This is a genomic window from Bilophila sp. T19-St14 (assembly GCF_059728385.1).
In genome coordinates this window covers 1,958,433-2,073,775 of the sequence record NZ_BAAGFT010000001.1, presented here as the reverse complement: position 1 = coordinate 2,073,775, position 115,343 = coordinate 1,958,433, and the positions used below count along the sequence as shown (strand labels likewise).

Annotated in this window: 92 protein-coding genes, 2 tRNA genes, 2 other RNA genes, 1 pseudogene and 1 riboswitch; of the genes and pseudogenes, 52 read left to right on the top strand and 45 right to left on the bottom strand. The window is 58.3% G+C overall.

Annotated elements, in window-relative coordinates; all coding sequences use genetic code 11:
• Positions 1-240 precede the first annotated feature (240 nt).
• From AC6I1V_RS08870 to AC6I1V_RS08855, 4 genes are all read right to left on the bottom strand, one after another.
• Complete coding sequence (locus tag AC6I1V_RS08870; protein WP_337431127.1) at positions 241-1,140, bottom strand: D-alanine--D-alanine ligase family protein; 900 nt, start codon at positions 1,138-1,140, stop codon at positions 241-243.
• Complete coding sequence (locus AC6I1V_RS08865) at positions 1,097-1,795, bottom strand: HDIG domain-containing metalloprotein (RefSeq protein ID WP_486854730.1); 699 nt, start codon at positions 1,793-1,795, stop codon at positions 1,097-1,099. The genes AC6I1V_RS08870 and AC6I1V_RS08865 overlap by 44 nt, the downstream gene beginning before the upstream one ends.
• Before the next feature lie 10 nt (positions 1,796-1,805).
• Positions 1,806-2,429 (bottom strand): nucleotidyltransferase family protein, encoded by a 624-nt coding sequence (locus tag AC6I1V_RS08860; RefSeq protein ID WP_486854731.1) that lies wholly within the window; start codon positions 2,427-2,429, stop codon positions 1,806-1,808.
• Positions 2,430-3,182: 753 nt separating this feature from the next.
• Entirely contained in the window at positions 3,183-5,054 is a 1,872-nt protein-coding gene (locus AC6I1V_RS08855; protein WP_486854202.1) for a YgiQ family radical SAM protein, read from the bottom strand.
• Between the two features lie 665 nt (positions 5,055-5,719).
• Between AC6I1V_RS08855 and AC6I1V_RS08850 the strand changes: the two genes are divergently transcribed.
• Positions 5,720-6,937: a glycosyltransferase family 4 protein gene (locus AC6I1V_RS08850; protein ID WP_486854203.1), complete on the top strand. Its 1,218-nt coding sequence runs from the start codon at positions 5,720-5,722 to the stop codon at positions 6,935-6,937.
• A gap of 288 nt (positions 6,938-7,225) precedes the next feature.
• Here the strand turns inward: AC6I1V_RS08850 and AC6I1V_RS08845 are convergent, their stop codons facing one another.
• A complete protein-coding gene (locus AC6I1V_RS08845) occupies positions 7,226-7,843 on the bottom strand; it encodes a SagB/ThcOx family dehydrogenase (protein ID WP_486854204.1) in 618 nt (205 codons plus the stop codon).
• 124 nt (positions 7,844-7,967) lie between these two features.
• Between AC6I1V_RS08845 and AC6I1V_RS08840 the strand changes: the two genes are divergently transcribed.
• The gene (locus tag AC6I1V_RS08840; protein WP_486854205.1) at positions 7,968-9,242 is read left to right on the top strand and encodes a histidine-type phosphatase; all 1,275 of its coding nucleotides are present in this window, start codon (positions 7,968-7,970) and stop codon (positions 9,240-9,242) included.
• A 1,429-nt stretch (positions 9,243-10,671) separates the two neighbouring features.
• Here AC6I1V_RS08840 and AC6I1V_RS08835 read toward each other — a convergent pair.
• The 3 genes from AC6I1V_RS08835 to AC6I1V_RS08825 form a co-directional block, all read right to left on the bottom strand.
• A complete protein-coding gene (locus AC6I1V_RS08835) occupies positions 10,672-11,019 on the bottom strand; it encodes a hypothetical protein (protein WP_302553082.1) in 348 nt (115 codons plus the stop codon).
• Between the two features lie 165 nt (positions 11,020-11,184).
• A complete protein-coding gene (gene nth / locus AC6I1V_RS08830) occupies positions 11,185-11,820 on the bottom strand; it encodes an endonuclease III (RefSeq protein ID WP_302553083.1) in 636 nt (211 codons plus the stop codon).
• A 194-nt stretch (positions 11,821-12,014) separates the two neighbouring features.
• Positions 12,015-12,248, bottom strand: coding sequence for a hypothetical protein (locus tag AC6I1V_RS08825; RefSeq protein ID WP_302553084.1), 234 nt, complete (start codon positions 12,246-12,248; stop codon positions 12,015-12,017).
• A gap of 204 nt (positions 12,249-12,452) precedes the next feature.
• Between AC6I1V_RS08825 and cutA the strand changes: the two genes are divergently transcribed.
• From cutA to AC6I1V_RS08795, 6 genes are all read left to right on the top strand, one after another.
• Positions 12,453-12,773, top strand: a complete 321-nt coding sequence (gene cutA, locus AC6I1V_RS08820; protein WP_308772046.1) for a divalent-cation tolerance protein CutA — start codon at positions 12,453-12,455, stop codon at positions 12,771-12,773.
• Positions 12,773-13,717: a carbohydrate kinase family protein gene (locus AC6I1V_RS08815; RefSeq protein WP_486854206.1), complete on the top strand. Its 945-nt coding sequence runs from the start codon at positions 12,773-12,775 to the stop codon at positions 13,715-13,717. Before cutA ends, AC6I1V_RS08815 begins: the two co-directional genes overlap by 1 nt.
• A 298-nt stretch (positions 13,718-14,015) precedes the next feature.
• Positions 14,016-14,759: a DUF4851 domain-containing protein gene (locus AC6I1V_RS08810; RefSeq protein ID WP_486854207.1), complete on the top strand. Its 744-nt coding sequence runs from the start codon at positions 14,016-14,018 to the stop codon at positions 14,757-14,759.
• A 16-nt stretch (positions 14,760-14,775) separates the two neighbouring features.
• Positions 14,776-15,111 carry a hypothetical protein gene (locus tag AC6I1V_RS08805; RefSeq protein WP_486854208.1) on the top strand — a complete coding sequence of 112 codons (336 nt, stop codon included), beginning with the start codon at positions 14,776-14,778 and terminating at the stop codon, positions 15,109-15,111.
• A complete protein-coding gene (locus AC6I1V_RS08800; protein WP_486854209.1) occupies positions 15,093-15,314 on the top strand; it encodes a tautomerase in 222 nt (73 codons plus the stop codon). Before AC6I1V_RS08805 ends, AC6I1V_RS08800 begins: the two co-directional genes overlap by 19 nt.
• Before the next feature lie 98 nt (positions 15,315-15,412).
• Positions 15,413-16,627 carry a DMT family transporter gene (locus tag AC6I1V_RS08795; RefSeq protein ID WP_486854210.1) on the top strand — a complete coding sequence of 405 codons (1,215 nt, stop codon included), beginning with the start codon at positions 15,413-15,415 and terminating at the stop codon, positions 16,625-16,627.
• A gap of 444 nt (positions 16,628-17,071) precedes the next feature.
• Here the strand turns inward: AC6I1V_RS08795 and AC6I1V_RS08790 are convergent, their stop codons facing one another.
• From AC6I1V_RS08790 to ribB, 4 genes are all read right to left on the bottom strand, one after another.
• Positions 17,072-17,737: a TetR/AcrR family transcriptional regulator gene (locus AC6I1V_RS08790; RefSeq protein WP_302553090.1), complete on the bottom strand. Its 666-nt coding sequence runs from the start codon at positions 17,735-17,737 to the stop codon at positions 17,072-17,074.
• A 104-nt stretch (positions 17,738-17,841) separates the two neighbouring features.
• Positions 17,842-20,739 (bottom strand): insulinase family protein, encoded by a 2,898-nt coding sequence (locus AC6I1V_RS08785; RefSeq protein ID WP_486854211.1) that lies wholly within the window; start codon positions 20,737-20,739, stop codon positions 17,842-17,844.
• A gap of 868 nt (positions 20,740-21,607) precedes the next feature.
• A complete protein-coding gene (locus tag AC6I1V_RS08780) occupies positions 21,608-22,018 on the bottom strand; it encodes a GlcG/HbpS family heme-binding protein (RefSeq protein ID WP_486854212.1) in 411 nt (136 codons plus the stop codon).
• Between the two features lie 16 nt (positions 22,019-22,034).
• The gene (gene ribB / locus AC6I1V_RS08775; RefSeq protein ID WP_486850243.1) at positions 22,035-22,664 is read right to left on the bottom strand and encodes a 3,4-dihydroxy-2-butanone-4-phosphate synthase; all 630 of its coding nucleotides are present in this window, start codon (positions 22,662-22,664) and stop codon (positions 22,035-22,037) included.
• A gap of 121 nt (positions 22,665-22,785) precedes the next feature.
• Positions 22,786-22,932, bottom strand: a riboswitch (FMN riboswitch).
• 155 nt (positions 22,933-23,087) lie between these two features.
• Between ribB and AC6I1V_RS08770 the strand changes: the two genes are divergently transcribed.
• The 7 genes and pseudogenes from AC6I1V_RS08770 to AC6I1V_RS08740 all read left to right on the top strand — a co-directional run bounded on the left by AC6I1V_RS08770 (position 23,088) and on the right by AC6I1V_RS08740 (position 31,168).
• Positions 23,088-23,651, top strand: coding sequence for an Hsp20/alpha crystallin family protein (locus tag AC6I1V_RS08770; protein WP_308771267.1), 564 nt, complete (start codon positions 23,088-23,090; stop codon positions 23,649-23,651).
• 1,842 nt (positions 23,652-25,493) lie between these two features.
• The gene (gene hisC, locus AC6I1V_RS08765; protein WP_486854548.1) at positions 25,494-26,597 is read left to right on the top strand and encodes a histidinol-phosphate transaminase; all 1,104 of its coding nucleotides are present in this window, start codon (positions 25,494-25,496) and stop codon (positions 26,595-26,597) included.
• 2 nt (positions 26,598-26,599) lie between these two features.
• Positions 26,600-27,238, top strand: a pseudogene (gene cmk, locus AC6I1V_RS08760) ((d)CMP kinase); the annotation flags it as partial.
• Entirely contained in the window at positions 27,233-27,829 is a 597-nt protein-coding gene (gene moaC / locus AC6I1V_RS08755; RefSeq protein WP_497737102.1) for a cyclic pyranopterin monophosphate synthase MoaC, read from the top strand. The pseudogene cmk and the gene moaC, both read left to right, overlap by 6 nt.
• A gap of 2 nt (positions 27,830-27,831) precedes the next feature.
• Positions 27,832-28,617 (top strand): prolipoprotein diacylglyceryl transferase, encoded by a 786-nt coding sequence (gene lgt / locus AC6I1V_RS08750; protein WP_308772229.1) that lies wholly within the window; start codon positions 27,832-27,834, stop codon positions 28,615-28,617.
• 1,590 nt (positions 28,618-30,207) lie between these two features.
• The gene (infA, locus tag AC6I1V_RS08745; protein WP_005028298.1) at positions 30,208-30,426 is read left to right on the top strand and encodes a translation initiation factor IF-1; all 219 of its coding nucleotides are present in this window, start codon (positions 30,208-30,210) and stop codon (positions 30,424-30,426) included.
• A 247-nt stretch (positions 30,427-30,673) separates the two neighbouring features.
• Positions 30,674-31,168 carry a prolyl-tRNA synthetase associated domain-containing protein gene (locus tag AC6I1V_RS08740; protein ID WP_486854549.1) on the top strand — a complete coding sequence of 165 codons (495 nt, stop codon included), beginning with the start codon at positions 30,674-30,676 and terminating at the stop codon, positions 31,166-31,168.
• 411 nt (positions 31,169-31,579) lie between these two features.
• Here the strand turns inward: AC6I1V_RS08740 and AC6I1V_RS08735 are convergent, their stop codons facing one another.
• The 8 genes from AC6I1V_RS08735 to AC6I1V_RS08700 all read right to left on the bottom strand — a co-directional run bounded on the left by AC6I1V_RS08735 (position 31,580) and on the right by AC6I1V_RS08700 (position 42,498).
• Entirely contained in the window at positions 31,580-32,656 is a 1,077-nt protein-coding gene (locus tag AC6I1V_RS08735) for a hypothetical protein (protein WP_486854550.1), read from the bottom strand.
• A 106-nt stretch (positions 32,657-32,762) separates the two neighbouring features.
• A complete protein-coding gene (locus AC6I1V_RS08730; RefSeq protein WP_486854551.1) occupies positions 32,763-36,425 on the bottom strand; it encodes a DUF748 domain-containing protein in 3,663 nt (1,220 codons plus the stop codon).
• Between the two features lie 125 nt (positions 36,426-36,550).
• On the bottom strand, positions 36,551-37,252 hold the full coding sequence (locus AC6I1V_RS08725) for a Bax inhibitor-1/YccA family protein (RefSeq protein ID WP_308772325.1): 702 nt from the start codon (positions 37,250-37,252) through the stop codon (positions 36,551-36,553).
• Between the two features lie 102 nt (positions 37,253-37,354).
• Complete coding sequence (gene recR, locus AC6I1V_RS08720; RefSeq protein ID WP_308772324.1) at positions 37,355-37,966, bottom strand: recombination mediator RecR; 612 nt, start codon at positions 37,964-37,966, stop codon at positions 37,355-37,357.
• A complete protein-coding gene (locus tag AC6I1V_RS08715) occupies positions 37,939-38,175 on the bottom strand; it encodes a hypothetical protein (protein ID WP_497736964.1) in 237 nt (78 codons plus the stop codon). The genes recR and AC6I1V_RS08715 overlap by 28 nt, the downstream gene beginning before the upstream one ends.
• 962 nt (positions 38,176-39,137) lie before the next feature.
• Positions 39,138-39,449 carry a YbaB/EbfC family nucleoid-associated protein gene (locus AC6I1V_RS08710; protein WP_302552922.1) on the bottom strand — a complete coding sequence of 104 codons (312 nt, stop codon included), beginning with the start codon at positions 39,447-39,449 and terminating at the stop codon, positions 39,138-39,140.
• A gap of 64 nt (positions 39,450-39,513) precedes the next feature.
• Complete coding sequence (gene dnaX / locus AC6I1V_RS08705) at positions 39,514-41,508, bottom strand: DNA polymerase III subunit gamma/tau (protein ID WP_486854178.1); 1,995 nt, start codon at positions 41,506-41,508, stop codon at positions 39,514-39,516.
• Between the two features lie 66 nt (positions 41,509-41,574).
• Complete coding sequence (locus AC6I1V_RS08700; RefSeq protein WP_308772089.1) at positions 41,575-42,498, bottom strand: branched-chain amino acid transaminase; 924 nt, start codon at positions 42,496-42,498, stop codon at positions 41,575-41,577.
• A 221-nt stretch (positions 42,499-42,719) separates the two neighbouring features.
• Between AC6I1V_RS08700 and AC6I1V_RS08695 the strand changes: the two genes are divergently transcribed.
• A complete protein-coding gene (locus AC6I1V_RS08695) occupies positions 42,720-42,953 on the top strand; it encodes a hypothetical protein (RefSeq protein ID WP_302552919.1) in 234 nt (77 codons plus the stop codon).
• Positions 42,954-44,874: 1,921 nt separating this feature from the next.
• Here AC6I1V_RS08695 and AC6I1V_RS08690 read toward each other — a convergent pair.
• Positions 44,875-45,342: a helix-turn-helix domain-containing protein gene (locus AC6I1V_RS08690; RefSeq protein WP_486854179.1), complete on the bottom strand. Its 468-nt coding sequence runs from the start codon at positions 45,340-45,342 to the stop codon at positions 44,875-44,877.
• A gap of 394 nt (positions 45,343-45,736) precedes the next feature.
• Between AC6I1V_RS08690 and AC6I1V_RS08685 the strand changes: the two genes are divergently transcribed.
• From AC6I1V_RS08685 to AC6I1V_RS08645, 9 genes are all read left to right on the top strand, one after another.
• Positions 45,737-46,351 (top strand): hypothetical protein, encoded by a 615-nt coding sequence (locus AC6I1V_RS08685; protein WP_486854180.1) that lies wholly within the window; start codon positions 45,737-45,739, stop codon positions 46,349-46,351.
• 23 nt (positions 46,352-46,374) lie between these two features.
• Positions 46,375-48,312, top strand: a complete 1,938-nt coding sequence (locus AC6I1V_RS08680; protein ID WP_486854181.1) for a transposase domain-containing protein — start codon at positions 46,375-46,377, stop codon at positions 48,310-48,312.
• A gap of 52 nt (positions 48,313-48,364) precedes the next feature.
• Positions 48,365-49,339 (top strand): AAA family ATPase, encoded by a 975-nt coding sequence (locus AC6I1V_RS08675; RefSeq protein WP_486854182.1) that lies wholly within the window; start codon positions 48,365-48,367, stop codon positions 49,337-49,339.
• Between the two features lie 10 nt (positions 49,340-49,349).
• Positions 49,350-49,541, top strand: a complete 192-nt coding sequence (locus AC6I1V_RS08670) for a hypothetical protein (RefSeq protein WP_486854183.1) — start codon at positions 49,350-49,352, stop codon at positions 49,539-49,541.
• Positions 49,541-49,606, top strand: an RNA gene (locus AC6I1V_RS08665) — hammerhead ribozyme type II. Before AC6I1V_RS08670 ends, AC6I1V_RS08665 begins: the two co-directional genes overlap by 1 nt.
• A 14-nt stretch (positions 49,607-49,620) precedes the next feature.
• Positions 49,621-49,845, top strand: coding sequence for a hypothetical protein (locus tag AC6I1V_RS08660; RefSeq protein ID WP_486854184.1), 225 nt, complete (start codon positions 49,621-49,623; stop codon positions 49,843-49,845).
• Between the two features lies 1 nt (position 49,846).
• Entirely contained in the window at positions 49,847-50,056 is a 210-nt protein-coding gene (locus AC6I1V_RS08655; protein WP_486854185.1) for a hypothetical protein, read from the top strand.
• Between the two features lie 9 nt (positions 50,057-50,065).
• Complete coding sequence (locus tag AC6I1V_RS08650) at positions 50,066-50,419, top strand: hypothetical protein (protein WP_486854186.1); 354 nt, start codon at positions 50,066-50,068, stop codon at positions 50,417-50,419.
• A gap of 41 nt (positions 50,420-50,460) precedes the next feature.
• Positions 50,461-51,354, top strand: a complete 894-nt coding sequence (locus AC6I1V_RS08645; RefSeq protein WP_486854187.1) for a Mu-like prophage major head subunit gpT family protein — start codon at positions 50,461-50,463, stop codon at positions 51,352-51,354.
• Between the two features lie 610 nt (positions 51,355-51,964).
• Here the strand turns inward: AC6I1V_RS08645 and AC6I1V_RS08640 are convergent.
• From AC6I1V_RS08640 to tolQ, 8 genes are all read right to left on the bottom strand, one after another.
• Entirely contained in the window at positions 51,965-52,468 is a 504-nt protein-coding gene (locus AC6I1V_RS08640) for a periplasmic heavy metal sensor (RefSeq protein ID WP_486854188.1), read from the bottom strand.
• A 272-nt stretch (positions 52,469-52,740) separates the two neighbouring features.
• A tRNA-Pro gene (locus tag AC6I1V_RS08635) sits at positions 52,741-52,817 on the bottom strand.
• Positions 52,818-52,867: 50 nt separating this feature from the next.
• Positions 52,868-53,365, bottom strand: coding sequence for a peptidoglycan-associated lipoprotein Pal (gene pal, locus AC6I1V_RS08630; RefSeq protein WP_302552917.1), 498 nt, complete (start codon positions 53,363-53,365; stop codon positions 52,868-52,870).
• 247 nt (positions 53,366-53,612) lie between these two features.
• On the bottom strand, positions 53,613-54,935 hold the full coding sequence (locus AC6I1V_RS08625; RefSeq protein ID WP_486854189.1) for a translocation protein TolB: 1,323 nt from the start codon (positions 54,933-54,935) through the stop codon (positions 53,613-53,615).
• Positions 54,936-55,060: 125 nt separating this feature from the next.
• Complete coding sequence (locus tag AC6I1V_RS08620) at positions 55,061-55,744, bottom strand: TonB family protein (RefSeq protein ID WP_486850588.1); 684 nt, start codon at positions 55,742-55,744, stop codon at positions 55,061-55,063.
• Positions 55,745-56,539: 795 nt separating this feature from the next.
• On the bottom strand, positions 56,540-57,523 hold the full coding sequence (gene tolA / locus AC6I1V_RS08615; RefSeq protein ID WP_302552914.1) for a cell envelope integrity protein TolA: 984 nt from the start codon (positions 57,521-57,523) through the stop codon (positions 56,540-56,542).
• Positions 57,524-57,603: 80 nt separating this feature from the next.
• Positions 57,604-58,044 (bottom strand): ExbD/TolR family protein, encoded by a 441-nt coding sequence (locus AC6I1V_RS08610; RefSeq protein ID WP_302552913.1) that lies wholly within the window; start codon positions 58,042-58,044, stop codon positions 57,604-57,606.
• Positions 58,045-58,053: 9 nt separating this feature from the next.
• The gene (gene tolQ, locus AC6I1V_RS08605) at positions 58,054-58,746 is read right to left on the bottom strand and encodes a protein TolQ (RefSeq protein ID WP_302552912.1); all 693 of its coding nucleotides are present in this window, start codon (positions 58,744-58,746) and stop codon (positions 58,054-58,056) included.
• Between the two features lie 332 nt (positions 58,747-59,078).
• Between tolQ and AC6I1V_RS08600 the strand changes: the two genes are divergently transcribed.
• The 6 genes from AC6I1V_RS08600 (at position 59,079) to hysA (ending at position 65,727) form a co-directional block, all read left to right on the top strand.
• Positions 59,079-59,474 (top strand): Fur family transcriptional regulator, encoded by a 396-nt coding sequence (locus tag AC6I1V_RS08600; protein ID WP_009380424.1) that lies wholly within the window; start codon positions 59,079-59,081, stop codon positions 59,472-59,474.
• A 150-nt stretch (positions 59,475-59,624) separates the two neighbouring features.
• Entirely contained in the window at positions 59,625-60,200 is a 576-nt protein-coding gene (gene rbr / locus AC6I1V_RS08595; protein WP_302552911.1) for a rubrerythrin, read from the top strand.
• Positions 60,201-60,220: 20 nt separating this feature from the next.
• Positions 60,221-60,406 carry a rubredoxin gene (locus AC6I1V_RS08590; protein WP_005028320.1) on the top strand — a complete coding sequence of 62 codons (186 nt, stop codon included), beginning with the start codon at positions 60,221-60,223 and terminating at the stop codon, positions 60,404-60,406.
• 228 nt (positions 60,407-60,634) lie between these two features.
• Positions 60,635-61,687: a glycosyltransferase family 9 protein gene (locus AC6I1V_RS08585; RefSeq protein ID WP_486854190.1), complete on the top strand. Its 1,053-nt coding sequence runs from the start codon at positions 60,635-60,637 to the stop codon at positions 61,685-61,687.
• Between the two features lie 1,649 nt (positions 61,688-63,336).
• Positions 63,337-64,287: a NiFeSe hydrogenase small subunit gene (gene hysB / locus AC6I1V_RS08580; protein WP_486854497.1), complete on the top strand. Its 951-nt coding sequence runs from the start codon at positions 63,337-63,339 to the stop codon at positions 64,285-64,287.
• A gap of 15 nt (positions 64,288-64,302) precedes the next feature.
• Positions 64,303-65,727, top strand: a complete 1,425-nt coding sequence (gene hysA / locus AC6I1V_RS08575; protein WP_486854498.1) for a NiFeSe hydrogenase large subunit HysA — start codon at positions 64,303-64,305, stop codon at positions 65,725-65,727.
• 517 nt (positions 65,728-66,244) lie between these two features.
• Here hysA and AC6I1V_RS08570 read toward each other — a convergent pair.
• The 3 genes from AC6I1V_RS08570 to AC6I1V_RS08560 all read right to left on the bottom strand — a co-directional run bounded on the left by AC6I1V_RS08570 (position 66,245) and on the right by AC6I1V_RS08560 (position 69,614).
• Complete coding sequence (locus AC6I1V_RS08570; RefSeq protein WP_486854499.1) at positions 66,245-66,868, bottom strand: nitroreductase family protein; 624 nt, start codon at positions 66,866-66,868, stop codon at positions 66,245-66,247.
• 50 nt (positions 66,869-66,918) lie between these two features.
• Positions 66,919-67,845 (bottom strand): helix-turn-helix transcriptional regulator, encoded by a 927-nt coding sequence (locus AC6I1V_RS08565; protein ID WP_486854500.1) that lies wholly within the window; start codon positions 67,843-67,845, stop codon positions 66,919-66,921.
• A 1,028-nt stretch (positions 67,846-68,873) separates the two neighbouring features.
• Positions 68,874-69,614: a basic amino acid ABC transporter substrate-binding protein gene (locus AC6I1V_RS08560; RefSeq protein ID WP_302552908.1), complete on the bottom strand. Its 741-nt coding sequence runs from the start codon at positions 69,612-69,614 to the stop codon at positions 68,874-68,876.
• 418 nt (positions 69,615-70,032) lie between these two features.
• On the opposite strand from AC6I1V_RS08560, the gene glnH reads away from it, so the two are divergent.
• From glnH to selD, 5 genes are all read left to right on the top strand, one after another.
• Positions 70,033-70,791, top strand: coding sequence for a glutamine ABC transporter substrate-binding protein GlnH (gene glnH, locus AC6I1V_RS08555; protein WP_302552907.1), 759 nt, complete (start codon positions 70,033-70,035; stop codon positions 70,789-70,791).
• An 83-nt stretch (positions 70,792-70,874) separates the two neighbouring features.
• Entirely contained in the window at positions 70,875-71,576 is a 702-nt protein-coding gene (locus AC6I1V_RS08550) for an amino acid ABC transporter permease (protein WP_302552905.1), read from the top strand.
• A gap of 53 nt (positions 71,577-71,629) precedes the next feature.
• A complete protein-coding gene (locus AC6I1V_RS08545; RefSeq protein ID WP_308771762.1) occupies positions 71,630-73,330 on the top strand; it encodes a SulP family inorganic anion transporter in 1,701 nt (566 codons plus the stop codon).
• 566 nt (positions 73,331-73,896) lie between these two features.
• Positions 73,897-75,423: a YifB family Mg chelatase-like AAA ATPase gene (locus AC6I1V_RS08540; protein ID WP_486854501.1), complete on the top strand. Its 1,527-nt coding sequence runs from the start codon at positions 73,897-73,899 to the stop codon at positions 75,421-75,423.
• Positions 75,424-75,534: 111 nt separating this feature from the next.
• Positions 75,535-76,584, top strand: coding sequence for a selenide, water dikinase SelD (selD, locus tag AC6I1V_RS08535; RefSeq protein WP_486854502.1), 1,050 nt, complete (start codon positions 75,535-75,537; stop codon positions 76,582-76,584).
• Positions 76,585-77,629: 1,045 nt separating this feature from the next.
• On the opposite strand, the gene AC6I1V_RS08530 is transcribed toward selD, so the two are convergent.
• The 10 genes from AC6I1V_RS08530 to murA form a co-directional block, all read right to left on the bottom strand.
• On the bottom strand, positions 77,630-78,079 hold the full coding sequence (locus AC6I1V_RS08530; RefSeq protein ID WP_308771504.1) for a hypothetical protein: 450 nt from the start codon (positions 78,077-78,079) through the stop codon (positions 77,630-77,632).
• Positions 78,080-78,152: 73 nt separating this feature from the next.
• Positions 78,153-79,175, bottom strand: coding sequence for an OmpA family protein (locus AC6I1V_RS08525; RefSeq protein WP_302552900.1), 1,023 nt, complete (start codon positions 79,173-79,175; stop codon positions 78,153-78,155).
• 404 nt (positions 79,176-79,579) lie between these two features.
• Positions 79,580-79,897, bottom strand: a complete 318-nt coding sequence (locus AC6I1V_RS08520; protein WP_302552899.1) for a TusE/DsrC/DsvC family sulfur relay protein — start codon at positions 79,895-79,897, stop codon at positions 79,580-79,582.
• A gap of 227 nt (positions 79,898-80,124) precedes the next feature.
• Entirely contained in the window at positions 80,125-80,634 is a 510-nt protein-coding gene (ybeY, locus tag AC6I1V_RS08515) for an rRNA maturation RNase YbeY (RefSeq protein WP_486854886.1), read from the bottom strand.
• Entirely contained in the window at positions 80,631-83,156 is a 2,526-nt protein-coding gene (locus AC6I1V_RS08510) for an HD family phosphohydrolase (RefSeq protein ID WP_497736963.1), read from the bottom strand. The genes ybeY and AC6I1V_RS08510 overlap by 4 nt, the downstream gene beginning before the upstream one ends.
• Positions 83,119-84,129 (bottom strand): PhoH family protein, encoded by a 1,011-nt coding sequence (locus AC6I1V_RS08505; protein WP_337431443.1) that lies wholly within the window; start codon positions 84,127-84,129, stop codon positions 83,119-83,121. Before AC6I1V_RS08505 ends, AC6I1V_RS08510 begins: the two co-directional genes overlap by 38 nt.
• Before the next feature lie 577 nt (positions 84,130-84,706).
• Complete coding sequence (locus AC6I1V_RS08500; RefSeq protein ID WP_486854539.1) at positions 84,707-85,549, bottom strand: TatD family hydrolase; 843 nt, start codon at positions 85,547-85,549, stop codon at positions 84,707-84,709.
• A 153-nt stretch (positions 85,550-85,702) separates the two neighbouring features.
• The gene (locus AC6I1V_RS08495) at positions 85,703-86,065 is read right to left on the bottom strand and encodes a molybdenum cofactor biosynthesis protein MoaE (RefSeq protein WP_302552894.1); all 363 of its coding nucleotides are present in this window, start codon (positions 86,063-86,065) and stop codon (positions 85,703-85,705) included.
• A gap of 221 nt (positions 86,066-86,286) precedes the next feature.
• The gene (locus tag AC6I1V_RS08490; protein ID WP_497736962.1) at positions 86,287-87,951 is read right to left on the bottom strand and encodes a phosphoethanolamine transferase; all 1,665 of its coding nucleotides are present in this window, start codon (positions 87,949-87,951) and stop codon (positions 86,287-86,289) included.
• 74 nt (positions 87,952-88,025) lie between these two features.
• Positions 88,026-89,276, bottom strand: coding sequence for a UDP-N-acetylglucosamine 1-carboxyvinyltransferase (murA, locus tag AC6I1V_RS08485; RefSeq protein WP_302552893.1), 1,251 nt, complete (start codon positions 89,274-89,276; stop codon positions 88,026-88,028).
• 311 nt (positions 89,277-89,587) lie between these two features.
• On the opposite strand from murA, the gene AC6I1V_RS08480 reads away from it, so the two are divergent.
• Positions 89,588-89,663, top strand: a tRNA-His gene (locus tag AC6I1V_RS08480).
• Between the two features lie 787 nt (positions 89,664-90,450).
• Here AC6I1V_RS08480 and AC6I1V_RS08475 read toward each other — a convergent pair.
• Entirely contained in the window at positions 90,451-91,242 is a 792-nt protein-coding gene (locus AC6I1V_RS08475; protein ID WP_486854537.1) for an exodeoxyribonuclease III, read from the bottom strand.
• 208 nt (positions 91,243-91,450) lie between these two features.
• On the opposite strand from AC6I1V_RS08475, the gene AC6I1V_RS08470 reads away from it, so the two are divergent.
• The 4 genes from AC6I1V_RS08470 (at position 91,451) to AC6I1V_RS08455 (ending at position 97,670) form a co-directional block, all read left to right on the top strand.
• Complete coding sequence (locus AC6I1V_RS08470; RefSeq protein ID WP_486854536.1) at positions 91,451-93,067, top strand: bifunctional metallophosphatase/5'-nucleotidase; 1,617 nt, start codon at positions 91,451-91,453, stop codon at positions 93,065-93,067.
• A 1,060-nt stretch (positions 93,068-94,127) separates the two neighbouring features.
• Entirely contained in the window at positions 94,128-94,841 is a 714-nt protein-coding gene (locus AC6I1V_RS08465) for a phosphatase PAP2 family protein (RefSeq protein WP_302552890.1), read from the top strand.
• Between the two features lie 91 nt (positions 94,842-94,932).
• The gene (locus tag AC6I1V_RS08460; RefSeq protein ID WP_486854535.1) at positions 94,933-96,870 is read left to right on the top strand and encodes an LTA synthase family protein; all 1,938 of its coding nucleotides are present in this window, start codon (positions 94,933-94,935) and stop codon (positions 96,868-96,870) included.
• A 446-nt stretch (positions 96,871-97,316) separates the two neighbouring features.
• On the top strand, positions 97,317-97,670 hold the full coding sequence (locus tag AC6I1V_RS08455; RefSeq protein WP_302552888.1) for a DMT family protein: 354 nt from the start codon (positions 97,317-97,319) through the stop codon (positions 97,668-97,670).
• A gap of 976 nt (positions 97,671-98,646) precedes the next feature.
• Here the strand turns inward: AC6I1V_RS08455 and queE are convergent.
• Both queE and queC read right to left on the bottom strand, forming a co-directional pair.
• The gene (queE, locus tag AC6I1V_RS08450; protein WP_486853508.1) at positions 98,647-99,288 is read right to left on the bottom strand and encodes a 7-carboxy-7-deazaguanine synthase; all 642 of its coding nucleotides are present in this window, start codon (positions 99,286-99,288) and stop codon (positions 98,647-98,649) included.
• Positions 99,289-100,170: 882 nt separating this feature from the next.
• The gene (gene queC / locus AC6I1V_RS08445; protein WP_302553646.1) at positions 100,171-100,890 is read right to left on the bottom strand and encodes a 7-cyano-7-deazaguanine synthase QueC; all 720 of its coding nucleotides are present in this window, start codon (positions 100,888-100,890) and stop codon (positions 100,171-100,173) included.
• Between the two features lie 391 nt (positions 100,891-101,281).
• Between queC and glmU the strand changes: the two genes are divergently transcribed.
• From glmU to AC6I1V_RS08390, 11 genes are all read left to right on the top strand, one after another.
• Positions 101,282-102,658 (top strand): bifunctional UDP-N-acetylglucosamine diphosphorylase/glucosamine-1-phosphate N-acetyltransferase GlmU, encoded by a 1,377-nt coding sequence (glmU, locus tag AC6I1V_RS08440; protein ID WP_486853509.1) that lies wholly within the window; start codon positions 101,282-101,284, stop codon positions 102,656-102,658.
• A gap of 292 nt (positions 102,659-102,950) precedes the next feature.
• The gene (locus AC6I1V_RS08435) at positions 102,951-103,175 is read left to right on the top strand and encodes a cell division protein ZapB (protein WP_005028353.1); all 225 of its coding nucleotides are present in this window, start codon (positions 102,951-102,953) and stop codon (positions 103,173-103,175) included.
• A gap of 15 nt (positions 103,176-103,190) precedes the next feature.
• Positions 103,191-103,454 carry a cell division protein ZapA gene (gene zapA / locus AC6I1V_RS08430; protein ID WP_302553641.1) on the top strand — a complete coding sequence of 88 codons (264 nt, stop codon included), beginning with the start codon at positions 103,191-103,193 and terminating at the stop codon, positions 103,452-103,454.
• Between the two features lie 13 nt (positions 103,455-103,467).
• Positions 103,468-103,650, top strand: a non-coding RNA gene (gene ssrS, locus AC6I1V_RS08425) — 6S RNA.
• A gap of 181 nt (positions 103,651-103,831) precedes the next feature.
• Positions 103,832-105,391 (top strand): ribonuclease Y, encoded by a 1,560-nt coding sequence (gene rny / locus AC6I1V_RS08420; protein WP_302553640.1) that lies wholly within the window; start codon positions 103,832-103,834, stop codon positions 105,389-105,391.
• Positions 105,392-106,008: 617 nt separating this feature from the next.
• The gene (locus tag AC6I1V_RS08415) at positions 106,009-108,198 is read left to right on the top strand and encodes a glutamine synthetase III family protein (protein WP_486853507.1); all 2,190 of its coding nucleotides are present in this window, start codon (positions 106,009-106,011) and stop codon (positions 108,196-108,198) included.
• 504 nt (positions 108,199-108,702) lie between these two features.
• The gene (dapF, locus tag AC6I1V_RS08410; protein WP_486853506.1) at positions 108,703-109,545 is read left to right on the top strand and encodes a diaminopimelate epimerase; all 843 of its coding nucleotides are present in this window, start codon (positions 108,703-108,705) and stop codon (positions 109,543-109,545) included.
• A gap of 495 nt (positions 109,546-110,040) precedes the next feature.
• Positions 110,041-111,291, top strand: coding sequence for an LL-diaminopimelate aminotransferase (locus AC6I1V_RS08405; RefSeq protein WP_337431594.1), 1,251 nt, complete (start codon positions 110,041-110,043; stop codon positions 111,289-111,291).
• Between the two features lie 311 nt (positions 111,292-111,602).
• Positions 111,603-112,928, top strand: coding sequence for a 3-phosphoshikimate 1-carboxyvinyltransferase (gene aroA / locus AC6I1V_RS08400; RefSeq protein WP_486853505.1), 1,326 nt, complete (start codon positions 111,603-111,605; stop codon positions 112,926-112,928).
• On the top strand, positions 112,925-113,707 hold the full coding sequence (locus tag AC6I1V_RS08395; protein ID WP_486853504.1) for a prephenate dehydrogenase/arogenate dehydrogenase family protein: 783 nt from the start codon (positions 112,925-112,927) through the stop codon (positions 113,705-113,707). The genes aroA and AC6I1V_RS08395 overlap by 4 nt, the downstream gene beginning before the upstream one ends.
• Positions 113,708-114,722: 1,015 nt before the next feature.
• Positions 114,723-115,220 (top strand): GNAT family N-acetyltransferase, encoded by a 498-nt coding sequence (locus AC6I1V_RS08390; protein WP_486853503.1) that lies wholly within the window; start codon positions 114,723-114,725, stop codon positions 115,218-115,220.
• Positions 115,221-115,343: the final 123 nt, after the last annotated feature.

The following is a 115,343-nucleotide window of genomic DNA, read 5'->3' as shown; positions in this document are numbered from 1 at the left end:
AAAGGCGGCGGGGGAAGGGGGCCTTTTTCTGGAAGGCTTTGTCATAGCGTGTGGTCGTTTCATCTCCACAGCACGGTGAAAAGACAGCCTTTTTCTTCGGTTTTCCCCTTGGCTGAATCCATAGCTGATGCGTTTTTCTTGTTATTCCTTTGGAATCTCAAGGAAAAAAGCATCAACTCTTTTCTGGCGCACAGCCTTGTGGAAAGGTTCCCTCTTCCCCCGCGGGGGGTCTTGTTTGCCCTACCGTTTCAGGGCGAGTTCAAGCAGGCGTTCGATGAGATCCGCGAAGGACATGCCTTTGACGGCGGCTTCGCGGGGGACGAGGCTGGTGGAGGTCATACCCGGCGTGGTGTTGACTTCAAGGATGTACAACGTGCCGTCATCCTGAAGGATGAAGTCGGCGCGGCTGTAGCCCTTGAGCCCAAGCGCGTGGTGGGCGCGGAGGGCTGCATCCTGCACTTTGGCGGTTTCTTCGGGGGTAATGGGCGCGGGGCAGATTTCCTGCGCGCCGTCGGGCGCGTACTTGTTGTGGTAATCGAAGTAGTTGCCCTTGGAGACGACGAGGATGGGCGCAAGCGCCTCTTCGCCGAGCACGCCGCAGGTGACTTCACGGCCGGCGACGGCGGTTTCCACAATGGCTTCTTCCCCCATTGAGAACAGGGAATTCAGGGCCGTGTAGAGTTCCTCCTCGTTGGTGACGCGGGAAAGGTGCAGGCTTGAGCCGCCGGTGTTCGACTTGACGAACATCGGGTATTGCAGATCGGGCTTCCAGTTCGGGCCGGGATGTCGGGGCAGGAACACGCCGTCGGGGATGTTCAGGCCCGCATCGCGGAAGATCTGCCGGGCCGCCGCCTTGTGCAGGGCGAGGAAGGAACCGGCGGGGCCGGCCCCCTGATACGGGCAGCCCACGCGATCGAGGATGGCCTGTACGAGGCCGTCTTCGCCGGGCGCGCCGTGCAGGTTGATGAAGGCCGCGTCATGTCCGCGGGCCATGTCCATAAGCCGTTCAAAATCCTTGGCCGGATCGCAGAGCGTTACGCTGTGCCCGCGTTCCTTGAGGGCGGCGGCGATCTGCTCGCCGCCCTTCAGGGAAACTTCACGTTCGGGAGACCAGCCGCCCGCCAACAACAGTACTTTCATGGAGAGGAAACTCCAGTTGCGCCGAAAGGACGCGTTCAATGTTTTTGGAATGTTCCCAGCCGCGATGGATGGCGGCGCGGGAGTGTTCGCTTTTTCCATAGCGGACAAGCAGATCTTCATAGCGCTCGTCGAGCGATACCATTTCGTCGTGGCGGGCCCGCTTGTCCGCATAAATGACGAAAAAAACAGGATGGATGAGATCTTCGGGCAACGGCCAGGGCCATTCGACGTGGTGGTAGACGGCCTGGGCGACCTTATGGCTGCCCGTGGAATCGATTACCCATGACGCGCCGATCTGGGCATGGCTGCCGCCGAACTGCACGGTATAGGACTTGGCGATGTCGTGCAGCAGGCCCGCCGCGCGGGACAGGGCCACGAGTTCGGGGTGTCTGGATGCGCCCGTTTCAATCGCTCTTCGGGCCAACGCTTCGGCCATATCGGCTACGCATTCGCTGTGCCGTTCGATATGGGAGAACATGGCGTAGCGCGTCCATAGGGCACGGCAGGCCGCCTCGTCGGGGATCGGCGCGGTATCCGGGTGGTCGAGGCTCCACAGGCTGGGAAGTTCGGGAAGGGCCGGATTTTCGTAGGGCTTGCCGTTCCGAAGGGGAGGCGTGACGAAATGGACTGCGTATTCGCTCGCGGATTGGGACATGGAGGCTTCCTTACAAAGGCTTTGCACGGGACAGGCTTTCGTAAGCCTCCCACGTATCAACATCTGTTATTGCTGCCGTATCATTGGTAGGCATGAGGCGCAAGCCGAATGCGGCGAGAATGTCTCTGGCGCCCTTGTCGCCGCTCAGGTGGAGCGTTTCGCCGAATGCCCCGGCGGGCAGGATCACCGGGTTGCCCCGGACGCCGCCGCACGCCGGGGCCGCCGCGCATTCCGGTTTTTGCAGGTAAAACGCCGTCAGTTCCCGTACCAGCTCCGCCCCGACCAGCGGCTGATCCCCAAGGAGGACGGCGACGCCCTGAGGAGGGTAGGCAAAGCGTGCAACAAGCCGCCGGATGCCCGCCTTGAGGGATTCGGCCTGTCCAAGGTGGGCGTCGGGGGCGGGGACGATCTCCACGCGGGCATCGAAGTCGGAGACGGCCTTGAGCAATTCCGGGGAGGCGTCGGGCCGCACGGTGACGAACACGGGGGCAAGCCCGGCGTCCAGCGCGGCGCGGACGGCCCGGCGCACGAGCGGTTCCCCGTTCAGCGTCAGGGTCAGTTTGCAGCGCCCCATGCGCCGGGAGAACCCTGCGGCGAGCACGACGGCGGGGAGTGGAGAGCGTGTTGTGGTCATTGGTTGTGCGGGGGACTTGGGGAAGGGAGGGGGAAACTTTTAAAAAAGTTTCCCCCTCCCTTCCCCAAACCCCATCCCTCCCTCTTCAAAATTTTTCGGCTTTATCGAATCCCTCATGTCGGCTTTTCCGATCAAAAAAGATGGCCGTGTTATAGAAAAAGGTTGATGCTTTTTTCTTAAAATTCCAAATGATTAACAGATAAAATGCCTTAGCCGTGGATCCCGCCAAGGGGAAAACAGGAGTATTTTGACCGCACTGTGGAGATGGAACAACCACATGCTATAACAGAGCCAAAAAGATTGGCTCTGTCATAGTACATGGTTGTTTTGTTTCAGCAATATGCTGAAAATATATGCTGTTTCTCCAAAATTTTCCGCTGGTGGGCTCTGCGATTGGGGGATTTTATTGGTTATTTCTTTAGAATTTCAAGGAAATAAAGCATCAACCGTTTTCTATGACACAGCCAAAAGATTCTTTATGACAACATTGCTTCGTCATCAATAGAATGGAAGATATGAGCATTTATTTTTTGTAATGAAAGTCGCATTTCAACTGTCTGAAATTCAAAATGAATTTTTTATAAAGCCATCGAAAGGGCGAATGTCTCGAATATATTGGAACCTCCAAAAAGAGCAACAGGGAACGCTGGGAACAGGGATTCGATAAACACGAAAGTCTTTGGGAGGGGTGGGGGAGGTTTGGAGGGGGCGGGGAGGGCTTTCTCCAGAAAGCCCTCCCCGCCCCCTCCAATCTTACCTCTTCCTCCTGCCCCTCTCCGCAAAAGCTTTCCTGTTGCCCTGTCCCTGCCCCTGCGTGCGGGGGCGCTGGCCGGAGGGCTTTCCGAGCAGGATTTCATGCTGGCGGCGGCGCTCCTCATCCGTCCGGGCCACATAAATGGGCGCGCCGTCCGGGGTGCAGCGGGCGTAGTACATGGCCGTCGCCACCGTGCCCGGCGTGGGGATGAAGCACTGTACCTGACGGGGCGACCAGTTCCGGGCGGCAAGCCAGTCCCCAAGCCGGCGCATGTGCGCATCGGTGCAGCCGGGAAAGGCGCTCATAAGATAGGGGATGACGTACTGTTCCTTGCCGTGGGCTTCGGAGTAGCGGGCAAAGGCTTCGAGGAAGGCTTCAAAGGGCTTCATGCCGGGCTTGCGCATGAGGTCGAGGACTTCGGGCACGCAATGCTCAGGCGCGATTTTGAGCTGTCCGCCGGTGAACTCGCCGGTGTAGGCCGCAAGCGCGGTGGCATCCTTGAGCGCGAGATCAAAGCGCACGCCGCTGGCAACCCGGACATGCTTCACGCCGGGCGTGGCCTGCACGTCGCGGAGGAGAGCGATGCAGGCGCGCTGATCCACGGAAAATCCCTTGCAGATGGACGGATACATGCAACTGTCGCGTCGGCACTTGGAAGGATCGAGGCGGCAGGACGCGCCCCACATATTCGCGCTTGGGCCGCCCACGTCGGAAATGGAGCCGCCGCGCGGCATGGCGGCAATGCGTTTTGCCTCGTCGAGGATGGAGGCTTTGGAGCGGGAGGCGATGCGGCGGCCCTGATGGAGGGCCAGCGAGCAGAACGAGCACCCGCCCCCGCAGCCGCGATGGGTGGTGATGCTCGTGGCGATCATTTCCACCGCCGGGATCGGCTCCTTGTAGGAAGGGTGCGGACGCCGCGAGAACGGCAGGGCGTACAGGCCGTCCAGCTCTTCGGTGGTCAGGGGGGCGGCGGGCGGCGTGAGGAGAACCGTGCGGTCGCCGTTGGGCTGCGCGAGGATGCGGCGGGACTGGTGCGTCTCGCGCTCAAGCCGGACGGTGCCGTCCAGATAGGCGCGGGGCTCGGCAAGCATCTCCTCGTGCGAGGGCAGGCGGACAAGCTCAAGGCCGTCCAGTTCCCCGGCATCGGAGGGGATGGAGGCCGTTTTGACAAGCCGCGCCGTGCCGGGGATGCCGGCCCAGAGATCCGGCCAGATTTCACCGTCCACGGGTTCCAACACGGACAGATCGCCCACAAGTTCGGCCACGGCGTCGAGCCGCCGGGCGACGTCGAGCAGGGCGCGCTCGCCCATGCCGCAGGAAAGGATGTCCAGCCGGGCGTCGAACAGGATGGAACGGCGCAGGCTGTCGGCCCAAAAGTCGTAATGGGTGATGCGGCGGAGCGAGGCTTCGATGCCTCCGGCGAGCAGGGGCAGGCCGGGGAAGGCCTTGCGGATCAGCCCCGCGTAGACGATGACGGCGCGGTTGGGGCGCGCCCCGGCCTTGCCGCCGGGCGTGTAGGCGTCATCGTGGCGTTTTTTGCGGAACGCCGTGTAGTGCGCCAGCATGGAATCCAGCGCCCCGGCGCTCACCCCGGCGAACAGGCGGGGGCGGCCCATGCGGGCGAGGTCGGCGGTGCCCTGTCCCTCGTCCTTCCAGTGCGGCTGGGCCACGATGCCCACGCGGTAGCCGTGCCCGACCAGCCAGCGGCCCAGCAGGGGCACGCCGAAGGAAGGGTGATCCACGTAGGCGTCGCCCGTGACAAGAAGAATATCAAGGGAATCCCACCCGATGGCGTCCATTTCGGCGCGGGTGGTGGGCAAAAACGGCGGCTGCGGCAGCGGCGTGCGCGCGGGGAGTGTAAGATCAAACATGCCCGCCACTATAAGGCAGGGAAAACCGGAAGGAAAGGCTGATCCTCCGCCGTTCGGCGATGGCCTCCCGCTTTGATCGCCGGAGAGGGAGGGAAAACCGGAAGAAAGACGGGGTTCCGATCCCAGTGGGGGCGGCATGAAAACCTTGCGGAGACATTCGCCCTTTTGATGTTTTTTTAAATGGCTGTGCCATAGAAAACGGTTGATGCTTTATCTCTTGAAATTCCAAATGGATGACCAATAAAATCCCCCAGTCATGGAGCCCGCCAGCGGAAAATTTGGATAAAAAGCATATATTTTCAATGTATTACTGAGATAAAACAACCATGTACTATGACAGAGCCTTTTTAAATGGCTGTGTCATAGAAAACGGTAGATGCTTTATTTCTTGAAATTCCAAATGGATAACCAATAAAATCCCCCAGTCATGGAGCCCGCCAGCGGAAAATTGGAAAAAAGCATATATTTTTCAATATTGCCGAGACAAAACAACCATGTGCTATGACGGAGCCTTTTAAATTCATTTTAAGTTTCATGCGGTTGAGTATAAGTTTCATTGGAAACGCGAATGCCTCCCTTGTGCGTTCCCTTTGCTTTTCCCGGCTTGGAGGGTACAACGGGACGGTCACGTCAACCCTTTTCCCGCGCCCTCGCGCTTAGACATCATGGCACGAATCGCCCTTATCCTGCCCCGCCTCAGCCGTTACGGAGGCGTCGAACAGTTTGCCTTCCGCCTTGCCGAAGCGCTGGCGGAAACCCGCAACAGCGAACATGAGGTGGAATTCATCTGCGCCCGCTCCGAGTGCCTGCCGCCGGTCGGCGTGCGGACGCACGTCGTCGGGCGTCCCGGCGGATTGAAGTTCATCAAGATGCTCTGGTTCCTTATCCGGGCCGAACAGGTGCGCAAGCGCGGGAACTACGATCTGGTGATCAGCCTCGGCAAGACGTGGAATCAGGACATGATGCGCGTGGGCGGCGGCCCGCAGAAGACATTCTGGGAGCTTTCCGAGAAGGCGTGGCCCGCCGGTTTTCCCCGTTGGTTCAAGCACCTGCGCCGCCGCCTGCTGCCTTCCAACTGGCTGACCCGGATCATCGACAACCGCCAGTACCGCAGCGGCTGCCGGATCATCTGCGTGTCCGACGCGGTGCGCCATTGGACGCAGAAGGCGTATCCCGGCATCCCCGTGCCGGAGGTCATCTACAACCTGCCGGATCTTTCCCGCTTCACGCCGCCTACGCCTGAGCAGAAGCTGCTTTCCCGCATCGCCCTGAACATCGACAACAATCATGTCGCCATCGCCACCGCGACCAGCAATTTCGCGCTCAAGGGCACGGGCGTCCTCATCCGTTCGGTGGCGATGCTTCCCGATACCGTGCATCTGTTCATCGCCGGGGGACGGGATTCCGAGCCCTATCAGCGGCTCGCGAAAAGGCTCGGCGTGGCCGGGCGCATCCATTTCCTCGGCAAGGTGGAGGACATGCCCGCGTTGTATCGGGCGATGGATCTGTTTGTCCTGCCTTCGTTTTATGACGCCTGTTCCAACGCGGTGCTTGAGGCGCTGGCCTGCGGGCTCAAGGTGTTGTCCACAACCGCCAACGGTTCCAGCGTGTTTCTGCCGCAGGAGCACGTCACCCCCGATCCCGGCAATGCCGAGGATCTCGCCGCGCGCATCAAGGCGTTGATCGACGAGCCAGCGCCCGGGCCGTTCCGTATCCCCGACCACATTCAGGCCGGGCTCGACACATGGGTGCAGGTCGTCAACGAGGAATGCGATCAGCGCACGGGAAAGAGCGGCGGGATGGAGGGACAAGAGGCGGACGGAACCGAGGAAAATGAGGAAAACGAGAAGAACCCCCACCCCGCATCTTCCCAAGGTTTTTGATTGGCGGGGAGGCCGCGCGGAGGGAGCCCTTTCCGGGCGGAAGCGGCGGATCTTGAAAAAAGAGCCTGAACGGTATTTCGTTCAGGCTTTTTTCTTTGCCGTTCATTATGGGATATTTTGGGGCTCTTTATAATGTGGTCGTTTCATCTCCACAGTGCGGTGAAAAATAGAGCCTTTTTTCCCGTTTTCCCCTTGGCGAGATCCACGGCTAAGGCATTTTTCCGGTTATCCCTTTGGAGCTTCAAGGAAAAAGCATCAACCATTTTCCATAACACAGCCTACTTTTTTCTATTCGCCCCATCCGATGCTTTGGGAAATCAGGATACGTTTGGATTTGGGGAGGCCGAGGGCGGAAGCGAGGCCTTCGGCATCGTAGGAAGCGCGGACGACGTTGTGCAGGCCCACGGAAGCGCAGAACAAGCCCACGTTCTGGTAGGCGGAACCCGCATGCATGGCGGCAAAAAACTCTTTGCCGTTTTTCTGGGTGTCGGTGACGTACACCAGCCCTACCGGGGCTTCGCGGACAAGGCCCTGCCCGGCGAGGAAGCTGCGCAGGTCGGAGGAAGTGATCTGTTTGAGGCTGTGTTTCGGGGCGTCGTAGAGCCATGCCCCGCTGCTGCGGAGGACGTAGATTTCAAGATCCTGCCGGTTTTGGGCCGTGGGGATGGTTCGTTTCCCGTTGGGGCGGTTCACGCCGTACGCGGCCCAGAGCAAATCGCCGAGCAGTTTGTCTGAAAGCGGTTTTGCGGTGAACGTGCGGTTTGTCGCCCGTCCGCTGAGCGTTTGCATGAGCGGCTTCCCCCCTTTGGTATCGGGAGGGGGGAGGGCAAGGGAGGTGGCGGCCTGCGCCGTGCCGAACATGAGGAAGAGACAGGCGGCCAATACCGGAACGAACCGTTTCATCATAGCGTGGACTCCTTGAAAAAGGGGCGGGCCTCGGAGGGGCCTGTCGGCGGAAGGATGCGGATTATCATGGGGTGGCTGCAAGCTGGGAATACGCGTAGCCTGCCACTAACAAAGGAGGATAATCATGAAATGGGGACTGTCCATATTGGCGCTGTGCGCGCTGCTTGCCGCAGCCGCGCCGGAGGGCGGGGCTGCGGATCAGGGCGGCGGCGACGCAAAACTTTTGAAAATGGTGGTATTGTCGCGGCACGGCGTCCGTTCGCCCACGCAATCCTCCGAAACGCTTGAAAGCTGGAGCCGCAAGGACTGGCCCGAATGGCCCGTGGAGCGCGGCGGGCTGACCCCGCGCGGGGCCAAGCTGGTTACCGCGATGTGGGAACAGGAGGCGGCGTTGTTGCGCGAGGCCGGTTTGCTGCCTTCAAAAGGCTGCCCGGAGGCCGGGACGATAGCCGTCCGTGCCGACCGGGATCAGCGCACGCGGGCTACGGGGGAAGCCATACTTGAGGGGTTGGCTCCGGGGTGCGGGTTCAAGCCTGTCGTGAATGAAAAGGCACAGCCCGATCCGCTGTTCCATCCGTTGGAGGTCGGATATTGCACGCTCGATCCCGCCGTTGTTCGGGACGAAATCCCCGTCGGCACGATTGAGGGGCTTGAGCAGTCGCTTTCGGCGCCGATAGGGGAGCTGGCAGCCATCCTTGGCCCCGCATCTCCCGAATTTTGCCGCAGGCATCAATTGCCCGAAGGGTGCACGGCAATGGATGTGCCCACGCGCCTGACGCTTGCCAAGGATAACCGTACAGTCCACCTCGACGGCAAACTGGGGGCGGCTTCAAGCGCGGCGGAAATCATGCTGCTGGAGTATGGGCAGTGGGATCATCCCGCCGGATGGGGGGCCGTGGACAAGGCGGCGCTGCAACGCCTGCTCCCGGTGCACAGCAAGGTGTTTGACGCCGTGAACCGCGCGCCTTCCGTTGCCGCCGGGCGCGGCAGTGAACTGCTGCTGGATATGGCGAACGCGCTTACGGGCCGGTATGCCGATCCCGCCGTCAACAAGGCGAAGGTTGTGGTGTTCGTTGGGCACGATACGAATATTGCGAACATCGGCGGCATGCTCGGCCTGCATTGGCAGCTCCCCGGCTATGCGCCCGATGAAATTCCCCCGGCGAGCGTGCTGGTGCTGACGCTGTGGCTGCAAAACGACGTCTATCGGCTCCGGGCCGGGATGATTGGACAGTCGCTGGATACGCTGCACGATCCCGCCATGAAGGGCGGGGTTCTGAGGCAGGATATTGAAGTGCCGTGGTGCGGCCCGTATGAGGACGGCAAGGACTGCACGCTGACCGATTTTGAATTGCGCGTCCGTGATGTGCTCCGCCCCGAATGTGTCCGGGAACGCTAGGGCTGTTCACGAAAATAAATATATTTTTTACAAATAGTTATCTATTTTTCGGTGCTGAAAGTTCCTTCCAACCCGTTTCAGCCATTGGAAAAGCTCGGCATAGTGTGAACACGCCCTAGAAGAAGCGCAAGGAGCACCCATTGGCCCTATCTTTTCCTGCTTGAAATACGTCCCGGGAACGCTTGGAGAAGGGGCAAAGGGCCCGCCCGCCTCGTGCCCCATCCTTTTGACGGCATGAAGCTCTCGGTTCCCTTCAAAATATGATGAGGCGGCCCCATATCCGGCCTGTACCGGACATGGGGCCGCTTCCTTATAGGGAAGGCCGCCTTGCTTCTCCTGTTTTCCCGATAAAAAAGCGATGGGTCCCACCATGCCTTTTAAAGGGAATCCACCAAAGATTGATGAACCCTCACAGCATACTGATGAACCCCACAATTTCAGCCTATTCGTACGGGAAAAGCCGATCCTGATACGCGGTATTTCAACGGCTCTGTATAGTATGTGGTCGTTTCATCTCCACAGTGTGGTGAAAATACAGCCTTTTTCTCCGGTTTTCCCCTTGGCGGGAACTACGGCCAAGGCATTTTTCCGGTTATCCCTTTGGAGCTTTAAGGAAAAAGCATCAATCATTTTCTATAACACAGCCTTTCAATACATCATTTCAACCTGTAACTTGTATGGGAAAGCCTTCAATTTTTCTTTTGCACGCCCGATGTGGCGGTACTGCCTGCATTTATGCGGAAAGGCTGTGCCATAGGAAATGGCTGATGCTTTATTTCTTGAAATTCCAAGTAAATAAGCAACGAAATACCGCAATCATGCAGTCTGACAACGGAAAACTAGAGAAAAAGCCTGTATTTTTCACCATGCTGTGTAGAGAAAATAACCTTCTCCTGTTTTCCCTATAAAAAAGCGATGGGTTCCACCATGCCTTTTAAAGGGAATCCACCAAAGATTGATGAACCCCCACAGCATACTGATGCAACTCACAGCTTTAGCCTATTCGTACGGGAAAAGCCGATCCTGATACGCGGTATTTCAATAGGCTCTGTTATATATGTGGTTGTTTCATCTCCACAGTGTGGTGAAAATACAGCCTTTTTCTCCTGTTTTCCCCTTGGCGGGAGCCACGGCCAAGGCATTTTTCCGGTTATCCCTTTGGAGCTTCAAGGAAAAAAGCATCAAACATTTTCTATAACACAGCCTTTCAATACATCATTTCAACCTGTAACTTGCATGGGAAAGCCTTCAATTTTCCTTTTGCACGCCCGATGTGGCGGCGCTGCCTGCATTTATGCGGAAAGGCCGACAGGAGGGATTCGATAAGGGCGAAAGTCTTGGGAGGGAGAGGGGTGGGGTTTGGGGAGGGGGAGGGAACCTTTCTTTAGAAAGGTTCCCTCCCCCTCCCCAATTATTCTACCCCAACCCATTAACGGGCTTCATACTTCCCGTCGGGGAGCAGGGTGATCTGGCCGGCCTTGTTCAGCGGCACGCCGATCCATGTCATGGTTTCGCCGGCCTTGTTGGTGACTTTGACGTCCCAGGCTTCGGCCTTTTCGGTACGGCTGACCTCTATGTCCACCTTGTCGCCGTTGGGGAGGGTTTCCTGCTTCAACAGGTTTTCTTCCCAATCATTGGCGTTGGTGGGAGAGAGGTACAGCGTATAAATGTCATACTGGGCACCGTTAAAAATGTTGATTTTCTTGTCCAAGGCAAGGGCATTCCCGGCCATGCCGAGCGATGCGGCGAGCGCAAGAGCGACGATGAGGCGTTTCATGGCGTTTCTCCTCTTCCTCCGGGCAGGTTGTACCGACCGCTTCCTGAAAAGGGCCGCAGCCCCGGACTCTGCTGCGCCCCTCGGATGCAGGAACGTAATCCATACGTTCAGGGTACGATGAGGGGAAAATGATGCCATGATAATCAATAGGCTGCCGGAATGATTCTACTCCACGCCTACCTTGGGGCAGAACGAAGCCATCTCGCACTCGTCACACAGGGGCTTCCGCGCATCGCAGACATGGCGGCCGAACCATACCATCCGATGGTTGACGTTGCCCCATTCGGATTGCGGGAACAGCTTGATCAGATCCTTTTCGATGTCCACGGGATCGGTATGCTTGGTGAGCCCAAGTCGCCCGGAGATGCGCTTGACGTGCGTGTCCACGGCAAGGCCCTCGTTGATGCCGAATCCGCCCCACAGGACCACATTGGCCGTCTTGCGGGCCACGCCGGGAAGCTTGATGAGATCCTTCATGGTGTTGGGCGTTTTCCCGTTGAACTCCTTCACGACGATCTGCGCGGCGGCGATGAGGTGTTTCGCCTTGCTGTGATAGAAGCCGACGGAGTGGATGACTTCCTCAAGTTCGGGGATGGTGGCTTGGGCGAGGGCCGCCGGATCGGGCCAGCGGCGGAAAAGTTCGGGCGTAACCTGATTCACGCGCCTGTCCGTGCATTGCGCGGCAAGCACCGTGGCGACGAGCAGCTCCCACGGGTTTTCGGCTATAAGGTGGGTTTCCAGATCGGGATAGCGTTCGGCGAGCAGTTCAAGGACTTTTGCAGCCCGTTGTTTGTCTGTCATGGTCGTTTCCTTCATTCGGGGTGGCGCGCCGCAAGGGGCGCGGCAACGTGTCCCGGACGGATATTCCGCCCGGAACGCCGGAAACAAAACCATAAGATCGGGATGCCGAAAAGCCAAGCGGCGGGGCCATGCCGGGGGCCGGTGAGTGAAGAGACCTCCCGCCCATGCGGGAGTGCTGTTCACTCACCGGGTGCTTACATGAGCGTTTCGATTTCGTCGAATTCAGGGGAAACGAAAATGACCGGCTCAGGGCCCTGTTCCACAGGGGCCTGCATGGTGGGCTTTTCGGTTTCATAAAGGGGTTCGCACACTTCAACGATGGTTTCCAGTTCGTCGAATTCTGGCGAGGTGTAGGTAACGGTATCCAGCCTGCACCGCGTGCCGCCCTCGACCATGACATCGGAAACAGTGCTTCCATAGGCAGACATGGCTCTCCTCCAGAGAAAAGGGTTATAAAACAGTTACCTTTATATATTTGATAGCCCCCCATGCCGTAGGCGTCAACCTGTTCTGTTCAATCAAACAACAAAAAATTTTCTCAAAAAGGCCCGTGATCGGGCTGGGCGGCTCGATTGCCAGAACGGTGTGAAACGGCTATCGTTTCTGCCCAACGCACTGTGAAGGGAGGGGATATGGCGCTTCTCGTCTATATGACGGCGGCTTCGGCGGACGAGGCGGAACGCATCGCCGGGGATCTGGTGGAAAACGGCCTTGCGGCCTGCGTAAACATCATGGCCCCGATCCGCTCGGTCTATTCGTGGAAGGGAGAACTTTGCCGTTCCGAAGAGATCCCCTTCATCGCCAAGACGGACGACGATCGTTTTGAAGCGCTGGCCGTCCGGGTGCGTGCCTTGCACAGCTATGAGACCCCCTGCATCGTGGCCCTGCCCGTGGCACGGGGGGACGCGGATTTTCTCGCCTGGATCACCCAATCAACACACCCGGAGGAATAATGTCCATTTATGTCGCCGGTTCGCTGGCTTTTGACCGCATCATGTCCTTTAACGGCGCGTTCGCCGACCACATCCTTGCCGACAAGCTGCATATTTTGAACGTGAGCTTCCTCATCGACGGGCTGGTGGAAAAACGCGGCGGCTGCGCGGGGAACATCGCCTACACGCTGGCGCTGATGGGCGAAAAGCCGCTTATCCTCGCCACGGCGGGCAAGAACTTTTCCGAATACGGCGCGTTCCTCGAATCGAAAGGGATTTCGCTCGAAGGCGTCCGCATCATGAAGGATGAGTTTACCGCGAGCTGCACGCTGATTACCGACAAGAACAACAACCAGATCAACGGGTTCCATCCCGCCGCGATGGGGTTCCCGTGCGAGTACGCGTTCCCGCACGCCGACGCTTCCGCCGACTGGGGCATCGTATCCCCCAGCAACCTTGACGACATGAAGGTGCTTCCCCGTTTGTTCCGCGAAAAGGGCATCCGGTACATCTACGATCCCGGCCAGCAGATCCCGGCGCTTTCCGGCGACGATCTGCTTGACGCCATCACCGGTTCGGCCCTGCTCGTGACCAACGACTATGAGCTGGAGATGATCTGCAAGGCCACGCGGCGTACCCGCGCCGAGCTGCGCGCCCTGACCGGCGGCGTGATCACCACGCTCGGCGAACAGGGGTCGGTCATCAACAATGGCGAAGGGGGAACCGTGGGCATCGCCGCGCCCAAAACCGTGGCCGACCCCACCGGTGCGGGCGACTCGTTCCGCTCCGGCCTGCTCAAGGGCCTCCTGCACGGCCTCGACGTGCTCGCTTCCGCCCGGCTCGGCGCGACGTGCGCCAGCTACTGCATCGAACATCAGGGCACGCAGGAGCATGTGTTTACCTATGAGGATTTCGCCGCCCGCCACCGCGCCGCGTTCCACGAGGAACCGGGCGTGAAGTGGTAGGCACAGGGGGAGAGGGCCTTTCCGAAGGGCGGGGAGGCTCCTTTGTCCCGCAGCCTTCTTTGGGGCTAGGCTGGGGGCAGCTTGGCTGCCCCATGCCCTCCGGGGCTCCCTGCAACACAGCTCAACCTCTAAATAAGGGATTGCGCCCCTCCGGGGGCTCATCTGCCCCGCAGAGCCTTCCCCTGCCGCTTTCGGAGGGATAGGCCGGTGGGTGTCTATGCGGCGTTTGGAAAACAGGTGGTTTGCTTGACGGCGAAACGGCGTGATCCGTTTCGGCATTTCTGAGTGGAGACAGCAGATGTTCAAAATCATTATTCCCATTTTGGTCATCGCGTTGGCGGCCTTTGTCGGCATGAACGCCAAGGGCGGGCTTATCCGGGGCGTGGCCGACGGCATGTTGGTATCGCCCGCCCGTCCCGCCGTGGCTGTGAAGCCCGCCGCCGATTTTGCCTCCGTCGACGCCCGGCGCGTGGATCTTTCGCCTTCGGTACAGAACGGCATGCTTCAGGCTACCTCGGTACAGGCCGTGTATGCCATGTACAGCCGCCCGCAGGCGCCGGCGCACCTTGTCGCGCTCCTGGCGGTTTCCCAGAACGGCGAAACATGGCCCGTGGAACCGGAACCCGGTTTCCCCCCGATCAGGCACAAGAAGCAGGACATCAATGGTTTTTCCGGGTTTGCGGATACCTATGTTTTGGACTCGAAGGATGACCCGTGGGCTTCCGACGAGCCGGGACTGTGGGAGAACGGCAGCCTCGTCCGCCGCTTTACCTTTGTCCTGTGGTTCTACAAGGCCAAGCTCATCGTCGAATACCGCGAGCCCCTCCCCGCGCCTTCCGATATGCCGCTTGAGGACAATATCCCCCTGCTGGCGGCTTTCGAGGCAAGGGCATTGGAAGCCTTCCAACTGCTGAACGGCGATCCCAAAAACGGCGGCGTGGAACTTCCCCGGCCCAAGGAAAAGCTCCCCTATCCGCCCGCGGGCATCAATCGGCAGGCGCTCACCGATTTTATCGGTACGCTCTGGGATATGAAGAAATAGGGGCCCGGCCCATACGTTGCGGCAACAGCGGGTGAAGCGGGAAAACGGCACGCTGGCCGCCGTGCGGAAAGCCGAACCCCTCAAGGGGCGACGAACTGCTTGCGTGCTTGGGAAAAATCCGGCTGCCACAGCCGCTATCGGCGGGGTGGACACGGACAACCGGGGCATGGACGGCGAAAACGGCTACCCGGAGGCGTCGGCAAAGGAAGCGGCCTCCCGCACCGGCAGGGGCGGGGATGAAAAGCTCTCCTATCCGCCTGCGGGCATCAATCGGCAGGCGCTCACCGATTTTATCGGCACGCTCTGGGATATGAAGAGGGCCCGGCCCAAACCTTGCGGCAACAGCGGGTGACGCGGGAAAACGGCACGTCAGCCGCCGTGAGGAAAGCTGAACGCCTCAAGGGGCGGCGGAACTGCGTGCTTGGGAAAAATCCGGCTGCCACAGCCGCCATCGGCGGGGTGGATACGGACAACCGGGGCATGGGCGGCGAACCGGCTACCCGGAGGCGTCGGCAAAGGAAGCGGCCTCCCGCATCGGCAGGGGGCGGGGGATGAAAAGCTCCCCTATCCGCCCGCGGGCATCAATCGGCAGGCACTCACCGATTTTATCGGCACGCTCTGGGATATGAAGAAATAGGGGCCCGGCCCAAACCTTGCGGCAACAGCGGGTGACGCGGGAAAACGGCACGCTGGCCGCTGTGCGGAAAGCTGAACGCCTCAAGGGGCGACGAACTGCTTGCGTGCTTGGGAAAAATCCGGCTGCCACAGCCGCCATCGGCGGGATGGACACGGACAACCGGGGCATGGACGGCGAAAACGGCTACCCGGAGGCGTCGGCAAAGGAGGCGGCCTCCCGCACCGGCAGGGAACGGGGGATGATGCCTGACAAGCAGCCTGAGCATGGTGGGCCGACGGGCAGGGCGCAGGAAAGCGGCAGGATTCGAGCTGGAATGACCGAGATACAAAAAAGAACTCTTATCGGGTGCGCATGTGCTGTGTCATGCGAAACCCTTTTTGGCCTTAGCTATTTATTTACAAAGAAAATAACATCGGACGTCGATGCTGTGACGTTGCTGGGGTGGCGCTTTTTACTGGCGTTCATCATGATGAATATTTTATTGGCTACAGGATATATAAATATAAACATAAAGAAGAAACATTTGCCATCTTTGCTAAAGATAGCCTTTCTTCAGCCGATAGCCTATTTTTCATGTGAGACGTTTGGAATACAGATGACGACGGCTTCAGAGAGCGGGGCCATCATTGCGAGTATCCCAATAGCCTCACTCGCCGCATCAATCCTTTTTCTGCACAAAAAACCGACAAGGTTTCAAACTTTCGGCATTTGCTTAACGGTGCTTGGGGTGGTCGTTTGTGTAATTGCAAAGGGATTCGAGTCTTCTTTCAACGGGATCGGCTATATAATGCTATGTATGGCCGTATTGTCTTACAGCTTGTACTGCGTTTCTGCTGAAAAAGCATATGCAATAACAAATATTGAAAAGACATATGCCATGATCGCGTGCGGAGCCTGCTTTTTTACTACTATGGCGATAGGAATGAGCATAGCCGCAGGTACTGCCGTTGATTGGTTCATGCTGCCGTTTCAAAATACGGAATTCCTGTTTTCCGTTATATATCTTGGGATCGCATCTTCCGTCCTGTCTTTTTTATTGTTCAATATGTCAATATCATATATTGGAACGAATAAAGCCTCATCGTTTGTGGGCATATCAACGGCAGTATCCATATTGGCCGGTGTTTTTGTGCTTGATGAAGATTTTTCAGCTATGCAATGTTACGGGACGCTCATAATACTGCTCGGCGTCTATATAGCAAATATGAAAAGCGGGCTTTTGAAGCGTTAGTTTTGGCTGTGTTATAGAAAGTGGTTGATACTTTTTTCTTTGAAGATCTAAAGGGATAACATGCAAAATACCTTAACCGTGGATCCCGCCAAGGGGAAAACCGGAGAAAAAGGCTGTATTTTTACCTCACTGTGGAGATGAAACAATCACAAACTATAACAGAGCCTTAGTTTTTTGCCTTGGCTGTGCCATAGAAAATGGCTGATGCCTTTCTCCTTGAAGTTCCATAGGCATAACCAATAAAATGCCTTAGTCATGGATTCCGTTAAGGGAAAACCGGACAAAAAGCTGTATTTTCAGTATGTTGTGGTGATAAAAACAATCATATACCCTGACAGGGGCCTTGTTTTTACAGGGGCATACCCGCAAGAAAACGGTTTCGCATCGGGCACCTTCGATGCGAAACCGTTTTCTTGCAGGGAACGCCTTTTCTTGTGAAACGCCCTACCAGCGGCGGAACCTGCGCGGCTCTGGCGGGAACGCGCGGGAGCCGCAGCCTTGGCGGAGCATTTTTTCGGCGATGGCGGGGGCGCTGCGGACAGGCCCGCTGTCGAACCCGTAGGTGCGGGCCGTGGTAAAAAGCCCTTCAAGCAGCAGGCAATAGGTATCGGCGAGCTGGTCGGGGTCGGGGGCCTCCGCCTTGGCGAGCAGGTTCCGCACGTCCGCCCGCAAGGAAGCCCGCTGTTCGCGCACGCGCACGCAGATGTGGTGTTCCGGGTCGGTATAATCGGTCATCAGGTGCATGAACACGTTGCCGCTGTATCCGGGCTGTGAGACAAGCTCATGAATGGACTGGAAAAACGCCAGAAGCTGGCGGGCGGGTTCATTGGGATATTGATCCTGCGCCTGATCCCAAATCCGCCGGAATGCGGCTTCCCACTGATCCATACAGGCCAAGACCAGTTCTTCCTTGGAAGGGAAACAGCGGTAAAGGGTCATTTTTTTGATGCCTGCGGCCTGTGCGATGGCGTCGACGCTTACGGCCTGAACGCCGCTTTGACGGAACATCCGTTCCGCGATGCCGAGAACCCGTTCGCGGGTGACGGCGAGAGGCGTGCGCTGGCGGCGTTCTGTGGCGGGAGTGGCGGGGGCAGTCCCTTTTGTTTCCATGACTTCTCCTATACGACGACTCCGGCGGAAGGCTTGCCGGTGTTGCAGAGGACATCGCCGGACGCGGCCCGGAAATGTCGTTTCCCGGGCCGCGTCATGGGCGGTTACAGGACTTTTTTCTTCGTCCAGCCATGTTCCGTTGCCGCGTTTTCGGCTGCGGAGCCGCCGAGGACGCATACCGTCCCGGCTTTGGCCGCTTCAGCCATGACGTCGGCGAATTCCGTGAAGTGGCGGCGGGTCGTGCCGAGCATCTCCTCGCGCATCTGCTGGCGCAGATCGTCGCGGTCGTCCGTCAGGTGGCGGGACAGCGACGCGGCTCCCCGTGCGTCGGGCAGGAGATAGGTATCAAGATCGCCGATGGCCCCCACGATGGCAAGCGTCAGGTCGCGGTCGGAAAGATCCAGCTTCCGCAGGTAATCGGCGGTCGCGTCGTAGGTGGCGAGGGTCTTTTCGACATTGGGGTCGCGGTAGGAAACCAGCGCCAGTGAGCCGCTCATGCGATCGAGCGCGCAGAACGCGCCGTACGCGCCGCCCTGCACGCGAACCTGATCCCACAGCCAGCCCATGCGCAGGTGCCGGGTGATGACGTGCGCGGAACCGTGCCACGTATAGCCGAGATCGTAGATGTTGCAACCCTTCCCGACGTAGTTGACCTGCGCGGGCACGATGAGGGCTTCGTTCGCCGCGGCCTTGAGCGGTTCGCGTTCCAGCGGCACGGAGAAGGCCGTGGGCAGGGCGCGGCCGAGCGCGGCGGCGTAGGGCTGCACGGCGGCGAGGGTGCCCGCGTCGGCGGTGAGGTTGAGGATGGCGTCCTGACGGTTCAGGATGAGGCCGCGCAGGATTTCGAGATCCGCGCGCACGCTGTCCCAGTCGCTGACCACGCGCTCGGACAGGGCACGGATGGCTTCAAGGTAGGTGATGCCGCCGATGGCTTCGCTGATCCGTCCGGCAAGGCTGTAGGCCGCGCGCAGGCGGGCGATGACCGTGCCGTGCCCGGCGGGGATGAGCGACTGCTCAAGGCGGGCGCGCTCCTCCAGCACCATCTGGGTGAACCGCTGCGGGTTGTCGAAGTTGGTGTCGGTGAGGACTTCGGCCATGAGCGAGAACAGGTCGTCGGCCTTGTCCGCCGTGGCCTTGCCGCCGAGGCAGAGCTTGGCGACGGGCATCCGGGTGCCGCGCATGGTGGCGACGAGGGGCGCGGCGTCCATGCCGCCGGTCTTGGAGGCCAGCAGGGTGCCGAGCTCCACGAAATCGCGCCTGGACGTGCCCATTTCCGTAAGGCTGCGGCCCATGAGCGGGACGAGGGGCAGGAGTTCGGCGGGCACGGCGTCCAGCGGGAAGAGGATTTCCGCATACAGGATGCCGGACGTGTCGATGTCGTGGGCGAGGATGGCCAGATCGCCCGCCCTGCCTTCTTCCTTGGGCAGGATTACGTTCTCGCGGGGCAGATCCGCAAGGGTCAGGCTCGGTATGGCGGCGAGGGCTTCGGGGCTGTCCGGGGCCTGCTGGCTGGCGCGCAGGGCTTCGGTGCGGGCCACGATTTCCTTGTGGTCTTCATCGGAAAGGGCGTCGTAGATGCGCTGGAGCCTGGCGGCTTCGGCGGCTTCGCGCTCGGCGGCAAGGCCGGAATCCGGGGTCAGGATGACCGTGGAGCGGTGCCCGTTGTCGAGGAACCAGCGCCTGATGGCGCCTTCAAAGACCTTTTCCCCGGAAGCGAGGCGGGCCTTGAGGGCGGCGAGGGGCTTTTCCCACGCCAGCGGGGCGATGGGGTCGCCGTCGTACAGCCATGTGGCGAGGCTGCGGATCATGGCGGCGAGGCCGCGCGGGAACCGCCCCGAATTGTTTTCGCGCAGGTCGAATTCCACGCTGTTCACGGCGGCTTCCACGGCTGCGGCGGGGATGCCGTTTTCCGCAAGCTCGGCCAGCGTTTCCATGACCAGCATTTCCACGTCCCCGGCGGTGCCGGGCGTGATGGAGCGCAGGCCCACGGAGAAGAACGTCTGGCGCAGATCCGTTTCAAGGCCGCCGCCGGTGAGGTCTTCTCCGAGGCCGGATTCGATCAGCGCCTTGCGCAGGGGCGAACCGGGCAGGCCGAGGAGGATGTGCTCCAGCATTTCCAGCACGAGGAGCTCGCCCGTGTCGGCGGTTTCGCACGTCAGCCAGTTGAGGGTCACATGCCCCTTGTCGCCGTCTTCGCCGGAGGCATAGGGGAATTCAAGCTGGCGGGGCACGTCGAGGCGCGGCTGGAGCGGCACGGCGCTGTCGGTCTCGCGGGCCGTGAAGCGCGACAGGTACGGCTCAAGCAGCGCGAAACGCCGTTCTTCGGGGTCGTCGCCCCAGAAGAAGAAGCGGGTGTTGGACGGGTGGTAGTGCGACTCGTGGAACGCTTTGAAGGCCTTGTAGGTAAGCTGGGGGATGACTTCGGGGTTGCCGCCAGAGTCGAGGCCGTAGGTCATGTCCGGGAACAGGGACTGCTGGGAGTGCTCCGCCAGCACGGAGTCCGGCGAGGAATACACGCCCTTCATTTCGTTGAAGACAACGCCTTTGTAGCGGAGCGGCCCGGCGGGGCTGTCGGCTTCGATGTGCCAGCCTTCCTGCTGGAAGCAGTTCTCGTCGATGCGGGGGAAGAATACGGCGTCAAGGTAGACGTCGACGAGGTTGTAGAAATCCTGAAGGTTGGCGCTGGCGACCGGGTAGCAGGTCTTGTCCGGGAAGGTGAAGGCGTTGAGGAAGGTCTGGAGCGACCCTTTGAGCAGTTCGACGAAGGGTTCCTTCACCGGGTACTTTTCCGAGCCGCAGAGCACGGAGTGTTCGAGGATGTGGGCTACGCCGGTGGAGTCTTTCGGGGGGGTGCGGAACGTCGCGCCGAAGCACTTGTTCTCGTCGCTGTTGGTTATGGAGAGCAGCTCCGCGCCGGTGGCGTCGTGCCGCCACAGTTTGACGGTGCCGGAAACTTCGGAAAGCCTTTCCTCGCGCACGAGGCTAAAGCCGTGGGTATTCATCTTGATCTCCTTATATCGCAGAAAGGCTCGGAGAAAGGGCCCGCCGCACAGCGGGCGTTTTCCTTCCGGGCCTCCCTTCTCCGGCGGCTTTGCCCCGGAGCGCTGCAGTCCGTTCACATGGGCGGCCGCAGCCGCCCGCCGCCATTACGGGAAAGAATAACGCAATGGTATATTTCTCTGAATGACATCGACCCGTAGAGTGGTCAAGAGGGGATTATCAGCGTTCTCAGCCAAGGAACCTTTCTTCTTTTCCGTATGGTTCCGTCATAGCATGCGGTTGTTTTCCCTTTACCGTACGGTGAAACTACAGGGAGTTTCTCCATATTTTCCGCCGATGGACTCCGCGCCCGGGGCCTTTTGCCGGTTATTCCCTTGGGGTTTCAAGAAATGAAGCATCAACCGTTTCCTACGGCGCAGCCTTCCGTACAAGCCGGGGAAAATCCGCTCCGGCCCAAGCGCGTAAGACGGATCAGGCCGTCTTCCGCACAAACTGGGGAAAATTGAAAGACCTCTAATAAGGAATGCAGAATATCGCAGTCTTCCGCACAAGCCGGGGAAAATGCTGCCGGACGGCAGGCCGTTCCCAAGAATGGGCGTCCCTTGGGGCTGTCAGGCATGTCCTTTTCCCCGCCGCCATTTCTTCCCAGTGGTTCTTGGCCGTATGGAAAGATGCATGCCCTGCCGTTTCAGGGGCAAGAAAGCGGACAGCGGCCTTTGTCCGCGCGAAAAGATGGGCGCCAGCCTTGCGGGGATACGGGAAACGGGCCGGAAACGTTTTCCCGGCCCGTTGCGGCGAGGCTGCCGTCAGTACGGATTGAAGCGGCAAGGACGGCTTGCCTTTTGGCCCGCCGCCCCTGCGTTTGTCGCCCTATTCCTTTCCCATGAGCTGCCGGGCCAAATGTTCGGCGAGTTCGGCGTCTTCCTGCGGTTTCCTGCCGCTGATGCCGACGCCGCCGATGCAGCACCCCGTTTCGTCGAATACGGGCACGCCTCCGGGCAGCGCGGAGAAGCCCGGATCGCAGAAGTCCGCGATGGAGAGGTTTTCCCGGACGAGGCGGTCGTGGAATGCCTGCGTGGTCGATTCCATGCGCATGGCGGTGTATGCCTTGCTCCGGGCGATGGCTTCGGCGCGTTCGGGGGTGCCGTCCAGACTGAGGAATGCGGCGAGCTTGCCCGTGCGGTTGACGACGGCGGCGCAGACGGGAGCGCCCCCGGCGGCCTCGGATTCGAGCCGGTTCAGCACGCCCAGCACGGCGCGGAACGGAATGGCGTTGTTCATGGTGAGGTTTCCTCGGTTAGCGTTCCATGTACTCGATCAAGTCCCGTACCTGAAGGACGGGCATATCGTGCAGTTGGGAGAAGGCCATGATTTCGGGGAGCCGGGCCATCGTGCCGTCGGGGTTGGTGAGTTCGCACAAGACGCCGTAGGGCGGCAGCCCCGCAAGGCGCATGAGATCCACGCTGGCCTCGGTGTGCCCGGCGCGCTCGCGCACGCCGCCGGATCTCGCGCACAGGGGGAACACGTGTCCGGGGTGGTTCAGGTCGCCGGGGACGGCACCGTCGGCGATGGCGGTACGGATGGTCTTCACGCGGTCGGCGGCGGAAACGCCGGTGGTGACGCCTTCGGCGGCCTCAATGGAAATGGTGAAGGCCGTGCGGTTCCTGCAGGTGTTGTTTGCCACCATTTGAGGCAGTTCGAGCTGGCGAACCTTGTCTTCCGGCAGGCAGAGGCAGACGATGCCGCTGCATTCGCGGATAAGCAGGGCCATCTGCTCGTTGGTGATGGAGACGGCGGGGAAGATGATGTCGCCTTCATTTTCGCGATCCTCATCGTCCACGACAAGGACGCCCCGGCCTTTGCGGACGGCGGCGACGGCGGCTTCCACGCGTTCATTGGGGGTGGTGGTGAACTGATGCTGGCTCATGATGCTCTCCAATGCGTTGGATGTGCAGCATCAGGGCGACAGACAGGAGCGCCGCGGCGGAACGCCGCAGCCCGGGAGCTGTGCATGTTGAGGCTCTCGCGGCGCACGGATGCGCCGGCTGTCCATTTCTCTTTCATCCGGACTGTTACCGTCGGCTCCGGCTTCTCACCGGATCTGCTGACCGCTCCACATGGAGGGCGCTCGCGGGCTCTCCCCGAATCTGGGGAATACCGCCGGTGGGGACTTTCACCCCGCCCTGAGAACGGCAGGAGTGTAGGCGGGCGCCCCCATCCTGTCAATCCTCCACGGATGCGGGCGTGGAGCGTTTTCCAGAATTGGAATTATTTTTATACACAGGAATTGACATAAGTGAATACAGCATTATCTCTTGGTTACAAAAGTTATCCACAGGAGGTTGTTGTTATGGAAACTACTCGTAATCATGGTTCGTGCTGCGGTCATCACGGCGCTGCTTCCGCTCCTGCCCACCGTACAGCCGCCCCCGCCCCTCAGGGCTATACCCCGGTGGATCAGCTCCACAATGAAATCGACAGGCTTTTTGGCGACTTTTTCGGCGGGTTCTTCTCGCCGTGGAGGGCGTTCTCCGGCATGGCCCCGCGGGCTGCCGACAATGCCCCCGATATGCTGATCCCCCATATGGATTTGTCCGTGACCGATACGGCGTACAAGGCCACGGTTGAGCTCCCCGGCGTGCCGCAGGATCAGGTCAATATCGAAGTCCGCGACAACATGCTGATTGTCGAGGGCGAAAAGAAAAACGAAACCGAGGATAAGGACGAAAAGAAGGGCTATTACCGGATGGAGCGTTCATACGGCTCGTTCCGCCGCGTGCTCTCCCTGCCGGAAGACGTCGAAACCGACAAGATCACCGCGACCCACAAGGATGGCGTGCTGAGCATCGAGATCCCCCGCAAGGAACCCGAAAAGCCCGCCGCCCGCAAGATTGAGGTTGTGAAAGGCGAATAACTGATGCGCTTGGGGAGGAGCCCCTCCGCGGGCCTCCCCCCGCCTTCCCTCGTGAACCTCTGAGAATATGCATGAGGGGCCTTCCCAGGGCTGTTTTTCCCAGATTTTGCGTCCGCCGGCATCCGCCATCCGAACGCGAAAACGGCCCATGATGTCATGTTGCGGTTCACCTCGCCCTTGCGCTCCTCCGCCGGGGCAGTTGCGGAAACCGGGAATGCTGGTCATTCCCGGTTTTTTTGTCGCCTTGTTTTTCCACGCTGGCGGGGAGCCCCATGAAGGATAAATTCGGCCTCGCGCGCCGCGGATGTTTTTGGCCATGTCCTAGGCTGTGTCGCCATTTTACATATAATTATTTGAAAATTATTGAAATGATCATTTTGCGGCTTGAAAAAAAATTAAATAATTTCAATAGATTATATCTAATTGACGACACAGCCCAGAAAGTGGCTGATGTTTTTTTCCTTGAGGTTCCAAAGGCATAACCGACAAAATGCCTCAGCCGTGAGTCCCGCCAATGGGAAACTGGAGAAAAAGGCCATACTTTCACCGTATTGTGGAGATGAAACAACCACATGCCATGACAGGGCCATGTTTTTCCACACCCGGCGGGGAGCCCCATCCGGGGAGGCTCGTCATAACCTGCGCCCGGCCTTTTCCCGCACCCGGCAGTGTGCCCCTGTGCGGCTGTTGCTTCTGACGCCCGGCATGGAGGCGGACGCATGAGGGAGCGTGGCCCCGTGCCGCCGCTCCCCTTCATGGGCATATGCCTTTTCCCACGCCGTGCCTCTCCTTTCGCCGCCGGGGAAGGCCGCAAGCGGGGATTCGATACTGTGGAGATGAAACAACCACATGCCATGACAGGGCCATGTTTTTCCACACCCGGCGGGGAGCCTCATCCGGGGAGGCTCGTCATAACCTGCGCCCGGCCTTTTCCCGTGCCCGGCAGGGTGCCCCTGTGCGGCTGTTGCTTCTGACGCCCGGCATGGAGACGGACGCATGAGGGCGTGTGGCCCCGTGCCGCCGCTCCCCTTCATGGGCATATGCCTTTTCCCACGCCGTGCTTCTCCTTTCGCCGCCGGGGAAGGCCGCAAGCGGGGTTCGATACTGTGGAGATGAAACAACCACATGCCATGACAGGGCCATGTTTTTCCACACCCGGCGGGGAGCCCCATCCGGGGAGGCTTGTCATAACCTGCGCCCGGCCTTTTCCCGCACCCGGCAGGGTGCCCCTGTGCGGCGGTTGTTTCTGACGCCCGGCATGGAGGCGGACGCATGAGGGAGTGTGGCCCCGTGCCGCCGCTCTCCTTCATGGGCATATGCCTTTTCCCACGCCGTGCCTCTCCTTTCGCCGCCGGGGAAGGCCGCAAGCGGAGATTCGATACTGTGGAGATGAAACAACCACATGCCATGACAGGGCCATGTTTTTCCACACCCGGCGGGGAACCCCATCCGGGGAGGCTCGTCATAACCTGCGCCCGGCCTTTTCCCGCACCCGGCAGTGCGCCCCTGTGCGGCGGTTGCTTTTGACGCCCGGCATGGAGGCGGACGCATGAGGGAGCGTGGCCCCGTGCCGCCGCTCTCCTTCATGGGCATATGCCTTTTCCCACGCCGTGCCTCTCCTTTCGCCGCCGGGGAAGGCCGCAAGCGGGGATTCGATAAGCGTGAAAGTCTTGGGAGGGAGAGGGGGAGGTTTGGAGGGGGGGAGGGAACCTTTCTCCAGAAAGGTTCCCTCCCCCCCTCCAAGTCCCACCCATCCATCTATCCACCCCCCTGTCATTCGCCTTGACGATACGGGCGGAAAAAAGGAAACTTCCTCCTTTACAACCATAGAAGGAACTTGCCATGTCTCCCATTCCCATGCGTTCACTGGTCCGGGGCTTCAAGCCCTACACGGCAGGGCTCTCCATCGACGAGATCCGCGAGAAGTACGGCATCGAACGGGTCATCAAGCTCGCCAGCAATGAAAACCCTCTCGGAACCTCTCCGCTGGTTCAGCATACGCTGGAAACGCATGCGGGACTGGCATTCCGTTATCCGCAGGCCGGAAACCCCCGCCTTGTGAAGGCCATCGCCGCCCATCACGGCGTATCGCCCTCCCGTGTCATCGTGGGAAACGGCTCCGATGAAGTCATCGACCTGCTGTTCCGCATCTGCGCCGAGCCGGGCGTGAACAACGCGGCGGCCTTCAAGCCCTGCTTCGGCATCTACACGACGCAGGCCGCCCTGTGCGGCGTGGAGCTGCGCCAGACCCCGGTGAACGCCGACTTCTCGTTCCCGTGGGATAACCTGCTCAAACTGGTGGACGGCAATACGTCCCTCGTGTTCGTCACCACGCCCGACAACCCGTCGGGGTACACGCCTCCGGCAGCGGAACTCGAAAGGCTGGCGAAGGCGCTGCCCGACACCTGCCTGCTCGTGCTGGACGAAGCCTACATGGACTTCACCGACGACGAGGCGGATTACTCGCTGGCGAAGCGGCTGGACGAATTCCCCAACGTGATCATTTCGCGCACGTTCTCCAAGAGCTTCGGCATGGCCGGGCTCCGCCTCGGCTACGCCATCGTGCCGGAGGAGCTGGCCGATCACTACTGGCGTGTGCGCCTGCCTTTCTCGGTGAACCTGATGGCTGAGGAGGCCGGGATCGCCGCGCTGCAAGACGTGGCGTTCCATGATGAGACCATACGGGTGGTTCGCGAAGGCCGCGCGTGGCTCACCGGGGAGCTCACAAAGCTCGGATGCCGCGTGTTTCCTTCCCAGTCGAACTTCCTCATGTTCGAGCTTCCGGCGGACGGCCCCAGCGCCGCCGCCCTGTTTGAGGATTTGCTGCGCCGCGGGATCATCCTGCGTCCGCTGACCAGCTACGGCCTGCCCCGGAACCTCCGCGTATCCGTGGGGACGGCTGAAGAAAATGCCATGCTTATCAACGCAATGCGGGAACTGCTGTAATCATGAAGTGTCTGCCTATCATCACATTGGACGGCCCCGCCGGGGTCGGCAAATCCACCCTCGCCAAGCGCCTCGCCACCATTCTGGGGATTCCCTATCTGGATACCGGGGCCATGTTCCGTACCATAGCCCTGCGCCTCGGGCCGGGCGCGGAAACGCTGCCGGAAGACGAACTGAGGGCGCGCTGCAACGCCTTCCGCTTTAAGTTGCAGGGCGGCGGGGAGGGCTCCGTATTGTTGTGCAACGATGTCCCCGTGGGCCGCGAAATCCGCACCGAAGAAGTCGGGCGGCTCGCTTCGCGTCTCGCCACGTCCACGGTGGTTCGCGATTACTTGAAAGAAGCCCAGCGGTCGCTTGGGGAGTCCGGTCTGGTCGCCGAAGGCCGCGACATGGGCACCGTGGTGTTCCCCACGGCGCGGTTCAAGTTCTTCCTTGATGCAAGGCCGGAAGTGCGCGGGATGCGCCGTTTTGAGGAGTTGCAGGCCAAGGGCGAACCCGCCGATCTCGCGCAGATCACCGAAATGATCCGCCAGCGCGACGACATGGATCGCAACCGGGCCGTCGCGCCCCTCAAGCCCGCCGCCGACGCCGTGATCGTCGATACCTCGGATCTCGATATTGACGGCGTCCTGAAGGTGCTGACGGATACGGTGGCGGCCTCCTCGGAACGTATCGTGCGGGAAGTGCGCTGCTGCCCGAAAGATGCCGTTGAAGGTGCCGCTTCCGGGGTGCGCGACGCCGCGTTTTCCCACATGGCCGGGGACGGCTCCATCAGCATGGTGGACGTGGGGGGCAAGGACGTCACCAAGCGCATCGCCATCGTGCGCGGGGCCGTGGAGATGAACGCCCATACGCTCGGCCTGCTCAAGGAACACGCCCTGCCCAAGGGCGACGTGCTGGTCACGGCGCAGGTCGCCGGGATCATGGCGGCGAAGCGGACTTCGGAGCTTATCCCGTTGTGCCATCCCGTGCCGCTGAGTTTTGTGGACGTGCGCTTTGAGATTCAGGATGAGCCGCCCGCCGTGCTGATCGAATCCGAAGCCCGGACGAGCGACCGCACCGGCGTGGAGATGGAAGCCATCATCGCCGCCCAGGTTGCGGCGGCGACCATTTACGATATGTGCAAGGCCGTTCAGAAGGATATGGTTATCCGCGACGTGCGGCTTGTGCACAAATCCGGGGGGCGCACGGGCACGTTCGAGCGCCGCAAGCCCTCCGTGGGGCGGCCCTGATCATGCTGGCCTATCCGAACATCAGCCCGGTCGCCCTGAGCCTTGGCCCCGTGCAGGTTCACTGGTACGGGCTTATGTATTTGTTCGCCTTTCTGACCGGGTGGGGGCTGGCGCGCTGGCGTGCGTCCCGTCCCGCGTGGGCTGCGGCGGGCTGGAGCGGGCAGAAGGTCGATGACCTGTTGACGTGGATCATGCTCGGCGTGGTGGCGGGCGGGCGCTTCGGGTATGTGCTGTTTTACGATTTGCCCGCGTATCTCGATCAGCCGTCCGAGATTTTCAAGATCTGGAACGGCGGCATGTCGTTCCACGGCGGGCTCATCGGCGTGCTGCTGATGGGCTGGTGGTGGAGCCGCCGCAACAAGAAGAAGTTCATGGACGTGGTGGATTTCGTCGCGCCCCTCGTCCCGCCGGGCCTGTTCTTTGGGCGCATCGGGAACTTCATCAACGGCGAGCTGTGGGGCGGGGTTACGGACGGCCCCTTGGGGATGGTGTTCCCCACGGGCGGCCCGCTGCCGCGCCATCCTTCGCAGTTGTATGAGGCCGGGCTTGAAGGGCTGGTCATGTTCGCCGTCCTGTGGGCCTATTCGTCCAAGATCCGCCCCACCGGGCGCGTTTCCGGCCTGTTCGCGGTGCTGTACGGCGTATTCCGTTTTGCCGTGGAGTTTGTCCGCCAGCCAGATCCGCAGCTCGGCTATCTGGCTTTCGGCTGGCTCACGATGGGTCAGCTTTTGTGTGTTCCTTTGCTCATCGCTGGGTTCTGGCTGTTGTTCAGGCCGGTGAAGGCATGAAGCATTGGGGAGGGGAAGGGGAACCTTTCTGGAGAAAGGTTCCCCTTCCCCTCCCCAAACCCCTCCCTTTCCCCTCCCAAGACTTTCGCGTTTATCGAATCCCTATTGGCAGGCTTTCCCACCGATGGGAGCCGGGTTTTCTTTTGGGGCTGTGTCATAGGAAACGGTTGATGCTTTGTTTCTTGAAATTCCAAAGGAATAACTCATAAAATGCCCCAATTATGGAGCCCGCCAGCGAGAAAAATCGGAGAAAAAGCCTATATTTTCATCATATTGTGAAAAATAAAATAACCATATGCTATAACGGAGCTTTTTATTCTCTCTCTCTCTCTCTCTCTCTCTCTCTCTCTCTCTCTCTCTCTCTCTCCTCTGGAGTTCTCTCGGCATCATCGGTATCGCTTTGGTGGTGCTCTCGCGAGAGAGTTCTAGGTTGTGTCGTTAATTGTATAATATGTTAAAATTACTTAATTATTTTTGATTTACAAAAATATTTTTAATAATTTAAAATTGTTGCATGTAAAATGATGACACAGCCTAGGATACGATAATGGCTTTTCTGTATGGCCTTGTCATGGCATGTGGTTGTTTCATCTCCACAGCTCGGTGAAAATACAGTCTTTTTCTCTAGTTTTCCCCTTGGCGGAATCTACAGCTGAGGCATTTTGCTGGTTATCCTTTTGGAGCTTCAAGGAAAAAACATCAACCGTTTTCTACGGCACAGCCTTGTATATTACGCGCGCTCTCGCGGGAGTTCTTTTAAATTGTAGCATCTTTATTTTTATTTATTGGCATATATCTCGCGCTGAAGGACATGTCGTTACACTGTACGATACAGTGTAAGTTGCTTGCGCACTGAAATTTCTTGTGGGAAGCGGAAAAGGCCCGGCTTGAGGAACTTTCTCATAAGGGAGCTTTTGTCATGGCATGTATAATTGCCTCATCCCCACAGCATGGTCAAAATGCAGTATTTTTCTTTTGGTGAATTCTAAGGTTAAGGGGGAAAACAGCCATCCACGGCTGCGTCATGGGAAATGGCTGATGCTTTATTTTTTGAACTGCTAGGTCGTGTTATTAGTTAGATATAATATATTGAAAGTATTTAATTATTTTTTAAATCGCAAAATATTATTTCAATAATTTCAAATAATTGTATGTAAATAACGACACAACCTAAAGGAATAAACGATAAAATGCCTCAGCCGTGGAGTCCTTCGGCGGAAAAACTGGAGAAAAAGGCCGTATTTTTACCATACTGTGGAGAGGAAGAAAGCGATGCAGATTACGGGCCTCATCATGGGTATTTTCATCATACTGCGGAGATGAAGCGCCATATCTTATGAATGGGCTTTATCTGTTTGGAGTTTCAGGAAAGAAAACGCCGACCCTTTGCGGGGGCACGGTTTGGGGGAAAGTTTTTTCAGGGGAGCGGGGTTGTTTGGGCTGGATGGCGGAATATGGGGAAAGGCTTGTGAATTCGTCCTGCGCGGTTGACAAGGATAGCCGTTTCGGGGCACTGTAACGGGTCATTGAATCCAACGCCTTTTGCAGGGGTGTGGACATACATATCAAGGATTTTTTTGAGGAGGCTCCATGGCGAAAGAAGATGCCATTGAAGTTGACGGCGTGGTTCAGGAAGCGTTGCCGAACGCGATGTTTCTTGTTGAGCTTGAAAACGGGCACACGGTGCTCGCCCACATTTCCGGCAAGATGCGCAAGTTTTACATCCGCATCCTGCCCGGCGACAGGGTCAAGGTGGAACTTTCCCCCTACGATTTGACCCGTGGGCGCATCACCTACCGTATGAAGTAGCCCTGACCTGCGTTGATTTCCCTTCCCCGTGGCATGATTGCCGCGGGGTTTTTGCGTTGGCGGTGTCATGGAAAATGGTTGATGCTTTTTTCCTTGAAGTTCCAAAGGAATAACCGGCAAATGTCTTAGCCGTGGATTCCGCCAAGGGGAAACTGAAGAAAAAGGCCGTATTTTTACCGCGCTGTGGAGATGGAACAGCCACATGCCATGACAGGGCCTTTACATTTGGCCCATAGCGGGGAAGGTCATGGAAGACAGAGAGATCCGCAAGGTTCTGGACGTGTTGGAGAATGCGGGCATCCGTTACCGTATGGTTTCGCATGATCCCGTATATACCATTGAAGAAATGGAGCGCCTGCACCTTGATGCCGATGCCCTGATCGCCAAGAACCTTTTCCTGCGCGATGCGCGGGGCAAGCGCCATTTCCTTGTGGTTCTCGCCAAGGACAAGGTTGTGGATCTCAAGGCGCTGCGGAGGCGGCTCGGAACAAGCGCCCTGTCCTTTGCCTCGGAAGATCGGTTGAATCGCCTTCTGGGGTTGGAAAAAGGGGCCGTGACGCCTTTGGGTATCCTGAACGACGAGGCCCGCGCCGTGGAAGTGCTCTTTGACCGCGATCTCGCCGGGCTCCCTGCCCTCGGCGTCCATCCCAACCGCAATACCGCCACCGTCTTCCTGCCGCTCGCCGATCTGGAATCCCTGATCCGCAGCCACGGCAATGCCGTTTCGTTCGTGGACATCTGAACCTCGGACAGTTCCGTTTTCCGCCTTTGCCAAAGCCTCTCGCGCGGTTCGCAACTGGAACGCCAGTAACGGCGTTTGGGGTCTCTCTCTCTCTCTCTCTCTCTCTCTCTCTCTCTCTCTCTCTCTCTCTCTCTCTCGCGCGCGCGCGCGGGTTCCTCTGAGTACCGGAGAGGGTGGCGGAATTCCAGGTGCTCTCTCGCGCGCGCGGGTTCCTCCCGCTGCCGCGTCGCCGCCTATTCCGAATTCCGCGCGCGGTTCCTCAGCCTTGCCATGATCTGAAAAGCCTGAGGGTTCTCTCCCGCGTTTCAGTCCGCCAACGGTGCGAAACAAGCAAACCCTACTGTACATGCTTGAAGGGAGGAAGGAACACGGTTCCCTCCCCCCTTCAACAATTCCTTCTTCCTCAGACGGCTATTCGGCGGACTCTTCCCCTTCCTGAAGGAAGAGTTCGATGCGGTCGCTGCCGGGAGCGATGCGGATATCCGCGCTCAGTTCCCTGCAGGCGGCTTGCGCTTCATCCTGCGCTTTCTTGGCGTCCTTTTCGCGGCATTCGGGCGAATCGGGTTCAAAATGCGTGTCATAGGGATCGGCGTTCGGGGCCGTCAGTTGGACAAGCATGTTTCGGATGGCTTCCTTGCGGACGGCGGGATCGGGGCTGATGATCGGATCATCCATATAGACGGGGCCGTCGTCGCCGAGCGCCACGTGTTTGTATGCCTTGCCGGACAGCGCGGAAAACAGTTTCTCCAATGCCCCTTCGTTGAGCGGCGTGGTCAGGGACAAGCCTATGATGTTGGTTTCCGTATCCTTGTAAAGGGAGATGATCCCGCGCCAGACGACCCCGTCGCTGGCCATCGCGGTCTTGATCGAGAAATTTTGGCTGTCGTTGTAGCTTTCCCGGCGCAGCGGGATGCCGTACATGAGGCACTCCCGTTCGCTCATGCCGCCTTTGAAGGTATCGAGCAAGGGCCCGATGGGGATGACTTCCGGCGGGTTCCGGTCGGGATCGCGCTCAAGCCCGCGATCTTTTTCCTCCCCGTCAGCGATGAACAGCGGTTCCGCTTTCCGGTAGACCTCAAGCGTGGGGTCGGGCATGCAGCTGGTATCGAGCAGATCCTCCGCTTGGAGCTCCTGCTTGATCGGGAAACTCAGGAGATAGTCGCCCATGTCCGCCTCAAGGAAGAAGCAGGGGGCTTCGGGCAGCGTGACGGCGGCTTGCTGTTCCATGTCCAGATGCCCGGTGAGCTTCCGTTCGATCCACTGTTGTTGGGGATCCTGACACCAAAGGGAAAAGCCTTCGACGGGATAGTCCATATGGTTGGCAATCGTCGCGGCGGACGCCGCAGTCCCCCCCACCATGAAGACGGCCAGCGTGAGCAGCGCAATGAGCCGGAAGCGTTTGCGCACGCCGTTTTCTACGCGTCCCGGAGCGCATGGGAAGCCCGCCGGGGAGACGCGGCGGGCGCCGGGCATGTAAGGCAAGTCCATGGAACCTCCTACAAATGGAAAGGGTTCTTTCTCCGAAAACATGAGCCTGTATACCATAAATGCAGTCAGGATCTGAAATCGTTTTTTATCTTTTTGTATCAGTGGATTAGCGTAACTGGATCTCCACCTGCGCCGTTCCGCGCCGCACGTCGGGGAGGCCGCCCTTGGAGGCGATGCCCACGCGTTTCCCCAACCCCGGCCCGTGCTTCAGGAGAAAGGCGCGCACTTCTTCCGCGCGGCTGCGGGCCAGCGCTTCCAAGTCCGCTTGCGTTACGTTTTCGAGCGCTTGCAGCTTCTGTTCCATGATGTCAGGCTCCTCGCCGCCAGCGGCTTTGCGCCCGGCGGGGGAGTCTTTGTAGACGTGCAGGAGGAAACGTTCATACTCGCCGGGTGATAGCTTTATGGTACCGGCGGGGTTGGCCGCCCGCTGCTTGGCGGGCAGGGCGGCGTGGTGCCGGGCCTGCACCTTACGGATGACCCGAAGGCGTTTCAGGCCGCGCGTGTCGCTGGCGGGCTCATACATGCCGACGAGCTCGATTTTGACGCGAGGGTGCTCTTCAAGCGCCTTGGCGATGCGTTTGAGGCGCTCTTGGGCGGCGGGGTTGATGCGGGTGTCGCCGGGAGGGAAGGCGATGACCTGAAGCGCGGGATCGTCCGGCGTCACAAGCCCGATGATGCCGCCGAGCAGCGCGAAGGGGGAGGTCACAACCTTGGTGAACAGCCCGCCGAGGGCCTTGCCCACCAGCCCGCCGACCTGCAGCGCGGCGTCGTCGAGCCGCCCGGAAATGGGGAGATCCAGCGCGATGTTGCCGCGCAGGTCTTCCAGCAGGGCAAAGCCGAGGGAGACGGGATAGTCCGGCGCGCCGGGCCGTGTGTCCTTGGGGCCGAGCACGGGCTTTTCCAGCCGGATGTGGTTGTCGAGAGAAAATGTCCAGCCGGACGTAGTGAAGGTGCTTTCAAGATCAAGGCGCCCCTGCACGACGGGATGCCCCAGATAGGCCCGCGTATAGGCGGAATAGCGGGCGAGATCCACGCCCTTGGCGGTGAAGGCCAGTTTGGCCGCCGGAGGAGTCGAGAACGGATTGCAGGAGCCGGACAGGGTAATGGGCGCGCCCCCAAGCTGCCCGGTCAGGACGATGTCGGGCAAGCCGCCGGATGAGGAAAGGCCGTTGACCGCCGCGTTGATATCCTGAACGGCGGAGATGGAACCGTGGGCCTGATCCCGGAACAGCAGGGCGGCGTCCTGAAGCCTCAGGGAGGCTACGGAAAAACGGAAGGGGGTGGGCTTTGGGGCCGTCTGCTTGGGGATGCAGTCCAGGATGTCCAGCGTCTTGTCGGCATTGAGGGCCACGTCCATACGCAGGAGATCAAGCAGCACGGCCTTGGCCTCGAAGCTTGAGGAAGCCGAAGAAAAGCGGAACGTGTCCGCGGAAAGGCGGCGGAGCAGGGCATACACTTTCTCGGTGCGGGCGTCCTTGAGCCGGAGGTCGCGCACGGTAAGGGAGCCCGAAGCCAGTATGTCGAGGCCCTTTCCTTTTTCCTCCGTGATCGCGGCGTCGAGGTTCGCGGAGAGCCTGCCGGACGGGGAGAGGTTCGTGGAGGCGCGCAGGGGCGTATCGAACCATTCGAGGGGCAGATCCGCAGCGTCCATGCCGGCGGAGAAGCGCAGGGGGACGGGGCGCAGCGTCCCTTTGAGGTTCAGGCTGCCGGACGATGCGCCGCGGGCGCGCAGGGTCAGGCTGATGGTATTGTTCAGGTCGCCGGAAAGAGGCCCGGTTTCCAGATCGAGGCTGGAGATGAGCTTTTCGGCCTTCCCTGCGGAGACGTGCTCCAGCTTGCCCTCGGCGATGCGGAAGCCGTCGGCCTTGAGTTTCCAGTCCGAGAGGAAGGTTTTTGCGGCGTCCGGCAGGGCTGCGGCAAACATCCCTTCAGGGAGGCGCGTTTGGGCGGCGGGAGCTGGTTTCCCTGTGGGTTTCTTTGCGCCGGGGACAGCCAGCCCAATGCCGCCGGAAGACGCCACGCGGACTTTGGGGGCTTCGACGGACAAGGCTTTGACCGAGGCGGAACGGGCCTGCGTGTCAAAATGCAGGCCATTGAAGGTGAGCGCCCGTACCCGGACGGCGGGGGAACCGGCATCTTTCCCGGCTTTGCGGTCGGCTGCGGAAAGGCTGCTGCCGCGCCCGAAGGACAGCGCGCTTACCGAGGCTTCGGCGTCGGTGACGGCAAGGAAGGTTCCTGATCCGGGGGTGCCGGGCGTTTTCCCGTCAGGGCCGAAGCGGACGCCGCCCTTGATCGCAATGCGTCCCAGAATGTCGTTGAGGGGCGTTTCCCCAAGCAGGGGCCGGAGCACCATGAGCGGCAGGTCGTCCACCCACAGGGAGGCATTGAGGCTCGGAGGGTTGAGCGTGCCTTCGCCGTCCACCGCGAGCACCCCTTCCGTGCTGATGCCGAAGGAGAGGCGCATGGCCGTGCGTGCGCCGGGGCGGGTGGAATATTCCGCGATGCGCCCGTCCACGCCGGTGATCTCGATCTGCTGCGTGTCCGCAAGGCCGGCGTCTACCCATGTGAAATCGGAGTTCCTGAGGATGAGATCCGCGCCTTCCACTACGAACGGCGTTTCGGGAGAAAGGTTTTCGGGGTTCGCGTCCGTCCCGCCCAGCCAGTCCGCCCAGTCGATGCGCCCGGCCTTGTCGCGGCTGACGCGCAGGTACAGGCCGTCGAGTTCCATCCCGTCCAGACGGATGCGCCGCTCGGACAGCGTAAAATCGTTCAGGCTGGCCTGCCCCTTGCGGAGCCTGCCCACGATGGAGCCTTCCGGGGCGGCGATTTCCGCATCCTCGATCTTGACCGTACCGGACAAGCTGCTCTCCACCTTCCCCAGATGCGGCTGCGACAGGGTGAAGCGCATGTCGAGCGCCACCGTGCCGCTGTTCAGGGTCAGGGGCGTGAAATCGGAAAGATAGCGCTTGAAATGCTCCATGTGCAGCGGGGCCGTGTGGATGGCGAACGTGGTGCGGAGCGTTCCGGCATCGGGTTCGGTACGGCCTTCCACGTTGATGCGCGTGCCGTTGACCAGCGCGGAGAGCGTGGGCGCAAACGGGAGATCCGCCGAATGCAGGAGCGGGACATGAAAGCCCACGTCGCTGACCGTATGGAGCATACCGACGGGGCCGTCGCGGAGCAGGATGGTTCCGCCTTCCAGATCAAGATCGCTTACGGCGAAAAGCGGGGCATCGGGTCCGGCGTCGGCCCCGTCCGGTGCGGGAAGCAGCTTGGAGAAGGAAAACAGCCCATTACCGAGATAGGTGATGTCGAGCACCGGATTGTGTACGCGGAGGGCCGCCTGAATGGGGGCGGCGTCCGCGAAAAGCCGGAGGCGTGGCCGGATGTCCAGCCGTTCGATGGTCAGCAATGCGCCGTCGGGCGTCCCCACCTCTTCAAGGTAGGGGACGCGGATGCCCCGCACGGCAATGCCGAGGGTAAACGGGTTGACCGAAAGGGATTCGATGGTGACGGGGGCGTTGACGGCCTCCGAGAGCCGGCTTTCCACGACGCCGCGCAGCACCGAGGGCGGAAGGGAAACGGCAAGGGCCGTCCACAGGGCGCAGAGGAAGCCGATCCCGACAAGGCAGGCGCGCCAGCCTTTGGCGGAACGCCGTCCCCGGCTTCGGGCCTTTTCCTCCTCGGCCTGCGCGGAAATGGGGGGACGTTGAGGGGCTTTTTGGGCGGTGCGGCGTTTCCTGCGCCGCTTGCGTTGCTTGGAAGCCATGCGCTTTTCCTGTGTCGGGTAGCAAAAAAGCCTTTCACATCCCGGATGCGGTCATGAAAGGCTCCCGTTGCCCGCCGGAGCGGAACCGGCGGGCGTAAGGGGACGGCTCCCCCAGGTTGATCCGATTAGCGGCGGTCTCCCATGAGGCGGAGCAGCATCAGGAACAGATTGATGAAGTCAAGGTAGAGGGTCAGCGCGCCGAGCAGGGCGCCGCGGCGGATGGCGGTGGCGTCGTCAAGCGGGGCGTTTTCGCCGAAGGCGCGGATCTTCTGGGTATCGTAAGCGGTCAGGCCGGTGAAGATGATCACGCCGAGGGCGCTGATCACGAAGGTCATGGCCGAACTCTGGAGGAAGATATTGACGATCATGGCGATGATCAGCCCGAAGAGGCCCATCATCATGAAGCTGCCCATGCCGGTGAGATCACGCTTGGTGACGGTGCCGTAGATGCTCATCCCGCCGAACATGGCCGCGCAGGTGACGAACGTGGACATGACGGAAGCGCCCGTATACACAAGCAGCACCGAGGACAGGAACGCACCCATCAGCGCGCTGTAGACGACGAAGAGGGCGGTGGCGGCAAACGCGGACAGCCGGGAAATCATGCCGCTCAGAACCAACGGCATGGCGAACACGGCGATGGCGAGGATGATCAGGCCGAAGGTGTTGCCGAAGATGGCGGACAGAAGGGCCGGGGAGGACGCGACGAAAAAGGCGGTCCCCGCCGTGACAAGCAGGCCGACCGTCATCCACTGGTACACATGGCGCATAAAGACGGATGCGACGCTGATGCTAGCTGACCGAGTGGAATCGCGCAAGCTTTCCATTGAATAAAACCTCCGTAAAAAATGGGGGTAAGAGAACTCTGAAATACCTTTTGGGATAATAGTCATTAAAAGGCTATGGCGCAAGTGCCCGGCATTGCAACCTCAGCGGATTTCCTGCCTGTACTGGAGCGACTGGCGCAGGGTTTCGCGGTCCATGAACTTCACTTCCGCGCCGAGCGGGATGCCCTGCGCGAGCCGGGTGACGGTCACGCCGGGGAAGCGGCGGTTGACGAGGCTCTTGACGAGCGCGCCCGTGGTTTCCGCTTCCACCGTGGCGCCGAGGGCGAGCACGACTTCACGCACCTGCCCTTCTTCCAGACGCTTGGTGAGCCGATCGAGTTCGAGGCTTTCGGCGCTCAGGTTGTCGAGCGGAGCCAGCAGGCCGCCCAAAATGAGGTAGCGGCCCTTGTAGAACGCGCCCTCTTCCAGCGTGAGCATACTGTCCCATTCCGCGACCACACACAGCAGCGAGTCGTCGCGTTCCTTGTCCGAACAGACGCTGCAGGGATCGGTTTCCGTCAGCGCCCCGCAGCGGGAGCACAGCCGCAGGTTGTCGCGCAGGTCGTGGATGCCCTTGCCGAGCCGCCGCGTTTCGGTTTCAGGCCACTTGAGCAGCGTCATGGCCACGCGCATGGCCGATTTCGGCCCAAGGCCGGGCAGCCGGGCCAACTGTTCCACGAGCGCCTTCAGCGGTTCAGGGATTCTGTGATCCATACTTCCTCATTTTGGTGGACAGAAAGATTGGGGAAGGAACCTTTTTCAGAAGGCTCCGTCATAGCATGCGGTTGTTTCATCTCCACAGCACGGTGAAAATACGGCCTTTTCCTCCGGTTTTCCCACTGGCGGAATCCGACAGCCAAGGCATTTTTCCGGTTATCCCTTTGGAACTTCAAAGAAAAAGCATCAGCCAGTTTCTGTGGCACAGCCTTCCAGAAAGCCCCAACCCTGTTATTGGTGCCGTAAACCCCGGAGGCCCGTCAACGGTACGCCCGTTTCGAGATATTCGCCTTTCCAATGAACCCCGTATTCATCCATATGAAATTTAAGGCTCTGTTATAGTTTGTGGTTGTTTTATCTCCACAGCACGGTGAAAATACGGCCTTTTTCTCCGGTTTTCCCACTGGCGGAATCCGACAGCCAAGGCATTTTTCCGGTTATCCCTTTGGAACTTCAAAGAAAAAAGCATCAGCCAGTTTCTGTGGCACAGCCTTCCAGAAAGCCCCAACCCTATTATTGATGCCGTAACCCCCGGAGGCCCGTCAACGGCACGCCCGTTTCGAGATATTCGCCTTTCCAATGAACCCCATATTCATCCATATGAAACTTAAGGCTCTGTTATAGTTTGTGGTTGTTTCATCTCCACAGTGCGGTGAAAATACAGCCTTTTTCTCCGGTTTTCCCTTGGCGGGATCCACGGCTAAGGCATTTTCCGGTTATCCCTTTGGAACTTCAAGGAAAAAAGCATCAACCATTTTCTATAACACAGCAAAATTTAAAATAAATCTTTTACAAAATCATTGAAAAGGTGAATGCCTCCCCTCTTTCCGGGCCGCCATCCGGCTGCTCCCCCTCGCTCGCGCCATCCTCTTCTCCTTCCCAACGCTTTTGACACATCGGGCTCCTGTTCCGCACATCGCTTCGGGAACGGAGGCTTTTCGGGAGAGGAAGGGGGATTTGAGGAAAACGCCTCCCTCAGGGACGCGACAACCCGCCATCCACGGTCGGACGACGGGCGACTGGCAGCCCACCGGGGGCAAAACGCATGTCCTTCGCCCCGCCCCGTCCCCAAAACGCGAAAGTCTTGGGAGGTGGAGGGGGTGGGGTTTGGGGAGGGGGAGGAGGAAGCCTTTCTTCAGAAAGGTTCCTCCTCCCCCTCCCCAATACTTTAAATAATGCCGGGCAGCTTGATGCCGCCGGTGATGGCGCTGACTTCGCGGTCCATCGTGGCGCGTCCGATGCGGAGAGCTTCGTTGACGGCGGTCAGGACGAGATCCTGAAGCATTTCCACATCGCCGCCTTCAAGGGCTTTGGGATCGATGGTGATGGACACGATGTCCTGCTTACAGGTGGCGACGACCTTGACCATGCCGCCCCCACTGGAGGCTTCGACGGTACGTTCAGCCATTTCCTGCTGCATCTTGGCGATTTTGTTCTGCATGACGCCGGCTTGGCGTACAAGATCATTCATGTTGCGCATTGCGGTCTCCTTGAAAGGATCGGTTGAGGAGAGGTTTCCGAGGAACCTCCTACGAGGGGCCCCTTCAACTCCGTGTGTGCTCCACCGGGATACACCGAATGAGAGAAGCGCCGAAAGTCTCGGTGAGAGACTTGATCACGGGGTGGGAGGCAAATTCTTTTTTCAGTTCGGCCTCGGTCTTGTGCAGCCGTTCCGGGGCGGACACCCGTACGGAGACGGACTTGCCGGAATAGTCGCTGGCCAGCCGTTCCAGTTCGGAGAGCCGTGAAGGGGCCGAAAGCTGTTCATACTGGATGGCGCTGGTTGTGGCAAGCGTCAGGACTCCTTCCGAAAATACGCCGTTCGCCTGCGTGAGCGCCGGAAGGGACAGCGTGGCGCCGCTCTGGTTCCTGCGGCAAAATTCCACGAAATCCATCCATGCTTCCGAAGGCGCGGGCACGGTGGAAGCCTGTTTTTTCTTGGACTTTGCGGGGGCGGCATCCTTCGCCGGAGCGAGGCTTTCCGCCGGGCCCGTGTCCAGAGGGTGCGGGGCGTCTATGGGCGCGACCGTCGCAGAGGGGCCGGGCTGCTCCGAGGCGGCCTGGGGAACCGTTTCCCACGGCGGCGTGCCTTGCGGGGCGGCAGACCGGGCTGGGGCGGGGGCCGCCGCAGGGCGGGGCGGGACCGGCGGGCGGGACGCTGCCGGAGCCGGGCGCGGGGGGATTGCCGAAGCCTGGGAAGGTTTTGCCGGGGATGCCTGAGGCGCGGAAAACGTGGGTTGCACCGGGGCTGCGGCAGGCGCGGGCGGTGTGGCCGGAGATGAAACCGGGGCGGCAGGCGCTGGGCGCACGGGCGCGGAAGAAACGGGCGGCGAGGGCACCGGGGCGGGGGTTGCCTGAGGCGCGGCCGGTGCGGACGGCACAGGGGCGGCGGGTGTCCCGGAAGCCGGGGCGGCCGTGGTGCGGGAGAGCGTTTCCAGCGATACGAGGCGCGGCAGCAGGGCGAGGTTCAGGAGCAGGAGTTCCAGCGCGGCGGACGGTTCAAGGCTGGTGAGCACCTGCCGCTGGCTTTCGAGCACCATCTGCCATGCGGCATGGATATACGCGGGATCGAACTGCGGCGCGAGATCCAGCAGGCGCTGCTTTTCCGCGTCCGGCATGTCGAGCGCGGCGGCTGCCGCAGCCCCGGCCTGACGGATGAGGAACAAATTGCGCCACAATGTGGTCAGTTCGCGGAGGAAAAAGCCGAGATCCACGCCGCGTTCCAGCAGCTCCTGCGTCAGCGCGGCGACGGCGAGGCAGTCCTGAGCCTTGAGCGCGTTGAGAAGGCGCTCATAGAGCTCCTGCCCGGCAAGGCCGAGCACGCTGCGGGTGGAGGCTTCGGTCAGGTTGTCGCCGCCGAGGGCCAGCGTCTGGCCGAGCAGGGACATGCTGTCGCGCACGCTTCCGGCGGCACGGCGCGCGAGGAGGCGGACGGCGTTTTCCTCGAACGGGATGCCTTCCTTGTTGAGCACGCGCGTCAGGTGGGCCATCAGTTCGGCTTCAGGGATGGCCTTGAAAATGAAATGCTGGCAACGGCTGACGATCGTGATCGGAAATTTGTGGGCCTCGGTGGTGGCGAGGATGAACGTCGCGCGCGGCGGCGGCTCTTCCAGCGTCTTGAGCAGGGCGTTGAAGGACTCGCGCGTGAGCATGTGCGCTTCGTCGATGATGAAGACCTTGTAGCGGCCTTCCATCGGCGCGTAGGCGATGGCCTCGCGCAGGCGGCGGGCGTCGTCGATGCCGCGGTTGGATGCACCGTCGATTTCCACCACGTCAACATGGTTGCCCATCGTGATGCGGCGGCACTGCTCGCACTGGTTGCAGGGCTCGCCGGTGGGGGCATGTACGCAGTTCAGCGCCTTGGCAAAGATGCGTGCGATGGTGGTCTTGCCCACGCCCCGCGTCCCGCTCAGCAGGTAGGCGGGCGCAACTTTGTCTTCCGCGGCGGCGCGGGAAAGGATGGCCTTGACGGTTTCCTGTCCCGTCACTTCAGCGAATGTCTGCGGACGGTAGCGGGCTGCGAGGGATGCGTGGCTCATGCGGTATCGTATTGCGCCGTGCGGCGAAGCCGGAACGGGGGAGGAGGCCCTCCCCCGTGGGCGGCTCTAGAACTTGTAGCTGGTCAGCCAGTGGCCGTAGCGGGGATCCTGCCCCTTGATCGCCTTGAAGTAGGCGGTCTGGAGGGCCTTTGTCACCGGGCCGGCATGGCCTTCGCCGATGGTGCGGTTGTCGAGTTCGCGGATGGGCGTCAGTTCGGCGGCGGTGCCGCTGAAGAACGCTTCGTCGGCGTAGTAGACTTCATCGCGGGTAAAGAGCTGCTCTTCCACGGTATAGCCGAGATCGCGGGCGATCTTGATGATGGAGTCGCGGGTGATGCCGTCGAGGATGGCGGTCAGCGGCGGGGTCTTGATCACGCCGTTGCGGACGATGAAGAAGTTTTCGCCGGTCGCTTCGCAGACGTAGCCGTTGGTGTCGAGCATCAGGGCTTCGTCATAACCGTCCTGCTTGACTTCCATTTTGGCGAGTACGGAGTTCACGTAGTTGCCGGCGGCCTTGGCCTTGCTCATCAGGGTGTTGACGTGCATACGGGCGAAGGAGCTGGTCTTGACGCGGATGCCCTTTTCGAGGGCTTCGGCTCCGAGGTAGGCGCCCCAGGGCCACACGGCGATGATGACGTGCGTGGGGTTGTTGCTGGGGAACACGCCCATGTCGCCCTCGCCGGCAAAGGCGAGAGGACGGATGTAGCCTTCGGAAAGCTTGTTGGCCACAACGGTTTCGACAATCGCCTTGGAAATTTCGTCGGCGGTATAGGGCATGTCGATGCCAAGGATTTTGGCGGAATTGACGAGGCGCTTGGAATGCTCCGGTAGACGGAAGACGGCGGAAGAACCGTCAGGGCAGGCGTAGGCGCGGATGCCTTCAAAGACGCCGGTGCCGTAATGCAGACCGTGGGCAAGCACATGGACTTGGGCCTGATCCCAAGGGACCAGCTTTCCGTCAAACCAGATGAATTCCGTTTTCTGAAACATGGGATTACCTCTACAACCCCGCAGGGTGAATTCGTTTGTACGCTCCGGTAGATGAAGCGTTGCGATCCGTTACGCTAAGTGAAAGCGGGGCGGGGGTCAAGAGGTGCGGTCTCTGTTCCGTGACAATCCTTTCTTTCCTGCCGGGAGGCTTTCCTTTTGGTGTAAAGCGACGTACTCTGGCGTCCCCATTCCGGGTCATATTTGCATACAAAGGGATAGCAATGGATCAGCCTCTGCCTTTTGAAATACCCAACGTGACGGTTCTGCTCCAGCCGGAGGAGCAGGTTCTTGAAATCCCCCGCCACAAGGTCAAGAATGTGAAACAGCTCCTCAAATATCTCGGCATCCGCGAGTGCACCGCTCTCGTGGCCCGCGGGCGCGAGCTGCTCACGCCCGATCGCGCCGTTCTTCCCCACGACAGCCTGCTGGTCAGGAAAGTCACCTCAAGCGGTTGATGCGCGGAGGGGAGTGGAGAGATTTGGGGAGGGGAAGGGGAACCTTTCTGGAGAAAGGTTCCCCTTCCCCTCCCCAAACCCCACCCCATCCTCTCCCAAGACTTTCGACTGGTGGGGAGGCTGCGCGGCGGAAGTTCGTTCCGCTCGGAGAGAGCGGGGCGGCTGTATGTGGGAGATATTCAGCTTTTTGATGTCTAAGAAATTATTTTAAATTTCATGTGGTTGAATACACGTTTCATTGGAAATGCGGATATCTCGCATGTGGCGTTTTATTGCTTTTGTACTGGGATAGGAAAGGATTAATGCTTTCTTTTGGGGCTCTGTTACAGTCTATGGTTGTTTTGTTTGGCTGAGTTCTAGGTCATGTCGTTAATTAGATATAATATATTGAAAATACTTATCTATTTTTTAAAAAAAATGCAAAAACTATTTTAAATAATTTAAAATGGTTACATATAAATAGCGGCGGAACCTAGGCTATTCTTTTGGAGTTTCAAGAAAAAAGCATCAACCCTTTCCTATGGCACAGCCTTTTTTGAAGTTCCAAAAGAATAACCGATGCCATACCTCCGCCATGAGCACACCGACGGAAAAATGGATAACAGTCTGTATTTCCACTATACTGTGGAGATAAAACAACCACATCGTATGACAGTGCCTATTGTTTTTGGTTCTGTCACAGCTTGATTTATGCTGTTTTAGCAAAAAGATTTTATTGTTTTTTTGAAGGTGATTGTTGGCGGGCCCAACGGTGAAAAGCGCTTTCCACGGTGTCTATTTTGAATGGCATGAAATTGAATAGCCGTTTTTTGCCCTGACAGCATCATCGGCTCCTGTGCGGAGTCTTTTATAGCCAGAAACAATTACAGTTTTTAGATTGTATCGTCAATTATGTATAATCTATTGAAAACATTTAATTATTTTTAAGTTACAAAGATATTTTTCAATAATTTTAAATGGTTGCATGAAAAATGACGACACAACCTAGAAAGGCAGGAGAGTTTTCTTTCCTGCTTTTTTTCTTGGCTGTGTCATAGAAAATGGTTGATGCTTTTTTCCTTGAAGTTCCAAAGGAGTAACCAACAAAGTACGTTAACCATAGATTCCACCAAGGGGAAAACTGGAGAAAAAGGCTGTATTTTACAGTGCTGTGGAGATGAAACAACCACATACTATGACACAGTTTCTTTAGAAAGGCAGGGGAGTTCCTCCCTGCTTTTTTATTTGAAATTCAAAGAGATAATCCGAAGCCGCCTTGGACTCCGCCAACGGGAAAACTGAAAAAAGCCAGCTTTTTCTTATTGTGAAGATGGAACAATCACGCCCCATGACATCATCTTTCTGTTTCCTGTTGCGATTATGAACTTCTGCCGCGCCGCCTCCCCACCAGTCGAAAAGTTTAGGAGGGTGAGGGGAGGGGGCTTGGGGGAGGGGTGTAGGTTGACACTAGGTTTAATCTTTAGAGAAAACCGGGAATTTATGGGAATAAAGGGGAAATAGGGTTGGCGGTACCTCTTGCGCGTCAAGGGATACCGCCTTTTCCTTTGGTGTTCAGGGGTCGGTTGTCGTGAGTCAATGCCACGTGACAACCGGCCCTCTTTTTGTCTCTTGGTTCGAGAATCCCGTCAACTTTTTACCTTTTTGGAGTAGCTGACGGGGGTATTACTCATAACGTTATATTATAATGTATGATTGCCTTTTAAGGGTACAAAAAGAACACCTATAACCTATACAAAAAGGTTGCTGCTCCCTTTTGGAAACCAGCAACCGGAACTGGCAACCTTATTCTTCACACCTCATCCCTGTCTTCTTATTACCCAAGAGATCTACAACCTAACACGGCAACTCCTATAGACAAAAATCCGGTTACAAATCTTGAGTGATTATTTGTAACCGGATTGTTAATATATATTTATAGGATCTAAGAAGTAATTTGCATTACTTTTTCAGATATTCTTTTTATTTCATCACGCATTTCGTGAAAATATAAATTTGCTACAGCTTTTTTTTGATATATACTTAGAGGGATTTCAAACTCTTCTGCCAAATTAGATACTATCCTTTCTAATAAACACAAAATATCTTGCTGTTCACTGTCAGTATATGAACCATATTCTTTAAATATAGTAGTATTAGGCTGCTGTTTATTGGCAAATATTTGCACAGATTCAGTGTCAGATACATAAGGAGGAATACCTTTTCCAAAAAGTAGCCAGTCAGAATCTACGTTAAAAATTCTACAAATCTTAGAAGAGATTGTTAAATCTGGCTCGCTTTCTCCTCTTTCGTACCTACCAACGGTGTTCTTGTGGACACCAATTTTTTCAGCAAATTCATCTCGAGATAAATTTCCACGGATATATCTTAGCCGAGAAGCTATACTATTCATGGTATCCTCCTAAAATTACATAAGAATACCACAAAAGGTATCATCATTCATTTTTTTTGTTTGACAAAAAACAAAAAATGAATAAAAAATACCTTAAGCGGTATCTTTAAAACCTTTCCTGTTTTTCAGGATACCTGCCTTGGCGCACCCGGTCAACAAGCCCGGATGCGCCCCCCAAAAAAAGCCATCGAAACCAAAGAGCATCGGGCGCGCAAGCGAAAAGCCCTTTCGGTTTCATCATATGGGCGATGCCAGCCAGAAGAGGATCAATACGCGACACCAAGCGTCCGGGGTGAAGCGTTCGAGTCCAGGCTGTCGTCGCCCTTCCTCATTTACAGCACGGACGCCCGCCGTGCCTTCATCCGCAACCACACGGAAAAGGAGGCAAAACACCATGTCCACCATCGCCGAAACGCAATACAACCGCTGGTTCACTCCGGTTGAGATTGCCGAGCTTCTCGAGGTTCCCCTGAAGTCCTGTAACAACATGATCAAGGGGCATCGCCTTGAGGAAATGGTTACCGAGACGACTCATACCGATTGGGAAGGGGGGGTCAAGCACAGTAAGAAGACCCTCTATGACGTGCGCGATTTCCCGGAAGAAACGCTCAACTTCTTTGCGTACGCCCTTCTCGACGCTGAGGAAGGCGACGTTCCGCCGCTTCTCATGCGCTGCGATCACCTTGCCGGAACGATGCAGGGAATTTTTCCGGAAATCAAGCGGGACGTGCTGATGGCGGCGTTTTATCGCGCTCAGATGCTTTCGTATGCGTGGGACCTTTCACAGTGTCTCGCCAAGGATTTCTACGAAATGATGGAATGCGTATGCGTGTATTACGGTTGCCCCGAGCATTTTCTGGCCGGACTCATTGAGCGCGTGGTTCCTTCCGAAAAGGAAAGGGAGGCGTTCCTGTGTGTCCGTGAGGTTCAGGTTATGGCGTTCGTCAACTACTACGCCAAGGGAACCGAGGCTCTTTTCCCAGAATTTGCCAAGAGAGACAAGGTATAACACCTTTTTCCAGGATTCGCATCATGGATATGCCTCTTCGCCAGCGTTCTTTCAGCACCGCCGAGCTTGCCGATATTTTCGGCATCACTCGTCAGGCGGTCTTGAAGCGCGCCGTGAAGTGGGAATCCGAGAAGCGCATGGGAAGAGGCGGAGGAAAGGTCTGGAAGTTCGCCAGCATGAGCGAAGAGGAACAGCACCGCATCAGCACGTATGTACTGAATGATCCGCAAAAGCGTTTTATACCTGATCCGCTGGCTCTGGCGGCTCAGAAAGTCATGTTGAAGGACGCTTGGGAACGCTACGAAAAGAAGTCCGCGAAGGCGAAGGAGCGGGCCATGTACCGCTACAAGCTGCTTTTTGAAGCCTGGGAACTCCATTGTGAGGGCTCGACCATGAAGGCGGCTTTTGAGCTGGTGGCGGCGAAGTACGATGAACGCGTGGCGAACCTCAGACGCTGGTACTACGGCACGAGACACAAGCCCGGCGTACGCGGCCTTGACCCCAAAGACTGGCTCCCCGTGCTGGCGGACGACTACAAGGGCCGTACTGCTTGCGCCGCCTGTTCCGAAGAGGCCTGGAAGTGGCTTGTGGCGGACTTTTTCCGCCGTGAAGAGCCGCCTTTCACGATTTCCTACGAGCGCCTTGCCCGGCTCGCCGCCGAAAAAAGTTGGGAAATCCCCTGTGAACGCACGCTTAGGCGGCGTATGAAGCGGGAATACACCCAAGCCGAAATCACCTATGCCCGCAAGGGAACGCTTGCGTACTCCTTCCCACGGGAAGAGCGCAGGCGTGATTCCTTTCGGGCTGGTGAAGCGGTTTCCGGCGACGGCCTCAAGTTCGACTCGTTTTATGTGATTTTCCCGGACGGCGAAGTGGTGGGCACCACCACGGGCTGGTTCTGGGAAGATGTCTATTCCGGTAAGATTCTCGCCTACGAAGTGGACAAGACGGAAAATACCGATATGTTCCGCAAGGCTACGTACAAGCTGACCGGGGTGTGTCTTCCCAGGTATGCGTGGCTCGACAATACCCGTGTCGCCGCGAACAAGAGCATGACCGGACAGGCTGACAACCGCCACCGCTTCACGAATCAGGAAACGGACCCCGTGGGCATTTTGAAGCTTGCCGGAATGATTCCCCAGTTCACCAATCCCGATCAGGAAATGTCCAACCCCGGCGCGAAGCCCATTGAACGGGCTTTTGGCATCGGCGGCATCCATGAGCGGCTGCGTACGTGGCCTTCTCTGGCCGGGCGTGGGCATTCGCTCAATACGGCGATTCATCTTGAAGAATTCCTTGAATGCCTTGAACTGGTTGTACGCGAATACAACGCGAAGACCGGACGCCGTGGCGGTATCTGCAACGGAAGAAGCTTTGACGAGGTGTTCAACACGGACTTCTCCGAAGCCGCCGCCCGTAAAGCTTCCCCGGAAATCCGCCGCCTGCTGCTGCACGATCAGGAAGTGTGTAAGGTTTCTCGCGAGGCCACCGTCCGCATCAAGGCCGGACGCGGCGACGACAGTCATAGATACTACGCCGAAATGCTTGCGCAGTTCGTCGGCGAACACGTCGCGGTCATGTTCAACCCCGACGATCTGACGGTTCCCGTGCGGATTTACAGCCTGGCCGGAAAGTACCTGTGCGAAGCCCGCTGGCTTCCCGCCGTGGGCTTCAAGGACAAGGCCGCCGGACGCGAGCTTTCCCGCGAACGCAAGCGGCACAACAAGCTCGTCAAGAAGACCGTCGCTTCCGCCAAGCGTATCAGCGACATTGAGCGCCAGCAGCTGAACGCCACCGTTCCTTATAACGAAATTTCCCAACCCGCCCATTCAACTACCGTTCTCGCGCCTTTTGAGGTGCAGAGGAAGCTTGACGGCGTAGCCGATACGGAAAAGCAGGTTGCCCTTCAGGAACGCTTGCGCCGGAATATGGGCGGGGAACCTGTCAGAGACGTTGCCTGATGGAAACATCCGGCGACAGGATGAAAAACCCTTTTTTTGCAAGGACGGACGCATGGAACCTTGTACAATCTCTCCCGAAAACGGACAATCCCCCCTCAATGAGGAAACCTTGCGGGCGGCGGTTCTGGAAGAACTTTCCCGCAGCGGCATGAGCCAGACCAAGCTTGCCAAGGAATCAGGCATCAATCAGGCGCGGCTTTCGCAGTGGCTTGGCGGGAAGTACAGAGGTGACAACCAGGCCGTTGCCCGCGAGCTGGATCGCTGGTTGAAGCTCACCGTAGAGCGCCGGGAACAAAAGGTTTCCGGGATTCTCGCGGCTCCCCCCGAATGGCAGCGGACGCCTTCCGCAAAGCGGATTCTCGACACGCTCCGTTTCGCCCAAGCGAACGGCGATATAACCCTGATTTACGGCGGAGCGGGGGTTGGAAAGACCTGCACGGCGAACCAGTACAGGGAAAACAATCTCAACGTCTGGATTGCCACCATGAGCCCGGCCCTTTCCAGCGTTACGGCGGTCCTGGAGCGCGTTTGCGCATCCATCGGGATACTGGAGATACCAAGCGGCGCTTCAAGGGCGGAAACGGCGATTGTGGCCCGTCTGACGGGTAGCCGTGGGCTTTTGATCGTGGATGAAGCCCAACATCTTGCCGTTTCCGGCGTTGAGGCATTGCGCAGCATTCACGACGCGAGCGGCATCGGCCTTGCCCTCATCGGCAATGAAACGGTGTACGCCCGAATCACGGGCGGCAGCCGCAAGGCCAATTTTGCGCAGCTTTTCAGCAGAATAGGATACAGGGTCAACCTTTCCGCGCCTTCCGCCGCCGATGTGGAAACCATTCTTGACGCATGGCACATCCAGGAGAAAAGAGCGCGCCGTTTCTGCTCCGAAATCGCGGCACGGGCCGGGGCGTTACGCAGCCTTACCAAGGTTCTTCGTATTGCCAGCATGACCCGCGAAACACCGGAAGAAGCCATTGATTACGACATGATACAGGTTGCCTGGCTGGAGCTTGGCGGAACGATCTAGGAGGTCTCCCATGAAGATGCAAACGATGTTTTCTCAGGTGGTTATTGAAGATATGGCGGGCTTGAAGTCCGTTCTCGGCGAACAGTTCGGGCGGTATGTCCGGCACGGACGAAACGCCGCCCAGGAACTGGTTGCGCTGGTCATGGACGGCGATAACCCGCTTTCCCGGCGGATTGCCCCTTTCCTCAGCATTTCCGCTTGAAGCGAAACGGCCCTTTCGGGGCCGTCTGTCCGGCGTGGTGGCCGGATACTGACGAGCAGCCAATAAAGGATGGGGAGATATGGAAGGCGACATCAGAAAAGTGAATATTGATTTGGTTGAACAAGTTGATCAAATTGAGAATGTCATATCTCAATTGATTATGTTCAGTGAATTACTTGAATCCGGTAAAGACGGTAGCGATCTTAATCTCTCCGCGATTGGTCGCTGTGGGCTCTGTCTCCTTCTAGGGGGGATCGTAAAAACACTTGAAGATGTCAGCCATACCATTCAGAGGGGAAAATAGCATGAGCCATGATCCCAGATTGCTTTCCGCTGACCTTAAAAGGCAATCCTGCGCCGTCGCTCTGATCATGGAGTTGATGGAGCATTGCGGTTACGCACAGATGACGCTTACGGAAGAAGCTCAGGTCGGTTTGGCAACGCTTCTTTCGGATACCAACAATCTTCTCAAGGCGGCAGTTAAAGAATTTCCCCCCCCCCCGGACGCCCAATAACGAGGCGATATGAGTTCCGTATGGGTTTCGGAAGCCGATTGCATCGGCATGTTTGGACAGGAGGACGGACGCAAATTCATAGACAATTTCTGCGGCACTACCTTCCTGATTCCCCAGAAGATCATTGCTGAAAATTCCGTATGCAAGGTCATGGGAATGGAGCACATGGCCACGTTATGCAGGGAATACGGGGGATGCCGTATAACCGTTGCCGGAACGGGGAAGGCAATCAACAAAAAAGAGCAGATTATTTCTTTATTCGCGAAAGGATTGACGAATACGGAAATCGCCAGGGAGGTGAAGGTAAGCGATCGCTATGTGCGGCTTATCGTATCCCCCATCCGGTCATCCCGACGCCAATGACCCTTTAAAAAGAGTTTAACTATTTTTTACAGAGGTATTTTATGCTTATTAACGCTTCCAATATCCAAAATCTTTTTTTCGGTTTCTCCGCGGCATTCCAGCAAGGTTGGGACGGCGCAACCAGCCAGTACAGCCGTTTTTGTCTGGACGTTCCTTCCCAGACGTCGGAAAATGAATACGCTTGGCTCGGGCAATTTCCCGGAATGCGGGAATGGCTCGGCGATCGCCTGATCAAGAACCTGAGAGCTCATTCCTACACCATCAAAAACAAGAACTTCGAATCCACCGTATCCGTCAATCGGAACAATATTGAAGACGACAGATACGGCGTTTACGGCCCGATTTTCAGGGCATTGGGCGAAGAGGCCGCCACGCATCCCGACAAACTCGTATACGGCCTCATGTCCGAAGGCACCGTGCAGACATGCTATGACGGAAAGCCGTTTTTCAGCACGGAACACCCCGTAATCGTGGACAACAAGGCGCAAAAGGTTTCCAACCTGTTGCAGCCCGAATCCTCCGAAGGCCCCGCGTGGTATCTGCTTTGTACAACCCGCGCCATGCGTCCGTTCATTTTCCAGAAGCGCCGGGAGTATAAGCTGGTGGCTCTGGACAAGGAAAACGACGAAAACGTATTTTTCCGGAATGAATACCTTTACGGCATTGATGCCCGCGTAAACGCCGGATACGGCCTTTGGCAGCTTGCCGTATGCTCCACGTTCGGCCTGGACGCCGACAGCTACGCCGCCGCTCGCTCCACAATGGCCTCCTATATAGCGGATAACGGAAAGAAGCTCGGCATTGTTCCCGATTTGCTGGTGGTGCCTTCCGAACTGGAAAAGGATGCCCGCCTTTTGCTCAACTGCGAGCAGATCAACAGTTCCTCCAATCCCTGGCACGGTTCGGCGGAACTTCTGGTTTCTCCCTGGCTGTAACGTCGGAAAACTGCCTGTTGGTATGGCCTTAATACGAGGCAGCGCCGCGATTAAGGAACGACACGGCGAAAAAAGGCCAACCCGGATTCCAGAGTCCGAAAAAGCGGTTTAAGCCCGTTCTGGAACCACAGTATCGGTTCTGTGGTTAGAGGTGCTCCTGGAAGCTTGCCCGTGCTGAAAAGTGCGGGTAAGCTGTTTTTTAAGCGGATGTGACACGGTAATATTCTCCCAGCCGTAGCACGGGACAACCCGGAGCGCTATGTGGGGTTGCCGCTAAAGCGGGCCGGGGGGCCCCACCATCCACCACCGAACAGGCGCGACACGGTGATATTCTGGCCGCCGTAGCACGGGAAACCGGAGCGCATTGCGGGGTTGCCGCTAAAGCGGAAGCCAGGCCCCGCCGCCTGTTCTCTGGGAACTGTGCTTTGGCATTCAGTTCCCTTCTCGAAAAGAAAGGGCATCTCTCAACGAGGTGCCCTTTCTTAGAAAATTGAAAGTTGCATTTCATGTGTCAAAGAAGTGTAAACCTAGTGTCTGCATACAGGGAGGGGAGAGGGAGCCCTTTTTAAAGGGGGCCCTCTCCCCTCCCCCAAAATATCCCCATTTCCGCTCAATGCATAGGCATCATCCGATGATAGCCGCGCATCATGCCGCGGTGCATCGGGCAGGGCGTGTAGCCGTCCGAGCAGGTTCCGCGCTGGATGGAAAGGCCGAGCTCGCTGGCGAGGCGATCAGCCATCATGTCGTGAACCTTGATCATCTGCGTGTGAAGCGAAGCGACCTCGGCGGCTGCCTTGGCAATGGCCTCCTCATTCATGTTGGGCATGCTCGCCATCGTATCAAGCTGAAGGCGCTTGGCCATCATCTTTTCGCGCAAGGGCAGCATGGCCTCCTCCGCCGACTTGATTATTTCGTTGTATTTTGCCTGCTTTTCAGGCGTCAGGGACTGGTAGGCCGCGTTGCCGTCAAAGGCGCCGACGGGCGGCATCATGCCGTTCCCAGCGGAGACGGCAGCAGCAGGGGCCGTTTCAGCGGCCTGAACGAAGTCCGCCCCGACGCAGGCAATGGAAGCCGTCAGAACCAGAAAAAGGAACGCTTTCAGATAAGGACGCATATCCCAAACCTCCGTTACGTATTGTTCCCAAGAGCATAGGAGGCGCAACGGGGCGAAACAATGATTGTTTCGATGAGAGTGTCAGGTGCCCTTGGAGGAGATGAAAAGGGGATGGGGAGGTTGCGGGGCTGACAAAGGGGCCGCAAGGTTTAGGAGGCGGGGAGGAAACTGTTCATGCATGAGAGGCGGGGGAAGGCCGGGAGCAGCGGGTGGGGAGAACGGCGGGCAGAAAGAAAGGACTCCGGCTGTGCTGGAATCCTTCTGCGTTGTTCTGGTCGGAGCGACTGGATTCGAACCAGCGACCCCCTGGTCCCAAACCAGGTGCGCTACCAAACTGCGCCACGCTCCGTTACGGCTCACGCCGTCCCGCAAGACGGCGTGAGCATTCAGAAAGCAAACTTATTTCGCGATAACGCGGAAGTCGTCGCGGCGGTTCTTTTCCCACACGGCGGGGCCGGTGCCTTCAACGGCGGGACGTTCCTTACCGAAGGAGATCATTTCCATCTGGTCGGGGTTCACGCCGAGCATGACGAGGTATTCGTAAGCGGCGCGGGCGCGGCGTTCGCCGAGGGCGAGGTTGTATTCCTGAGTGCCGCGGGCGTCGCAGTTGCCTTCGATGCGCACGCGGATGCTGGGATAAGCCTTCATGAGCTCAGCCTTCTGGCGGAGCATGTCGCGGGATTCGGCCTTGATGTCGGACTTGTCAAAGTCGAAGTACACGACACCATCGGTGATCGCCTGAGCGGCGCGTTCGATAGCGGCGTTGGCGGCGCTGTTGTCGTCGGCGGTGACGGCGGGAGCCACATCAGCGCCAGTCTGCTTTTTCGCGCAACCAAAACCAGCACCCATAGCCACAACGAGAGTCACAACGAGAGCCAAACGTTTGAAAGTGTTCATCTCTTTTTCCTCCTGAGCGAGTTTCCCCGCACAGAAAAACGGTTGATAAAATTCCTTCTTCCTTGCGTATGCTACCCTGCACACGCAAGGGCTGAAGGTTATTCCGGCAAACCTGTATTGTCAAGCGAGTGGGAGACGGTTTCAGTGATTTCCCGCGAAGATTTACGAGGAAAAAACATGGCTGCGGAAGGCCGCTCCCGCCCATTTCCGCCTATCTAAAAAACGCTCCCTTTTCCGTCAAGCCCGGCTAGCGGGGGATTGCGCCCCAACGGGGGAACGAGGCGTCTCCGCTGCCCGTGGGCACTTTCTTCGCGTCGCCGCCGTGCCGGGTCGTCAGGTAAATCTGGTTTTGGCCGCTCCGGTTGGAGGTGAAGGCGATGAAATAGCTGTCCGGCGCGAAGGAGGGCAGCACGTCATTGCCGGGGCCGAAACTGATCTGCTGTTCCGTGCCTGTGGTCAGCTCCTGCACAAAGATGCGGTTTCCTTCCGAGGTGAGGCGCGAAAAGGCGATCAGCGTCCCATCGGGGCTCATGCTGGGCTCGGTATTGTAGCTGCCCTGCTTGGTCACGCGGGAGACGGAGCCGGAGGCCATATCCTTCATGAAGATCTGCGGCCCGCCCATGCGGTTGGACGTGAAGGCCATCTTGGTGCCGGCGGCATCGAAGGTCGGCGACACGTTGATGGTGCCGTTGGCTTCAAGCGTGCGTTCCTTCTGGAAGGCGTGGTTGAGCATGAAAATGTCGGGGTTTTTGCCGGTGGAGAGGCTTACCGCGACTTTGTTGCCGGGGGTGAAGGTGGGGCCGATGACGGTGTTGCCGGGGAAGCGGATACGCTGGACGCGGTTGGTCAGGCGATCCCACACGCCGAGGGCGTGGCTTTTGTCGTCCATGTGGCTGAATACGATGAAGCGGCCGTCGAGCGACCACGACGGGGACATGGCGATGCCGGGGATATCGGTGATCTTGCGGAGGTTGCGGCCGGTGGGCTTGGTGATCCACACGTCGCGCTTGTTCTTGCCGCTGTTCTTCACAAAGGCGAGTGTGGAAAGGAAGAAGTCGCCGTGTCCGGTGAGGGCTTTCATAAGGTCGGCGCAGAAGCGGTCGGCCACATCCTGCACTTCTCCTTTGGTTACGCCGCTGTAGGCGTTGCCGAACACGAACTGCCCGGAAAAGGTTTCATAAACGCGCAGTTCGACGGTGGAGCCGGGCTTGTCGCCCTGAGGCCAGCCGGCGGTGACGAGCAGGTCTGCCCCCGCAAGCTGGAAGCGTTTGAAATCGACGTTCGGGGGCTGGTAGCCGGGGAGGATCGTGCCGCCGAGGACGGCCTTGGGATCCGTCAGCCGCATGAAGGGCAGGAAGCTCAAGTTGTCATGGATGGCGGCGTCGAGCTCCTTGCCAAGCCCTTGGGCAGGCTGGCCGGTGCTGAGCGGGGCGGCCATGGCCAGATTGACGATGTTCTGGCCGGGCCCGTAGATGTCGATCTGCATGGCGGCTTTTGAGGAGCCGGCGGCGCAGGCCATCACAAGGCCGAGCAGAAGCAGCACTTGGGAAAACAGGCGGAATGGTTTCATGATGCCTTTAAAGGGGTTGAGGTGAACGGGAGGGCCTCCCGCAGGGTTTGGCTTACCGCTTTTTCGGTAAAAAGGTCTTCCGTTTTTGCCACGGAAGACCTTTTGCTTACGCGGCGCAGTCTAGATCAATTGTTTTTGAGGGTAAAGAGGAGACGCATGGTCAGAGGTTCGGAACCCGCCGGGCGCGGGGGGATGACCCCTTCCCGGATGACTCCGGTCAGGACGGCGTTGTCCACTTCGGCCTTCCCGGATGACTTGGAGACGGACATCTGCTCGATCCCGCCGGTTTCGTTGACGCGGAGGGTCAGCTCCACGCTGTATTCCCCGTGGACGCCCTGTGGGATCTGGATGTAGGGCTTGGCCCGGAACATGATTTCTTCAGCGTAGCTGCGTTCCTTGGGCGCGGCAGCCTGTTCTTGGGGCGCAGTCCCTTTGATGGCGCCCGGATCCGTCATGAACGTCAGATAGACTTCGGTGATGGCCCCGTACGGCGGCGTGGGGAGCGTCCCCGCGCGCACGACGGCTTGGCAGGCGGATTCGTCGAGTGCGGTATTGCCCGACTTGCGGCTGGCCTCGCAGTACAGCGGGCGTCCGTCGCTGCCGATGCGCAGGGAGATGGTGACCATGCCGGAAGCGCCCGCCGGAGCCTGCCAAGCGGGCAGCACCTTGACGAGGACATCCCCGGCGTACCCGCCCGCGGTGTCCGCCCCGGCAATGAGGGGGATGCCCGTCGGTTCCGCCATGCCCGGCAGGGTGGAGCACAGTATGAATCCAAACGCAGCCAGCAGGCGCAGCATTGATTGAGGCATCGTTCGCTCCGAAATTTTCTTGCGTGTTGAAGTGTATACGTCCCTTTTATAGGACGCTTCGCCAAAAGGCCAGCCCCCTAGAGGCGGGGAAGGCCGGGGGAGGGCGCTTTTTATAAAAAGCGCCCTCCCCCGGACCCCCACCCGCAAAAATTTCGACTGGTGGGGTGGCCGCGCGTAGGGAGTTCGTTCCGATGGAAGAAAAAGGCTGTGTTATAGAAAATGGTTGATGCTTTTTTCTTGAAGCTCCAAAGGGATAACCGGCAAAATGCCTTGGCCTTGGAGCCCGCCAAGGGGAAAACCGGATAAAAAGGCTATATTTTTCACAGTACTGTGGAGATGAAACAACCACATACTCTAACAGAGCCTTAGAAAATCATTGAGAAAGCGAATATCTCCCGCTCCGGTGGGGAGAGGGACGCTTTTCATCACCCCCCAAAAAAGCGGGGATGGATGGCTCGGCAGGGCCGAAAGCCTTGGGGAAGAGGGGGCTTCTGGAGAAAAGGAAACGGCTGTGCCATAGGAAGCGGTTGATGGTTTATTTCTTGGAATTCCAAAGGAATAACCCAAAATGCCCCAATCATGGAGCCCTTCGGCGGAAAAATTGGAGAAAAAGTCAGTTTTCACCATATGGTGGAGATAAAACAACCCAATGCTATGACAGGGCCAAGGGAAATCGCCCCCGTATGACGAAAGCCTTGGGGGAGGGCGCGGGGCGTTCTGGCAGCGTTAAGGGGCGAGGAAAGCTTCCTTGAGAAGGCTTTCCCCGCCCCTTTTACTACCTTTCCCCAAGGCGTGTTATCTTCTGCCCATCATTTCCTGCGTATTGAAGGTGAGGAGGAGTTCCTGCTGATCGGGCGTGGGCGGTGCGGGGAGCACCTTCGTCCTGATGACCGCGTTGACTGCCGAGGCGTCGACTTCGGCCCTGCCGGAGCTGCGGGCGACGGTACAACTGAGGACTTTGCCGCTCGGATCAAGCTTTACATTGACCTGCACGGAAAGGTTCACGCGGGAGTAGGTCGGCATGCTCCAGTTCGGCCGCACCGCAAGGATGACCTGCCCCATATACACGTCGTAAATGCCGCCTCCTCCGGGGCCGTCGCCTTCGCCGCCGCCACCGCCTCCGGCACCCCCGGCGCTCTTCTTGAAGTCGGCGAGGGCGCCCGCAACGGACGACTTGCCGCCTTTTTCCTTGGAGCCCTGCGATGTTCCGGCCTTCTTCTTGGCGTCGTTCAGCGCGTCGGCAAGGGCCTTGCTCGGATCTACGCCGTCCTTTTTCTTGTCGGATTCCTTGGCTGGCTTAGCCTTGTCGTTCGCCTTCTTGGCTTTCTCCGAAGCTTCTTTCTTGTCCTTCTTGCCGTCGTCCTTAGGCTTTTCCTTCGGTTTTTCCTTGGGCTCTTCTTCCTCGTCCTTGGGCTTCTTGGGTTGCTTTTTCTGCGCCAGCGCGACCTCGTCCGGCTTGGGTTCGGGTTTCGGTTTGGGCTTGGGCTGCGATTCCTTCTTGGGCTCGGCCTTGGGCTGTGCCGTGTCCTCGCGGGCTACGGGGACGGCGCTGGCCGCCTGTTCCGCCGGGGCGGGCTGAGGTGCGGCCTTGGTCGGCATGGGCTTGCCCTGCGGCCCGAGCACGGGCGAAGCCATCCGGTTGCCGCCCGGAGCGCCCATGTTCACGCTGATCTGCATCATGGGCTGATCAAGCTTCATGGGCGGGGAACTCGGCCACAAGAAAATCAGCAGCGCCAGAGCGAGGTGCAGGAGGATGGAAAAGAAATAACTGCCAAACATTGGTGGGTCTGCCTTTTTCCCCGGCTGAGGAAGCCGGGGCCCTTCTATCCGTTGTACGCGACCGGCGGAAGGCCGGGGCTTTACTTCTTGCCCTTCTTTGCCGGAACGGCGGGCGCATCTTCCCGCAGGGCCACCACGCCGAGCTTGTCGACCCCGGCTTCACGGATGCGGCCCATCACGTCCACGACAAGGCCGTAGGCCACGTCCTTGTCGGCTTGGAGAAACAGCTGCTTGTTCTGCTGCTTGACGAGCAGATCGATTTTATCCTGAAGCTCATCCAGCCCCACCTCGTACGAATCGAGGAAAATGACGCCGTCCTTGCGGATCGTCAGGATCATGTTGTCCGATTCGGTGGGCAGGGTTTCGACGGCCCGCGTCTGGGGCAGGTCGACGTCAAGCCCTTCCGTCATCATCGGCGCCGTGACCATGAAGATGATGAGCAGGACCAGCATGACGTCGACGAACGGCGTCACGTTGATTTCCGACACGAATCCTTTCTTGCCGCCGACAGAAGCTCCCATGAGGCACCTCTACTCGGCCTGTCCGCTTCTGGACACGGGGCGGTGGGCGTTCAGCTCGCGCTGGACGCGGTTGAGGAACATGCCGGCGAAGTTGACGAGGCGGGTTTCGAGCACGCCGAGGCTTCCGTGGAACGTGTTGTAGCCGATGGTCGCCGGGATGGCCACGAGAAGGCCCATAGCCGTGGCGATGAGGGCTTCGGAGATGCCGGGCGCGACGGTGGCGAGGGAGGCTGATTTCATGGCGCCGATGGCGTGGAAGGTGTTCATGATGCCCCAGACGGTGCCGAACAGCCCAATGAACGGCGCCGTGTTCGCGGAGGTCGCCAGGAAGGACAGGGAGCTTGTGAGGCGGGTCATTTCCATGTCCACGCCCTGCCGGAGCGCGCGGCGCACGTTGTCGACCACGACGTCTTCGGAGTTCCCGGCCTCTTTCGAGCGGTTGAATTCGGTCACGCCCTCATGGGCGACGGTATACAGCGGGGAGTCGGGATCGCCGCCGAGGGACTGCACGGCCTCGCGCAGGTCACGGGCATGGTTGAAACGGTCCATGCCGTCGGCGGCCTTTTTGAGCGCCGCCCGGATGTTCATCCATTTACGGAACATCAAGGCCCAACTGAATACGCTCATGAAGAGCAGGGCCACGAGGACCGCCTTGGCTACCAGCGTGGCTTGGGCAAGAAGGGAAAGAATGCTCAAATCCATAACGTCACACCTTGGTACGTCTGTATTTTTGGGAAAAAACGCCGTAACGGCGTTGCCGCTCCGGGCATGCCCCGCCGGGCTCCTGCCATAACAAAAGTCCCGACAGCGCCGGAGCGCTATCGGAAAAACGCTTGCTCACTCGCCCGGTAATAAGCGTCTCTGCCTATGGATGCAACGGGAAAATGGAACCTTTCCCCGCCTGCGTCCGCAAACGGGCTTTGACGGAACAATGCGGGCCGTTTGACAGTTTTATTCATTCCGCCGATAATATGCAATCCAAAAACTTGACATTTTTTAAACATAACAGTAATTGTTCTCAAAGAGGTATGAATATGTCACAGCCACAGACTCGTATGACTAGGCAACGTATGGTTATTCTTGAGGAATTGAGAAAGGTCAAGACTCACCCCACGGCTGACGAGCTGTATGCGATGGTTCGTACCCGCATGCCGCGCATCAGCCTTGGGACTGTCTACCGTAACCTCGATTTTCTGACGGAATCCAAAGAAATACTCAAACTGGAGTCGGCCGGCTCCATCCGCCGTTTCGACGGCGATACCCGCCCTCATCAGCATGTGCGCTGCCGGGTTTGCGGCAAAATCGGGGATGTCATTCCTCCCGTGCCGACGCCTTCCGTTGAAGGCGTTTCCGTCGAGGGCTTCACGATCACGGAAGCCCGCGTTGAATACGAAGGCATTTGCGAAGAATGCGCCCGCAAGGCGTCCTAAGCTTATGGGGGAGCCCCGCCGGGTTATAGTGGGGTTCCCTCATGCGCTTTTTAGCGTTATCGTAGAATGTATTGAGTGGGCGCAGCGGATGCGCTCAAGCGGTTTAAAGGGGCTTATCCCCCTTCATTTCTTACCAAAAGGAGAGATTCTATGAAATCTTTGAAGGGTACGCAGACCGAAAGGAATATCCTCGCCGCCTTTGCCGGTGAATCTCAGGCCCGCAACCGCTATGATTATTTTGCCGGTGCTGCCAAAAAAGACGGCTTTGTGCAGATCGCCGACATCTTCACCGAAACCGCGCTTCAGGAAAAAGAACATGCCAAGCGCCTGTTCAAGTTCCTTGAAGGCGGCGACGTGGAAATCACCGCGGCCTTCCCCGCCGGCATCATCACGGGCACGGAAGCCAACCTGTACGCCGCCGCTGCCGGTGAGCATCATGAATACACCGAAATGTATCCCTCTTTTGCGAAAATCGCCGACTCCGAAGGTTTCTCCGAAGTCGCCAGCGTGATGCGCAATATCGCCATTGCGGAGCAGTACCATGAAGAGCGTTTCCTTGCGTTCGCCAAGAACATCAAGGAAGGCCGCGTGTTCGTGCGCGAAACCCCTGTCGTGTGGCGCTGCCGCAACTGCGGCTGTCTTGTGACCGGCACGCACGCCCCGGCCCTGTGCCCCGCCTGTGCGCACCCCACCGCTCACTTTGAAGTGCTCCACAACCCGTGGTAAGCCGGTAAAGGGGGTACGTCATGGCTGATCCGAAAGATATGTATCGGTGCCCGGTGAGCAACTGCGGCTACGTGTACGATCCCGACCGGGGCGACAAGCGCCGCAAGATCCCCGCAGGCACTCGTTTTGAAGACCTTCCCGAAGACTGGACCTGTCCCGTCTGCGGGGCATCCAAGAAGAACTTCAAGCCTCTGAGCGAGGCTTAATTCCGTGGGGCGGGGAGGAGCCTGCCTTTAGGCCCTTCCTTTCCGCCCCTTCCCCCAACTTTTCCGCTCCGTAAGGCGGGAAAGTATTCCCGTTGAAAAAGCCCGGACAACATCCGGGCTTTTTTCGTCCCTTGTGCGGGCGGGGGACACGGGATAGGGTGCCGTTGCGGAAGAGGCATTGAGGTTTTTCCCGTATGGGATTGGAGTCTGGCCGAAAGGAGGCGCCTTATGAAGCGGATCGCGGTATGGAATACGGCTTTTTTGGGGGATGCGGTGCTGACGCTGCCGCTGATCCAGACGCTGGCGGATGCGTTTCCCGGTGCGGAGGTTGATTTTTACGTGCGTCGGGGGTTTGCGTCCCTGTTCGAGGCCCACCCGTCCATTCATGCCGTCTATGAGTACGACAAGCGCCGCATTTCCGGGAACAACCGCCTGTCCGCGCTGCTCAAGACCGGGCGTGCCCTCGGCGGGCGGCGTTATGACGTCTGGATCGGTGCGCATTCAAGCCCCCGTTCCGCGTTGCTGGCCCGTTTGAGCGGCGCGCCGCTGCGCGTGGGATACGCCGGGGGGCCCGTCGCGGCGCTCTGCTACAACCGCCGCGTATCCCGCCGCTTTTCCGAGCTGCACGAGATCGAGCGGCTTCTTGAGCTGCTGAAGCCCATCTTGCCGCCCGAAGCCCCGCGTCGGCACTGGCCTGAGTTGGCCCTTCCCCCGGAGGCGCTGGAGAAGGCCGCCGCCTTCCGCGAGTCGCTCCGGCAAGGCGATCATGCTCCCGTCCTGCTTGGGCTGCACCCCGGTTCGGTCTGGGGCACGAAACGCTGGCTGCCGTCCGGCTTTGCGGAAATCGCCCGCCGTGCCGCCGCCAAGGGTGTCCATGTGCTTGTCTTCGCCGGATCCGGCGAGGAAGGCGTGGCCCGTGACGTGATCGCCCTTTCGGAGCTCAAGGACAACCCGCTTCTGCACGATTTGTCCTGCGCCCTGACGCTGCCCGAACTGGCCGCCTATCTGCGTATGCTGAACTGTTACGTTTCCAACGATTCCGGCCCGATGCATCTTGCATGGGTGCAGCGTACCCCGGTTACGGCATTGTTTGGGCCGACGGTGCGTGGGCTCGGCTTTTTCCCGCGCGGCGATTCCGCCAAGGTCTTTGAGGTTGCCCTTGAGTGCCGTCCCTGCGGCCTGCACGGGCCGCATCACTGCCCGAAGAAGCATCACCGTTGCATGGTCGACATCGACGTTGAAGCCGTGTGGCGCGATGTGGCGGGAAAGCTGGGGATATAGAGGAAAATTGGGGAGGGGGAGGAGAAACTTTCTAGAGAAAGTTTCTCCTCCCCCTCCCCAAACCCCACCCCCTCCTCTTCAAAGACTTTTGACTTTATCGAATCCCTGTCGTCAGTTTTCGGTAATCCAGAAGGCTGTGTCATAGGAAACGGTTGATGCTTGATTTTTTGACGTTCCACAGGAATGGTCAATAAAATGCCTCAATCGTGGAGGCCATCAGCGGAAAAATTGGGAAGAGCTCTGTATTTTTAGCATGCTGTGGAGATAAAACAGCCTTATATTATGACAGGGCCATCCAAAAAAGACGCCCCGGCAGAAAACGTTCGGGCGTTTTTTATTACGGAAGGGTTTTAAGAATACTCGGTTGCTCCATACTAGTTAGATGGTGATATTTTCTTTTTTGGAGTTCCAAAGAGCGAATCAACAAAATGCCTTAATTTGGAGTTCTCCAAAGGGATAATGATATAACAATGTGGTATTATTAGCGTGTTCTGAATACAGAAGGCTCTGTTTATAGTTTGTGGTTGTTTCATCTCCACAGTGCGGTGGAAATGCAGCCTTTTTCTCCAGCTTCCCCTTGGCGGGATCCACGGATAAGGCATTTTGCCGGTAATCCCTTTGGAGCTTCAAGGAAAAAGCATCAACCATTTTTTCGGACACAGCCATACAGAATAACCATATTCTATGATGGAGCCTTTCGGCAGTCCAAGAAACATATTCCGGTAAAAGATGTTCGGGGAGTACTGGCTCTGTCATAGTATGCGGTTGTTTTATTTTATAATATGTTGAAAAATACAGATGTTTTCTCCAGTTTTTCCCGTCTATGGATTCTATGCTTAGGTCATTTTATGGATCATTCCTTTGGAATTTTAAGAAGGCTCTTATAGTATGTGGTTGTTTCATCTATACAGTGCAGTGGAAAATACAGTCTTTTTTCCCGTTTTCCCCTTGGCGGGATCCACGGATAAGGCATTTTCCCGGTTATCCCTTTGGCGCTTCAAGGAAAAAAGTATTAACCATTTTTATAACACAGCCTTTAAGAAAGAGTCAGCCATTTTCTATGACGCAGCCTTTTTATTATGGAAGGGTTTCGGGAATATTTGGTGACGCCACAGTAAATGTTTGTTGTTTCCTTTCTTGAAGTTTTAGAGAGAACCGACAAAATGCCTTAGATTGTGTCGTTATTTTACATGCAACTATTTGAAATTATTAAAAGTAATCTTTTACAACTTAAAAATAATTAAAAAATTTCAATATATTATATCTAATTGACGACACGGCCTAGTCTGGGGCCCGCCAGCGGAAAAGCTGGAAAAAGGCTGCATTTACACCATACACTGTGAAACATCGCGCCCTATGCAGAACCAGCTCAATCCCTTCTGAGGCGTATTCTTGCATCGGGACGAACTCCTTTCGCGTTGCCCTCCCCCGATTTTCTCCCTCCCTTCTCTCTCTTTACCCCTTATAATCATTGATTCACGGCCCCCTCACGATACGTTGGAGAGGCGGAGCCCCCGGCGCACTCTCCCGCCGGGGCGACGCTGGCCTTCCCCGCTGTCGGATATTTGGGGGGAGGGAATGGGGGAGGCGCCCTTCCTGCGGGGGGCTCCTCCCCCGAATACGTCTGTAACCGAAACAAGAGGTTTCCTATGGAACTTACCCGACGGGACTTCGTGCGTATTTGCACCGGGACGGTGGCGGGAATCGGGGTTTCCGGCATGTTTCACCCGTTCGTGCGGGATGTGCTTGCGGAAACGCTGACCGGACAGCGCCCTCCGGTGTTCTGGGTCGAAGGGCAGGGGTGTACGGGCTGCACCGTGTCCCTGCTCAACAACGCCCACCCCGGCATCGCCAAGGTACTGCTGGAAATCATCGCCATGCATTTCCACCCCACGATCATGGCCGCCGAAGGACAGCTCGCCTTTCAGAGCATGCTGGACAAATCAAACGAGTTCAACAGCCGGTACGTGCTTATCGTCGAAGGCTCCATCCCCTTGAAGGCGAATGGGAAATACTGCGTCGTGGGGGAAGTGGACCACCATGAATATACCGTAGCTGAAACCACGGACATTCTGGCCCGGAGCGCGGCGGCCGTCGTTGCCGCCGGGACGTGTTCGTCCTACGGCGGGGTTCCGGCGGCGCGCGGGCAGCAGACGGAAGCGGTGAGCGTAAGCCGATTTTTGAAGATGCGGGGCATCCCCACCCCGGTAATCAATGTTCCGGGCTGCCCTCCGCACCCCGACTGGATGGTCGGGACGCTGGCCCTCCTGCTCGACGCCATGAAGCGCAAGGGCACGGAAGGCGGCGTGTTGGAGATCATGCGCGGGCTTGACGACGTTGGGCGGCCCAAGGTGTTTTATCCGAACACGCATCTGAGCTGTCCGTATTTGGGGTCTTTTGAGGACGGTGTGTTCTCCCCGTCCATGACGGACAAGAAGGGTTGCCGGTTCGAGCTCGGCTGCCGGGGGCCGTGGAGCGGCTGCGACTCCGCCACGCGGAAGTGGAACGGCGGGGTCAACTGGTGCATCGCCAACGCCACCTGCGTGGGCTGCACATCGCCCAATTTTCCCGACGGCATGTCCCCCTTCTATGAAAACTGATCGCCCGGAGGCAGCATGAGCAAGACCGTTATCGCCATCGATCCCGTTACCCGGCTTGAAGGGCATCTCAAGGTCGAGGTGCAGGTGGAGGACGGCAAAGTCGCCGACGCGTGGATCACCGGCGGCATGTTCCGGGGGTTCGAGGCCATCCTGCGCGGGCGGAACCCCCGCGACGCCTCCCAGATCGTACAGCGCATCTGCGGCGTGTGCCCTGTGGCGCACGCTACGGCGTCGTCCCTTGCGATTGAGGCCGTGTGCGGCGTCGAGGTGCCCGAAAACGGGCGCATCGCCCGGAACCTGATGCTGGCGGGCAACTATCTCCAGTCCAACATCCTGCATTTTTACCATCTCGGTGGGCAGGACTATTTCCACGGGCCGGATACCGTGCCGTTCATCCCGCGCTACCGGAATCCCGATTTGCGGCTTTCCGAAGAGCAGAACACGCTGGCGATGGACGAATACATCGAGGCGCTGGAAGTCCGGCAGGTCTGCCACCAGCTTGTGGCGCTGTTCGGCGGGCGTATGCCGCACTTGCAGGGCATCCTCGGCGGCGGCGCGGCGCAGATCCCCGACCGCGGGACGATTCTCGAATACGCGGCGCGCATGAAGCAGGTACGGAAGTTCGTGGAAAGCCGCTACCTGCCGCTGGTCTACACCATCGCCTCACGCTACATGGATATGTTCGGGATGGCGCACGGCTACAAGAACGCCCTGTGCGTGGGCGTTTTTCCGTTGGCGAAGAAGGGCGAGCAGTTTTTCAATGCCGGGGCCTACATCAACGGGCGTGACGAGCCGTTCGACGGGAACCGCATCCTTGAGGATGTGCGTTATTCATGGTTCGAGCCCGCGTCTTCCGGCACGCCGCTCCAGAAATCGGAATCCAATCCGCAGGTGGGCAAGGAGGGCGCGTACAGCTTCATCAAGGCCCCCTTGTATGCCGGGCATCGGGTCGAAGTCGGCCCTCTGGCGCGCATGTGGATCAACGACAAGCCGCTTTCGCCCATTGGTCAGCGGTTCTTTGCCGATATGTTCGGCATCCGTGCGGAGACGTTCCGCGAGATTGGGGAGAACCCCGCTTTTTCGATCATGGGGCGCAACGTGGCGCGCGTCGAGGAGGTGTATCAGCTCCTCGGCATGATTGAGTATTGGCTGCATGAGCTGGAGCCGAGCGCGCAGACTTTCGCCTTGCCGGAAGTCCCGCAGGCCGGGGAGGGCATCGGCTTTACCGAAGCGCCGCGCGGTGCGCTGTGCCACTACATGCGCGTGAAGAACGGCGTGATCGACGACTACGCGGTGGTCGCCGCCTCCATGTGGAACTGTTCGCCGCGGGACGACGCCGGGAAGCGCGGGGCCGTTGAGGAGGCGCTTATCGGCGTTCCCGTTCCCGATGTTGGCAGCCCCGTCAACATCGGGCGAGTGATCCGCGCCTACGACCCGTGACTTGGCTGCGCCGTGCACGTGCTGCACGCCAAGGCTGAGTAGAAAAAATTTGGAGGGGGCGAGGGGGCCTTTCTCCAGAAAGGCCCCCTCCAAGCCTCCCCCACTCCCCCCAAAGACTTTTGACTGGTGGGGAGGTTATGCGGCGGGAGTCCGTTCCGGCGGGAAGCCGGGATTTTTTTGAAGCACACGGGTGAGCTTTGGCTCTGTCACAACATTTGGCAGACGGATACAAGTTGAGATCAGTTGATTTTATTGTTTTTTGGAGGCTCTGTTAAAGTTTGTGGTTGTTTCATCTCCACAGTTCAGTGAAAATACAGTTTTTTTCTCCGGTTTTCCCCTTGGCGGGCTCCACGGATAAGGCATTTTCTGGTTAATCCTTTGGAACTTCAAGAAAAAAAGCATCGACCATTTTTTATGGCACAGCCTTTGGGAATTAAGGCTTGCCGGGTCTGTTATGCCTTCTTGCCGGTATCCTGCGGTCGCCCGGCGGAAAAAAGCAAGATGCCAGTTGGTGATATTACCATATGTTGATATGTATTTTATCTTTTACGCAAATACGTTTTTGAGCCGGTACAGATGCGTTTTCCGCAGGATAGCCCAAGGCGATGTAGCAGGGCATGACATAGTTTTCAGGATGCCCGACAATCTTTTTGATGTGTTCGGATTCCTCCGCCATAGGAATACGGGTTACGCCCAATATCCCTTCGGAAGCGGCGGCGATGAGTATGTTTTCAATGCAGCACCAGATTGAGGCAAAGTCATTGAGGGAACTCAGCGAGCGTGGTTGGAGCAGCGGTTCCCGCACCCTGAAAAAGGGAAGTATCAGGCATCCGGCATTATAGAGCATTGAGAACTGTCTGGGCATGGCCTCATGATACATATTGCGCTGAACCTCATCCGTCATGCCGAAGCCGTCGAGCATTTTTTCGCACTCGTCCCGGCTGGTCATGTTCTTTACCCGGAGGAGGTTGGCCCTCTCTTCTTTGCCGTTTACGATGACGAACTCCCATTGGCGCAGATGGTTGTTGGTCGGGGCTTTCAAGCCTGCGTCGATGATCCGCTCAAGGGCGTCCGTTCCAACTTGCCTGCCGTTGAAGTCACGGATGGTTCTCCGGGCCCTGATTGCTTCATATACGTCCATTTTTACCTCCATGATCTGAATATTTCGCAGATGTATGGGGGGACTGTACGCTAGGAACCGGACAACTGTTTGTCATATTTTTTCTGCATGGAGCGGATTTTTTCTTTCAGGGCCGTTCGGAGGCTTGCCGGCTCGATAACTTCAAGGCCGTCCGCAAAGGAAAGGAGGTAACCCGTCAGCCATTCGTTGATGGGCATTTCCTCATCAATCAAAAAAGAGCCGTCGGGCTGTGGGCGGATATCTTGTTCCGGGAATTCGTCGAATGCCCTGAAAGCGCATTTGGCGTCTATACGGAGCACAACCCGTTGCAGGGTATAGCTTTTTGAGTAGTCCGGCGTCGCCATCGGATCAGCCTGCATGGTGCGCTCGAACGTTTCTTCCATGACGTGCAAATCGCGGATCCGTGAGGCCCGCAGCACCGTTTCCCGGCCTTTTTGCCTGTCGAAGACGCAAACATACCAAGCCCGTTCACGGAACAGCAGGCACAACGGTTCCGCAAAACGCTCGGACACCCGGTTTTCTGAGCTGAAATAGGTGAAGCGGATAACTTTTTTCGCCAAGATGGCTTCTTTGAGATGGTGGAACTTTTCCTTGCCGAACCCGGAGCCGCACCACGAGGAAAAATCCACCCGCAGCCAGCGGTCTTCAGCCTTTCTCCGAAACAGGGCGGCGAGCTTGTGGAGGGCCGCATTGCCGCCGGGGTATCCCGCACCCTCAAGGGCTTGGAGCCCATGCAGAATATCAGCCTGCTCCTGCTCGGTCATGAATGTCTTGTCCAGCGTGAATTCCTTGAGCAGTCCTGTGCCGCCCCCCCGCCCCCGGTTGGAAAAGATGGGGATACCGGCAAGGCTCAAGGCATCCAAATCCCTCTGGATGGTTCTGACGGAGACGGAGCAATGCTCGGCCAGTTCTTTCGCCGTACCGCATGAGCCGCTCATGAGCAAAAAAACGATCTGGAAAAGACGTTCGACGTGCATGGAAAAACTCCTGAAAAGGAGCCCTCCCCCCGCAAAAGCTGTGCGGCGGGCCGCGCCGCGGTATCTTTCAGAAAGCGCGGGGACTGGCTTGGAACAGTTTTCCAAAGGGGCCGTTACAATGATCGATTGATATTTTATTTTTAGTTATAGTCAGATGGATGATAAAATACTTCCGCTATGGATCCTGCCAACGGAAAGGCTGGAGAAAAAGGCCGTATCCCCATATTGGGGAGATGGAACAATCATAGCCTAATGATGGAGCCTTTTCAAAAAGTTTGGCTCTGTCATAGTATGTGGTTGTTTCATCTCCACAGTGCGGTGAAAATACAGCCTTTTTCTCTGGTTTTCCCCTTGGCGGGATCTACGGCTAAGGCATTTTATCGGTTAATCCTTTGGAACTTCAAGGAAAAAAGCATCAACCATTTTCCATAACACAGCCTTTTTCTTTGGCCTGTCATGGGATATGTTGTTTTATCTCCACAGCATGGTGAAAATGCAGACTTTTCTTATTTTCCGTTGATGTTTTATGGCTGCGGCACATTATTGGTTATTCCCTTGGATTTTCGAGAAGGAAAGCATCACCCGGCTCCTATGGCACAGCCTTTTGTTTTGCACTGGCCGTCGTGCTTCCGAACCCTTGATGCCCCATTGCGGCCCGTATTTCACCATCGTTTCAGCGTAAGCATCTTGTAGGGGGCCGTACCGGACGGGGCATACTCTTTCGGCACAACGCCTTATGGGAGATGTCTGTTTTGCGGCAATGCTTCTCCGCCAGCGCCACCTTTCCGCCAACTTCACGTTTTCCTTCCGGGTGCATCCCCTTTGCGCCGCAACGCCTTTCCAACAAACAACACCCCGCGCAAACGGATACGTTTGGGCGGGGCTTCTTGCCGACAGGGAAAGCCGGCAGCAGGGATTCGATAAGGGCAAAAGTCTTTGAAAGGAAAGGGGTGGGGTTTGGGGAGGGGAAAGGAAAACTTTCTTCAGAAAGTTTTCCTTTCCCCTCCCCAATCTTCAATTCAAAAAAACTATTCGCCAAGCCACTTGTTGCGGATGGCCTTTTCCTTGCCGTTCTCGCGGATGGCCTTGAGGCCCTTGTTGACTTGGGCGGCGAGTTCGGCGTTGTCCTTGCTGAACACGAAACCGATGTATTCGGCGTCTTCGGTGAGGAAGGCGACCTTCATGAGATCCTTGTAGCCTTCCTTGCGGCTGGCGTAGTAGCGGGCGACGGGGTCGTCGCAGACCACGACGTCGAGGCGGCCGTTGCGCATGTCTTCAAACACAAGGCCGACTTCGTCATAGGTGCGGAGGTCGATGTCCACGTTCATCTTGCGCAGCGCTTCGATGGCGGTGGTGCCGATCTGCACGCCTACCTTCTTTCCCTTGAGGTCTTCGGGCTTCTTGATGGCGGAGTCCTTGGCGACGACGACGGCCTGATGGACTTCGTAGTAGGGATCGGAGAACACATAGGCCTTCTTGCGCTTGTCGGTGATGGTCACGCAGGAAGCGATGACGTTGGCCTGCCCGGATTCGAGCGACGCGAAGATGCCGTCCCACGCGATGTTGCGGAACTCGCTCTTCATGCCGATTTCTTCGGCGATGGCGGCAATGATGTCGCGGTCATAGCCGATGATGTTCTTGTTTTCGTCAAGAAATTCCATGGGCGGCCATGTGGGGTTGGCGGCGGCGATGAGCGTTTTTTCTGCGGCGAATGCGGAGCCGCAAAGCACCAATACGGCGAGAAGGCTGGTCAATACGGTACGAAACATGGTTTCTCCTCCTAAAAATAAGGAAGGAGTATTAGGCATGAGCAGGGGGCGCGTCAACAGAAAAGAAAAGCGGCCGCAGGGAGATGGGCGCAACAGGAGGAATGCGGCATCCGTGATCCGGCGCGGGGCGCGGCTTTACGGAAATACGGCATCTGCTCTTGATTTTTGTTGATGGATGCGTGATTCTAGGCGTTGATATGCTGGGGAAGGGTGTGTGCCGCAGGAGTCGGGGATTCCGGCGGCATGGGAAACGCCCCTCCCCGGAACAGGGGGGCCCGCGTTGGAGGAATCGCGTGGGTGCCTCCCGGTTTTCGTCGCCGGGACGGGTCCGTCCCTCCGCAGTGGAAAAGGCCACGCCGTTTTTCCGAAGGTTCCGGATGCGGCCCTTCCTTTCTCCCCTAACCTAAAGAGGTTGATAATGAAACGTATCGCTGCCCTGATCATGGGTCTTGCCCTCATGACCGTGCTGGTCGCCCCCGCCTCTGCCAAAGAACTTGTCGTCGCTCACGACACCAACTTCATGCCCTTTGAATTCAAGGGGCCGGACGGCAAGTTCACCGGTTTTGACATTGAACTCTGGGAAACCATCGCCAAGAAGCTGGGCCTCTCCTACAAGTTTCAGCCTATGGACTTCAACGGCATCATCCCCGGCCTCCAGACCGGCAACGTGGATGTGGGCATCGCCGGCATGACCATCACGCCTGAACGCGCCAAGGTCGTGCAGTTCTCCGACGGCTATTACACGTCCGGCCTCAAGATCCTCGTCCGTGAAGACGAAAAGAACATCAGCAAGGTTGAGGATCTCGCCGGCAAGGTCGTTGCCGTGAAGACCGGCACCTCTTCCGTACCGTTCATGAAGGACTTCGGCAAGGCGAAGGAACTGAAGCAGTTCCCCAACAACGACGGCATGTTCTTTGAACTGCTCAGCAAGGGCGTCGACGCCGTGGTGTTCGACATGCCCGTGGTGACCGCGTTCGCCACCACCGCCGGCAAGGGCAAGGCCAAGGTCGTCGGCCCCCTGTACGAAGGCCAGAAGTACGGCATCGGCTTTACCCAGGGCAGCGAAGAGCTGGTGAAGAAGGTCAACGGCGTCCTTGCGCAGATGCGCAAGGACGGCTCCTACGCCAAGCTGTATGAAAAGTGGTTCGGTTTCGCACCCAAGGAATCCGATATGTAGGGTGTCTCTATTCGCTGGAATAGAGCAACGGGGAGGTTTCTGCCTCCCCGTCCCTTTTTCTCCTTTAATCCATCGGGTGCCTCATGGCTTTTGATTTTGAACCTTCGATCATTCTGGAAACCGCGCCCCAGCTCCTCGGCGGGATGAAGCTGACGCTCATCATCACGCTGGGCGGGCTGCTCGTCGGTCTGCTGCTCGGCATCATCACCGGGCTTGCCAATACCTCTCGGAACCGCCTCCTCCGCGGCATCGCCATCATTTACATCGAAACGATCCGCGGGACGCCGCTTATCGTTCAGGTAATGTTCCTCTATTTCGGCCTGCCGCTGGCCCTTGGCATGCGCATCCCCCCCGACGTGGCGGGCGTCATCGCCATCGGCGTGAACTCCGGCGCGTACATCGCTGAAATCGTGCGCGGCGCCATCGAGTCCATCGACAAGGGGCAGATGGAAGCCGGACGGTCCACCGGGCTCACGCAGGCCCAGACCATGCTCTACATCATTTGGCCTCAGGCTTTTAGGCGCATGATCCCGCCGCTGACCAACCAGTGCATCATCTCGCTGAAGGACACCTCCCTGCTCGTCGTCATCGGCGTGGGAGAGCTGACCCGGCAGGGGCAGGAAATCATCGCCGTGAACTTCCGGGCCTTTGAAGTGTGGATTACCGTCGCCATCTTCTATCTGGCCATGACGCTGAGCATTTCCGCGGTGCTCCGCTATTATGAGCGCAAGCTCATGATCGGCAGGCGCTCCGTCCCGGCGGTTCCGTCGGATCCGCTCGTGTAGGGCCGTTTCATTTCATCTTTTCATGCCTCGTTTTGTTGGGAGGAGAAGGTTTCATGTCCAGCGCACAGCCGGCACAGCACAAGTCCCCGCTTGTTCCGAGCCTTTTTAAGACAATCCGCAGCGGGTACAGCCTTGGGATGCTGTCCAAGGACATTTCGGCGGGGATCACCGTGGGCGTGGTGGCGCTTCCGCTCGCGCTTGCGTTCGCCATCGCTTCAGGTCTGACGCCGGAACGGGGGCTGTACACGTCCATCGTCGCCGGTTTCTTCATGGCGTTTTTCAGCGGAAGCCGGTTCCCGGTCAGCGGGCCGACGGGCGCGTTCGTCGTCATCATTTACAGCATCGTGTCCCGGCACGGCTACGAGGGGCTTGTCCTGACCACGCTGATGGCGGGCATCCTGCTTGTCATCTTCGGGTTCCTGCGGCTGGGGGCGCTGGTCAAATACATCCCCTACCCGGTGACGACAGGGTTCACCGCCGGGATTGCGCTGCTGATCTTCTCCTCTCAGATGAAGGATTTCTTCGGGCTGCCGCTTGTCGATACGCCGCCGGAATTTTTCGACAAGTGGGGGGCTTATGCCCAAAACGCCATGGATTTCAGCCCCGCGACGTTCGGGGTGGCGGCCTTCACGCTGCTGGTCATCCTGATCGTCAGGCGCAAGATCCCCAAAGTTCCCGCGCCCGTGGTGGCCGTGTTCCTGTCCACGCTGCTGGTGTGGCTGTTCTCCCTGCCCACCGATACCATCGGTTCCCGGTTCGGCTCGCTGCCCACGGGCTTCCCTGAGTTCACTTTGCCGTACGGGATCACCTTCGAGCGCATCCGCGAGCTGTTCCCCGATGCGTTGACCATCGCGCTGCTGGCGGGCATCGAGTCGCTGCTGGCCTGTGTGGTGGCGGACAGCATGACGGGCGACAGGCATAATTCAAACATGGAGCTGATTTCGCAGGGCATCGGCAACGTGGCCTCGGTGTTCTTCGGCGGCTTCGCCGCCACGGGCGCCATTGCCCGCACGGCGACCAACGTGCGCGCCGGTGCGAATTCGTCCATTTCCGCCATCGTGCATTCCCTGTTCCTCGTCGTGGTGGTCATGTGGCTCCTGCCGTTGACCGAGTATATCCCGCTGGCGGCCCTCGCCGCCGTGCTGGTCATGGTCGCCTATGACATGAGCGATCTGCGGACGGTGCGGCATATTTTCCAGGGGCCGAAGTCCGACTGGTCGGTGATGATCCTGACCTTCGCGCTGACGGTGGTCTTCGATCTGACCGTAGCCGTGTATACCGGGGTCATGCTGGCTTCCCTGCTGTTCATGCGCCGCATGAGCGAATTGACGGGCATCCACACCTGCGTTTCCGGCGAAGAGGAAGAGGCCGCCGCGCACGACATCCCGCTTCCCGATGAGGAAGCCGTGCCTGACGGCGTGGAGATTTTTGCCATCAACGGGCCGCTGTTCTTCGGGGTGGCCGACCGGTTCCAGTCCACGCTGGATGCGATGGAGACGCCTCCCAAGGTGTTCATCATGTACCTGCACAACACGCCCGCCATCGACATGACCGGCATCCACGCGCTGGAGGCGTTCCTTGAGCGCCGTCAGGAAGGCTGCCGCGTCCTCTTTGCCGCCGTGCAGGAACCCGCCCGCAGGACGCTCCAGCGGGTCGGTATCCTCCGCGCCGTTGGTGAGGAGAACATCTACCCGTCGCTTGACGAGGCACTTTTGCGCGCCGAAGAGATCCTTGAGGAAGAGAAACGGAAGTAGATCGCCATATGGGATCGGGGAGAAGCGGGAGGGCTTTTCTGGAGAAAGCCTTCCCGCCCCTTCCCGAAACCGTTGGGCTGGCCCGTGCCTTTCCAAAGGCTCCCCGTTTATCGGGCCGTTGCCGCCGGTTTTCCCGGCGGGCCGCGTCTGGACGATGCCGTCCGGGCGTTTTTTTTAGGCTGTGTTATAGAAAATGGTTGATGCTTTTTTCCTTGAAACTCCAAAGGGATAACCGGAAAAATACCTTAGCCGTGGATCCCGCCAAGGGGAAAACTGGAAAAAAAGCTCTATTTTTCACCGCACGGTGGAGATGAAACAACCACATACTATAACAGAGCTTTTTTTATGGGAGAGCCTTTGGGATGGGCGTGGAAAAAAGCGGCCTGCGGTGAAGGGGGAAAAGGAGGGCCGTCCGGCGCGCAGGCGGCCGTTTGTCTTGCTTGGCGGTTGTATGCTAGTTTTGGGGCGGATATTGTGCATGGGGCGTTGGCGTTTGCCCCGACGCTGGGCGGGACGGGTGCCATATGTATACGGGCCCGCCGGAGACACTGGGTAAAGGATAAAGTATGATCGTCAGGCTGGCATGTGGGGCGTTGCAGGGCGTGGACGCCTTCCGGGTGGATCTGGAAGTGGATTTCCTGCGGAAGGGGATGCCTGCCTTTGTGATGGTTGGGCTTGCGGAAGGCGCCGTACGCGAAGCCAAGGAACGGGTGTTCGCGGCCATGCGTTCGTGCGGGTTCACGCTGCCTGCGGCGCGCATCACCGTCAATCTGGCGCCTGCGGATCGCCGGAAGGCCGGAAGCGCCTATGACTTGCCGCTGGCTGTGGCTTTGCTGGGCGCGGCGGGCATCTTGCCTGCGGAACGGCTGGAGGGCTGGTTCCTCGCCGGTGAGCTTTCGCTGGGCGGCGCCATCAAGCCTGTGCCCGGTATCCTGCCGCTCGGCATATTGGCCCGGAACGAAGGCGCAAAGGGCATCGTCACCGCCCCGGAAAACGCCTCTGAAGCGGCCTTGGTCAAGGGGCTTCCCGTCTATGGCCCGGCGACGCTGGACGAAGCCGTGCGCTTCCTCACGGGCGAATGCGAGCTGACGCCCGCCGCGCCGCCCGTATCTGATGCCGGCCCTGCGCGGGGGATTCTGGATTTCGCTGACGTCAAAGGGCAGGAGCATGCCAAGCGGGCCATCGAAATTGCGGCGGCGGGCGCGCACAACCTGTTGCTCATCGGCCCGCCCGGAAGCGGCAAGACCATGCTCGCCAAGCGCATCCCGTCCATACTCCCGCCCCTTGCGCCGGATGAGGCGCTGGAAGTGACCAAAATCTACAGCGTGGCGGGGATGCTCGGCGGCAAGGGGCTCGTATCCGAGCGGCCCTTCCGCGAACCGCACCACACGGTATCCGATGCGGCGCTGGTCGGCGGCGGGATGTATCCCCGGCCCGGCGAAGTTTCTCTCGCCCACCGGGGCGTGCTGTTTCTCGACGAGCTGCCGGAATACGGCAAGAATACGCTCGACATGCTCCGGCAGCCGCTTGAGGGCGGTACGGTGACGGTATCCCGGTCGGCGCATTCGGTAACCTTTCCGGCTGACTGTATGCTGGTGGCGGCCATGAACCCGTGCCCTTGCGGCTATGCTACCGATCCCCGGCATACGTGCGTCTGTTCGCCGGGGCTGATCCGGCGGTATCGGTCGCGGCTTTCCGGGCCGCTTCTGGATCGCATCGACCTGCACATCAACGTGCCCGCCGTGCCGTATGAGGAGTTGCAGGCAGGGGCCTCGCCTGTGACGTCGGCCCGGATGCGCGAACGTGTGCTTGTTGCGCGGGCCGTGCAGCAAGCGCGCTATGCGGAGGTTCCCTATTGCCGGACGAATGCCGATCTTTTCGGCAGCCTTCTTGAGGAGCACTGCCGCATGGGAGCGCCGGAAAGGGCTTTCCTGCGGGAAGCCGTGCGGCGGCTGGCGCTTTCCGCCCGCGCCTATACGCGGATCTTGCGGATAAGCCGGACGATTGCGGATCTCGCCGGGGCGGAATCCATCGGGGTTCCCCATCTGGCTGAGGCCATAGGCTGCCGCGTGCTGGACAGGGAAGATCTCTAGGCCCTCCCCCAAACGGCGGGGATGGGCTGTCTGAGGGGAAGCTGGCACGGGCCGTGCGTTCCCCTCATTGTTTCGTTTTTCCATCATCAACCTTCATTCAAGGAGCATGTCATGTCGTTCAGACTGATGGACAAAGCCAGGGCCGCCGGCTGAGCGGCGAAGACGGCTCCAGAGTTGCTGGAGCAGGTATTGTCGTCCCTGCCGGGGGTACCGGATCCGGAGGGGCGCGTGTTGCACGGTTTCGAGCACAATGAAGACGCCGTGATCCTCCGCACGCCGCCTGCGGGGATGGCGCTGGTGCAGACGGTGGATGTGCTGAGCCCTCTCGGAAACAATCCCCGGCTGTTCGGTCAGGTTGCGGCGGCGAACGCGCTTTCGGACGTGTACGCCGTCGGAGGGTTTCCGTGGTCGGCGATGAATATCGCGGCGTTCCCGGCTCAGGATGTGCCGCTGGAGGTCTTTGCCGAGATTTTGGCGGGCGGCCTTGAAAAAATCGCCGAGGCCGGGGCCGTGCTTGCCGGTGGGCATACGCTGGAAGACGCGGAAATCAAATACGGCCTGTCCGTGACCGGCTATGTGGCTCCTGACGCCGTAGCCAGCAATGCGGGGCTGCGCCCCGGAGATGCGCTCGTGCTGACCAAGCCGCTCGGCACGGGCGTGCTGGCGACCGCAATCAAGGCGCAGTGGGACGGCAGCGACAAGGCCGAAGCCGATCTCTACCGTTGGGCGACCCATCTGAATGCGAACGCCGCCGAAGTGCTGCGGGCCATGAACCTCAAGGCCGCGACGGATATCACGGGGTTCGGGCTCGGCGGGCACCTGCTGGAGATGGCGCGGGGTTCCCAAGCCGTCGTCGAGGTGGATACCGCCTCGCTGCCGTTTATCGACAATGTGGAGGAGTTCGCCTCTGACGGCCTGATCCCCGCAGGCAGTTACGCCAACCGCAGGCATTGTTCCTGCCGCACGCATGTGGGCCCCGGTGTGGACAGCCTGAGGGCCACCCTCGTATTCGACGCGCAGACGTCCGGGGGGCTGGTGCTGGCTGTGCCTCAGGAGCGCGTGGAGGAGGCTCAGGAGCGTCTTGCCGCCCTCGGTGAACCCGCGTGGCTTATCGGGCGCGTTTTGCCCTTGAGGGACGGCCCTCAGCTTCTTTTGAGCTGAGGGGTGAAGGCAGCAGGAGGGGGAGAGGAACCCTTCTGAAGAAGGGCTTCCTCTCCCCCTCCTGCACCTCCCCCTCTCCTCCTAAGACTTTCGAGTGGTGGGGAGGCCGCACGCTGGGGTGTGCCCATACAAATAAAGAATAAATATATTTTTACAAATGGTTATATCTAATTTCTAGCATGCTGAATGTTCCTTGCAACCCGCTTCAGCCATTGGAAAAATTCAGCATAGTGTGAATATGCCTTAGTTTGTGTCGGCAATTAAATATAATTTGTTGAAATTATGTAACTATTTTTTAAGGTTGTAAAAAGATTGTTTGCAATAATTTCAAATAATTATATGTAAAATGACGACACAACCTAGAGCGTTTTTATGTTGAAAATACTCTTCCGACTGCGGGAAGCAGGCGGTTGTTGCGAAGGTGTAAGCGCAATGTATTTGCGTTGTTCAATGCCGGAGCGGGCGTGTCTTAAACTTTAAAATTGTACATTTTTAAAGTTCATTTGCTCTAAAATATCGATTTGTTGCGGCATGGCCTTTATAAAAAGGCTGTGTCCTAGAAAATGGCTGATGCCTTTTTCCTTGAAGTTCCAAAGGAATAATCAGCAAAATACCTTAACTCTAGATTCCGCCAATGGGAAAACTGGATAAAAAGACCGTATTTTCACCGTACTTTGGAGATGAAATAGCCACATACTATGACAGAGCCTATAAAAAAGTAGGCTGTGTTATAAAAATGGTTGATGCTTTTTTCTTTGAAGCTCCAAAGGGATAACCGGAAAAATGCCTTATCCGTGGCTCCCGCCAAGGGGAAAAACGGAGAAAAAGGTTGTATTTTTAACACAGTATAGAGATGAAACAATCACAAACTATAACAGAGCTAAAAAGTAAGGTTTTGCGCCGCCAAAGCATATGAAAAGGCCGGACGGCATTGCCGTCCGGCCTTTTCCTATGCTTTTTGAGGGGGCCGGGGGGAATCATTCCCCCCGGCGGGTGCAGGGCGGAACCCTGCCGGGGTTCCGGGGCAGCGCCCCGGCTCATTCAGCTAGTAGATCCATTTCTTGCCGTCATAACGGGTCAGTTCGCGGATGCGGCGGGCTTTCGGGGCCGTGAAGGTGCCCGTCTTGGCCTCGGAGATGGTCTTGCCGGTGCATTCATATACCTTTTCAAGATACACGATGTGGCCCACATATTCGCAGCCGGGGCCCTTGCCGGGATAGATTTCCGTGGTCATGGTGGAGGCGTCCACTTCCGTATAACGGGCCACATAGCCCTTGCCCTGCTTGGTCACCAGCATGTTTTTGCGGTTGTTCTTCAGGGTGTCGTTGGCGCGGGCCACATGGTTCTTGGCGAAAGCGTCGAGTTTGGCCTTCACTTCAAGGGTGGTTTCCTGAGCGGGGGCGGCGCTGGGCTTAGCGGCCTGAACCTGTTGGCCGCAGATCAGGGAGGACGAAAGAACCAGAGCGAACAGTGCGGATTTCTTGATTAACTGCATTGGGGAAAGATCCTCTTGAGCACAAAAGGCCCGACGGGACTCCGCCGGGCCTTTGTTGATTGTTGCCTGCGTACTAGTCCATGAAGACCAGTTCGGTGCGGCGGTTCATGTACCGGCCTTCTTCCGTATTGTTGTCATAGCGGAAAGACTTGCCCTTGCCGATGGCGATCATACGGCTGGCGGGCACGCCCTGCGTAACGAGATAGTTCTTCACGGCGTCGGCGCGGCGCTGGGAGAGCTTCAGGTTGTAAGCGTCGGTGCCGATGCTGTCGGTCCAGCCGAGGAGCTGCACCTTCATGTCCGGGTGTTCCATAATGATGCGGGCGGCTTCGTTCAGGATGCCCTGAGCTTCGGAGGTCAGGTCATACTTGTCGAAGGCGAAATTGACGCCGCGGAGGACGACAACGTCTTCAACGACGGCCACGCGTTCCTGGCAGAACACATCGCCCACGAACTTGTCGACGGCGGCGTCGCTCTTGAGAAGGTCGATGGCCTTGACGGAGACGGAGCAGGCGTTGAGGGCCGCGATGGCGTCCAGAGTGGCCTGGCCTTCGGGGGAGGAGGCAACGGAGATCACATGGAAGCAGACGTTCGGATTGGCGGCGTAGATGGCCTTGACTTCGTCGATGGCGCTGATGCCGCGGTTGCTTTCACCGTCGCTCACGAGGATGACGGCAGCGCGCGGGGTCATCTGGCTGATGATGCCGTTGTGGGCCTGGATGCCGTCGCCCATGGGCGTGAAGCGGGCGAAGGTTTCGAGGTTGTCCTTCAGGCTGTCGACGCCGGCGGCGAGGGTGGAGGGAACCCACGGGCCCTGATTCACGACCGCGCCGTAAGGGGCGAAGGTGTACAGGCCGCCCTGATAGCCGAGATCGGGCACCACGGCGTTGACGCGCTTGATGACTTCCTTGGCAACGGCCATCTTGGTCTTGCCGACGGAGGGGAAGTTCATCATCATGGAGCCGGAGTAGTCCACCAGATAGTTGAAGCTTTCAATGCGCTTCTGGCAGATTTCGACCGAGTGGGCCGCAAAACCGGCCGTAGCCCAAGCGAAAATCAGGGCGACGGCGAGGACAATAGAACGGGAAAATTTCATGTGAGCCTCCGTTTCTTTGAGTTAGGCGTTTTCACCCCGGCCGGAGCGGCAAGGGCAAAGCGTCCTGCAAAAATTGACAGCGAATATGTGCGGCAAGGCCCTTTGGCCTTTCCCTTGCTCAGGAGGTGCTGCAATGTCGTCCCGGCCGGGCATCCTCATAACGTCATCCGGCCGGCGAAACCGTTCTTTCGGCATTGCCATATTCACTTGACTGAGACTCTACCTGTGGGTTGTGCAAAGGTAAAGAGCCTTACTTGTATTTTTTTCCCGAAACAGGGTCTTTTCAATGAGAGATGGCAATAAAAAAACAGGGCGAGAGAAAACCTCTCGCCCTGTATGGGAACAATGCCTACGCAGCCGCTTGCCGAAAGGCTTTACGGCGCGTCATCTTCCCTAAGATGGGATCACACGCAGCCGGTGGGCTTGGGCAGACCAGCCATCTTGCAGGCCCCCTTGCCGGGGCCGGAGGGGAAGAGTTCGTACACTTCTTTCAGCTTGTAGCCGGTGTTCTTGGACAGGATGCGCACCATAGGAGCGATCCCGTTCTTGCGGTAGTAGTCCTGAAGGAAGTCAAGAATCTTCTGATGGTCTTCGTTCAGTTCGGTAATCCCTTCGGATTCCTTCACGTATTCCAACCATTCCGGGCACCACTCATCGAACTTGAGCAGGAAGCCGTCTTCATCAACTTCGAAGGTTTTACCCTTGTAGGTGACTTCAGCCATGTGTGCGTCCTCCTTGGACAGTTTATGTGACTAGGAAACCCTGTCACGCTTTTCCATACAGAATGAAATCGAAAAATCTGATGGAATCACTCACCACTCGACGGACCCCAGTGCAGAGCCCGCAGAAAGCAGCCGGATGTGTGGGGGCACATCTGAGGCGCTTCCATATTGGAGGGCATCTATCACAGCGTTATGGAAATGGCAAGCAGTTGTTCCCCTTTTGCTCTTCATTGGGCATTCAGCCAAGCCAGTGCCGCTGAGAGCATTTCGGAACACAATCCGTCCATTTCCGGGCCGTGGTCGTAGCCGGCCAGATGCCCGAGCCCGTGGGCGAGAAGCCTGAGGCAATGTTCCTTGGGCTCTTGCCCGTACAGGAGCGTTTCCCGGTGCAGGGTGTCGACGGAAAAGACGAGACTTCCGAGCTGGACGGGGGCGCCTTCGCCCCCCGGCCCGGCGATCTGCTCGTCTATTGGGAAAGATAAGACATTGGTGGGGCCGTGGCAACCCATGTACCGCAGGTTGTAGCCCGCCATGCCCGCATCGCGCACAAGGATGAGATCCAGCTCCGCAGGCCCGGAACCTGCGGCGCGGAGCATGGCCGAGAGCGCCCGGTGCAGTTCCGCCCTGCAGAACGGGAGCCGCCAGCACAGCCCGCCGCCGGAAAGGTTGAGCCGGAGGTTGCCGGGAGCGGCGGGGGCATCGGTTTGGCCCGGCATAAAGGGGGCGTGTGTGCTCATGGGCGTTTCCCCGTGGGCTTCATGGTCAGCGGCCCTTTGTCGGCGGGTTTCGGCTGGCCGGGAACGACGGGATAGACAAGGTCAATGGGCGTGCCCGGATTCGCTGGAGGGGGCACGGGCGTGTGGGGCTCCGCCGGAGCCGCCGCGCCCTGCTGCCCCGGCCCGTTTGCGGCTGCCGTCGTACCGGAGGGACCCGGCATCATGCTGGAGGCCGCGTAGAGGGCCGTGCGCTTGGCGTCGGGGCGCTGCTCCGGCTTTTCTTCGGGCTTGGCTTGCATCTTGGCCTGTTCGGGTTTGTCGCAGGCCGTTTTTTTGTCCTTGTTCAAGTCGGGGTAGGCGATACGCTGATGGAAAAGCCCCGTCAGGATACGGGCGAAGCTCTCCGAGAGCTTATGAAGGTCTTTGAATGTCAGTTCGGATTCGTCAAGCTGGCCTTCGGAGAAGATCCCCTTCATAATCGTGTCGATATGCGTTTTGATGCGCGCGGGCGTGGGATCGGTGAGCGTACGGCTGGAGGCCTCCACCGCGTCCGCAAGCATGACGATGGCCGCTTCGCGGGTCTGCGGGCGCGGGCCGGGGTAGCAATAGTCCTCAATGCGGGGATTTTCGCCCAATTCCTTGGCCTTGGCGTAGAAAAACTTGATCAGCCCGGTGCCGTGGTGCTGGCGGATGATGTCCCCGATTTCATCGCCCAAATGGTGCTGCGCGGCGAGTTCCGAACCTTTTTTGACGTGCGAAAGCAGGATGAGAGCGCTCATGGCCGGAGCCAGCTTGTCGTGCCGGTTGGGGCCGTTGAACTGGTTTTCGATGTAATAGTCGGGATAGGCCAGTTTTCCGATGTCGTGGTACAGGGCCGCGACCTTGCACAGCAGGCTGTTCGCGCCCACGGCCTTGGCCCCGGCCTCCACCATGTTGGAGACGACCAGCGAGTGATGGTAGGTTCCCGGAATGGCCACCATGAGGTCTTGGAGAAGCGGCTGTTCAAGGTTCATCAGCTCCATGAGCCGGAACCGGGTGGTGTACCGGAAGGCCATTTCGATGATCGGGCTGATGGCGAACAGGATGGCTATGGAAATGAAGGCGTTGAGGGAAACGATGCCGAAGAGCCACAGGAACGTGTTGCCGCCCCGGAAACCCTCCAGCCAGCCGCTGCCGAGGGCAATGACGATCTGCCCAAGCGCCAGCGGGATGATGCCGATGACCACGTCCTGCCTGCTCTGCGCCCGGATGACGAGCCAGGTGTTCAGCATGGCGGAGAGGAAGAAGAATAAAAACAGCGGCAGGTCGGCCTTGAGCATGACGCAGGCGAACAGGGATATCAGCAGGCCCACCACGCAATAGCGCCGGGCCGCGAAGATGAGCGCGCACAGCCCCGCGGCGCCCGCCACGGGGAAGAAGTGGATGACGAGGGCGATGTCCTGCGGCTGGACGACTTTGCCCACGAGCATATAGGTGCCTTTCGCCGCGATGCCGAAGGTGAACACCAGCAGCGATATGAACAGAAAGTCTTTTTTCCTTAGGGGGGTGCCTGGTTTTCCGCTTGGGGCCATGAACAGGCCGAGCGTCAGGATAAGCGAGAAGACGAATGTCCCCGCCACGGTGCGCGAATGGATCAGCCCCTCCTGCTTCTGGTAGAGGCTCTGGAGCTTGAGCTGCTTCTCGCGGGTGACCCGCTCGCCCTGATAAACCACGACTTCGCCCTTCTGGATATGGTAGTAGACGGGTTCCACGGTCTGGGCCACCGCATTGCCGAGGGATTGCGTGGCCTCGCGGTTCAGGGTGAGGGTGGGCATGATCAGCGGCGAGAACAGGACCAGCACGGCGCGGCGGCCCTGCGGGGTGAGCTTTTCGGCGGAGCGCAGCTTCTGCGTGAAGGCCGCGAGCACGGCGGGCACGTCACGGATATCCGACACGTTGGGGCGCAGGGTTTCCGCCTTTGTGTCCACGTCGCGGACGATGATCCCGTTCTTGGAGGGCAGGGCAAGGCGCACGTCGCCCACCACGCCCTCGCGCAGGCGGTCTTCAAACCACGGCAGGCCCGTGGAGAGGATGTATTCCTGTACGGCGGGGCTCATCCATTGGGCGAGCAGATCCGTGCTGACCGGCGTCGCGAGTTTTTCCGCAAGCGAAGCGCGCAAGGCGTCCTGTGCCTCCGGGGAGGCCTCCTGCCCGTTGATCAGCTTGAGTATGCCGAAAATCTTCTGCCGCAGCGCGGCGATTTCGGTCACGCTGAGGTCGAACACCGTAGGCTGGAGCATGGCGACCTGATTGCGCTTGAGCTTGGAGGCCTCGGTGTCCTCCACCGTCAGGCTGCGGTGCGCGACGACATCGCTGTCGGCCACCTCCCCGGCCATGAACACCCGGAACTGCATGGGCGGCTGGAGGCCCGCCAGGAACGAGAGCACGAACAGGGTGGCGATCAGGACGGCAAGCCCCGTGCCGTGATGGTGCTGCCGGAACAGCGTCCGTGTTATCCGGGAAAGCTCATTGATGCGAAGAGGGGAATTTCTCGTAGTCATCATAGGCCTGTACTATTCGCCCGACCAGTGGGTGGCGTACCACGTCGGCGGAAGTGAAGTGCCGGAAAGCAACGCCTTTGACGCCTTTAAGGACATGCAGGGCATGTACCAGACCGGAACGGGACGTGCTGTCCTCGCCCTGAGCGGGCAGGTCTATCTGGGTGATGTCGCCGGTGATCGCCGCCCGTGAGCCGAAGCCGAGGCGGGTCAGGAACATTTTCATCTGTTCGCGCGTGGTGTTCTGCGCTTCATCAAGGATGATGAACGCGTCGTTCAGCGTCCTGCCGCGCATGAAGGCCAGCGGCGCGACTTCGATGATGCCCGTTTCCTGAAGCGAAGCCATCTTCTGGGGCCCAAGCATATCAAGCAGGGCGTCGTGGAGGGGGCGCAGGTACGGGTTGACCTTTTCGGCGAGATCGCCGGGAAGGAAGCCGAGCTTCTCGCCCGCTTCGACGGCGGGGCGGGTCAGGATGATGCGGCGCACCCGCCGCGTGTTGAGCATATGTACGGCCATCGCCACGGCAAGGTAGGTCTTGCCGGTTCCGGCCGGGCCCACGGAGAAGACCATTTCGTTGCTGCGCAGCGTTTCCAGGTAGGCGCGCTGGGCGGCGTTGCGGGCGGTGACGGTCTTCTTGGGCAGGGAGAGCACGGCCTCATCGCGGAACGAGCGGCGCAGATCCGAGCCCGGATCGCTTTCAAGGATCTGGAGCCCCTGTTCCAGATCGGAGCTTTGGAGCGCGTGCCCGCTTCGCAGCAGGCCGTAAAACTGGGTGAACAGGTTCAGGATGCGTTCGCGCAGCGCGGGGTCGTCGGACGCCACGGACAGCGTGGCCCCCCGCGTGGAGAGATCCGCCCCGGTGCGCTCGGCGATGGCGTTGAGGTGGGCGTTGTGCGGCCCGAACAGGGCATTGGCCAATGTCGGGTCATCAAAGGACAGGGTTTCCACAAAGGCCGTTGACGATGCGGGTTTTTGCATAAGCTCAGAGAGGCGGCCTCAGGCCGCCGGAGGGGACGGTTTGTCGGATCCGCTGCACGGGCGGCGGGCCGTCCGGCAGTTCGGGAATGCCCTGCCGCGGAACGCCGCTTTCCCATCCGTGGCGTTGCCTGCATACAAGGTAGGTTGAACCTATCGTATTTGCGACGAAGCGTCTACGGTTCCTTGTTTCGTGTGGGAGGGTTGATAATGCGGGGGAGGGGAGAAGGGGACTTTCTGAAGAAAGCCCCCTTCCCCCCTCCCCTCATCCCTCAAAGACTTTTGGGTTTATCGAATCCCTGTTCAAGGGGGTGGCGGCGCGCCGGGCGGTCGGGGACGGGCGACGGGTTCATCCCCAAGCGTTTGGGGAGGGGGCGGCGCGCCGGGCGGTCGGGTGTTTCCGTCAGCGAAGGCTTTCCGGCTTTCAGGGAGGGATGGCGCGGAGGGCTGTCGGGGATGGAAGGGAAGCGGGGAGGGATGGCATGGCTCCGGTGTGGCCCCGGCCCGTTTGGGGCTGAAACGCTTCGCGGCGGTGGCGGCAGTATGGGCGTTTGTTGGAGATTGTTAAGGGGGTAGCCGGTTATAGCCCCTTGTCGGGTGCATTGAAGAAGCGCCGGGTGTTGTCGCCGCAGAGCGTCCAGAGTTCGGCGGGGGCCATGCCGCGCTCAAGGGCCACGGTTTCGGCGGTGAAGGCGGCGAGCGCCGGTTCATTGGGCTTGCCCCGCCACGGAACGGGCGAAAGATAGGGACAGTCGGTTTCGACCATCAGGCGATCCGGCGGGATGCGCTTTACGGCTTCGCGCAGGCTGTGGTTGGCGGGGTAGGTCACGGGGCCGGGGATGGAAAGGTGCCAGCCGTTGGCAAGGAAACGATCAAGGAACTCCACGGCGTCGCCGCTGAAGCAGTGCCACAGCACGGGGCGCCCGGCGAAGCCTTCGGCTTCCAGAATCCGCAGGGTGTCCTTTGCCGCGTCGCGCGAATGGATGACCACGGGTCGATCCGTTTCCTTGGCGAGGGCGAGCTGGACGCGGAAGGCTTCCTCCTGAATGAAGGGCGGGCAGTCCTTCCAGTAAAAATCGAGGCCGATTTCACCGACGGCCCGCAGCCGGGGATCATCGGCAAAGGCTTCGCGCATGGCCTTGAGGGTGGCCCCGGTGCATTCCTGCCCGTCGCAGGGGTGGATGCCCATCAGGAAGAACACGCCGGGATAGCCGGCGAATGTGTCCTTGTTCGCGTGGTATGCGGCGGGGCCGAGGAACACTTGCCCGATGGAGGCAAGGCCCGCGTTCCGGGCCCGTTCCATAACTTCGGGAAGCCGTTCGATGATTCCCTCTGAGTCGAGGTGGGCATGGGAGTCGGCCCCTGTGGGGGGAAGGCCGAGCGTATCGGGAAGCGGACGCGGCGTATCTTTTTTCTTGCTCATGGAAAGGCCCCTTGAGGGCATTTTTTGGGGCCTTGCCGCCGTATGTCGCGTCAAGGCCCGTGGAGGATTGCGGCTTTTGCCGTCGCGCTGCACGGGAAAGCGCCTGCCCCGGCTTCAATACGGCAAAACGGGGCGGGGCTTTCCCGAACAGGCTTACTCGGTGAATTCCTGTTTGATCACGGCCTCGGCCTTGATGCGGTCGAGGAGTTCCGAGAACGTCGCCTTGACGTGTTCGCGGATGTCCCCGGCCACGACGAGGAACAACACGTCGTCGCCGGGCTTCAGTTCGCCTTCCACGGCTTCGGCATGGATGCAGAAGATGCCGGGTTGCTGTTCCAGCTCGCGGCAGATGGCGTCCATCCTGGCGCGGTCATGCGAGACTTTCATGGATTTCACGGGCGCATGGTCGGCCCGCGCCCACCCGCGCACGACGCCGTTGTGCACCAGCACCATGCCCACGTTTTCGGCAAAGCCGGGACGCTTCTTGAGGTCGGCCAGAATCTTTGTGGTATCCATCGTTTTCTCCTGTGGTTAGGGACGGCTTTTCCTTAGGCCCTGTCATAGTATATGGTTGTTTAATTTTGTAATATGATGAAAATACAGACTTTTTATTCGGTTTCCCATTGGTGGAATTTATGGCTAAGGCAGTTTGTTATTCCTTTGGAACTTCAAGGAAAAAAGCATCAACCATTTTCTATGACACAGCCTTTCCTTATGGGGAGATTTTGTCAAAGTTGTTATTGAAATACGAAAGGCTCTGGAAAGAGCACGTCATAGTCATCTTTCGCAAGGAACCGTTTGGTCGGAACAAAATCAGGTGAAAAAATATCCCGTTCTGACCGGAAATCTTTAAATGTGATCCCTGCCAGTGTAAACAACGAATAATTCAGGTTATCTGTTTGCCAAGGGCGGTTGGTATATTTTGACAGCTCTCCGGCGAAGTCAGGGCGTTGCTCACGGTAGGCCGGCGAGAGGTATACAATAAACGGAACCTCAAACATAAAGCGGGATTTTGCCGTCTCCGCATGCCCGGCGGTATGCCCATCTTCATACATGGCTTCCCCATGATCCGAGAAGTAGATCATGGCGGATGGCCTGTTGAGCATTTTTAACTTGCTGATGATCTGAGAAAGGATAAAATCGGTAAACCTGATGCTGTTATCATAATGATTGATGGTAGAAAACTGCTCTGCTTTTCCATAGGGTGGAGCGTCATGAAAATATGAAAAATCGTGTGGGTAACGAGCTTCATATTTCCCGTGGTTGCCGAGGAGGTGTAAAAAGACAACACGTTTCCCTTTTTGGGAAAGCTGTTTTTCAAATTGTTCAAGCAACACATCGTCGTAATATGCGGACTGATAAGATGACGTGGATTGTATATTGCTATAATATTTGGTTTTACAAGCGACAAACAAGGCGCTTGTGGCAGTTTCAAATATGCCTAAATAGGCTTGGTTTGATAAAAGGACGGTAGAAAAGCCAGCCTCATTGAAGACGTCAACTACCGTACACCGGGGATCTTTTTCCGTATGGCTGCGGAACGTCATGATTTTGGACAAAGATGCAGAGGTATGTGCATGTGGTGAAATGACATCATTGAATATAAGGAGTTCTTTTGCCATCTTGTCAAGGTGGGGAGTGGTTTTTCTTGGATAGCCGTATAGGCTATAGTGATTTCTGTTTGAAGATTCTCCAATGACGACAACAAGAAGCTGGTTTTCAGAGGCATTGCAGGCAATATCTTTTGGTATATTTTTCTCTGAAGCGATATACTTTTTAAGAAGTTCTTTTTCATAGCTTATTTCTTTAGACAGGTAAATAAAATGTATATAATAATTCCAGCGAAGGACCTTTTCAAATCCGTCTTTAAAGACGGCGATTCCAAAAAAACTGATGAATATTAAGGCAATAAGGATGGATAGCTTCCAGTTTCTTTTTTTATTTTTCAAGAAAAGCATGAAAAGGGAAAGTGTAAGGGCTATCCCGCAAAGGATGATGAGCACTATTGCGGCATCAAAATATTGCTGTATAAACTCAAGTGATTCTGTAAGATAGGTTTCGTTGAGCACATGTAAGACATATGGACTGATTGGCATTTCATACAAGTAAAAGTGAATGACATTGGCAAGCGTAAAAACCAGCGCTGCCATATAAATCAGTATGCCATAACATGTAGAAATGAAGCCGGGCACTAAAATGGGGAGAGTGAGAATAAGGACTGTCAGAATATCGCGTCTTACATATTTAAAGACGGATGCGGTTGCATGGCTGGAAAAGAGGACGTACCCGTTAACTATCGAACAGGAGAGTAAGACAGCCAAAAAGGCAAAGAGTGCGACGAGGGTTTGGCGGTAAGGCTCTCTCTCTCTCTCTCTCTCTCTCTCTCTCTCTCTCTGAAGCATGGAAGAACTCCTTACAATATTGCGCTATTCCTAAAGAGTATGAAAAGGCGGGGAGTTCCCCGCCTTTCTTTTCGTTACTCCGCTTCCCTGCGGATGCGTGCGCCTACGGCGTTGAGTTTGTTTTCGATGCGTTCATAGCCGCGGTCGAGGTGGTAGATGCGCTGTACGGTCGTGGTTCCCTTGGCGGCGAGCCCGGCGAGCACGAGGGAGGCGCTGGCGCGGAGATCCGAGGCCATGACCGGGGCCCCGGTAAGGCGCTGGACGCCGCGTATGACGGCGGTGTGCCCGGAAAGGCGGATATCCGCGCCCATGCGGACGAGTTCCTGCACGTGCATGAACCGGTTTTCAAAAATGGTTTCGCTGATGACCCCGGAACCTTCGGAAAGGCACATGAGGGCCATGATCTGCGCCTGCATGTCCGTCGGGAAGCCGGGGAAGGGCTGCGTGGTCACGTCCACCCCGCGCAGGGCGCAGGAGCGGCGGGCCAGCACGCCGTCGGCGGTGGGTTCGATTTCCATGCCCATCTGGCGCATTTTGGCAATCACGGCGTCAAGCTCCTCAAAGGGGCAGTCCGTAAGCAGCAGTTCGCCGTCGGTAATCCCGGCGGCGGCGAGGAGGGTTCCCGCCTCGATGCGATCGGGCATGATGCGGTAGGTGCACCCTCCGAGGCGCGGGACGCCCTGAATGCGGATGACGCTGGTGCCGTGGCCTTCGATGCGTGCGCCGCAGGCGATGAGGAAGCGGGCAAGATCGACGACTTCAGGCTCGCGGGCCGCGTTTTCAAGGATGGTTTCGCCATCGGCCAGTGCGGCGGCCATGAGCAGGTTTTCCGTGCCGCCGACGGTGGGGAAGTCGAAATGGATGTGCGCGCCGTTGAGCTTGCGGCAGCGGCCGAGGATGTACCCGTCCTCAAGATCGAACCGCGCCCCCATCTTTTCAAGGGCGGACAGGTGCAAATCTACGGGCCGTGCTCCGATGGCGCAGCCGCCGGGCATGGCTACGCGGGCTTCGCCGAGCCGGGCCAGCAGCGGGCCGAGCACGAGCACCGAAGCGCGCATGGTTTTGACCAGTTCATAGGGGGCTTCGGGGTTGAGCGCGCCGGGGGTCACGGTGACCTGCCCGTTTTCAAAGGCGTTCGGACAGCCGAGCAGCTCAAGGAGCTTGAAGGTGGTGCGGATATCCCGCAGATCCGGGACATTGGTGTAGGTCACGGGTTCGTCGAGCAGAATGCTGCCCATGAGGATGGGGAGGGCTGCGTTTTTGGAGCCGCTCACATGCACGACGCCGGTCAGCGGAACGCCGCCTTCGATGATCAGTTTGTCCATGAACTGTCCCTGTATGTGGGCCCGGAAAAGCCGGGTGTTGCCGGTTGGATGGAGGGTGCCCCGCGCAGGGGCGGATGCGGCGCGATCCGCTTGTGGCGCAAACCGTACAGCTTGCCGAAGCTACCGGATGGGACGCAGGCGCGATCCGTTTGCGGAAGCTGGGGAAAGGATATAAGATACTATCGGGTTCCTTGGCTGGTCAAGGAGCATATTCGGGCCCGCCGGATGCCCCGGAATGCGGAAATCGGAAAAATATTGCGGAAAGGCTTGACGTTAATGTGGCTCTGATATAAAGACCACAGCTGCATGTGGCGGATGTAGCTCAGTTGGCAGAGCATCTGGTTGTGGCCCAGAGGGCCGTGGGTTCAAGTCCCATCATTCGCCCCACTCACTTGTCTTGAAAGACCCTGCTTCGGCAGGGTTTTTTCATTTCTGCCCTCGTTTCCCCCGCGCCGTGCCTTCCGGTTCTTCCCCGAAAAGGGACGAAGCGCCGCCCCGTTGCCTATCCGGTGGCGCGGCGGCTCCGCATTCCGTTTTGGCCCTGTCATAGCGCATTGGGTTGATGCCATTTCATATTGCCGCCGGAGGCATCCTATAAAAAACAGCCGCTGTTGATTGCATTGCGTTTTTTGAAGGCGTTTGCTGGTGGGCCCAACGGTGAAGATGCTTTTTGCAGCATCTATCTTAACTACATGGAATGAAGTGGCAATCTTTTGCTCTGGCAGGGCTTCCTTTCCCCTGCCGCGCCTTCCGGTTCTTCCCCGAAAAGGGACGAAGCCGCCGCCCCGTTGCCTACCCGGTGGCGCGGCGGCTCCGCATTCCGTTTTGGCCCTGTCATAGCGCATTGGGGTGATGCCATTTCATATTGCCGCCGGAGGCATCCTAATAAAAAACAGCCGCTGTTGATTGCATTGCGTTTCTTGAAGACGTTTGCTGGTGGGCCCAACGGTGAAGATGCTTTTTACAGCATCTATCTTAACTACATGGAATGAAGTGGCAATCTTTTGCTCTGGCAGGGCTTCCTTTCCCCTGCCGCGCCTTCCGGTTTTCCCCGAAAAGGGACGAAGCCGCCGCCCCGTTGCCTACCCGGTGGCGCGGCGGCTCCGTGTTCCGTTTTTTATCGTGCGCATCGTTTTTGATCCCCGCATATGATGCGGAGGTTCCGCCGTCCGCGCTATGCTATGGCCAATTCCAGCCCCACGGGGCAGTGATCCGAACCATAGACGTTGTTTTCTATCCACGCGTCCCGGATGGCCGGGGCCAATTCCTCCGAAACGAAAAAGTAGTCGATGCGCCACCCGACGTTGTTGACGCGGGCGCGCTGTTTGTAAGACCACCACGAATATTGGTGCGGCTCGTCGCCGTGGACGCGGCGGAAGGTGTCCACATACCCGGCGGCGATGAAGGAATCCACCCAAGCGCGCTCGATGGGCAGGAAGCCGGAGTTTTCCTCATTGGCCTTGGGCCGGGCAAGGTCGATGGGGCGGTGGGCCGTGTTGAAGTCGCCGCAGACCACGATGGGCTTGGTGCGGCGCAGCTCTTCGGCATGGGCAAGGAACGCGTCGTAATAGCCCATTTTATAGGCCAGCCGCCCGTCGTCCTTGGTTCCGTTGGGAAAGTAGACATTGAAGAAATGGAACGCAGGGTATTCGATGTGCAAAAGGCGGCCCTCCCCCTGATAACGGGGATCGGGGAGCTCGCGGTGTACGGCGAGCGGTTCGAGGGCGGCCTTTGGGCGCGAGAAGACCGCGACGCCCGAATAGCCCTTCTTGACCTGTGAGGCCAGCCATTCGGCATTCCAGCCTTCGGGGGTGCGGTGTTCTTCGGCGATCTGCGCGGGGTCGGCCTTGGTTTCCTGAAGCGCCACCACATCGGCGTCGGTGGTGGCGAACCAGTCCCAGTCGGGCTTGCCGCTCAGGGCGCGGAACCCGTTGACGTTCCATGAAACGAGGCGAATGGTATCCATAGTTTTCTCTTGGCAAAAGGAAAGGGAACCGGTAGGCACGGATCCGGCGGCCTCAGGCTTTCGCCCCCGTATTCGGGGATGTTGCCGGGCTTGCGGGCGTTTCCAGAAAAGCCCTGCCGTGCCTTTTCCGCGGAAGGATTCCATTGCCCGTGCCGATTGTCAAACGCGCTGCGTGCCGGCGGGGCCCGCCCACAACAAGGAAAAAAGAATGAAGAAGATCCGCTTGCCGTTGCCGGCTTTGCTCCTGCTGTGCCTTGCGGCGCCATCACAGGCGTTTGAGCTGACGATCCTGCATACCAACGATGTCCATGCCATGTACGGCGGGACGACGGAAAACGGGACGGCCTGCTATGCGGCCCGGTGCCCCGGCGGGGCCGGGGGCGGCGTGCGCCTGAAGCAGGCCGTGGATACGGTACGCGCGGCAAAGCCGAATGTGGTGCTCCTTGATGCCGGGGACGAATTTCAGGGGACGCTGTTCTATACGCAGTTCAAGGGTGACGTGGCGGCGGAGATGCTTGACGCCTTGGGCTATACGGCCTTCACGCCGGGGAACCATGAGTTCGATGACGGCTGCGGCGAGTTCAGGCGTTTTGCGGAGCGGACGCGCGTTCCCGTGCTGGCCGCCAACCTGACGCTTCCGCCCGTATCCGGGGGCAGGCCGCTCACGCGCCCGTGGATTGTCGTGGAACGCCAAGGCCGCAAGATCGGCATTGTGGGGCTGGCCAACGAGGAAACGCCTTCCCTTGCCTCCCCCTGTAAGGAAGCCCGGTTCAGCCCGGCGGAAACGGCCTTGCGCGAAGCGGTCGCGTCGCTCCGGGCGCAGGGGGTGGACATCATTATCGCACTGACCCATCTGGGGCTGGACGCCGACTGCGCCCTTGCGGAACGGGTGGAGGGCGTCGATGTGTTCGTCGGCGGGCATACGCATTCCCTGCTTTCCAATACGGACCCCAAGGCCGCCGGGCCGTACCCCATTGTGAAGCGCTCCCCGTCCGGGGAGCCCGTACTGATCGTGACGGCGGCGTCCTCCTGCAAGCTGCTTGGGCATATTACGGTGGATTTCAACGACGCGGGCGTTGCACGGCGCTGGAGCGGCGAACCCATTGTTCTGGATGGCCGGAACGTCGCCGTTCCGCCCGATGCGGAGCTTTCCGCCCGGCTGGAGGGCTATGCCGCCCGGCTGCGGTCGCTCATCGGACAGCCCGTAGGCAAGATTCTGCTTGCCGGGGACACGGGCGGGAGGCAGGTTGACCTTGAGGAAGATGCCCGTCTCTGCCGCGTGCAGGAATGTTTGTCCGGCGACGTCCTTGTGGATTCCCTGCTCTGGGGGGCACGGGATAGCGGCGCGTCCATCGCCTTGTCCGTGGGCGGATCCGTGCGTTCCCCCCTGCATACCGGCGTGGTCACGATGGGCGACCTGCTGACGGCCATGCCGTTCGACAACACCCTTGTTGTCGGCGACCTGACCGGAAAACAGCTGGCTGAGGCGCTTGAACATGGGGCGTCCGGCTACGAAAGCGGGGCGGGGCGGTTTCTTCAGGTCGCGGGGCTCACGTATTCGGTGGAACCCGCGAAACCGGCGGGACAGCGCGTTTCCGCCGTGTCCGTCCGTACAAAGGCGGGCGGCTGGGAACCTCTGCGCCCGGAAGCGGTGTACCGCGTCGTCACGGTGGACTATGTGGCTGAGGGCGGTGACGGTTTCGCCGCCTTCAAGAAAATACGATGGCAGTACACGGGCCGCGCCCATAGCGAATGCCTGCGCGACTATATCGCCAAGGCCCCCGTGGAGGTCGGCCCCGGAGGACGGATTCAGGTTCTCCGCTGACGAAACGGGAAACGGCATTCCCGCCGGGGAGAGGGCCTTTGGGGGACATCCGCCGGACGGCCCCTCCTCCCAATACGGAGGCATTCGCTTTTGCAATGAAAGCTGCATTTCAACTGTCTGAAATACAAAATGAATTTTTTAGAAAGTCATCGAAAGGGCGAATGTCTCCCGGTACAGCCTGTTTTCCTTTTTGGGGCTGTGCCATAAAAATGGTTGATGCTTTTTTCTTGGCTGTGCCATAGGAAGCGGTTGATGCTTTATTTCCTGAAATTCCAAAGGAATAACCGATAAAATGCTCCGATTATGGAGCCCGTCAGCGGAAAAATTGGGGAAAAAAACTCTATTTTCAGCATTCTTTTGAAATAAAACAACCTGATACTCTGACAGAGCCTTTTTCTTTGAGGCTCTGTTCAAGTTTACGGTTGATAAAGAGAAGTACGCTCCTTTAACCGCCGGAGGCGCGAGCGTCAGCGAACTTTGAAGACGTCCCCCGCCGCATGGCAATGCGGCATGAAGGGGGTGAGGAGCGGCCAAATGTCCCGCGAAGCGCGGTCGAGAGCGGCGAAGCCACGCGAGACGAAGCGCCGTCAGCCGTTGCCGGAGGGAACCTTTCACCGCGCTGGAAGTGCGGCCGTCTCCACGGCAGAGAATGTTCCGCTGAAACAGGGGCAGATGAACGACCTCTGATTGCCGTATCAGCCGGAAACTTTAACACAGCCTTCTTTGAAGCCCCAAAGGAATAACAGCAAGATGCCTTAGCCGCATATCCCGCCAATGGGAAAGCTGGAGAAAAAGGCTGTATGTCCACCGCACTGTGGAGATGAAACGACCGCATGCCATGACAGAGCCTTCTCTCTCTCTCTCTCTCTCTCTCTCTCTTCTCTACGCTCCTTTGCATCGGCTACCCGCCAGCGGCTCCTTCTGCCGAAAGCGGGCGGTACGCATCCTGTTTTCCGGCTTTGCCCGTCCTTTCGGCCTCCCCTTTGGCGCACCGCCACGAAATCGTCACAATCACGCCGTATATCAAGCGTATCGCTCTGTCAGAAGAGGTTCTCGGCACATGACGAAACGCATGATCGCCGCCCAGCTTTCCCTTGGGGCGCTGCTCCTCGTGCTGGTGGCGCTGATGGAATCCTATACCGATTGGGATATGGCGGCCCAACGCCTGTGGTTCGATTCCGCCACGCATGAATGGATGGTATCCAACGCGCTCCACACCCGGCTGACGTGGTTTTTCTACGATGGCCCTAAAATCCTGCTGGTGGCTCTTGGAATAGCCTGCATCGCCGGGGTGTTTGGCGGCGCACGGTGGAACCTGCCGCCGGAATGCCGCAGGGGGTGCCTGTTGCTGCTCCTCAGCCTGTCCCTTGTCCCGATGCTGCTCGGCGGCGCAAAGCAGTTCACCAATGTCTATTGCCCCAAGCAGATCGAGGCGTTCGGGGGCGAATACGTCCATCAGGGCGTGCTGGAATGCCGGAACCCCGCCAATGAAGGCCGTTCCCCCGGCAGGTGCTTCCCGGCGGGGCACGCTTCGGGCGGTTTTGCGCTCATGATGCTGTTCTTTTGCTTCCGGTCGCGCCGGGCACGGTGGGCCGGCCTGGGGGCCGGGCTTGCCGCGGGCTGGTGCATGGGATTCTACCAGATGCTGCGGGGGCAGCATTTCCTCTCGCATACGCTGTTCACAATGATCGGCGCATGGATGATCATCCTGCTTGTCACATGGGCGCTGCGTAGTTTTTCTCTTAACAGGTTTAAGTATAAATATTTGTCCTGAACTTCTCCCTCGGTTGTCATGGAATCGTAACAGTTCATATGCCACAACGCACTCTCCGAACAGGATACTTTCCTTTAAGAGAGGCTCCATCATGCATGCGTTTCTGGATGCCGTCCGCTACCTTGTGCGGCGGCTGCTTCCCTTCATAGGCATATACTTTTTCGCGGAGCTTATGGAACTTTCCATACTGGCCCTGCGGGAATCCTCCAACCTGCATTTGTCGCTGAAAGGCCTTCTGGTTTCCTTCCCGGTCTGGGTGGGGACGACGATGGTTTCCTGCCTTTTCTCAATCCTGCCCATGCTGGCGTATCTGCTGATCCTGCCCCGGAAGCGGCACGGCGGACGGTGGGACAGGCGGCTTTCCATCGCCTTTTTCTTCCTGTTCACGGCGGGGAATTTGTTTGAGGAAGTCGCGGAGCTGTTGTTCTGGGACGAATTCACTTCCCGCTTCAATTTCGTGGCGGTGGATTATCTTGTCTATACGAATGAAGTGATCGGGAACATCAGGCAGTCCTATCCCGTAGCCTTGTTTTTGGGCGGGATCACCGTGGCGGCGGGAGTCATTACGCTGTTGGCCCGGCGCTGGCTTTCCACGGCGCGTACCGCGCCGCGGCTCCCCATGCGTTTTACCGCCGCGGCCCTGCTCGTCTTGTGCGCGTGCTCGCTCAATGTGGTCAACTTTATGGATATATCTGAAGATACCGGCGATCGGTATCTCACCGAGCTGTCCAAGGACGGGCTGTACAGCCTGTTCCATGCGTTCTTTTCCAACGAGCTTTCCTACAACGACTTTTACCTGATGCGCCCTGATGCGGATACCGTGGCGACGCTGGCCCCTTTGATGGCCTCGGATGCCCGTCGGGTGGGCGATCCCGCGTCGCTGGCCTATGAGGTGACGCCGCATGAAAAGGAAATCCGGGCGAATGTGATCATTGTGCTCATGGAGAGCATGGGTTCGGAATTTTTCAGCGAATTCCGCGATGATGGGAAAAAGCTGACTCCGGAGCTGGAAAAGCTGGCTTCCGAGTCGCTCTATTTCAGCCATGTCTATTCGACGGGAACCCGTACCGTCCGGGGCATCGAAGCGCTCACGCTGGCGCGCCCGCCCCTGCCGGGCATGCCCATCGTGAGGCTGCAGGGCAACGACAACCTGCGCGGCATCTGGAGCGTGTTCCGTGAGCGCGGGTATGACACCAAATGGATTTACGGCGGCTACGGCTATTTCGACAACATGAACGCCTATTTCGCCGGGAACGGGTTCACTGTGGTGGATCGGACGGTGATGCAGCCGGAAGAGATCACGTTCTCGAATATCTGGGGCGTGTGCGACGAGAACCTTTTTGCCCGCGCGATCAAGGAGGCTGACGCTTCCCATGCGGCGGGCAAGCCGTTCTTCAACTTCGTGCTGACGACTTCAAACCACCGCCCATACACTTATCCCGATGGAAAGATTCCAATTCCATCCAAGTCGGGACGCAGCGGCGGGGTCATGTATGCGGATTACTCCATCGGCAGGTTCATGGAAGAGGCCCGCAAGCATCCGTGGTTTGACGATACAGTGTTCGTGTTTGTGGCGGATCACGGGGCGAGCAGTTCCGGGCGCGAGGAGATCAAGCAGGGGAACCATCACATTCCGCTTATCATCCACGCGCCGAAGTTCATCAAGCCGGAGCGCCGCGATCAGCCGATCAGCCAGATCGACGCCGTGCCGACGCTGCTTTCCCTGCTCCATTTCAAGTACACGGGCCAATTCTACGGCATGAATGCGCTCGATCCCGGCTATGTGTCCCGCCTGTTCCTGAGCAATTATCAGAAGCTGGCCTACGTCAAAGGCAACGAGACGGTGATCATGCGGCCCGTCCGCGGGGTGCATTTTTACCGTGACGGGCGGCAGATCGGTTCCGCCGCGGCCGCAAAGCCGCAGGACAGGGTAAAGGCCCCCGACGCCTCGTTACAGCAGGTGCTTGACGAGGGCATCAGCTATTATCAGCACTCCGCCCGCTGGCGGGAATTTTTGAAGGAGGAGTGAGGGGGAGGAATGGAGAGGTGAGGGAGATTGGGGAGGGGGAAGGGCCCCTTTTGGAAAAGGGCCCCTTCCCCCTCCCCAAACCCCACCCCCATCCCCCTAAAACTTTCGACTGGTGGGGAGGCGGCGCGTCGGGAGTTCCGTTGTATGGTGTTGGTTGAAGTGCCGCGCAGGTGTGCGTGTGGATTCATGGGACTTCACGAAAAGTGCACTCGACGGTGAGGTCCCGCGCAGGAGTGCGTGTGGAAGCCGGATAGTGTTGAAGGTTTTTGGCCATGCCTTTCAAAGCGTGGAAGCCTTTCCCCATGTGTGCGAGAGGGAAGGCCGGATCGTTGATGGTTGAAAACAAGGCGTTTCGGTGTAACGCGTGGGAATAGGGCTGGGAAGTATTGCATGACGGCGATTGGGCGAGTACAGTGCCGGAACTTTTTGTGAAGAGGAATGACAGCATGAATCTCCCTGTCCCGGTTCCGGTAGCGACCATCGTTTTATTGATTCTTTCCAATGTGTTCATGACGTTCGCGTGGTACGGGCATCTGCGCTATAAGGCGCTGCCGCTGCTCGCCGCCATTGTGATCAGTTGGGGCATAGCGTTTTTTGAATATCTGTTGCAGGTTCCCGCCAACCGCGTCGGCTACGGCTATTTCAGCGCGGCGGAACTCAAGGCCATTCAGGAAATCATTTCCCTGTCCGTTTTCGCCTTCTTTTCCACCCTGTATCTCGGCGAATCCCTCCGCTGGAACCATTTTGTCGGGTTCAGCCTGATTATTCTCGCGGCCTTTTTTATTTTTAAAAAGTGGTAGCATCCTTTTTTCGTAATGCCCTGTTATACTTATGTGGTTGATGCTGCCTCACCACATTGGTTTCATTGAGCTTTTGAAGGGATTTGCTGATGGGGCGGTGCAAAAAGGGTTTCCTTGCCTACCTTGGGCTGCACAAAATACCATAACGATTTGGGTTCTGTCATAGTATATGGTTGTTTTATTTCACAACACAGTGAAGAATACAGCCTTTTTCTCCAGTTTTCCCCTTAGCTGAATTCATGGTCAAGGCATTTTTCCGGTTGGCTGTGTTTAAGTTTGTGGTTGATACAAGATTCCAACTGGAAAGGAAGAGCTCTTTGGAGATTATCTGGAGGTCTCGCAACAATTCTTCAAAACTGGATTTCATGTAATGAACAAAAAATGAGAGAGGCCCACATCACCAGACGTGAAACGAGCTTTTATCTATTCATGATTTTCATTGAAAAAATCAGCAACCGTAAACTTAAACACAGCCTTCCGGTTATTCCTTTGGAACTTCAAGGGAAAAAACAGTAACCGTTTTATGGTACAGCCACGATTTCTTGCCATAATGAAGGATAAACTGGGTACGCAGTTTTGCCTTCCCTACCCGGACAGCCCGTTTACGGGCCGCAAGTAACAGAAATGCCGATGCCAGATCCGCTATGCACCTGTTAGGGCGCTGCTGGTAACAGAGCCTTAAGGTGTACATGAAGAACCATCGGCTATGCCGGTGGGTTCCTTTTCGCATAACCCGCCTTACAGAGGCATCGGCAACGCATCCGCGCCTGCGGGATGCCCGAAAAAGTGCGGCCCATTCCTGCATGGGCATCATAAGGCTGTAGGGCTGGTTACGTTTCGGAGGCGGGGGCGGCCCGTTCCTGCATGGGGTATCAGGCTGAGGCCCGCATACAAAAGTCTTTGGGGTGGGAGGGGGAGGCTTGGAGGGGGAGGGAGGCCCTTTCTCCAGAAAGGGCCTCCCTCCCCCTCCAATTCCCTATCTCACTCCAACCCACTTGTGGGTCTGCAAACCGAGGCTCCAGCGGGGATGCTGGAGACAGTAGGCGATGCACTCACGGGTGTTGGCCTTGTTGCGCGGGTCGTCGCATGGCTGGAGCAGGAAATGCCGGAAATCCAACTCCTCGAAATCTTCAGGCGAGCACCCCTGCTGCGGCCAGACAAGCTTCAGCTCATGGCCGGAAGTCGTAGCCAACGGGTTGGAACCTTTGGGGCTGACGGTGATCCAGTCCAGCCCATCGGGGAGGGGCAGGGTGCCGTTGCTCTCCACGCCAAGCTCAAAACCAAGCACATGCAGACGTTCGATAAGTTCACTTGTGAGCTGTAAGGCCGGTTCGCCGCCCGTGAACACGACGTAGGGCTTGCGCCCGCCGTAGGCTTGGGGTGGAAGTGCCGGAAAGGTGGCGGCGATGGTTTGCGCCAGCACTTCAGCCGTGGCGAAAACCCCGGCGTCCGCACCGACGAAATCCGTGTCGCAGAACCGGCATTTCGCCGTACCCCGATCTTCGGGGCGGCCCGACCAGAGGTTGCACCCGGAAAAGCGGCAAAATACCGCCGGGCGCCCGGCCTGTACGCCCTCGCCTTGTAACGTATAGAAGATTTCCTTGACCCGATATGCCATGTTTTCCTGCTTTGTTATATGAAGATGGTATTTTTATTGCCGATTTCAAGCAAATGAATCATGAACCAATGTTATTTGGCTGTGTCATAGAAAACGGCTGATGCTTTTTTGAAGTTCCAAAGGAATAACCGATAAACTGTCTTAGCCGTGGATTCCGCCAATGGGAAACTGGAAAAAAGGCTGTATTTTTAACATGCTGTGAAGATAAAACAGCCGCCTGCTATGCAGGGCCCTTAACTGTATGACGGTATCATAGTAAATGGTTGATATTTGCTTCTTGAAATCCCATTCAGCGAATGAATGAACCGCCCCAGTTATGAGTTTTTCAATGAAAGCGGTATGAAAAAACGCTGTATTCAATATATTGTAAATGTTTCAACCATATTCTGTGACAAAGCCAATTTTATTAGGCTCTGTCACAGAATATGATTGTTTTTGTTTTTACTATACTAAAAGTGTGGCTTTTTCTCGATTTTCCCTCTGATGAGCCCATGATTGGGGCATTGTATCAGTTATTTCTTTGGAGTTTCAAGGAATAAAACATCAACCGTTTCCTATGGCACAGCCTTTTATTAAAGGCTCTGTTATAGCTTATGGTTGTTTCATCTCCACAGTGCGGTGAAAAATACAGCCTTTTTCTCTGTTTTTCCCCTTGGCTGGATCCACCGATAAGGCGTTTTGCCGGTTATCCCTTTGGAGCCTCAAGGAAAAAAGCATCAACCATTTTCTATAACACAGCCTTTATTAAAGGCACGGGCGCCATATCCGCCCGGCCTCCATTACAAAAGTTTTAGGAGGGAAGGGGAGGGGTTCGGGGAGGGGAAGGGCACCCCTTTTTCAAAAGGGTGCCCTTCCCCTCCCCGATTCACTTCCTCGATTCACTTACTTCCCTTCCACATACCCTTTCCACCCGTGCTCGCGCAGCTTGCAGGCGGGGCACTCGCCGCAGCCGTAGCCCCACGGGTGCAGCTCGCCGCGATCCCCGATGTAGCAGGTGTGCGTCACGGTGCGGACGCACTCCACAAAAGGCGCACCGCCTTCCTGCTCGGCGAGTGTCCATGTGCGGGCCTTGTCCAGCCACATCAGGGGGGTATGCACGACGAAACGGGCATCCATGCCGAGGTTGAGCGCCACCTGCATGGCTTTGATCGTATCGTCGCGGCAGTCGGGATAGCCGGAGAAATCGGTTTCGCAGACGCCCATCACCAGATGCCGGATGCCCTTGCGCCACGCCAGCGCAGCGGCGGCGGTGAGGAATACGAGGTTGCGGCCCGGCACGAACGTATTGGGGATGCCCTGCTCATTGAATGCGATTTCCATATCGCTGGTCATGGCCGTCTCGCCGATCTGGTTGAACAGGCCAAGGCTGAGCAGGGTATCCCCGCCGAGCCTGCCGGCCCACGATGCGGGCAGGGAGGCGTCCGAGCGGACGGCCTCCAGTACGTTCCGGCGGCATTCCATTTCCACATGATGCCGCTGCCCGTAGTCGAAACCGACCGTAAAGACGTGCTCAAAACGGTTGAGGGCCCATCCGAGGCAGGTTGCGGAGTCCTGCCCGCCGGAAAAAATGACAAGGGCCGAAGAATCGGTATTGCTGGTCATATGCTGTCCTGAAAAGGCGTCGTTGAGCCTTGGCTTGGTGTTGGAAAAAGGGCCTTTGAACGGCGCGCCCTTCCAAACGGGCCCGCTTTGAGGGAAACGCTGCGGGCAGGGGGCGATAAACGCGGATGGCTTGGGGAAGGGAGGGGCGCGTTTTGGCAGGCTTTCGGGAGGGAAACGCCTTTCTCGAAAAAGTTTCCTTTCCCAATTCTTCCAGAATGTTCCAAAGGCCACTTGCTCTAACGCAGGGAGCGGGAGCTTGTAAAGCGTATGAGTTGTAGCGTACTGTAAGGCCATGCCGCCGTATGGACGCCCTCCGTCCGCGTGGCGGGAACATTTGAGACGATGCCGCGCCGGGGCGTCCCGGAGCGAAAGATACGCATGAGGTGATATGATGTCCGATTCCAGCGCGTTTTCCTCTTCCTGCTGCGCCCTGATCCTTGCGGCGGGCAAAGGCACCCGTATGCACTCCAAAAAGCCCAAGGTGCTGCACACCATTTTGGGCGAACCCCTGCTTGGGCATGTGGCGGAAGCCTTGCGGCCCCTGTTCGGAGAGGCGGTATGGGCCGTCATCGGGCATGAGGCGGATATGGTGCGGGCGGCGTTCGCTGGCCGCGAGCTGCGTTTCGTGGAGCAGAAGGAGCAGCTCGGCACCGGGCACGCCCTGATGGTCGCCCTGCCGGAACTGAAACGGGCGGGCATGAGGAAAGTGCTTGTGGTCAACGGGGATACCCCGTTGATCACGACGGATACGCTGCGCGATTTCATGTTCTACGCGGAAGGCGCGGACGTGTCCGTGGCGACGCTGACGCTGGAAAACCCCGGCGCGTATGGCCGTATCGTCCGCCAGAACGGGGAGTTGCGTGCCATCGTGGAAGCGAAGGATTTTGATGCCGCCGTCCACGGGGAGCCGACCGGCGAGATCAACGCCGGGATCTACATGCTGAACCTTGAAGCCGTGGAAACCCTTGTCCCGAAGCTCGGCAACGAGAACAAGAGCGGCGAATATTACATCACCGACCTTGTGGGCATGGCCGTAGCCGAAGGCATGTCGGTACGCGGGCTGTCCTGCGGCAGCGACCCGAATTTGCTGGGAATCAACAACCCTGCGGAACTGGCGGCATCCGAGGAACTGCGGCGGCGTGCCATCGTGGGGGAACGGCTGGCGGCCGGCGTGGTCATGCACGGCCCGGAGATGATCCGCATGGGGCCGTATGTGACCGTGGAGCCGGGCGCGGAACTGTTCGGCCCCTGTGAATTGTACGGGCATACGCACATCGCCTCAGGCGTCGTCATCGAATCGCACTGCGTGATCCGGGACAGCCGCGTGGAAAGCGGCACGGTGGTGCATTCCTTCTCGCACATGGATCACGCCGAAGTCGGGCCGGACTGCCTCGTGGGGCCGTATGCGCGGCTCCGCCCCGGTGCGGTGATGGAACGCGGCGCGCATATGGGCAATTTTGTGGAGATGAAGAAGGCGCGCCTCTGTGAAGGGGCCAAGGCCAACCACCTGACCTATTTGGGGGATGCTGAGGTCGGCGCGCGGGCGAACATCGGGGCGGGGACGATTACCTGCAACTATGACGGCGTGAATAAACATAAAACCGTCATCGGCGAGCGCGCGTTCATCGGCAGCAACACCGCGTTGGTGGCCCCGGTCACCGTGGGCGCTGAGGCGCTCGTGGGCGCGGGATCGGTCATCACGAAGGACGTGCCGGACGGCAATCTGGCCGTCGCGCGCGGAAAGCAGACGAATATGCGCCGCAAATAGGTGCGTTTCAGGGGTTATATCAGAGGATTGCGCCGGGAGATGCCGCTCAGGGGAGCTGCATTCGGCGGGTAATGCGGGAACAAGGCTTCCAGCGTCTTGAAGAACTGTGGATATTCCGTTACTAAAAGAACATCTCCGGATTATGACAAACGGATTTGATGCGCGTATTCCCGAAAAGGCGGCCTCCGGCGCTGCCGTCGGCACAGCGGCCGCTTTTGCGAAAACTGTATCGTACCCTTTTCTTCTCACCCTCAATCTTGCCATGAAACGGCAAAAAGAGTAGAGTCTTCGCATGGAACTTTTTGATCTCTTGGAAACCCGCGTGGTTGAGCTTCTCGGCCAGATTGATACCCTTCGCGAGGAAAACAAGACCTTGCAGGAAAAAGTAAACGCTCTCGACGAGGAGAACAAGACTCTGAAGGAGTCTTTGGAGCAGGAGCAGCACACCAAGGAAGAGATTAACGGCCGCATCGACACGTTGCTCTCGACAATTCGCGAGTTTACGGCCGAAGCGTAACCGACCGATACCCGTATGCACAGCTTTCAGCTCAATGTCCTCGGCATGGACATTTCCTTCCGCACGAATGCCGATTCCGCCCGTGTCGAGCGGGCTCAGGCCTTCGTCGAGAAGCAGTATGAGAGATTGAAAAACCAAGGAGGGCAGTTCGGCAGGGAAAAACTGCTGACGCTTCTGGTTTTGGGAGTTGCAGACGACTTGTTGCAAACACAGCAGCAGCTTGACGGAGTGGAGACCCGCCTCGCCAACTTGCTGGAGCTTATAGAGAAAACGGATTAATTTGTTGGCAAAATGTTCCCTGGAGCGTTCGTGATCCGCCTATTGGTGCTGACCTCACAAGCTTAAGAAATTGGGAGCCGAGCGAGAGATTGGTGTGCATGCCCGACGTGTCGGGAAGTCTGAAGATCTGTCCAAGGCACCCCCCTGGGAGACCAGGTTCCGCACCGGTATTCTGACACGGCGCTCTGGGGTCATTTCTGGTGTTCTGTTCTGGGACGCCGCTTATACAGATCCGTCTTTTCCATTGTGCGGATCGTGTTGTCTTCCTCTTTTCCCATCAGAATGTCCTCCCCATGTCCTGGACGATGCTGTTTGCCGGCAGCTTCGTGACATCGCATAAACGGGCTTCGGCCCGACACTATAAAGGGAGGGGATTTATGGAACTTTTTACCGCCTTGAGCGTCCTTGCGGCGATATGCGTCAGCGGGGGCGTAGGCTTTTATCTCAATAAGCACCTCAATGCCAAGCGGATTGGCGACGCTACCGAGTTGGCGACCCGCATAGTCGAAGAATCCCGCAAGGAAGCCCAGGCGCAGAAGAAGGAAATCCTCCTTCAGGGGCAGGACGAGCTGTTCAACCAGAAGCGCGAACTTGAGCACGAGTTCAAGGAACGCGAGCGCGAGCTGAAGGCCCGTGACCGCAAGCTTCAGGAGCAGGGAGAGCGGCTTGAGGAAAAGCTTGAAAAAGCGACCGAAAAAGAACACGAACTCCTGAGCGTCGAAAAAGATCTCGCCAAAAAGGAGCGGAAGCTTGCCGAGCTTGAGGAAACGCTCAACGAACGCATCGACGAGCAGGAACACCGTCTGCAGGAAGTCTCCGGCCTGACCGCTGAGGAGGCCCGGCAGCGGCTTTTTGCGGAAATCGAGTCCCGCACCCGCCACGAGGCCGCCAAGATGATGCGCCTCATTGAGGCCGAAGCCCGCGAAACCGCAGACCGCAAGGCGAAGGAAATCATCGCCTGTTCCATCCAGCGCTATGCGGGCGATTATGTGGGCGAACATACCGTCACCGCCGTGACCCTGCCCAGCGAAGACATGAAAGGCCGCATCATCGGCCGCGAAGGGCGCAATATCCGCGCTTTGGAAGCGGCTACCGGCGTTGATCTCATCATCGACGATACCCCCGAAACGGTCATCCTGTCCGCATACAGCCCCCTGCGCCGCCAAGTCGCCAAGATGGCCCTTGAGCGCCTCATTCAGGACGGGCGCATCCATCCGGCCCGCATTGAGGATGTTGTCCACAAATGCGAGCAGGAGCTTGAAGTGCAGATCCGCGAAGTGGGCGAACAGGCCACGTTCGACGCGGGCGTACACGGCATCCATCCCGAACTCGTCCGCTTTCTGGGCCAGCTCCGCTACCGTACCAGCTTCACGCAGAACGTGCTCCAGCATTCGCTGGAAGTTTCCGCCCTGTGCGGCATGATGGCCGCCGAGCTCGGCATGGACATCAAAAAAGCCAAGCGTGCCGGCCTGCTGCACGACATCGGCAAGGCCGTCGACCACGAGGTCGAAGGCCCGCACGCGCTCATCGGTGCGGATCTCGCCAAAAAGTACAACGAAAGCAAGGAAATCCTGCACGCCATCGCCGCGCACCATGAGGATCAGCGTCCTGAAACCGCGCTGGCCGTGCTGGTGCAGGCCGCGGACTCCCTTTCCGGGGCCCGTCCCGGCGCGCGCAAGGAACTCTTGGAAAGCTACGTCAAGCGCCTTGAGGACTTGGAAAACATCGCCTCCGAATTCGACGGCGTATCCAAAGCGTACGCCATCCAAGCCGGGCGCGAAATCCGCGTCATGGTCAATTCCGAAAACGTGGACGACGATCAGACGTATATGCTCTGTAAGGGCATTACCGGAAAAATTGAGGAAAACCTCACCTATCCCGGACAGATCCGCGTTACGGTCATCCGTGAGCGCCGGGCCGTCGGCTACGCGAAATAGCCATTGCCCATCATGCCTTTCACGGGAGGGAACTTCGGTTCCCTCCTTTTTTTGTGCCGCAAAGATATTGGCGGGAGCCGCCTCCAAATGGCGCGGCCTCTTCACCTAACCCCTGTAAAAGGGAATCTTTTTACAGGGCTTAGGCGAAAAGGTTCCATCCTCTCCTTTTATGGTTGGTATGCCGGGCGGGTTGTGCCCGCGCGTTGCCTCTCCGAAGAGGCGGCATGCTTTGCACTGGCACAATGGCATCAATCTACAAAAATGTAGATTGATGGGCATTTCCTACAAAAAGGTCTTTTTTGTGAAAACCCCACGGAATTCCATTTGATTGGACGTTCAAGGAGTGGGCTTTGGCGGACGGGAGGAAGGGGTTAGGATAAAAAATCTATGAAATCAAAGAAATAAATAAATTCTACATAAAGGTAGGATCTTTCATGAGCGCCTTGCTTCTCATTTTCTAAGGGAGGGGCAAACGGAATCCTGTTTCAGGATGTGTATAAAATAATCTTGTAGTTTCAGTATATTGATTGAGTGGCATGGATTCCGCCCGCACTTTGAGGATGTTGGCCCCGATTTTGCTTTTATCCGGGCATCAACCTTATTCGAGGAGTGAGTTCATGAGTTCCACCGTCCGTGAAACAGCCCTTGATCATATTTCCACGGCCCAGCCTGTCGCGCCCCTTCCGGCTTCGGAACAGGGCAAGGCTCTTGCCAGCGGGTATGGCTGCGATGTCTTCAACACGCGCGTCATGCGCCAACGGCTCCCGCGCGAGGTGTATGACCGCCTCATGCGGACCATGACCCACCGCACCCCGCTTGATCCTGCCGATGCCGACATCATCGCCGGGGCCATGAAGGATTGGGCTCTCGAACATGGCGCTACGCATTACACCCACTGGTTCCAGCCCATGACCGGGCTGACCGCTGAAAAGCACGACGCCTTTCTGTCTCCCACGGCGGACGGGCAGGTGTTCGGCGAGTTTTCCGGGAAAATGCTCATCAAGGGTGAGCCGGACGCTTCTTCCTTCCCGTCCGGCGGCATCCGTTCGACGTTTGAGGCCCGCGGCTACACGGCGTGGGACCCTACCTCGCCGGTATTCCTGCTTGGCGACGAGTACGGGCGCAAGACGCTGTACATCCCCACGGTGTTCTATTCCTACACGGGTGAGGCCCTTGACCGCAAAACGCCGCTGATGCGCTCTGTGGAGGCCGTTTCCGCACAGGCCCTGCGCATCCTCCGTCTGCTCGGCAATACGACGGCTACCGGCGTTCAGGCGATGGTGGGTTCCGAGCAGGAATATTTCCTTGTCGATCGGCGCCTCTATGTCCAGCGGCCCGACCTCATGATGTGCGGGCGCACCCTTTACGGCGCAAAGCCCGCCAAGGGGCAGGAAATGGAGGATCACTACTTCGGCAGCATCCCCAGCCGGGTTCTGGCCTACATGCAGGATGTGGAACAGCGCCTTTTCGCGCTCGGCATCCCCGCGCACACCCGCCACAACGAAGTGGCTCCCGGCCAGTTTGAGATCGCTCCCGTGTACGAGGATGTGAACATCGCCACGGACCACAACATGCTGACGATGGAAGTGATGCGCCGCACGGCCCGGAGGCATGGCTACGTTTGCCTGCTGCACGAAAAGCCGTTCGCGGGCGTCAACGGATCGGGCAAGCACAACAACTGGTCGCTGTGCGATTCCGACGGCCACAACCTGCTGAATCCCGGCGAAACCCCGATGAAGAACGCCCAGTTCCTCATCTTCCTCGCCGCCGTCCTGCGCGCCGTGCACAAGCACGGCATCAACCTGCGCCTCGGCATCATCGGGGCCAGCAACGATCACCGCCTGGGCGCCAACGAAGCGCCGCCCGCCGTGTTGTCCGTGTATCTTGGGGACAGCCTCTCCGCGATCATCCGTGCCATCGCCTACGGGAAAGAGGCCGCCGGAGGCTGCTCGGAACCGCTCCAGATAGGCGTTTCCGTGTTGCCGAACATCCCGCGCGATCTGTCCGACCGCAACCGGACCAGCCCGTTCGCGTTCACCGGCAACAAGTTTGAATTCCGCGCCCTCGGCTCCTCCCAAAACATCGCCACGGCAAATATTGCCCTGAATGCGGCTATGGCCTGCGCGCTGGACGACATCGCCTCCATGCTGGAAGCCGAGCTTGCCCAAGGGACGCCGCTCAACGCCGCCATTCAGGGCCTGCTCGCCAAGCTGTTCGCCGAGCACATGCCCATCGTATTCGACGGCAACGGGTACAGCGACGAGTGGCTTGCCGAGGCTGAAAAGCGCGGGCTGCCGAACCTCAAGGACACCGTGGCGGCCCTTGCCCACTACAGCGACAAGGATGTGATGGCTGTTTTTGAACGCCACGGCGTCCTGAGCCCAAGGGAAATGTTGTCCCGGCAGGAAATTTTGCTGGAGAACTACACGCACAGCGTATCAATCGAAGGGCATACTGCATTGAAGCTTGGGCGTACCCGCATCCTGCCCGTCGCCTTGGCGTATCAGACCCGTTTGGCGAAAGCGGCTTCGTCCGCAGCGGCCCTTGTGGACGATGCGGCGGAGGAAAAGGCGTATTTTGTACGGGTACGCGAGCAGGTGTGCGGCCTGATGTCCGCTCTGGACACCCTTGAAGCCGCCGTCAACGCCGATTTCGGCGGCACGGCGCTGGCACGCGCCGCCTACGCCCGTGACACCGTGCTTCCGGCCATGAATGCGTGCCGCAGCCATGCCGATGCGCTGGAATGCCTGTGCTCCAGCCATGACTGGCCGCTGCCGAGCTACGCCGAACTGCTGTGGCTCCACTAGGCTTCAGGGAAGGGCGCTTCTCCGCTTTCCGGGGCTGGCGGGAGGGCTGTCCCGCCGCTTGCTGAAAATATCCCGCTGGGGCCTGTTTGGGTATGGCGCCCTGTTCTCCGGTGGCGGCTCCGTGTGCAGTATGTCGCTTTGCCGGAGGGAACGGGAGAGAGGGAAGCCTTTCCGGGAAGGCCTTCCCTTTTTCCGGCCCAGCCGCCGGAAACGAGAGAGGCAGCCTCTTTCCGAAGAAAAAGACTGCCTCTCTACTCCCACCCTGAAACATTTTCAGGACAGGGTTTGAATACCCGTACTGGACGAAAAAAGCAAGTCACATATCGGACTTCGGTTTCCGGAAAGGTTCATCCGCCGAAGGGGGATGCGCTCCGATTTCAAACTGTTCCATATGGTTGTTCCGTTGAGGTGAGGAGGGCGCCCGTTATGCGCCTGTTGGAGGCCCCGCCCGTTTTTTCTGTGGAACGGCGCTGGGGGCGGTTTTCAACGATAGGGGAAAAGACAATGCGGTTTACCAAGATGCAGGCTGCCGGAAACGATTACGTGTATATGGATGCGCTCAAGGCGCCCATTCCAAGCCCGGAAGCGCTGGCCCGCCGCATCAGCGATCGGCACTTTGGCGTAGGCAGCGACGGGCTCATTCTCATTTGTCCTCCCTCCGATCCCGGTGCGGCGGATTTTCGGATGCGGATGTTCAATGCGGACGGCTCGGAGGCCGAGATGTGCGGCAACGGCATCCGCTGCGTAGGCAAGTACGTCTACGACAACGGGCATACGGATAAGGAACGGGTCCGCATCGAGACGCTGGCGGGCGTTTTGACGCTCCGGCTTCATGTCTCCGGCGGAAAAGTGGAAGCGGTGACGGTGGATATGGGGGAACCCCGCCTCGCCCCCAAGGATATCCCGGTGAGCGAACCCGGCGAGGATTTCATTAACCGGCCTCTGCGGGTACAGGGCCGCGTCTGGAACGTCACGGCGGTTTCGATGGGCAATCCGCACGCCGTCGTTTTCATGCACGGCATCGACAAGTTGGATTTGCCCGGCATCGGGCCGCAGTTTGAGCATCACCCCTTGTTTCCCCGGCGCACGAACACCGAGTTCGTGGAGGTCGTCGACAGGCATCATTTGAAGATGCGGGTTTGGGAACGCGGCGCGGGCGAAACCCTTGCCTGCGGCACGGGGGCGTGCGCGTCCGTGGTCGCCGCCGTACTGACCGGCAATACCGAGCGCAAGGTGCGCATGGAGCTCCTTGGCGGTGAGCTCGACATCGAATGGGATGAGGCCACCAACCATGTCTTCATGACCGGCGGCGCGGTGACGGTGTTTACTGGGGAATGGCTGGGCTAGAGCCCTTGGAGGGGGAAGAACCTTTCTGAAGAAAGGCTTCTCCCCCTCCAAACCTCCCCCCGCCCTTCTCCAAAGGCTTTCGTTTTTTTGGGGGGAGGCGGGGGCTTTGGCGGGGATGTCCTTTACGGAAGTTTTTTCGTTTGGCTCTGTCACAGCACGGGGGGGGGGCATCTCCGCAGCGCGGTGAAAGCCTTTTCATCCGGTTTTCCCCTTGGCGGAACCCGTGGCTAATGCCTTTTGTCGGTGGCTGTGTCATAGAAAACGGTTGATGCTTTATTTCCTTAACATTCCAAAGAAATAACCAATAAAATTCCCCAACCACAGAGCCCACCAGCGGGAAAACTTGATAAAAAGTATGTATTTTCAGTATATTGATAAAACGAAGCAACCATGTACTATGCCAGAGCCTTGCCGCTTATCCCTTCGGGACTTCAAGGAAAAAAGCATCAACCATTTCCTATGGTACAGCCTTTAGTTTATTCAGGAGAATACCAAATGGCACAGATCAACGATGAGTACCTCAAGCTGCCGGGCAGCTATCTTTTTGCCGATATCGCGCACAAGGTGAATGCGTTTAAGGAAAACCACCCGGAAGTGGAGCTTATCCGCCTTGGGATCGGTGACGTGACCCGTCCTTTGCCGCCGTCCGTCATCAAGGCGCTGCATAAGGCCGTGGATGAGCAGGCGACCGCGGAGGGGTTCCGCGGCTACGGGCCGGAACAAGGTTACCGTTTCCTGCGCGAGGCCATCGCGCAAGGGGATTTCGCGTCTCGCGGCGTGGAGATCGATCCCGATGACATTTTCGTCAGCGACGGGGCGAAGTGTGATCTCGGCAATTTTCAGGAATTGTTCGGGCGCGGGAATGTCATCGCCGTGACCGACCCCGTATACCCGGTGTATGTGGATTCCAATGTGATGGGAGGCCGCGCCGGGACATTTGATGGAAAGGGGGCTTGGTCGGGCATCGTCTATCTGCCCTGCTCGGCTGAAAACGGTTTTGTCCCGGCCCTGCCTCCGAAGCGGCCCGACGTCATCTACCTGTGCCTGCCGAACAACCCCACAGGCACGGCCTTGAGCCGTTCCGAGCTGCAACGCTGGGTTGACTACGCACGCGGCAATCAGTGCGTTATCCTGTTCGATGCGGCGTATGAGGCCTATATTCGGGAAGACGGCATTCCCCACAGCATTTATGAGTTGGAGGGAGCCAAAGAGGTTGCCGTGGAGTTCCGCAGTTTCTCCAAGCCCGCCGGGTTTACCGGGCTGCGCTGCGGGTATGTGGTGGTTCCCGAAACCGTAAAGGCGCGCGCCGCCGATGGCCGGATGCTGCCCCTCAAGCCGCTGTGGAACCGCCGCCAGACGACCAAGTACAACGGTTGCCCCTACATCGTGCAGCGCGCCGCCGAAGCCGTCTATTCACCCGAAGGGCGGCGGGATGTGCGCGACAATGTGGGCTATTACATGGAAAACGCCTCGGCCATCCGCAGCGGGCTGGAGGCGGCGGGGCTGGACGTTTATGGCGGCGTGAACGCTCCGTACATCTGGCTGAAGACGCCGGGCGGCATGGATTCGTGGCGTTTTTTTGAGGCGCTTTTGAGCCGTTTCGGTATAGTGGGGACTCCCGGCGTGGGGTTCGGCCCAAGCGGTGAAGGCTATTTCCGACTTACGGCGTTCGGTTCCCATGAAAACACGCGAAAAGCCATGCGGCGCATCGCCGATGCCGGGCACTGGTCAGAGTGGAAGATATAGGAAAAAGAAATCTCTGGGGGCTTCCCACTGTCGCGGAACCGGAACTTGACATTCCCGCCGCGTTGGTCTTAGGGTGAATCCCACGTTTTTTACACAAAGGAACCGACAGATGTTTTCGTTGAATGCCGCCCTTTCCCTGAGTGAAGCCCCCATGAACTGGGGTCTTTGCTATTACTATTACTTTAGGGGCAGAAGCGGCGTTGAGGCGTGCGTCTGACGGTGTAGCGTCAGGACAAGCGTTGATTGGGGGCCGCGAACGGAGTGTTCGCGGCCCTTTTTGTTTTTTCATCAGCAGCAAGCGGGTTGGAGTGATGATCACAGTACAGGCCCCGGCGTCGAAGTCGGTATCGCATCGCATGGTTATGGGCGCGGCCCTCGCTCAGGGGGATTCCGTGGTGAGCCGCGTGCTCGAAAGCAAGGATTTGGAACGCACGATGGCGATCCTCAAGGGGGCCGGGGCGGGCATCGTCCGCACCGGGGAGGGCGAATATGCGATTTCCGGCGTGGGCGGGCAGCCGCACGGCGGCTCGGTGGATCCGCTGTCCTGCGACGTGCACGAATCCGGCACGACCTGCCGGTTGCTGACCGCCGTGCTCGCCGCCGGGATGGGGCGTTTCCGCATCCACGGCGCGCCTCGCATGCACGAACGGCCCATTGGGGAACTGACCGCCGCTCTGGAGACGCTCGGCGTATCCTTCACCTTCGAGGGGAAGCCGGGGTTCCCGCCTTTTGTCCTGAAAACGCGCGGGCTGGACGGCGGCGAAGTGGGCATCGGCATGGACGAGTCGAGCCAGTACCTTTCGGGCGTGCTGCTGGCGGCTCCGCTGGCGCGTGCTCCCCTGACCGTCAATATCGGCGGCAGCAAGGTCGTTTCTTGGCCCTATGTCGGCCTGACCCTTCAGGCGCTGGAAAATTTCGGCGTGCCGTTTACCGTGGAACGGAAGGAAGGCGGCGCGTGGAGCACCATTGATTGGCATACGCTGGAGCAGGCCGAGCCGGAGAATGTCCGTTTCCGTATGGTTCCTGCCATGTACCGCGCCGGGCGCTACGCCGTGGAAGGCGACTGGTCGGGCGCGTCCTACCTGCTTGCCGCCGGAGCCATCGGGCCCCGCCCCGTGCGCATTGAAGGGCTGCGGGCGGATTCGTTGCAGGGCGATCGCGTGATGCTGGACATCCTCCGCGATATGGGCGCGCGGATCGACATTGAGCCGGATGCGGTGACCGTCCACCCTTCGGAGCTGCGCGGCGTGGTGGCGGATATGAGCCGCTGCCCGGATCTGGTTCCCACGGTGGCTGTGGTGGCGGCGCACGCTTCAGGCCCGACCCGCCTCTGGAACGCGGCACACCTGCGCATCAAGGAGTGCGACCGCATCGCGGTTCCGGCTCAGGAATTGTCCAAGGTGGGCGTCCGGTGCGACGAGCACGACGACGGCCTGACCATACACGGCGATCCCGCTTTGGCGTCGCGCCTGCATTCGCTTGACGGCATTGCGTTTTCGGCACACGGCGATCACCGTATCGCCATGAGTTTGGCCCTGCTGGAGCTGCGGGGAGGGCGTCTGACGCTGGACGATCCGTCTTGCGTGAGCAAATCGTTCCCGAATTTTTGGGAATGCTGGGGACAGGTGCGGGCATGAGCGGCAACACGGCTGAAAGTGGTTTTACGCCCCGGCGTCTGGTCATCGTCGGCTGCCGGGGCCGGATGGGGGCTTTGCTGTCCGCGCGCTGGAGCGCGGCGGGGTATACGGTGGCGGGGGTGGATCTGCCGCTGACCGATGAGGTTTTCGCCGAGGCCCTGCCCGGTGCGGACGCCGTTTTCCTGTGCATCCCCGCCGGGGCTATGGCTGAAGTATTGCCGCATCTCGTGCCGCATCTGGACGGCCGGCAGATCCTTGCGGACATCACTTCCGTCAAGATGCAGCCTTTGGGCCAAATGGAGCGGGCCTACGCCGGGCCGGTAGTGGGCACGCATCCGCTTTTCGGCCCAAAGCCGCAGCCGTCCGACCTCCGCGTCTGCATTACGCCGGGCGCTGCGGCGACGGAGGCGCATATCGGCCTTGTGGAGGGGCTTTTTAAAGACATGGGGTGCTCGGCCTTCCGTTCGACCGCCGAGGCCCATGACAGTGCCGCCGCGTCGATTCAGGGGCTGAACTTCATTTCCAGTCTGGCGTATTTTGCGACGCTTGCCGAGCACGAGGAGTTGTTGCCTTTCATAACGCCTTCCTTCAGGCGGCGTCTGGAGGCCTCGCGCAAGCTCCTTACCGAGGACGCCCCCTTGTTCGAGTGGCTTTTTGAAGCCAACCCCATGAGTCAGGAGTCCATCCGCCAGTATCGTTCATTCCTCAACGTCGCCGCGGGCGGTGATGTCAACGTGCTGGTTCAGCGCGCCCAGTGGTGGTGGAGGGAAGCGCGTTAGGGGGGCTGGGGGGGGAAAATTGGAGGGGGGAAGGGGAACCCTTCTGGAGAAGGGCTTCCCCTTCCCCCCTCCAAACCTCCCCCTTTTCCCTCCCAAGACTTTTGGCTTTATCGAATCCCTCTTGTCCGGTTGGGGGAGGCTTGGAGGCTTATCTTTGTCCGGCGTATCATTGGGAAGGGAACGTATTGGCCTTTGAATGTTTTTTATTTTATTGAAATCATGTATGATTTTGAAAGAATCTAGGCTATGCCGTCAATTAGATATAATATATTGAAATTATTAAACTATTTTTGAGTCGCAGAAATGTTATTTCAATAGTTTCAAATGATTATATTCCAAATGGCGACACGTCCTAGGGTTGGTGCCCCTTTAGGGAAAGGGAACCGGGATGGAAAAGCGATTTTCTGAAAGCCGGATTGGGTTTTAGGAATAGCTGTGCCATAGGAAACGGTTGATGCGTTATTTCCCGAAACTCCAAGGGAATAACCAATAAAATTCGAGAGATTCACGTTTTCAATGGAAGTCGAATTTCGACTATCTGAAATTCAAAATGAATTTTTTAGAAAAGGCTCTGTCATGGTATATGGTTGTTTTATTTCCGCAGTATGCTGAAAATAGAGGCTTCTTGTTCATTTTTTTCTGCTGATGGACTTCATGATTCGGGATATTTTATTGGTTATTCCTTTAAAATATCGAGAAATAAAGCATCAACTATTTTCTATGACACAGCCTTAGGTTATGTCGCTATTTTATATATAACTATTTAAAATCATCGAAAATAATTTTTTTGTAATTTTAAAAATAGCTAAATAATTTCAATTGATTATATCTAGTTAACAACACGACCTAGAAAATTATCGAAAAGATGAACGGCTCTAAAATCCCCCAACCATAGAGCCCATCAACGGAAAAATGAGAGAAAGGGGCTATAGTTTCACCATACTGTGGATGTGGAGATGAAACAGCCACATTTTATGACAGGGCGTTAGGAATATATTGATAACAGGTGGAGTTCATGCGGATACGGACAGCTACACAGAGTGATTTGGATGCTCTTTGCCGGGTCGAGGCAATCTGTTTTCCCGCGAGCGAGGCGGGCACACGGGAATCGTTTGCCGCCCGGCTCAAGTTTTTTTCCCGTCACTTCCTTCTGTTGGAGGATGAGGGGAGACTCATCGGCTTTGTAAACGGCATGGTGACGGATGACCGCACCATTTCCGACGTCATGTTCGAGAAGGCCGAGCTCCATAAGGAAGGCGGGAAATGGCAGAGCGTGTTCGGGCTGGACGTGTTGCCGGAATACAGGCGCAACGGGTATGCCGGGCAGCTCATGCGGGCGTTCATCGATCATGCCCGCGAAGACGGGCGCTGCGGCTGCATCCTGACATGCAAGGAATATCTTCTGCATTATTATGCCCGATTCGGCTTCAAGAATCTGGGCGTTTCCCTCTCAAAACACGGCGGGGCCGTCTGGTATGACATGGTTCTGGAGTTTTCTTCTCCTTCTTTATAAATCCATTGGCTCTGTCATAGTATGTGCTTGCTTCATCTCCACAGCGCAGTGAGAATACAGCTTTTTTCCAGTTTTCCCCTTAGCGGAATCTATGGCTGAGGCATTTTTCTGGCTATTCCTTTG

Coding starts and splice junctions, on each gene's coding strand:
- AC6I1V_RS08870 (WP_337431127.1), bottom strand. CDS start 1,140: ATGAAAGTACTGTTGTTGGCGGGCGGCTGGTCTCCCGAACGTGAAGTT.
- AC6I1V_RS08865 (WP_486854730.1), bottom strand. CDS start 1,795: ATGTCCCAATCCGCGAGCGAATACGCAGTCCATTTCGTCACGCCTCCC.
- AC6I1V_RS08860 (WP_486854731.1), bottom strand. CDS start 2,429: ATGACCACAACACGCTCTCCACTCCCCGCCGTCGTGCTCGCCGCAGGG.
- AC6I1V_RS08855 (WP_486854202.1), bottom strand. CDS start 5,054: ATGTTTGATCTTACACTCCCCGCGCGCACGCCGCTGCCGCAGCCGCCG.
- AC6I1V_RS08850 (WP_486854203.1), top strand. CDS start 5,720: ATGGCACGAATCGCCCTTATCCTGCCCCGCCTCAGCCGTTACGGAGGC.
- AC6I1V_RS08845 (WP_486854204.1), bottom strand. CDS start 7,843: ATGATGAAACGGTTCGTTCCGGTATTGGCCGCCTGTCTCTTCCTCATG.
- AC6I1V_RS08840 (WP_486854205.1), top strand. CDS start 7,968: ATGAAATGGGGACTGTCCATATTGGCGCTGTGCGCGCTGCTTGCCGCA.
- AC6I1V_RS08835 (WP_302553082.1), bottom strand. CDS start 11,019: ATGAAACGCCTCATCGTCGCTCTTGCGCTCGCCGCATCGCTCGGCATG.
- nth (WP_302553083.1), bottom strand. CDS start 11,820: ATGACAGACAAACAACGGGCTGCAAAAGTCCTTGAACTGCTCGCCGAA.
- AC6I1V_RS08825 (WP_302553084.1), bottom strand. CDS start 12,248: ATGTCTGCCTATGGAAGCACTGTTTCCGATGTCATGGTCGAGGGCGGC.
- cutA (WP_308772046.1), top strand. CDS start 12,453: ATGGCGCTTCTCGTCTATATGACGGCGGCTTCGGCGGACGAGGCGGAA.
- AC6I1V_RS08815 (WP_486854206.1), top strand. CDS start 12,773: ATGTCCATTTATGTCGCCGGTTCGCTGGCTTTTGACCGCATCATGTCC.
- AC6I1V_RS08810 (WP_486854207.1), top strand. CDS start 14,016: ATGTTCAAAATCATTATTCCCATTTTGGTCATCGCGTTGGCGGCCTTT.
- AC6I1V_RS08790 (WP_302553090.1), bottom strand. CDS start 17,737: ATGGAAACAAAAGGGACTGCCCCCGCCACTCCCGCCACAGAACGCCGC.
- AC6I1V_RS08785 (WP_486854211.1), bottom strand. CDS start 20,739: ATGAATACCCACGGCTTTAGCCTCGTGCGCGAGGAAAGGCTTTCCGAA.
- AC6I1V_RS08780 (WP_486854212.1), bottom strand. CDS start 22,018: ATGAACAACGCCATTCCGTTCCGCGCCGTGCTGGGCGTGCTGAACCGG.
- ribB (WP_486850243.1), bottom strand. CDS start 22,664: ATGAGCCAGCATCAGTTCACCACCACCCCCAATGAACGCGTGGAAGCC.
- AC6I1V_RS08770 (WP_308771267.1), top strand. CDS start 23,088: ATGGAAACTACTCGTAATCATGGTTCGTGCTGCGGTCATCACGGCGCT.
- hisC (WP_486854548.1), top strand. CDS start 25,494: ATGTCTCCCATTCCCATGCGTTCACTGGTCCGGGGCTTCAAGCCCTAC.
- lgt (WP_308772229.1), top strand. CDS start 27,832: ATGCTGGCCTATCCGAACATCAGCCCGGTCGCCCTGAGCCTTGGCCCC.
- infA (WP_005028298.1), top strand. CDS start 30,208: ATGGCGAAAGAAGATGCCATTGAAGTTGACGGCGTGGTTCAGGAAGCG.
- AC6I1V_RS08740 (WP_486854549.1), top strand. CDS start 30,674: ATGGAAGACAGAGAGATCCGCAAGGTTCTGGACGTGTTGGAGAATGCG.
- AC6I1V_RS08735 (WP_486854550.1), bottom strand. CDS start 32,656: ATGGACTTGCCTTACATGCCCGGCGCCCGCCGCGTCTCCCCGGCGGGC.
- AC6I1V_RS08730 (WP_486854551.1), bottom strand. CDS start 36,425: ATGGCTTCCAAGCAACGCAAGCGGCGCAGGAAACGCCGCACCGCCCAA.
- AC6I1V_RS08725 (WP_308772325.1), bottom strand. CDS start 37,252: ATGGAAAGCTTGCGCGATTCCACTCGGTCAGCTAGCATCAGCGTCGCA.
- recR (WP_308772324.1), bottom strand. CDS start 37,966: ATGGATCACAGAATCCCTGAACCGCTGAAGGCGCTCGTGGAACAGTTG.
- AC6I1V_RS08710 (WP_302552922.1), bottom strand. CDS start 39,449: ATGCGCAACATGAATGATCTTGTACGCCAAGCCGGCGTCATGCAGAAC.
- dnaX (WP_486854178.1), bottom strand. CDS start 41,508: ATGAGCCACGCATCCCTCGCAGCCCGCTACCGTCCGCAGACATTCGCT.
- AC6I1V_RS08700 (WP_308772089.1), bottom strand. CDS start 42,498: ATGTTTCAGAAAACGGAATTCATCTGGTTTGACGGAAAGCTGGTCCCT.
- AC6I1V_RS08695 (WP_302552919.1), top strand. CDS start 42,720: ATGGATCAGCCTCTGCCTTTTGAAATACCCAACGTGACGGTTCTGCTC.
- AC6I1V_RS08690 (WP_486854179.1), bottom strand. CDS start 45,342: ATGAATAGTATAGCTTCTCGGCTAAGATATATCCGTGGAAATTTATCT.
- AC6I1V_RS08685 (WP_486854180.1), top strand. CDS start 45,737: ATGTCCACCATCGCCGAAACGCAATACAACCGCTGGTTCACTCCGGTT.
- AC6I1V_RS08680 (WP_486854181.1), top strand. CDS start 46,375: ATGGATATGCCTCTTCGCCAGCGTTCTTTCAGCACCGCCGAGCTTGCC.
- AC6I1V_RS08675 (WP_486854182.1), top strand. CDS start 48,365: ATGGAACCTTGTACAATCTCTCCCGAAAACGGACAATCCCCCCTCAAT.
- AC6I1V_RS08670 (WP_486854183.1), top strand. CDS start 49,350: ATGAAGATGCAAACGATGTTTTCTCAGGTGGTTATTGAAGATATGGCG.
- AC6I1V_RS08660 (WP_486854184.1), top strand. CDS start 49,621: ATGGAAGGCGACATCAGAAAAGTGAATATTGATTTGGTTGAACAAGTT.
- AC6I1V_RS08655 (WP_486854185.1), top strand. CDS start 49,847: ATGAGCCATGATCCCAGATTGCTTTCCGCTGACCTTAAAAGGCAATCC.
- AC6I1V_RS08650 (WP_486854186.1), top strand. CDS start 50,066: ATGAGTTCCGTATGGGTTTCGGAAGCCGATTGCATCGGCATGTTTGGA.
- AC6I1V_RS08645 (WP_486854187.1), top strand. CDS start 50,461: ATGCTTATTAACGCTTCCAATATCCAAAATCTTTTTTTCGGTTTCTCC.
- AC6I1V_RS08640 (WP_486854188.1), bottom strand. CDS start 52,468: ATGCGTCCTTATCTGAAAGCGTTCCTTTTTCTGGTTCTGACGGCTTCC.
- pal (WP_302552917.1), bottom strand. CDS start 53,365: ATGAACACTTTCAAACGTTTGGCTCTCGTTGTGACTCTCGTTGTGGCT.
- AC6I1V_RS08625 (WP_486854189.1), bottom strand. CDS start 54,935: ATGAAACCATTCCGCCTGTTTTCCCAAGTGCTGCTTCTGCTCGGCCTT.
- AC6I1V_RS08620 (WP_486850588.1), bottom strand. CDS start 55,744: ATGCCTCAATCAATGCTGCGCCTGCTGGCTGCGTTTGGATTCATACTG.
- tolA (WP_302552914.1), bottom strand. CDS start 57,523: ATGTTTGGCAGTTATTTCTTTTCCATCCTCCTGCACCTCGCTCTGGCG.
- AC6I1V_RS08610 (WP_302552913.1), bottom strand. CDS start 58,044: ATGGGAGCTTCTGTCGGCGGCAAGAAAGGATTCGTGTCGGAAATCAAC.
- tolQ (WP_302552912.1), bottom strand. CDS start 58,746: ATGGATTTGAGCATTCTTTCCCTTCTTGCCCAAGCCACGCTGGTAGCC.
- AC6I1V_RS08600 (WP_009380424.1), top strand. CDS start 59,079: ATGTCACAGCCACAGACTCGTATGACTAGGCAACGTATGGTTATTCTT.
- rbr (WP_302552911.1), top strand. CDS start 59,625: ATGAAATCTTTGAAGGGTACGCAGACCGAAAGGAATATCCTCGCCGCC.
- AC6I1V_RS08590 (WP_005028320.1), top strand. CDS start 60,221: ATGGCTGATCCGAAAGATATGTATCGGTGCCCGGTGAGCAACTGCGGC.
- AC6I1V_RS08585 (WP_486854190.1), top strand. CDS start 60,635: ATGAAGCGGATCGCGGTATGGAATACGGCTTTTTTGGGGGATGCGGTG.
- hysB (WP_486854497.1), top strand. CDS start 63,337: ATGGAACTTACCCGACGGGACTTCGTGCGTATTTGCACCGGGACGGTG.
- hysA (WP_486854498.1), top strand. CDS start 64,303: ATGAGCAAGACCGTTATCGCCATCGATCCCGTTACCCGGCTTGAAGGG.
- AC6I1V_RS08570 (WP_486854499.1), bottom strand. CDS start 66,868: ATGGACGTATATGAAGCAATCAGGGCCCGGAGAACCATCCGTGACTTC.
- AC6I1V_RS08565 (WP_486854500.1), bottom strand. CDS start 67,845: ATGCACGTCGAACGTCTTTTCCAGATCGTTTTTTTGCTCATGAGCGGC.
- AC6I1V_RS08560 (WP_302552908.1), bottom strand. CDS start 69,614: ATGTTTCGTACCGTATTGACCAGCCTTCTCGCCGTATTGGTGCTTTGC.
- glnH (WP_302552907.1), top strand. CDS start 70,033: ATGAAACGTATCGCTGCCCTGATCATGGGTCTTGCCCTCATGACCGTG.
- AC6I1V_RS08550 (WP_302552905.1), top strand. CDS start 70,875: ATGGCTTTTGATTTTGAACCTTCGATCATTCTGGAAACCGCGCCCCAG.
- AC6I1V_RS08545 (WP_308771762.1), top strand. CDS start 71,630: ATGTCCAGCGCACAGCCGGCACAGCACAAGTCCCCGCTTGTTCCGAGC.
- AC6I1V_RS08540 (WP_486854501.1), top strand. CDS start 73,897: ATGATCGTCAGGCTGGCATGTGGGGCGTTGCAGGGCGTGGACGCCTTC.
- AC6I1V_RS08530 (WP_308771504.1), bottom strand. CDS start 78,079: ATGCAGTTAATCAAGAAATCCGCACTGTTCGCTCTGGTTCTTTCGTCC.
- AC6I1V_RS08525 (WP_302552900.1), bottom strand. CDS start 79,175: ATGAAATTTTCCCGTTCTATTGTCCTCGCCGTCGCCCTGATTTTCGCT.
- AC6I1V_RS08520 (WP_302552899.1), bottom strand. CDS start 79,897: ATGGCTGAAGTCACCTACAAGGGTAAAACCTTCGAAGTTGATGAAGAC.
- ybeY (WP_486854886.1), bottom strand. CDS start 80,634: ATGAGCACACACGCCCCCTTTATGCCGGGCCAAACCGATGCCCCCGCC.
- AC6I1V_RS08510 (WP_497736963.1), bottom strand. CDS start 83,156: ATGATGACTACGAGAAATTCCCCTCTTCGCATCAATGAGCTTTCCCGG.
- AC6I1V_RS08505 (WP_337431443.1), bottom strand. CDS start 84,129: ATGCAAAAACCCGCATCGTCAACGGCCTTTGTGGAAACCCTGTCCTTT.
- AC6I1V_RS08500 (WP_486854539.1), bottom strand. CDS start 85,549: ATGAGCAAGAAAAAAGATACGCCGCGTCCGCTTCCCGATACGCTCGGC.
- AC6I1V_RS08495 (WP_302552894.1), bottom strand. CDS start 86,065: ATGGATACCACAAAGATTCTGGCCGACCTCAAGAAGCGTCCCGGCTTT.
- AC6I1V_RS08490 (WP_497736962.1), bottom strand. CDS start 87,951: ATGCTTCAGAGAGAGAGAGAGAGAGAGAGAGAGAGAGAGAGAGAGCCT.
- murA (WP_302552893.1), bottom strand. CDS start 89,276: ATGGACAAACTGATCATCGAAGGCGGCGTTCCGCTGACCGGCGTCGTG.
- AC6I1V_RS08475 (WP_486854537.1), bottom strand. CDS start 91,242: ATGGATACCATTCGCCTCGTTTCATGGAACGTCAACGGGTTCCGCGCC.
- AC6I1V_RS08470 (WP_486854536.1), top strand. CDS start 91,451: ATGAAGAAGATCCGCTTGCCGTTGCCGGCTTTGCTCCTGCTGTGCCTT.
- AC6I1V_RS08465 (WP_302552890.1), top strand. CDS start 94,128: ATGACGAAACGCATGATCGCCGCCCAGCTTTCCCTTGGGGCGCTGCTC.
- AC6I1V_RS08460 (WP_486854535.1), top strand. CDS start 94,933: ATGCATGCGTTTCTGGATGCCGTCCGCTACCTTGTGCGGCGGCTGCTT.
- AC6I1V_RS08455 (WP_302552888.1), top strand. CDS start 97,317: ATGAATCTCCCTGTCCCGGTTCCGGTAGCGACCATCGTTTTATTGATT.
- queE (WP_486853508.1), bottom strand. CDS start 99,288: ATGGCATATCGGGTCAAGGAAATCTTCTATACGTTACAAGGCGAGGGC.
- queC (WP_302553646.1), bottom strand. CDS start 100,890: ATGACCAGCAATACCGATTCTTCGGCCCTTGTCATTTTTTCCGGCGGG.
- glmU (WP_486853509.1), top strand. CDS start 101,282: ATGTCCGATTCCAGCGCGTTTTCCTCTTCCTGCTGCGCCCTGATCCTT.
- AC6I1V_RS08435 (WP_005028353.1), top strand. CDS start 102,951: ATGGAACTTTTTGATCTCTTGGAAACCCGCGTGGTTGAGCTTCTCGGC.
- zapA (WP_302553641.1), top strand. CDS start 103,191: ATGCACAGCTTTCAGCTCAATGTCCTCGGCATGGACATTTCCTTCCGC.
- rny (WP_302553640.1), top strand. CDS start 103,832: ATGGAACTTTTTACCGCCTTGAGCGTCCTTGCGGCGATATGCGTCAGC.
- AC6I1V_RS08415 (WP_486853507.1), top strand. CDS start 106,009: ATGAGTTCCACCGTCCGTGAAACAGCCCTTGATCATATTTCCACGGCC.
- dapF (WP_486853506.1), top strand. CDS start 108,703: ATGCGGTTTACCAAGATGCAGGCTGCCGGAAACGATTACGTGTATATG.
- AC6I1V_RS08405 (WP_337431594.1), top strand. CDS start 110,041: ATGGCACAGATCAACGATGAGTACCTCAAGCTGCCGGGCAGCTATCTT.
- aroA (WP_486853505.1), top strand. CDS start 111,603: ATGATCACAGTACAGGCCCCGGCGTCGAAGTCGGTATCGCATCGCATG.
- AC6I1V_RS08395 (WP_486853504.1), top strand. CDS start 112,925: ATGAGCGGCAACACGGCTGAAAGTGGTTTTACGCCCCGGCGTCTGGTC.
- AC6I1V_RS08390 (WP_486853503.1), top strand. CDS start 114,723: ATGCGGATACGGACAGCTACACAGAGTGATTTGGATGCTCTTTGCCGG.